We start from the raw sequence: 113691 nt of genomic DNA on the forward strand, positions 1-113691 counted from the left end.
ACCGGCGCCCAGCCGGGCAAGCGCCACCCGGACAATCGGGCGCGACACCGAGAACATGCGGCAGTAATCGTTTTCCGATGGCAGTTTCATCCCGACTTCAAAGGATCCGCTGAGAATTTGCGACAGGATTTCGCCATACACGTGATCAGCAAGCGGGCTGTTGGTGCCTTCATCGCTGCCGTCGGGTGTTGCGGTGGTTTCGTCCTGCATGCCGTGCCCTTTAGCTCGTGCCGTCTCGAGTGCCTGATCGCATAGATATTACAGATTTTATCAGGTGTAAATTACATACTTGTATTTATCTGGTTATTCTGTATCTCCTGAAGCACGGCAGGCCGGGACGGCAGGCGACATCCTGCTCCAGATCATGGTCAAGCGCACCCTGGGCGAGGTCCTGGTGCGGCCACGGACATCAAGGGAGGAAACGAGCATGAAACGCGGATATCGGCAACTCATTGACGAGGCGGAAGCCCAGATTGAAACCTTGTCTCTGGAGGAGGCGGCCGCCTTGCACGGCAACGCCGATGTGACCTTCATCGACCTGCGCGACCGCCGGGAGCTGGAGCGCGAAGGCCGCGTGCCCGGCGCGTTCAATTGCCCGCGCGGCATGCTGGAATTCTGGATCGATCCGGACAGCCCCTATCACAAGCCGGTGTTTGCCGAGCCGAAGAAATTTGTGTTCTATTGCGCCAGTGGATGGCGTTCGGCGCTGGCAACGCTTGCCGCGCAGGAGATGGGCCTTGATGCGGTGTCGCATATGTCCGGCGGCTTTTCGGCCTGGAAAAAAGCCGGCCACCCGACAGAGGCCGTGGAACGCAAAGGCTGATTTCTGCGCTTGAGCCGGTCCTGTGCCCGCATACGGGCGCCGGAGGCAACCAACTGTTTGCCTCCGGTCTTTCATATATGTAAGGTTTTGCTAACGTTAACGGCTTTGCGGCGCTGACAGGAAAGCTGCCAATGCCGCAAGTTCCGGCTGACGGATCTCGTGCCCGCCATCATGGAAGCTGGTCTCCACCTCGCTGCCCTGAGCGCCGAAATAGGCCACGAGCCGTTCGGTCAGCGGCAATGGACAGATCGGATCGCGGCGGCCGCCGGTGATCAGCACCTGCTTGCCGGCGAGCCCGGCATTGGCCTCGGGCTGCCACGGAATCAGCGGATGCAGCAGCGCCATCCTGTCAAACAGGTCCGGGTGCTTGAAGGCGACGGCGGCCAGGATATTGGCGCCATTCGAATAGCCCATCCCGTAGACCGGACTGCCCGGATGAGCCGCCTTGTAACCAGCCACGAACGCCGCCATTCTTTCCGTCCGCTCGGCGAGGTCGGTCATGTCGTAGACCCCTTCGCCGGTGCGGCGAAAGAACCGCAACGCGCCGTGTTCCGACACATCGCCGCGCGGCGCCACAAGCCCGGCCTTGGGCAGGATCTGCTCCACCAGGTCGGAGAACTGGTGTTCGTCCCCGCCGGTGCCGTGGAAGGCGAAAACCAATGGGTCGCCGGCGGCGGCAGGCGTTCTCGTCAGGGCATGATAGAAAGTGCATGTCATGCAGTCAGTCTCCGCTGGCGGGATCGCGGCCCCGCCTCGATAAGTCAGTCGGTGATCGGCTCGAGCAGTTGAGCTATCTCTTCACGATGCTGCTCATAGCGGCTCGGCAACTTCAGGCTCTCACCCAGATGGGCGACATCCTCGTCGCGGTCAAAGCCGGGCTCATTGGTGGCGACTTCGAACAGCACGCCGCCCGGGGTGCGGAAATAGATCGCCCAGAAATAGTCGCGATCGATCACCGGCGTCACCTGGTAACCGGTGTCCAGCAGCGCCTTGCGGACCTCAAGCTGTGCCGCCCGGTCTTCCACCGCAAAGGCGATATGGTGCACCGAGCCTGCGCCCTGGCGTGCCGCATCGGCCTCCGGCACGGCCTCGAGGTCGATCACATCGGCGCCATTGCCGCCCGGGATTGCAAAGCGGGTGTGGTTGCCCTGCCGGTCAACCTGCTCATAGCCCATGAAGCGCAGCAATTCGCCGGTGGCGCCGCTGTCCTTGAGCCGCAGGCTGGCGCCGCGAAAGCCCTGAATGGCCTCCGATGCGGCGATATCGCCATGCTGCCAGCCGGCTCTGCCGTCATTGTCGATTTCGACCAGCGAGAAGGCGTCGCGGTCCGGGCCGTCGAAGCGGAGCCGCTTCTCGCCGAAGACTTCGCTCTCGCTCAGGCCGCTGACATTCTGCGCCACGAGCCGGTCCTTCCAGAACTCCAATGCGCCCCGGGGAACGGTGAAATAGGTCTCGCCGACCTCGCCTGCGCCCTGCTGCCCCTGGACAATATTGGGAAAGGGGAAATAGGTCATCACCGATCCGGGCGTGCCGAATTCGTCGCCGTAATAGAGGTGATACACTTCCGGAGCATCGAAATTGACGGTCTTCTTGACCCGCCTCAGTCCAAGCTTCTTGGTGAAGAAATCGTTGTTCTGCTGTGCCTGGGCGGCCATCGACGTGACGTGATGAAGGCCCTTGATCTGTGTGATCATGATGGGGTTCCTTTCTGCTGCGCGGCCGTGGAGCGCGCCTGAGCAGAAGATGGTGCATAATCAGGTCAAACTGAATGGCAATAATATTGACAATACTATTGCGTTATCCGTAATAATCACTGATGAACGAATTCAGCCAGATCAAGGCTTTCCTCGCCGTCGCCGAACTGCACAGCTTCGTGGCGGCGGCGCGCCAACTGGCGATGACGGCGCCCTCGGTGACACGCGCGGTCAGCGCCCTGGAGGAACGGCTCGGTGTGCAATTGCTGTTGCGCACCACCCGACAGGTGTCGCTGACCTCGGCCGGGGCGATCTATGCCGCGCGGGTCGGGCCATTGCTCGCCGAGTTCGAAAAGGCCGGTGAGGAGGTGCGCGAACAGCAGGGCGAGGCGGCCGGGCTGTTGCGGATCAATGCGCCGCTGTCGCTGGGCCTGCAGATTTTGCCCGAGGTCGCCTCCGGATTCCGCGCGCAACACCCCGAGACCGCCCTTTCCCTTCATCTGACCGATCGGTTCATCGACATTGTTTCCGACAATATCGATCTGGCGATCAGGATATCGCAGGCGCCCGGGGACAAGTCGACGATCTGGCGCAAGGTCTGCCGGGTCCGCCGCGTGCTGGTTGCCGCCCCGGACTATCTGGCGGCGGCCGGGAGCATCACCAGGCCGGAAGATCTCCACACCCGTGCCTGCCTCGCCTATGACGAGGAGGCGTTGAGCGAAATCTGGGAGCTGTCCTATGCCGGCCGCAGCCACAAGGTCCGGGCCGGGCAGACGCTTGCCGGCAACAATGGTGACCTGATCGGGAGATTGGCCGAAAACGGCGAAGGCGTGGCGCTGCTGCCCCTGTTCATCGTCGAGCCGTCGCTTTCCGCCGAGCGGCTGCAGCAGGTACTGCCCGACTGGGAGCCGACGCCGCTTTGGCTGACGCTCTATTATCCGCCCTACGAGAAATTGCCGCTGCGGGTGAAGAAATTTTCCGACTTTTTCGAAAACTACGTCACCCGCATCCGCTCACTTTAGCGGGCACGCCTTGTCACCGGACGATGCTGCGGCGCCTGCGCATGTCCAGCGGCTGGGAAGGCTCCCGCTGGCAGGCATCAGATGCCGGGTGCCCGCCACATCGAGGTGGTGACCTTGCGGTCGGCCAGTTGCTTTTGCGCGGGATAGGCCGCTTCCCAGCGGGCGCGCGTGTCGCGATACACGCCCGCAAGCGCCGGGTCTGGTGTCAGGATCTTGTCGATCCCGGACATCGCATCACCTGCCTCCACCAGGGTGGAATAGGCGCCGATGCCGCAGGCCGCAACGGCGGCACAGCCAAGCGCCGTGGCTTCCCGCACCTTGGGCAAGGCGACTTCGCGCCCCAGCACATCGGCGAGAATCTGCCCCCACAAGGCCCCTTTCGAGGCGCCGCCGGCAAAGACGACCGGCTTGTCGATGCTGACACCGGAAAACTCGATGACCCGTTCCAGGTTGATGCTCGACACGATGGCCGCGTTTTCCTCCAGCGCGCGAAACAGGCTTGCCCGCGTCGTGTGCCCCGGTTCGATCGACATGTTCAGAAACGAGGGTGCTGCGTGATACCATTGCCCGAAATCCATGGCATCGGAAAACACCGGAATGATGCCGTTGCTGCCGGGCGGCACCTTGGCGGCCAGTTCTTCCAGATAGGCATAGACGTCGATGCCGCGCGCCTTGGCCACGGCCTGTTCGGCATCGCAGAATGTGTCGCGGAACCAGCGCATGGTCAGGCCGACGAAGAACGAAATGCATTCGGCCTGGTTGAGGCCGCCGATCACATGCGGATTGATCCGGACCCGCATGGTGTCGTCGGAGCGTCCGGCCGGAATGTTGATGATCTGCTGCCAGAAGGTGCCGCCCAGGATCGCCGCATCACCATCGCTGGTCACGCCCAGCCCGAGCGAGCCCATCTGCACGTCCCCGCCGCCGCAGATGACCGGTGTGCCCTGCCGCAAGCCGCTTTCCTGCGCGGCCTTTGCTGTCACGCGGCCGATCACCGAGCCGGGTTCGATGACATCGGGAAACAGCCCGCGCGGCAGCCCGGCCTTTTCGATCAGCTCGTCCGACCATTGCCTGGTCGTCGGATCCATCAGTCCGGTGGTGCCGGCATTGGACGGTTCGACCACGATTTCACCGCTCAGCCGTGCTGCGATCCAGTCATTGATCATCGACAGCCGCGCCGCCCGGTCAAAGATGTCCGGCCGGTTGTGGCGCAGCCATTCAAGCCGCGGCCAGGCCCCCAGCGCAAAGGTCTGACCACTGGTGCGGTAGAATTCCCGCTCCAGGCTGGCATCGCGCGTCTTCAGCGCAGCAACTTCGGCCGTCGACCTGCCGTCAACATTGGCGCAGGCCCAGATCTCGGTCCCCGATGCGTCATAGAGCACGATGCCCTCGCGCATCGAGGTGGTGCTGATCGCGCTGATCTGGTCGGCGCGAACATCCGCCTCCGTCAGTGCCTGCCGCACGCAGCGGCACAGCAGCGGCCAGTTTGCGCCGGTGTCGAACGCCATCGACCCCGGCACATTGGGCTCCTCCACATGGGTCCATTCCTGCTGACCCAATCCGCACTGCCGCCCGGTCTGGTCGAACACCACGGCGCGGCCGCTTCCGGTGCCGGCATCAATGGCAAGATAATATTGAGGCATCTGGTTCTCCCGAAGCGTTGCGGACAGTTCAGCCGTCGAATTCGGCGATATGCAATCCGCCACCGCTGAAATCAGTGAAATAGATCAGTCCGGACTTGTCCACGAACACATCCGTGGTGTTTATGACCAGCGGTCGGTCCGGACGGTGATCGACATGTTTGTAGGGCGCCTGCGGCACCACCGCGCCGACTTCCTTGGGGGCGTAGGGATCCGATATGTCGTGAATCCGCAAGCCGCCATTTTGCCACGTCGAAAAGATCAGCGAGGAGCTGACAAAGCTGCCGGGGCGGTTTTCATGAATATTGTGCGGCCCGAAATGCCCGCCGACGTTTTTGTAATCCCGGTCTGACGGTTTCGGAAAGGTCGAGATCGACACCGGATTGGTCTTGTCGCGGATGTCGAACACCCAGATCGGCTTGTCGCCATCCTCTCCATTGTCGAGCACGGCCTCATCGGCAACGATGAGCAGATCCCGGTCGGGCAGGGGCAGGCAATTGTGGGTGCCGCCGCCAAAGGGGGCGCCCAGTTGCGGTGTGCCAGCATTTTCGGCGCCGCCCGGTCGGCCACATCGACCACCACGAGACAGCCGTCGCGCCAGCCGCAATAGGCGGTGTCGCCGTGTACGATCGGATGGTGCAGGCTGTAGCGGCCCTGGCTCAGCGGCCAGTCCGGGGTCTCGCCGGCGGCAATGTTCATGCCGGGCAGCCAGAACTTGCCGACAATCTCGGGTCGGGTCGGGTCCGACATGTCGATGGTGACGAGGATGAAATCGGAAAATCCCTCGAGCTGCGCCGAGGCATAGGCCCAGCGCCCGCCGACATACCAGATCCGGTGCAGACCGACGCCATTGACCGGCATGAAGCCGATCTGCCGTGGATTGACGGGATCGCTCAGGTCGAACACCGCCATGCCGGCAGAGTAATCGCGCGCGCCGTGGCCGATTGCCTTGGAGATGTCGTGGGTGTCGGCCTTGTAGTAGTTCTTCTCGTCATCGCTCGCCGGTGTGGCGAAATGGTCCTCGCCATGGACCGCCAGCAGCAGATTGTCGTGAACCTGGAGATGCAGTGACCAGGTGTTGGGCGGTGCAGGGATGAAATTTACGGTGCAAGGGTTTGCCGGATCGCGCACGTCGATCACGCTGAACCCCTTGGAGAAGATATGGGCGACATAGGCATATCCGTCGCGGACCATGATCTGGGTGCCGTCGGACCGGCCGCCCTGATCGGAGTGTCCGACGAGCCGCATGTTAAGCGCATGGGCTGGCGCGCGCAGGTCGTTGTTGGTCATTGCTCTTCTTCCTGTAGAGTGTGGCACCATCTGGAACGCGATGGCCGGAGTGTTCGCTTTACACTTAGATCATTTGCTGTGACAATATACATATGAACACCTCGCGCTTCACTCGTCAAGCATTCCGCGCAGCCGCGCCAAATCCTGCGGGACCGTGCCTTCGGGCGCATGCGGCTGCTTCGGCGATTGAAATTTTACCTTTGCGAAGCGGTTGGGGTACTCATGGGCAGGAATCACAGGCACCAATGTCGCCGCCCGGCGCAAAAGAGGGGCATCAATGAAAGAACGCGAAATCGCCACCTTGTCCGATGAGGACGCGCTTCTGGCGCGGGTTGCCTGGTATTATTATCATGACGGACTGACGCAGCAGGTGATCGGCGAAAAGCTTGGCCTGCCCCGGATCAAGGTGTCGCGCCTGCTCGAAAATGGCCGGCGCACCGGCATGCTGGAGGTGCGGATCAACTCTGCCCTGCAGGGGTGCCTCGAGATCGAAAAGCGCATCCAGGACCGGTTCGGATTGAAGGAAGTACGGGTGATCCCGCATCTGGAGACCGAAGCCCTCAGCGACCGGCTCGGCCAGGCGGCGGCGCAGGTCCTGATGCACAAGCTGCACGAGGGCGGGCTTCTCGCGGTCGGGTGGGGCGAAACCGTCGGCGCGGCGATAAACCGGCTGGGTCACCTGTTTCAGGACCGCAGCATCGACCTTGTCGCTATGACCGGCGGGGTTCAGGCCTATGTCGACGGTCTCCGGCTGGCCGGAAACGACCGCAAGATGTTTCTCGTACCCGCGCCTCTGGTCGTCGAGGATCCGCAGGTGGCGCAAGCCATGCTGCGCGACACCGGCGTCCGCAGCACGCTCGACATGGCGCTGCGCGCCGACTACGCCCTGGTCGGCATCGGCGCGGTGGATGAAAAGGCCAGCGTTATCCGCCACGGCTATGTTCACCCTGCGGAAGTTCGTGCCATGCGGCGCGGTGGCGCGGTGGGCGACGTCCTGTGCCGCTTCATCGACAAGGACGGCCACGAGCTGGACTTTCCCCTGCATGACAGGGTTATCGGCCTGCCCCTGGAAAGCTATCGCGGCAATCCGCAGATGATCGCGGTTGCCGGCGGGCAGGACAAGATCCCGGCGATCCGGGCGGCCCTGCAGGGCGATTTCATCGACATTTTCGTCACCGATGAAGAAACCGCCAACACCCTGATGCAATAGACGTTCCTCGCTCTATCAGTCGATTCCGGCCTCGCTGGCGCCGCGGCGGCTCTCGCTGCGGTGGCGAAGCCTGCGCAAAAACGAGCCTGCCCGGTGAAAGAATGCCTTGACAGATTCACGGAACAATGTGTTCATATGTTCGGACGAGGAATAAATGATCTTACTGACTGCGGGAGAATGTTTTGAGTTTGGTACAGGAAAATCGGGAGGACCCCGCCAAACGGCTTCGTGCCGAGCTTGAGGTCGCGGACTGGCGCAACAGCCTGCCGCCGCTCTTCGGACCGACCAAGGTGCCGCTGTCCGCACCTGCGGTCATGCTGCTGATCATCGCCATCGTCATGGGGTTTGCCGCACCGTCGTTCTTTTCGCTCGGCAATCTGCGCGCCATCTCGATCGATGCCTCGCTGATCATGCTGCTTGCCGTCGGGATGACGGCAGTAATCACCGCGCGGGGGATCGACCTGTCGATCGGGGCGATCCTGACATTGTCCAGTGTCGCCTTTGCCGCCGCGCTCAAGGATTTCGGCCTGCCTTTGTGGCTGTCGGTCCTCATCGGTTTCGCCACCGGCGGGCTGTGCGGTCTGGTCAACGGCATCCTGATCACCAAGCTCAAGATGCCCGACTTCATCGTCACGCTTTCCACCGAGCTGATTTTCCGCGGCCTGGCGCTGGTCTATGCCGGTGGCGGCGTGTTCTTCGCCTTTCCCGAGGCGATCACGTGGCTCGGCCGCGGGCGTCTTCTGGGCATTCCGGTGCCGCTGGTGATCGGCCTGACCGTTGTCATCATCGCCCATTTCATCTTTGCCTATCACAAGGTCGGCGCCCGGCTTCATGCCGTCGGCGGCAATCCGACCGCGGCCAAGCGGCTGGGGATCAGCGTCCTGCACTACCGCATCGGCGTCTATGTCTTCATGGGCCTGATCGCGGCACTGGGCGGCATCATGTTGACCGGCCGTCTCGACGCCGTCGTGGCATCGGGCGCAGTCACCATCCTGCTCAACACCATTGCGGCGGTCATCGTCGGCGGCACCAACCTGTTTGGCGGCCGTGGCTCGATCGTCGGCACCCTGCTGGGAGCATGGCTGCTGGCGACCATCGTCAACGCCGTCGTGATCCTCGGCTTCGAGGCTTTCTGGCAGCACGTCGCTGCCGGCGCCGTGATCCTGATCACCATCGGCCTTTATTCGCGCCGCAATACGAGGACCGAAGAATAGTCGAACGCATAACCAAAGGGAGGAAGACCAAGATGAAGACCATATCCATGAGGACCGCATTGATGACGGGCGCCGCGCTGCTTGCGATGTCGCTGCCGCTGGCCGCACAGGAGGTGCCGGCCGGTGCACAGGAGCGGGGATATCTGCTGCTGCCCGAACTGCACGAGATGATGCCTGAAGAACGCACCAAGATGGAAGCCTTCATGCAGCGGGTGCAGGCCGATACAGTCAAGAGCACCAAGACCTATGACGAGCCGCTGAAGATCGCGATGATGTTCCCGAGCCTCGAGACATCGGACGCCTGGGCGCGCCTGAACATCTCGACCCGGGCGCGGCTGGAGGAAATGGGAATTCCGTTTGAAGTGACGGAATTCATGATCCGTCCTGACGAGCATGACCGCCAGGGCGTGCAGGTCGAGCAGGTTCTGGGTGGCGATTTCGATTATGTCGTCATCGGACCGTCGGAATACCAGGTGCAGAAATCCAACATCACGCGTCTTGCCGAGGCCATGCCGACGCTGGTGATGAATGTGGTGAACCCCTTTGTCGACACGCTCGGCACCGACAAGCAGCCGCTCACCCATGTCGGCTTCGACCACACCATCGGCGCAGAGGCTTTGTGCCGCTGGGTAATTGGTGAAACCGGCGGTGAAGGCACCTTCGCGCTGGTGCGCTATATTCCCGGCCTGATCGACAGCCAGCGCTCCGACCACTTCGCCGAATGCGTCACCGCCAATTCCAACATGACGCTGGTCGACGAATTCGAGGCCAATGGCGACCGCGAACTCGCCTTCAGCGGTGGTCAGGCGCTGCTCAGCCGCCACCCCGACATCACCATGCTGCATGCTGGCAACACGGCGGTGGCGCTCGGCGTTCTCTCGGCCGCGGCCGAACGCGGCAAGCTTGACGATGTCATCATCAATGGCTGGGGCGGCGGTGCCGACGAGTTGAAGTCGATCAAGGAAGGTGGCCTGAAGGTCACGGCCTTCCGCGTCAATGACGACTGGGGCGTTTCGGTGGCGGAAGCCATTCGCGCTCATGCCGAGGGCGACGACGTGCCCGTGGTGCTGGCCGCGACTATCAAGCCGATCGACTACTCCATGACCGCCGAGCAGATCGACGCCGAGACGGATTACGCCTTCCGTTATTCGGGACAGCTCGACCGCTAGGTCCCGCACTCACCGACACGACGCAGGGGCCGGAGCCGGTCCCTGCGTTCCAAGACATACAAGTTGCAATCTGGAAGACATGACATGAGCGTAGTCCTTCGCGGAATTTCCAAACACTACGGCGCGGTCACGGCAATCGAGGGCATCGACCTGACCGTGGAAGCGGGCGAGGTGGTCGGTTTGCTCGGTGACAACGGTGCCGGAAAGTCGACGCTGATGAAGGTGCTCGCCGGTGCGGTGACACCCGACGCCGGCACCATCGAGGTGGACGGCCAGGTCCATCAGTTCCGCAATTCCTCGGAAGCCAGCGATGCAGGCATCGCCATGCTCTACCAGGATCTGGCGCTGTTTGACGAGATGCCGGTGGTGCACAACATCTTTCTCGGGCGCGAAATGACCAACGCCCTCGGCTTTCTCAGATATGGCGCCATGCGCAAGCGTGCGCAGGAGATCGTCAACGGATTTTCGGTACGGCCCTTCGATGTGCGCACGCCTTCGGGACATCTCTCCGGCGGGCAGCGGCAGGTGTCCGCGCTGGCCCGCACCACGGCCTTCGGCAGCCGCTACATCATTCTCGATGAGCCCACATCCGCACTCAGCCCCAGTGCCCGCGACGAGGTCCTGACCATCGTGCGCGAACTGGCCGACAGCGGCATCGGCATCATCATGGTCAGTCACGATCTCGGCCATGTCCGCAAGGTCTGCGACCGGGTGGCGATCCTGCATCTGGGCACCATGGCCGGCGTGCGCGACATGGCCACCACCACCCAGGACGAAATCATCACGCTCATTGTTCAGGGACACGCCTGAACCAACTCCCGAAAATCTCAAAAGGAAATGACATGCGACGCAAGGGTGTACTCAACGTAAAGCTTGGCAAGGCGATATCCGAAATGGGCCATGACGACATCATGATGGTCGTCGATGCCGGCTATCCCATGGCCTATGAGGACCGGGTGATCGACCTGGCGCTGTGCCCGGGCATTCCGGATCTTCTGACGGTGCTGCGCGCCATCCGTCAGGATATGTGGGTCGAGGCCTATCACATGATTGACGATGCCAAGGCCAACAATCCCAACGCCTGGAACGGCGTCGCCGAAGTCTTCCCCGACGCCAAGGGCGGCGTCAAGCCGAACGAATGGTTCCACGAAGACGGCTACCGCAATGCCAAGTTCATCGTCCGCACCGGTGCCTGGATGCCCTGGGGCAATGTCGCGCTGGTCTCCGGCATTCCGGTCCGCGAATGGTTCGACAACACCGGCGCCGACGTTCCAGACAGCTGGACCGAACGCCACGCACTCAATGTCAAGCACGGCCAGACCGGGGTGGAGTGACGCAGACATGCTGGTTCAACTTGTTCATATTCAGGTAAAGCCGGACCGCATCGGGGATTTCCTCGATGCCTTCCGGATCAATTACGAAGGCACGACGAAGGAGCCGGGAAACCTGCGCTTCGACGTGTTGCAGGATCCCGATGATGCGACGCGTTTCTCGATCTACGAGGTCTTCGTCGATGAAGCCGCAGTCGATGCGCACCGCAACACCGAGCATTATGCAAAAACCGTGGCCCTGCTCGACGACATCATGACCGGGCCGCGCTCGAAGGATTTCTACAAGATGATGATGTCGGATCTGACCGATGCAAGGGTGAACCCGTGACCGTCAGCCTGACACAAAACCGCTGGAGCGACGCCGAGGCCGCCCGTTGGCAGCAGGATGCCGGCGAAGATCCGGCTGACCGCGATCTTGCGCTGCGCATCTATACGTCGCGGCTGATCGGCGGTGATCCTGACCTGGTGCTGCACGGGGGTGGCAACACCTCGGTCAAGACCGTGCGCGGCGCCGATGACGAGGTGATGCACGTCAAGGGCAGCGGCTGGGATCTGGAGACGATCGAGGCGCCGGGGCTTCCGGCGCTTCACCTGGAGGCAATCCGCACCGGGGGCAGGGCACAGGTGCTCAGCGACCCGCAGATGGTCGCGCTGCTGCGTGAAAACCTGCTGGATCCGAAGGCGCCCAATCCATCGCTGGAAACCCTGCTGCACGCATTCCTTCCGGCAAAATTCGTCGACCATTCCCATGCCACGGCGGTTCTGGTTCTGGTCAATCAACCTGATGCCGATGCGATCTGCCGTACCATCTATGGCGATCGGCTGGCCGTGGTGCCCTATGTGATGCCGGGTTACGACCTGTCGATTGCGGCAGCCGAAATCGCCGAGGTCAATCCCGGTTGCGAGGGGCTGTGGCTGGTCAATCACGGGATCTTCACCTTCGGCGAGACCGCGCGGCAGTCCTATGACCGGATGATCGAATTCGTCAATATGGCCGAACGTCATCTCGCCAGCCGCGGCGTCACCATCCTGCCGACGGACGAGCATCCGCAGCAGGCGCCGTTCATCGAGCTTCTGAAACAGCGGCTGCAGGCAGCCGGTCCGGTCTTTGCCGATAAAATCGCCCTGGACGCCCGCGCCGGGCCGTCAATCAGTGCCTTCCTGGCTCACCCTGATCTCGCCGACCTCGCCACGCGCGGCACCGTCACGCCGGATCATGTCATCCGCGTCAAACCCTTTCCGCTCTTGCTGAAAGGCACCGAGAGCGCCACGCAAATCGACCAGGCCCTGACGGATTACGGCACGCGCTACGAGGCCTATTTTCATGCAGGTGCTGCAGAGGCAAAGGAGCCCAAGGTCATGCTTGATTGCCTGCCGCGGGTCGCCCAGATAGAAAACACCGGCATGGTCGGAATTGGCAAGACTGCCGCAGAGGCTAAGATCGTCGCCGATCTGACATCGCAGTCAATGCGCGTCATGCTCGCAGCCGAAGCCTATGGCCGCTTTACGCCCTTGAAGCCGGGGCAATTGTTCGAGATGGAATACTGGTCGCTGGAACAGGCCAAACTGGCGAAATAGGAAAGGCCGGTCAATGACCGGCCTCGATGCCTCACCCTGCGCGTACATCCGGCGTCAGGGGAAGCGTTGTTCCTGATATGGGGGCTGGCCCGGACAATACAAGGCCGCAGCGGGGAATTTCAGCCGGCTGGCTGCCAGCTTGCATGGTCAGTGGCCCATATGATGCACACATCCGAACCGGTACTAACGGCCGGTCCGCGCCCGCCAGGCCTCGAACGCCTTTTGGTGTTCCTCTCTGGTGCAGGGATAGAGCCCGATGATTGCGGCTCCGGCCTCGACCTGCTCCAGCACGAAATCTTCAAAGCTTTCCATGCCGGTGCATTCATCGGCGAGCTCGTCGGCCAGATGCGCCGGGATCACCATGACGCCGTCATTGTCTCCGAGCATGACATCGCCGGGAAACACGGCGACATCGCCGCAGGAAATCGGCACATTGATGTCGAGCGCTTCGTGCAGGGTCAGGTTTGTCGGTGCCGACGGTCCGGCGTAATAGGCAGGCATGTCGAGCGCGCCAATGCCCTTGGCATCGCGAAATCCCGCGTCGGAAACGACGCCCGCGGCACCGCGCAGCGCCAGCCGCGTGATCAGGATCGAGCCGGCGGTGGCGGCACGGGCATCCTTGCGCCCGTCCATCACCAGAACCCAGCCTGCCGGGCAGGTCTCGATCGCCACCCGCTGCGGATGGTCGGGGTTGCGGAACACCGTGATCGGGTTTCGGTCCTCGCGCGCCGGGATGTAGCGCAGGGTATATGCCTGGCCGACCATGGTCTCGGGCTTGGGTGACACCGGGACAACGCCCTGGATGAACTGGTTGCGCAGCCCGCGTTTGAACAAGGCCGTCGCCACCGAGGCGGTCGAGACCTTCTTCAGCTTGGCGCGGGTTTCGTCGGACAGGATGTAATCGGTCATGAAACCCTCGGCAGATGTCTGGTTCGGCGGACACGCGGCCGGAACCGGTTTGCAGGATGTCGAACCCATACCTAGCTGCATTGTCGGGTCGCGATCAAGGTGGCTTGGCATGTCAGCCTTGACCGGCCTGCACCAGCTCTCATCGACATCGGGCCCCGCCAGCCTCACGAATGCCATCTGTCTGATGTCCGCAAAGCGCAAAAATCTAGCTTTGGTGGATATAGGTTCCCGGCGCAGGACCGAGCGGCGGATAGCCGTTGTCCGGCGCGCCGATATCGGGTGGTGACGTCATCCTGGTGCTTTTGGCGGCGAGCCAACCGGTCCATTCCGGCCACCACGAACCGAGCGTCGGTTCGGTGTCCCCAAACCAGCTGTCGGGATCGACATAGAGCGCGCCTGCCGGCCGGTGCCCGACACGGTAGTGACGGCGCGGATGCCCAGGCTCGGACAGGATGCCGCCATTGTGCCCGGATTTGGTCAGCACGAAGGTCAGGTCCGCATCGGTGAAAAGCCGGGTCTTGTAGACCGATTTCCACGGCGCGATGTGGTCGGTTTCGGTGCCGATCACGAACATCGGCGCGGCGATGTCCTTGAGCGCAATGACGCGCCCCTCGACGGCAAAGCGACCGGCGGAAAGCCGGTTCTCCAGAAACAGGCTTCTGAGGTATTCCGAATGCATCCGCGCCGGCATCCGCGTGGTGTCGGCGTTCCACACGGTGATATCGCTCGGCAGGTCATCCTTGCCGAGGAAATAGCGCTGCACCGCACGGGTGTAGATCAGGTCTTCGGCCCGGATCGAGGCAAATGCGCGGGCCATTTGCGGGCGGTCGAGATAGCCTTGCGCCCACATCATGTCCTCCAGAAACGCCACCTGGCTCTCGTCGAGGAACAGCAGCAGCTCGCCGGCCTCGGTGAAATCCACTTGCGCCGCCATCAGGGTGATGCTGGCGAGCCGGTCATCGCCGTCACGGGCCATGGTTGCAGCCGCAATCGCCAGCATGGTGCCGCCGAGACAATAGCCGTTGGCGTGGATTTTCTCGCCCGGCACGATGGCGCTGATCGCGTCGAGCGCCGCCATGACCCCGCGCTTGCGGTAGTCTTCCAGCGACAGGTTGCGCTGGTCGGCGGTCGGATTGCACCAGGAGATCGCAAAGACGGTAAATCCCTGTCCGACCAGGTAATTGATCAGCGAATTGTGCGGCGAGAGATCAAGAATGTAATATTTCATGATCCATGCGGGCACGATCAGCACCGGTTCGGCCCGCACCTTGCCGGTCTGTGGTGCATATTGCAGCAGCTCGAAAATGTCGTTGCGGTAGACCACTTCGCCCGTTGTGCAGGCAAGATCCTTGCCCAGTTGATAGCCTTCCGGCGGCGGCCGGTGGGCCTGGCTCAGCGTGTGCAGCATGTCGTCGGCGGCATGCACCGCCCCCTCGGCGAGGTTGCGTCCGCCGGTCTTTGCCGTCTCCCTGAGGATTTCGGGATTCAGTCCGGGAAAATTCGAGGGCGAGACGGTGTCGAGCAACTGCCGCACCAGAAACCGGGTCCGGTCGCAATCCTGCTTGCGCAGACCGCGCACCTCTTCCGTCGCATGGTCCCACCAGTCCTGCGTCGCCAGAAAGCTCTGTTGCCAGAGGCTGAAGGGCATGTTTTGCCAGTCCGGATCGGTGAAGCGGTGATCATAGAATTTTGGTTCAAAGGGAGGCTTTGGCGGTGAACCGGGGACGGATCTGGCGGTGAAATCCATCAGTTTGAGCACATTGTCTCTGGCGTGTTCGGCCAGTTCCAGTTGCCGTCCCGGTGCGCGGGCAAGATGCAATGCCCAGTCGGTCCAGGTCTCGACCAGCGCAAAGGGCGAGACTCCGCCGGTGGCCTGCGCCACAGCACCGCGGATCGCCCGGTCGATGCCGGCATAGGGATGCTCGTCGGCCTGTGTGCCCGCCACCGGAAACCGCTGCGGGTGGGAGACCGGCATCGGTACCGGTCCGGCGGGTTTCTTCAGTGCTGTCGAATGGGTGGTTTTGCGCATGAGTTTGGTCCATCCTGTGACCCGCAGAATAGCAGTGTCCGGCGCGGCCACCTTGACCGATGTCAACCGGGCGTCTCGCAAGGCGGCCATTATTGCGGCCGATGCTGCAGGCACATAAATACGAGGACAAAGATTGACCGGCCTTCACACACCCTCTCCGGCTTTGCCGGCCGACGTGGCAGATCCGTCCAGCCCGATACTCTATTCGTTCCGGCGCTGTCCCTATGCCATGCGGGCACGTCTGGCGGTGGCGTCTGCCGGCGTCGAGGTGAGCCTGCGTGAAGTCGTGCTGCGCGACAAGCCGGCGGCCTTTCTCGAGGCCTCGCCAAGCGGCACGGTGCCATGTCTGGTCACGTCTGATGCGGTGATTGATGAAAGCCTGGATGTGATGCTCTGGGCGCTGCAAATCCATGATCCGGATGGCTGGCTGGACATGCCTGAGGCGGGATATGACTGGATCGCCCGTGGCGACGGCTCGTTCAAGCAGGCGTTGGACCGGACCAAATATGCGCAACGCTACCCCGAGCTCGATCCCGTCGAACAGCGCGCAAAGGCATCCGCCTTCCTGTCCGATCTCGACAGCCAGATTGATCGCTGGATGTTCGGCCGCCCGACCCTTGCCGATTTCGCCATCCTGCCATTTGTCCGCCAGTTCGCCTTCATCGACAAGGACTGGTTCGACGTCCAGCCCTGGCCGCGCCTGCAGGACTGGCTGGAGGCGTTCCTAGCCTCCGAACGATTCGGGCAGATCATGGAAAAATACCCGCAATGGGTCGAGGGCGATGCGCCCGTCCGGTTCCCGTAACCCGGCTCATGCAGGTCCGGCGCCGACGCTTCAGGGGAGCGGAAACCGGCTGCGGCTTCCGCTCCCGATGCTCTATATAGCCAGATAGTCGTGGCGCAATTGCTCGTTGTTGAGCACTTCTTCCGCCGTGCCGTCGAAAACGACCTCGCCGGATTCGAGGATCACCGCACGGTCGGCAAGCTTCAGGGCCCGCACCGCATTCTGCTCGACCAGGATCGTGGTGATGCCCTGCTGCTTGATGATGTTGAGCGTCTTCTCGATCTCGTCGACGATCACCGGTGCAAGTCCTTCATAGGGCTCGTCGAGAAGCAGCACCTTGATGTCGCGGGCGAGAGCCCGTCCGATCGCCAGCATCTGCTGCTCGCCACCCGAAAGCGTGATGCCTTCCTGCTTGCGGCGTTCGCCCAGTCGCGGAAACAATTCGTAGATCCGCTGGATCGACCAGCCGATCGGCGGCGCGATCTGCGCCAGTTCGATGTTTTCCTCCACCGTCAGCCCGGCGATGATGCGCCGGTCTTCGGGCACCAGCGACAGGCCGGCGCGCGAGGCTTCATGCGAGCTCATCCTGTGCAGAGGCTGGTGGTCGAGCCAGACTTCGCCGCTGGTCATCGCCGGTGAGCCGATCTGGGCGATGGCGCGCAGCGTCGAGGTCTTGCCGGCGCCGTTGCGGCCCAGCAGCGCCAGAATCTCGCCTTCATGCACATTGAAGCTGACGCCCTGGACGATGTAGCTCTCGCCGTAATAGGCGTGAATGTCGTGCACGGACAGGAACGCCGGCGCGGTTGCCGCCTGATTGGCGTTCTTGGAAAAATCCGGGCGTTCGTAGGGTTGATTGCCCTTGAGGGGTTCGGTCTGGCTCATGCTGCGGCCTCTCCCAGATAAGCTTCTTTGACTTTCGGATGGCCCTTGATGTTTTCAGGGGTATCCTCGACGAGTGGCGAGCCCTGCGCCAACACGGTGATCCGCTTGGCCAACGAGAACACCACATGCATGTCATGCTCGATGATCACCATGGTGATGTCCCGGCTTTCATGGATCTGGTTGAGCAGGTCGATGGTGTTGTTGGTGTCGGCGCGCGCCATGCCCGCCGTCGGTTCGTCAAGCAGCAGCAGCTTCGGCTCCTGCACCAGGCACATCGCCATCTCCAGCCGCCGCTTGTCGCCGCGCGACAGGGAGCTGGCGATCATGTGCCGCTTGTCCGCCATGTTGACCTCGGAAAGCATGTGTTCGGCCTTCTCGATCAGTTCCTTTTCGGCGGCGATCGATTCCAGCGCATGCAGGCGGAACGCCCCGTCGCGCTTGGCAAAACACGGGATCAGCATGTTTTCATACACGCTCAGATCGCTGAAGATTTCCGGTGTCTGGAACACCCGCGAAATCCCCATCTGGTTGATCTCGTAGGGTTTGCGTCCAAGCACCGACTGGCCGTCGAACAACACTGTCCCTGTGTCGGGGATCAGCTTGCCGACCAGCACGTTGAGCAGCGTCGACTTGCCGGCGCCGTTCGGCCCGATGATGGCGTGGACGGTGCCCTTGGCGATGTCGAGATTGACATTGCCCAGCGCCTGCAGTCCACCGAACCGCTTGTTGACGTTAGAGACTTCAAGAATTCCCATATCCGATATCTCCGCGGTTCAGTTGACGTTGGTCGTCGAGGTCGGGTGAGTGTCGGACCCGGCATCGGGCTTCTTTTTCCGGTTCTTGCCGGTAACCCAGTTTCCGATCCGGCTTCCGCCTTCGATAAGGCCGCCCGGCAGGAAGATGACGACCAGCATGAACAACAGGCCCAGTGTCAGGTGCCAGCCCTTGCCGATAAAGGGATGCAGCAGGAAGACGATCGCGTCTTCCAGTCCGTCGGGCAGAGCCGAGAACCAGGCATGCAGAATGTTGTCGTTGATCTTCGAGAAGATGTTCTCGAAATATTTGATGAAGCCTGCACCGAGCACCGGTCCCATCAGCGTGCCGGCGCCGCCGAGAATGGTCATCAGAACCACTTCGCCCGAGGCCGTCCACTGCATGCGTTCCGCCCCCGCAAGCGGATCCATCGAGGCCAGCAATCCGCCGGCAAGACCCGCATACATCCCGGAGATGACGAAGGCAGCAAGCGTGTAGGGGCGCGGGTTGAGGCCGGTGTAGTTCATCCGCGTCTGGTTGGTCTTGATCGCCCGCAGCATGATGCCGAAGGGTGAGCGGAAGATCCGCATCGAGATGTAGAACACCACGATGGCGATGATGGCGCAGAAATAATAGCCGTTGGAGAAGGTGAACTGCCAGCCGCCGAGCTCGAGCTTGGTGCTCTCGTTCATGACGATGCCGAAGAAATGCGGGCTGTTCGGGCTGCCGGCGCTCATCAGCACCTGCGGATCATCGGTATAGACCTGCAGTCCGGTCTCACCATTGGTCAGCGGTGTCAGCACCGAATAGGCCAGGTTGAACGACATCTGCGCAAATGCCAGCGTCAGGATCGAGAAGTAGATGCCCGAACGGCGCAGCGAGATATAGCCGATCAGCAGCGCGAACAGCGCCGACAGGATCACCGCAAGGATCAGCCCCGGCAGCACATTGTAGCTCAGCAGCTTGTACATCCAGACGACGGAGTAGGAACCGACACCCAGAAAGGCCGCGTGGCCAAAGGAGAGATAGCCGGTCAGGCCGAACAGGATGTTGAAGCCGATGGCAAAGATCCCGTAGATCGCGAACCGCTGCATCAGGTCGGGATAGCCCGCATTGAACTGCGCCAGAGCCGATCCTTCCGGGAACGGTTGAAGCAGGATCGGTGTCGCCAGCGTCAGAAAAATGACGGCGACGAGAAAGCTTGTGTCTTTCTTACTCAGTCCCAGCATGGATTATTCCTCCATCACGCCTCTACGACCCATAAGACCGCGTGGGCGGGTCAAAAGGATGATGATTGCAACTAGATAAATGATGATTTGGTCGATCCCCGGGATCAGCGACTTGACTTCATTCATCGAGGCGAAGCTCTCGAGAATGCCAAGCAGGAAACCGGCAAGGACGGCGCCGGGCAACGAGCCCATGCCGCCAACAACGACCACCACGAAGGACAGCACAAGGAAGTCCATGCCCATGTGGTAATTGGGCGAATTGATCGGCGCATACATCACGCCGGCCAGGCCTGCCACCGCGGCGGCTATGCCGAACATGATGGTGAAGCGCTTGTCGATATTGATGCCGAGCAGCCCGACGGTCTCGCGGTCAGCCATGCCGGCGCGGACCACCATTCCGAAGGTGGTGAAGCGCAGGAAGGCGAAGACGGCGCTGATGATCACGGCCGAAAACAGGAAGTAGATCAGCCGCCAATAGGGGTAGATGATCGAGTTCTCGGCAAAGCCGACCAGCACGCCGAAATCCAGCGAGCCCTTGAACATGTCCGGCGCCGGGGTGGGAATCGGATTGGCGCCGTAGAAATATTTGATGATTTCCTGAAGCACGATGGCGAGGCCGAAGGTGACCAGGATCTGATCGGCATGCGGACGCTTGTAGAAATGCTTGATCAGCCCGCGTTCCATGATGTAGCCGACCAGCAGCATCACAGGGATGGCAAACAGGATCGCCAGCGGCACCGACCATTCGATGATGGCGTTGCCTGTCGACTCGCCGAACCAGCTGACGATATAGGGCATATCCACTTGCAGAGGGTTCCCGAGGAAGTCCTTCTGGGTCGGATCTTCGACCGTGTAGGACAGAGAGAGAATTCGCTGCAGCGTGACGGCACAGAACGACCCGAGCATGAACAAGGCGCCATGCGCGAAGTTGACCACGCCGAGCGTGCCGAAAATGAGTGTCAGTCCGAGTGCGATCAGGGCATAGGCGCTGCCTTTGTCCAGACCGTTCAGAACTTGAAGAATGATTGCGTCCATCGTGAAGCCCGCATCAGTAAAACCGTGCGCAAGGGGCGCTGCGGTCGTGTCCCAATTCTAAGAGAAAACCGCGCCGCCTGAGCGGCGGCGCGGTAAACTTTTGGCGTTTCTTATGCGCCCGGATTGCACTTGCCGAGGTCGCCACCGGCAAACATCGGATGATCCGGCGCGTATTCGACCTGTGCACGCGGCGTCACTTCGACGATTTCCAGCGTGTCATATTCGTTGGTCGGGTTTTCCTTGCCCTTCATGACCAGCACGTCCTTGAAGCACTGGTGATCGTCGGCGCGGTAATGGGTCGGACCATTGCCCAGGCCGTCGAAGTCGAAGCCTTCGAGAGCTTCGCCGACGCCGCAAGGATTGAAGGTGCCCGCACGTTCGCAGGCATCCGCATAAAGCAGCGTCTGCACGTAGCAGGTGTGTGCCGAGTTCGAAGGCGGACGGCCGTATTTTTCGCCGAAGGACTTCACGAAGGCCTTGGAGCCTTCGTCCTGCAGCTGCCAGTTCCAGTTCATCGAACCGAACACGCCGCGCACGTTCTCGCCGGCACCAGCCGCCATCAGCTCGGAATAGAGCGGAACGACGATTTCGAACTGCTTGCCATTGACCATCTTGTCGCGCAGGCCGAACTGCACCGCATTGGTCAGCGAATTGACCATGTTGCCGCCGTAGTGGTTCAGCACCAGCACGTCTGCGCCGGAGTTGAGGACCGGGGCGATGTAGGACGAGAAGTCTGTCGATGCCAGCGGGGTCAGCACGTTGTTGACTGTTTCCCAGCCCACGCCTTCCGTAGCCTGCTGGATCGACTCCTGCTGGGTCCAGCCCCAGGTGTAGTCGGCGGTCAGGTGATAGGCCCGGCGATCGGCGCCATAGGCTTCCTTGAGCACCGGTGCGAGTGCTGCACCCGACATGTAGGCGTTGAAGAAGTGACGGAAACCGTTTGCCTTCTTGTCCTTGCCGGTGGTGTCGTTGGAGTGGGTCAGACCGGCCATGAAGATCACGCCGGCTTCCTGGCAGAGGCCCTGCACAGCCACGGCCACGCCCGAGGACGAACCGCCATTGATCATGATGGCGCCGTCTTTTTCGATCATCGACTTGGCCGATGCGCGCGCCGCGTCGGACTTGGTCTGGGTGTCGCCGGTGACGAACACGACCTTCTTGCCGAGGATGCCGTTGCCCTTGAGAGCCTTCGAGCTAAAGGTGTTGAGCATGCCGCCATCACCTTCGCCGTTGAGGTGCTGGACGGCCAGTTCCTGCGCGCGAAGCTCATCGAGACCTTCGTCAGCATAAGGGCCGGTCTGCGGCACGTTGAAGCCGAGCGTGACGGTGCCGCCCTTTGGTTCATTGGTGTAGGCGAATGCCGAACTGGTAAAGATCGTGGGCATTGCCAAACCGGCGCCGATGGCGGCGCCCGATTTGATCAACCCACGACGATTGATTTGAAACTTTGACATTATGTCCTCCCTGAAGTGGAATGGGCGAAGCCTCCCAGCTTCTGCCCGCACAGCTACGTGAGTAGCAGCCTTAAGACAAACATGGCCGCCGTCTCGTTACCATTCGACTATTGTATATTCAGGTGATTATTCGGGAGGAAAGTCTTGGCCGTATCAGCCGTCATTCCTTGGCCACGCGCAGGACACAGCTTTGCTGCGAAGCGGCCCGCCGGGGTCCGTTCATGCAGGCAGGGCCGGTTCCCGACCGTCGCGCGCGGCTGATCGAAAGGCAGTCAGAGCCGGACGTTGCCGGCCCGGTCGCGGCTGCCGGGACCATCGGGGCCCGGGTCGTCGATGGTGCGGCGGTCTTCCTGCAGCTCGAGCCACATGGCGTTGACGACGGCGAACATTGCAGCCAGGGGAAGTCCGAGTAACCAGGCGAAATACCACATGTCTTGCTTCTCCTGATCAGTAAACGGAGTGGGAATTGTCATCGCTGACATCGGCGTCGGTGACCTTGCCCCACAACACCTTGTAGACCCATGTGGTGTAGACCAGGATGATCGGCATGAAGATCACGGTCGCCACCAGCATGATGAACAGGGTCAGGTGCGACGAGGAGCTGTTCCACACGGTCAGCGACGACCGCGGATCGGACGACGACGGCATGATGAAGGGAAACATCGTCAGCCCGACCGAGGAAATCACGCCGAGGATCGCCATCTTGGAAAACAGCAGCGTCGAGATTTCACGTCCCGCCCGCAGGCCGACAAAGGTCAGCAGACCGCCGACGATGCCCATGACCGGCGCAATCGCAATCCACGGCCGCTCGGCATAGGACGACAACCAGCTTGCGGTCTTTTCCACGTCGAAATGCAGCGGATTGGACGGGCCGGTGGTCACATAGTCGCCGACGATGCGATATCCCTCGATGCCTACAGCCATCCAGACGCCGCCGAGCGCATAGGCCGCCACCGCGATCAGGGCCGCGATCGAGCCGAAGCGGCGGGCGCGGTCGCGCACCTTGCCTTCGGCCTTCAGCGTCAGCCAGGCGCCGCCATGCATGACCAGCATCGACAGCGAGACGACGCCCGCCAGCAACGAGAACGGATCCAGCAGACCGAAGAACTTGGTGTAGAACGCGCCTTCATAGATCGAGTGCAGATCATCGGTGAAATGGAACGGCACGCCCTGGATCACATTGCCGACGGCGACGCCGAACAGAAGCGCTGGGGTCGCGCCGGTCACAAACAGCGCCCAGTCCCAGCGTGTGCGCCACTCCACTTCGTCACGTTTGGAGCGGAACTTGATCGCCACCGGCCGCACGATCAGCGCCGCCAATACGGCAAACATTGCCAGGTAGAACCCCGAAAACGATACCGCATATAGCGGCGGCCAGGCGGCGAAAATGGCACCGCCGCCCAGGATGAACCAGACCTGGTTGCCTTCCCACACCGGGCCGATGGTGTTGATCGCCACACGGCGCTCGACATCGGTCTTGGCGACGAAGGGCAACAATGCACCGACGCCCATGTCGAACCCGTCTGTCAGGGCGAATCCGATCAGCAGAAAGCCGAGCAGGCCCCACCAGATCAGCCGCAGAACGTCGTAGTCGATAAGGGTATTGAGGATCATGGCCGTTACTCCGCAGGCAGGGCGTCGGCAATGTGCCGCCCGGCCAGCCGTTCATGATGTCTGGTCATCCAGGCATCGGTTTCCTCGACATCCTGGAACGGGCCCTTGCGGATATATTTCAGCATCAGCCCCATCTCGATGACGAACAGGACGGAATAGAACACCACGAAGCCGGCCAGGGTCATCGCCACCTCGGTCATCGACAGCGCCGAGACCGACATCGCTGTCGGCAGCACACCGTCCACGGTCCAGGGTTGCCTTCCATATTCGGCCACGAACCATCCCAGTTCCGCGGCAATCCAGGGCGTCGGGATCATCCAGACCGCAAGGTGCAGCGCCGGGCGTGGGAAGTTCATGCCCTTGAACGAGGCGCGGTAGAAGAAATAGAGCATCGTCGCGATGAAACCGAAGCCCAGCGCCACCATGATCCGGAACGCCCAGAACAGCGGCCAGACGGTGGGAATGGTGTCATAGGCCGCCTGAACGATCTGCTCGGGCGTCGCCTCGCGCGGATCATCGACATATTTGCGCAGCAGGAATGCAAAGCCCAGATCCGCCGAATGCGCCTCGAACCGCAATTTCTCCACCGGCTCGGCCTCGTCCCGCGCCTCGCGGATATGCATCAGCGCGTCATAGGCGATCAGGCCTGAGCGGATGCGCTCTTCCGCCTGTTCTTCGAGTTCCTGGATGCCGGGAATCTCGGTGGTCAGCGAGCGGGTGCCGATCAGGCCCATGACATAGGGAATATGGATGGCGTAGTGGGTTTCGCGGTCTTCCTGGCTGGGAAATCCGAAGGCGGTGAAGGCTGCAGGCGCTGGTTCGGTTTCCCACATGCCTTCGATGGCCGCGAGCTTCATCTTCTGGCTGTGGGTGGCGCTGTAGCCGGATTCATCGCCCAGCAGCACCACCGAAAACGCCGAAGCGAGGCCGAAGGCGGCCGCCACGGTGATGGATCGGCGGGCGAGCTCGACGTGACGCTCGCGCAGCAGGTACCAGGCCGAGACGCCGAGCACGAAGACCGCGGCCGTGACATAGCCCGCCGACACCGTGTGGACGAACTTCGCCTGCGCCACCTCGTTGAACATCACCGCGTAGAAATCGGTCAGTTCCATGCGCATGGTCATAGGGTTGAACTGGGCGCCGACCGGGTTCTGCATCCAGCCATTGGCGATCAGGATCCACAGTGCCGAGAAATTCGAGCCGATGGCCACCAGCCAGGCAACGGCGAGATGCGCCACCTTGCTCAGCTTGTCCCAGCCGAAAAAGAACAGGCCGACAAAGGTTGCCTCCAGAAAGAAGGCCATCAGCCCTTCAATCGCCAGCGGCGCACCAAAAATGTCGCCGACATAATGGCTGAAATAGCTCCAGTTCATTCCGAACTGGAATTCCATGGTGATGCCGGTGGCGACCCCGAGCGCGAAATTGATGCCGAAAAGCAGCCCCCAGAACTTGGTCATCTGCCGCCAGATCGGGCGGTCGGTCATCACATAGACCGTTTCCATGATCGCCACGATGACGGAAAGGCCAAGCGTCAGCGGGACGAACAGGAAATGATACATAACCGTTGCCGCAAACTGCAGTCGTGACAGCTCGACGATTCCGAATTCCATGAGATACGCTCCTTGGCACAGGGGCACGGAGTCCGCCCCGAAACAGGCCTGTATGTGCTGATCAAGGATCTCGCGAATGCGGTCTTCCGGATCGGCTTAATATATATGATATCCCTAATGCATTATTTTGCACTGCGGCAGAAAGGCTCACCCGCAATCTATCACCGCAGGGCGAGGCAGGTCCAGCGCCACCACCCGGTCCGCCCAGGCGGTTTCCACCTCGCGGTGCGAAGCCGTCAGGATCGCCGCTTGGGGCAGATAGGCGCGGACGCCCTTGAGCACTTCGAGAGCCGTGGCGTCATCCAGTCCTTCGGTCGGCTCGTCGAGCAGCAGCAAGCCCGGATGCCGCAGCAATCCGCGCGCCAGCACCAACCGCCGCGCTTCGCCGCCCGACAGCCCTGACCCCATCGGCCCCAGACAAAAACCCAACCCGCCCTTGGCGCGAATGACCGAAGCCAGTTTGACTGCTTCCAGCACTTCCCACAGCGCGGGATCGGAGGCGTCGGGCGCGCCCAGCCGCAAGGCTTCGGCAATGCTTCCGGCCATCAGCGCGCTGCGTTGCGGAACCAGCGTCAACCTGGCGCGCAACCGGCTTTCGTCCCAGCTTTCAAGCGGCAATGAGCCGACGTGAATCCGCCCGCCGCCGGGTTGCAGCAACCGGGCCGCCAGCAAGAGCAGCGTGCTCTTGCCCGAGCCGCTCGGACCGGTCAGCGCCACGCTTTCCCCGGCCGCAACCGACAATCCGGCGTTGCGCAGAACCGGAAGTGCGGCGCGGGGCCGGCTGAAGCACAGCCCCTCGATGCGCAGGTCTGCGGAGGCGGTATCTGCCGTGCCGCCTCTTTGAGCGGGCGTTTCTGCCAGGGTCTCGCCAACCCGGCGCGCGGCAACGCTCATGCGGCCAAGCTCCGCCATGGCCCGGCGAAGCGGCGCGATGGTCTCCATCAGCGCCAGCGAGGCGAAAAACCCGATCGCCGCCAGCGCCGGGGTGATGGTTCCGGACCGGGCTAGGACCATGCCCAGCGCCAGAGCGCCGGCCGCCACCACTGTTCCGGTGAGCGAGAGCGCAAGGCCGGCGCGCCGTTCGATGCGGTCGACCCGGGCGCGGTCCATCTGCCGTCTGCCGTCGGTCTTCAGTATCCTGTCACCCTGCCGGGCCAGTTGCCCATAGACCGCAAGGTCCTCGCGGGCGCGGATCAGGTCGATGAAGCGTGAGCGGAAGGCCTGGGCGGCGGCTTCTTCGCGGCGCGATGCAGCGGCCGCGGATCGCGATGTCAGGTACAGTGTCACGGCGGATGCGGCCACAAACCCGCTGACGATCCAGGCCGCGACGCTGAAATCCACCAACCACCACAGCATGGCAAAGGTCAGCAATTGCGCCAGCAACCCGGCTGCAATCGGCAGGATCAGCCGCAGGGAAATGCCGTCGAGCGCATCGACATCGGCCATCAGCCGGTTCAGCGCCTGCGGGCCGCGCAGCCGGGTGAGCCGGTCATGCGGTGCGGACGCGGTGACGCTGAGCAACCGCACGCGGATCGAGGTCAGGGCTCTAAGCGTGGCCTCATGGGTCAGCACGCGTTCGCCATAGCGGGCCGCCGTCCGCCCCAGCGCCAGAAAGCGCACCATCGCCGAGGGACGAAACACATCGAAGACCGCCCCCATGCCCGCAAGCCCCGCTGCGGCCGCGGCGGTGATGAACCATCCCGACAGGCCGAGAAGCGCTATTCCGGCGGCAAGCACCACGAGGCTGAGCGCCGCGCCCCGCATCAGGGCGGTCTTCTGGTCCCGCAAAATGATGCGGAAAATGCCCCACAACGCCTTCATGTGCGGCTGCCGATCATGATTGTCCGGTCCATTCGGGCGGCAAGCACCGGATCATGGGTGGCGATGATCATGCTGCTTCCGCGCTTTGCCAGCGTGTCGAGCCCGGCCATCACCGCCTGTGCGGTGGCGGCGTCGAGATCGGCCGTCGGTTCGTCGGCCAGCAGCAGATCCGGCCGCGCGAAGATGGCACGCGCCAGGGTGACGCGCCGCGCCTCGCCGCCCGACAGCCCGCCGCCGGTCTCGCCCAGCCGTGCCGATCTCCCGCCCGGCAAAGCAGCGACCACGGTGTCGATTGACGCCGCGCGCAGCGCCGCGTCCAGGTCGCCCGCCTGGCCCAGGCTGATATTTTGCGCCAGGCTGGTGTTGAGGAAATGCGGCGTCTGCGGCATCCAGCCCAGCCGGGCCCGCCAGGCATCGGCAGTTTCGGCGTCGAGATTTTGACCGCAGACGATGATCGAGCCCTCATCGGGCGTCGACAAACCGGCCAAGAGCTTGAGCAGCGTGGTCTTGCCCGCGCCGGAAGCTCCCATCAGGGCAACGCTTTCGCCTGCCCGGATGGTCATGTCCGGGAAGCGGATCAGGCGGTCTCCGGTTCGGGCGGCAACGCCGTGCAAGACGATTTCCAGCGGCCCGGCGAGTGGGGGAACCTTTGCGCCCTGGCCGGTGAGCGTCGCGGGCGCTTGTGATCGCCATGTCGAATATTCACCGGCCACGGCCAGGGCCGCCGCCTTGTCGTGCCAGGCGGCAGAGACATCGCGCAAGGGCTGATAGAAATCGGGCGCTAGCAGCAACAGGAAGATTCCGGCCGCGGGGCTCAGCGGCGCAGCATAAGAGCCAAACGAGAGCGAGCCGAGCAGGGAAAAGCCGACAAAGACGGCGACCATCGCCACACCGATGGCTGCGAAAAGCTCGAGAACGGTCGAGGACAGGAAGGCGATGCGCAACACCGCCATGGTCCGGGCCCTGAGCTCCTCTGCGGCATTGGAAAAATCCGTAACCACCTTGGCGCCGGCGTCGAGCAGCCTGATGTCGGCCAGCGCCGACAGCCGTTCGATCAGCAGATCGTTGAGCGAGCCGATATCGGCCATCTGCCGCTGGCTGGCCTCTTTTGCGGCGAGCCCGACAAGCACCATGAACACCGGGATCAGCGGCCCGGTGATGATCAGCACAAGCCCCACGGCCCAGGAAAACCAGAAACTCAGGCCCAGGATCACCAGCGGCACCGCCATCACCCGCGCCCGCGCCGGTGCATAGCGCACAATATAGGGGGGCAGCATATCGAGCTTTTCGCTTGCCAATGCGGCGATGGAGCCGGCGCCAGCCGAGGCGATTGTCCGCATCTCGCGCCGCACGATCTCCGCGCGCGCCTCGGTCACGATTTTCGTTCCGGCGGCAAACAAAAGCGCCTCGGCATGGTAGTTCAGCAGCGCCCGCAGCACGCCCAGCCCGGCAAAGCCGGCTGCGGCTGCAAAAGGGCCGGGGCCCTGTCCCGGCTGCAGCAGTCCTGCAATCGCCAGGGCCACGATCCCGGCCTGCAGCGGCCAGATCAGCGCCGAGACGACCGTGAGCGCCGAGGCAAAGCGCACCCCGGTCGCCGCAATGCCCGTCAATTGACCCAGCATGCGCTGGTCGGGCAGGGGCTGCGGGTCCGGGATCTGGGTCGTGTCTGCCGGCAAGTGTATCTCCAGGATGCGGATCATCCGCCCGCGTCGATGTATCATCCCTGCGCGGCAAGTTGGCCATCGAGAACGCGACATGGTGACGCTGGATCATTATGAAGAAGTATCTGCGGCGTGAATCAATCCATATTTGCCCCTCGGCTCGTCCCTTGAATGGTGCCGTAAAACCGACTGTCACGCGCGGTGATAAACAGGGGCGTTGTTTGGATTCATTCTAAACTATACTGTTTGACTCCACTTTAAAAATACATTACCGAAAACCTCATATTTGAAGTGTGGAGTCGAAATGGCGCGGATGCAACAAGACATGTGTGGCGACTGTCCGGCAGCGGCGTATTTGCGCCAGAAGCCGGAAAATCTGGTTGTCAACGGATACCGCAACTGGGTTGCCGGCCTGGCCCATTCCGATTCGCGCTATTGGGATGCAGCCTGGAGCGCGCACGCCAAGGCGCTTGGCGCCATCGACGGCGGTCATGCGCTGGACGTGATGGCGGCGCTGGTGCGCCAGCTCGGCGCCTGCGCCACCTGCCCGCTGCGCTTCTACAAACCCGGTGCGGGTCATTTGTGCCGCGATGAATGTCTTGTGCTTGGCATGGTTGCCGGCGCGCAAAACGGCGACGAAGAGGCGCTGGTGCAATCGGCCAGGATGCTGACCTGCACCGATGCCTGCGCCGACGTGGTCGACCGCGCCAGCGCCTATGCGGCGATCCTGCTCGGTCACAGCCACAAACTCACCCCCATTCCGCTGAGCGCCATTGTCGACATCAATGTCCGCTCAACCCTGACCGCAGCTCACGCGAGCTCGTCGGTTCACTGACTGAAATTGTAAGCTCAGGAGTATCCCTACCCATGAAACATCTCGCACAGCTGCTCGGACTTGGCCTTTTGGCTTCCACGGCCCTGACCACGATGGCGGTTGCCGAGGTGACGCCTGAGGCCGTGGTCGCGCATTATGCCGATATCGCCGAAGCCAAGTTCGACGATGCGCTGATGACCGCCAAGCAGCTCGATGCAGCCATCGAGAATTTTCTCGCCAGTCCCGATGATGCGACGCTTGCAGCCGCCAAGGAAGCCTGGCTGGCTTCGCGGGTGCCCTATCAGCAGACCGAGGTCTACCGTTTTGGTAACGCCATCGTCGATGACTGGGAAGGGCGGGTTAACGCCTGGCCGCTTGACGAAGGCCTGATCGACTATGTCGACGAAAGCTATGGCGCCGAAAGCGATCAGAACTCGCTCTATTCGGCCAATGTCATCGCCAACCCCTCCATCGAGATCAACGGCAAGACGGTTGACGCCAGCAAGATCACCCCGGAACTGATTTCCGAAACCCTGCAGGAAGCCGGCGGCATTGAAGCCAATGTCGCGTCGGGCTATCACGCCATCGAATTCCTGCTCTGGGGCCAGGACCTCAACGGCAATGGTCCGGGCGCCGGCAGCCGTCCTGCCACCGATTACAGCCTTGAAGACTGCACCAATGGCCATTGCGACCGCCGCCGTGACTACCTCAGCTCGGCCAGCGACCTGCTGGTTGCCGATCTCGAGGAGATGGCGGCCAACTGGAAGGCCGGCGGAGCCGCACGCGCTGCCCTTGAAGAAAGCGGCGCTGCCGGCGGACTGTCGACCATCCTCACCGGCATGGGCTCGCTGTCCTACGGCGAACTGGCCGGTGAACGCATGAAGCTTGGCCTGCTGCTGGGTGATCCGGAAGAGGAGCATGATTGCTTCTCCGACAACACTCACAATTCTCACCGCTATGATGCGGTTGGCATCAAGACCGCTTACACCGGCGTTTACACCCGGGTTGACGGCTCGCAGCTCACCGGCCCTTCGCTGGCCGAACTGGTTGCCGCCAAGGACCCGGCCATCGCCGATGAGCTTTCCGCCGATCTCGACGCCACCGTCGCGGCGATGGAAGCCATGGTCGATCGCGCGGAAAACGTCGAAGCCTATGACCAGATGATCGCCAACGGCAATGACGAAGGCAACGCCACGGTTCAGGCGGCAATTGACGGCCTGATCAAGCAGACCCGCTCGATCGAGCGCGCCATCACCGCACTGGATCTGGGCACCATCGAGCTCGAAGGGTCTGACAGCCTCGACAGCCCGGACGCAGTGTTCCAGTAGTCGCCGGCTTTTTGGAAAGTTAAGGCCATGATCGTTTGCAGTTGCAACATCGTTTCCAGAAAAGACATTGAGGAGGTCATTGTCGACTTCCTCAATGTCGATGCATGGCAGCTGATCACCCCTGGAAAGGTGTTTCAGGCGGTCAGCGCCCGTGGCAAATGCTGCGGCTGTTTTCCGGGCGTCATCGACATAATCGTCGAAACCACGGAGCGCTATCACGCCGTCATGGAAAGCCCGGCGCCGCGTGTGGTCGATCTGCTCAAGCGGATTGCCGACCAGCGCCGGCGTGTTGAAACCGCAAGAAAGAGGACCGCTGAAAAAAGAAGGTCGCAAATCGCAGCCTAGTCGTGCAAAATGGGGTGACCTTTTCACCATCAGGAAGCTGCACGACCATGAAACGAAGTCAGAAAGTTATCGATTGCCTCAATGAAGCGCTTTTCATGGAGTTGGGTGCCGTCAATCAGTACTGGTTGCACTACCGGCTTCTGGATGACTGGGGCTACACCAAGCTGGCCGCCAAGGAACGCGCCGAGAGCATCGAGGAAATGCAGCATGCCGACAAGATCATCGAGCGGATCATTTTCCTCGATGGCTTTCCCAATCTGCAAAACGTCGCGCCGCTCAGAATCGGCCAGAACATCAAGGAAGTGCTCGAGAGCGATCTCGCCGGCGAGCAGGAAGCCTGGACCGCCTATACCAAGTCGCGCGATGTCTGCGAGAAGGAAGGCGACTATGTCAGCAAGAACCTGTTTGAAGCCCTGATCGCCGATGAGGAAGGTCACATCGACTTCCTCGAAACACAGCTCAAGCTTCTCGGCGACCTCGGGGAGCAGAAGTATGGTCAGCTCAACGCCGCATCGGCCGACGCGACCTGAACACGAAGAGACTGAAATGACCGTTGACAGACAGGTGCCGGGATTGAGCGTGATTCCGGCACGGCAATTTGGCGCGTCGGCGACGCAAAAGCTGCCGTCTGCGGTCTGTCGCATTCTGGCCCTTGGGCTGGTCATGAACCTGATAGGCCCGGCGAATGCCGATGATCTTGCCGGCCTGCCGCATATCCGCGACGATCTCTCCGCCAAGGACCGCAAGCGGGTGGAGCGGGTGGTCGCGCCGACCACGTCATTTGGGGCCGCGGAAAAATTCGAGGCCAGACAGGGCGGCGCCGGCACCTCGACCAAAATGGTCAACCGGGATTCGCTGTCGCATTTCAACGCCAATCTGACCTTCAGGGAAGAAGAGACCTTCAAGCTCGGCAATGCGCTGTTTCGCAAGCTGTGGGTGTCCTCGCCGTCTTCGACGCTGGCGTCCGACGGCCTGGGGCCCTTGTTCAATGCGCGCGCCTGCCAGAGCTGTCACATCAAGGACGGCCGTGGCCATCCTCCCGAAGGCACGGCAGACGCCACCTCGATGTTCCTGCGGCTCGCCCGGCCGGCAAGGACCGATGAAGAGCGCCAGGCTCTGGAGAGCTATGTCGCCGCATCACTGCCTGATCCCGTCTATGGCGGGCAGATGCAGGATCTTGCCGTTCCCGGACTGAAATCCGAGGGCCGCATGGTCATAGACTATGAGGAACAGCCGGTCAGTCTCGATGATGGCACGGTCGTCTCGCTGCGCAAGCCGACCTACAGCGTTGCCGATCTGGGCTATGGCCCGCTTGATCCCGAAACCACCCTGTCGCCGCGGATGACCCCGCCGATGACCGGCATGGGGTTGATCGAGGCCATTCATCCCGCCGATATCCTGGCCCACGCGGATCCCGATGACCGCGACGGCGATGGCGTGTCGGGCCGCGTCGCCCTGGCCCGGGATCCCGCCACCGGCGACATCGCCATCGGGCGCTTCGGCTGGAAGGCGCAGAATGCCACCGTGCGGCAGCAGTCTGCCACCGCATTTGCCGGAGATATCGGCATTTCCACCCCAGATGTGCCCGCAGGCCATGGCGATTGCATGCCGTCGCAGACCGAATGCATGGAGTTGCCGGTGGGCATCCAGCTCGATCTCGGCGACACCGAGGCGCCGGATCCGGTGCTGGAACTGGTGACATTCTATTCGCAGAATTTGGCCGTGCCTGCACGCCGCGGGGTTGACGATCCCGAGGTGCTGGCCGGCAAGGACGTGTTCTATTCGCTCGGCTGCACCACCTGCCACGTCCCCAAATATGTGACCTCGCGCAAGGCCGACAATCCGGCGCACCGGTTCCAGCTGATCTGGCCCTATTCCGATTTCCTGCTCCACGACATGGGCGAAGGCCTGGCGGATGGCCAGCAGGTCGGCGTCGCCGATGGCACCGAATGGCGCACGCCGCCGCTCTGGGGCACCGGACTGACCGAGATCGTCAACGACCACACCTTCTTCCTGCATGACGGGCGGGCCCGCAATCTCACCGAAGCCATCCTCTGGCACGGCGGCGAGGCCCAGACCGCGCGGGATGGCTTTGCCGGACTTGAAAAGGCGGACCGGGATGCGCTCATCGCATTCCTCAACTCCTTGTAGAGTGCCTTGGTTGCCGTCCAGTCCTCGAAAAGGGGGCGGGCGGGAAACGCTTGCAGACACCGGCTGCCAAGGCCGCTGAGAATGGACCCGTGATGACACCGAGACTCTTGTCGATCCGATGCGCAATGCTGGCAGCTCTTTGCCTGGCGCCGCTCATGGCTGGCCACGCCCGTGCGGAGACGGATGCGCAATTGCAGCAGGCACGCACGATCATGTTCAGCACGGTCACGTCCTTTGTCCGGCCCGGCTATGCCGCCTTCCACGCTTCGGGCGACCGGCTGGTCGAGGCGGCCAGCGAGCTCTGCCGGTCTCCCGGGCCTGAGGCGCTCGAGGCGGCGCGGGCTGCCTTTGCCGACACGGTGCTGGCCTGGTCGGCGATCGAGATCGTCCGCTTCGGCCCGGTGAGTGCGGAAAACCGCTTCGAGCGGGTGCTGTTTTACCCCGACCGCAAGGGCACCGGCCTGCGCCAGGTGCGCACGGTTCTGGCCGGGGACGAAGCGCTCGGCTGGACGCTTGAGGATCTGCAGGGCAAGAGCGTCGCCATCCAGGGGTTGGGCGGGCTCGAATTTGCCCTGTTCGGCGAGGGCGCGACCGCGCTCGCTGAGGCACAGAAGGGAAAATCGCGCTGCCGCTATGTCGAACTGGCGTCGAAAAATCTTCAGGACATCGGCGCCGAGCTTGATGCCGTCTGGAATGACGACAGTGGCATCGCTTCGATCTGGATGAACCCGGGTCCGGACAATCCGGTTCTGCGAGATTCCCGCGAGGCCCTGTCGCAATTGCTCGGAACCATGATCCACGGTCTTGAACATATCCGAGATGTGCGGGTCGGAAACTTTCTCGGAACCGCAAAAAAGAACGGCCTGCCAAAGACCGCGATCTACCGGCGCGCCGGCCTGACCATGGCGTCGGTTGCTGCAAATCTGGATTCCATCGAGCGCCTGTTCAACCAAAGCGGCATCGAGCACGCTCTTACCTATGACGCCATCAAGCTTGCCAAGGAAGTGCGGTTCGAGATCGGCCAGACAATCAAAACCGCCAACAGTTTCGAAGCCGGCGTGGAAGCCCTGCTGGCCGATGATGTCACCCGCGCGCGCCTCGAATATCTGCAGGTCGCCATTCGCAGCGTCATTCAGCGGCTTGATGGTGAAGTCTCCGCCGCGGCCGGCCTGAGCGCAGGGTTCTCCTTTGGCGATGGCGACTGACCATGCTGCTCATCGAACGCAGGTCCTTTCTGATCGGCGCTGGTGCGGCCTGGGCCTCTGCCCTGACACCGGCCTCGGCGGCGCGCCTTGCCGGTTCCGATCTTCTCTATGCGGCAGCTTACAAAGATGCGGATGGCTACGGAGTCGCGATCCTCGACAGGGATGGCGCGCTGGTCTCGCAAAATCCGCTGCCGGGGAGGGGCCACGGCTTTGCCACTGCCGGCACATCGCAATGGCTCGTTGCCTTCGCCCGCCGCCCCGGCAATTTTGCCATCGCGTTCCGCAAGGACAGCCGATCCGGACCGGTGCCGTTTCACACGCCCGCTGACCGGCATTTTTATGGCCATGGAGCATTTTCCGGCGATGGCCGTCTGCTCTATGCCGCCGAAAACGACTTTGAATCCGGTGACGGCATCATCGGTATTTATGACGCCACCAATTCATTCGCGCGGCGGGGTGAATTTGCCTCCTTCGGTGTCGGTCCGCACGAAATCCTGATGATGCCGGACAAGAAGACCCTGTGCATCGCCAATGGCGGCATCAGGACCCATCCGGACTTCGGCCGCGAAAAGCTCAATCTGGCGACCATGAAGCCGTCCATCGTGTTCGTGGATTCCGAGGACGGCGCATTGCTGTCACAACATCATTTGCCGCCGGCCCTGCACCGCCTGTCGCTGCGCCACATGGCCGTCGACGCGCGGCAGCAGGTCTGGATCGGTGGCCAATTTGAGGGCGACGTCAGCCAGGATGTACCGGTTCTGGCGAGACTGGGTTCGGACACGGGGCTGGTGCCGGTCGATCTGCCCGATGAGGTCGGCGCCAGGCTGGGCAAATATGTCGGCTCGGTCGCCATCGGCAATGATGGCCGGACCCTGGCCTTCACATCACCCAAAAGCGGCGTGACGATCACGCTGGACACCCGGTCCGGAAAGCCGCTTGAGGTCGAGCCGGGGCAAGGCGTATGCGGCATTCAGGCCTGCGCCGATGGCTTTGTCAGCTCCAGCGAAAGCGGGCGTTTTGCCGGCCGCAATTATGCCTGTGCGTGGGACAACCATATCACGCTGGTGTCGGGCGCCTGAACGCCGGCCACGCCGCATGACAAGCGCAAAGCGGTCCGCCCGCGCGAAACGTCATTGGATAAACTTCAAGCCGAATTCACACAGCCGACATGCCAAGGCATCGTCGGGCTCATTGCGTGGCGCCATGATGCGCCGCATCGGTGGTCTGCAGTTAAAAAACCGGATTGGGACGAACCCGTGTTTCGCCGGAGCGCAACAGTACAGAGAAGCATGCGAGAGTGGCGGTTGCGATAGCGATCGCGCCAAATCCTAGAACAATCATTGCTCGTTTCCTGGTGACATCATTGTCATCGACGAAGCGAGGAATGGCACTTGCAACTTGCGTGAAGCTTACGGCGGAATATGCTGAACGGAAAGTAAAATTCCCCTGCTTTCGTGGCTCAAAATTAACCTTCAAGCAAGGATTTGACCGTAAAAATCGGTCTATTCGGCGGATTGTGCGTGCATGCGTAACACGGCTCCCACAAAGGCATGAAGCTGTTCCGCTGTCCCGGGCCCGATCCGGATTTCAAATTTCATCGGCCAGACGCCACCGCGGTACTGATGCGCTGTCCGTGCTCTTCAACCTGAAAGACGCGCCAGGCATTATACAGACACTTCGCTGCCACAGTCTGGCTCAACTGCAACGCACGGCCTCTGGCCGTCAACCGGGGTGATCGCGTGGGCCGAGTTCAAGCCAGGGTAAGGGATGCAGCCGCGGCCGAAGGGCTGCGTGCGCGGCTTGATCTGACGGCGCTCGACAGCGACAGCAGCGAACGTCTGCGCGCCATGCGTCCCATGGTCGAGGCCGAAGCCCGGATCGCGCTGTCCGGTTTCTTCGAGCGCTTGCAGAATACTCCCGAAATTGCCTCCCTGTTTACCTCGGCTCGCCAGATCGACCGGCTCGAGGAGCTCGAGGTCGCCCACTGGTCGATCCTGTCCGATGGCCGCTTCGACAATCTCTATGTCGACCGCTCTGTCATTCTCGGCGATGTGCGCCAGCGCATCGGGCTGGATGCGGGCTGGTCGATCGGTGGGCATGCACTGGTGCTCGACCGGGTGATTCGCCGCCTCGTCAGGGAAAGTCGGACCGGCCTGTTTGGCCGCTTTTCGGGGCAGGCCAGGAGCGATAAGCTTGCGGACAATCTGGTCGACATTGTCCGGGCAGCGCTGATCGACATCGATATGCAGGTCTCTCACCGGCTCAGGGATCAGGCCAGGACGCTGGACAGGCAGCACCAGGACGCGATGGCCCAGGAACGCGCGCAGGTCCAGTCCACCCTTGGCGCGGCGCTGGCGCGACTGGCCGGAGGGGATCTGTCGGCCCGCGTCGAGCCGGGCAGCCTCGACCAGCATCAGGACATGGCCGATCATTTCAACGGTGCGGTCAGCCAGCTTGAGATTCTGATCTCGGGAACTGCCGCGCGGCTTTCCGATGCCGAACAGCTTGTCATCCGCCTCGGCGATGACATCGAGACGGTGCGCGCCCAGGTCGAGCGCCACGGCGCCACGCTTGACGGTGAGCACGAAAATCTGGCCGGTGTATCGGAGCGCATGCGGGCGACGGCACAAACCGCCAGAACTGCGGAGACCTTGATTGCCGATGCACGCCAGAGTGCGGAAGACGGCGACCGGGTCGTCGACGACGCCATTGGCGCCATGGCCAGCGTCCAGCATTCCGCCGAGCAGATCGGCAAGATCATTTCGGTGATCGACGAGATCGCCTTCCAGACCAATCTGCTGGCGCTCAACGCGGGCATCGAGGCCGCGCGCGCAGGCGATGCCGGCCGCGGCTTTGCCGTTGTTGCCACCGAGGTTCGCGCCCTGGCGCAGAGATCCGCCGGCGCCGCCAATGAAATCAAGGATCTTGTCTCCGACGCAAAATCCCATATCGGGCGTGGCGTCGAACTGGTGGATCAGACCCGCTCGGCCATTTCCGGCGTCGTCACCCGGGTCGGCAAGGTGTCCGAGTCGGTCGCAGGCGTCGGCACGCTGGCGCAGGACGATGCCGATCATCTCGATGGGTCGGCCAGGACCCTTCGACAGACCGCCGAACTGATCGCCTCGGGCGGTGTCCGCATCGCCGGGATTGCCGAAAGCGGAGCCGACCTGCAACTGGTCATCACGGAGCTTTCCGAGCAGATCAGGCTGCACCGCGAACAGCGCGCAACCGGATTTGAAAGCGTCGAAATCTCAGAACGGGCACTCAAGCCCGGCCACCGGCCAGATCCCCTGCCACAGCAGCGACATGCCCGGTGACCGCGCTGCCGGATCGCGCCAGGAACGAGGAAATTCGAAATGTCTGACACTGCACCCCGGACAATCCTGAAACTGCCCAAGGTCCTGGACCTCAATGCCGCCGGCCGGCTGCATGAACAGGTGCTTGCCCACAGAGGGGGCGATATCGAGATCGATGCCTCCGACGTCGGCCGCGTCGGCGCGCAGTGCATCCAGGTGTTGTTGTCCGCGGTTGTGAGCTGGCGCGCCGAGGGCTTGCGCTTCAGCGTTGTCGATGCGTCGGAATCATTTGTGAAAACATTGAAACTGCTGGGAATATCGGACGAAGCCCTGCTTCCCAAGGAGATGCTGAAATGAAGAAGAAAATCCTCACGGTCGATGACTCGCGGACCATCCGCAACATGTTGCTCGTGACCCTGACCAATGCCGGCTATGACACGGTTCAGGCCGAGGACGGCATTGAAGGCCTCGAGATGCTGGAGGAGTCCGATCCCGACGTCATCGTCACCGACATCAACATGCCCCGGCTTGACGGCCTCGGCTTCATCGCCGGCGTGCGCAAGAACGAGCGTTACCGCGCCATCCCGATCCTGGTCCTGACCACCGAAAGCGACCCGGACAAGAAGAACCAGGCCCGCGAAGCCGGTGCGACCGGCTGGATCGTCAAGCCTTTCGATCCCGCAAAGCTCATCGCGGCAATCGAGCGCGTCACCGCCTGACAGGACCTGTCCCATGGATATGAATGAAATCAGAGAGATCTTTTTCCAGGAGTGCGAGGAGCAGCTCGCCGAACTGGAATCCGGTCTGCTGCGGCTCAGGGACGGCGACACCGATCCCGAAACCGTCAACGCGGTCTTTCGCGCCGTGCATTCGATCAAGGGCGGTGCCGGCGCTTTCGGGCTTGATGATCTGGTTGCCTTCGCCCACATCTTCGAAACAGCCCTTGATTGCGTTCGCTCCAGCAAGTTTGCCGCATCCGCAGACTTGCTCAATGTGTTGCTCAAATCGGCCGACGCGCTGGCCGATCTCACCTCGGCCGCCCGGGACGGCGGCAGTGTCGACCCGTCGCGCACCTCGGAACTGGAGGAGGCGCTCAAGGCCTTTGCCAGTGGCCAGCCCCGCCTGGTGACCGGTTCGCAGGACATGGTTCATGGGACTGCTCCGGTGACGCCCGAACCCGCTGACGAGCCCGAATTCGAGCCGGTCCCGTTCAGTTTCGATGATTTTGAGGAGGCGGAATCGAACGCCTCCGCTGCCAAGCCGAGCGGGCGCAACCTGTTCACGGTATGCTTCAAGCCGCGGTCCGATCTCTATGCCAAGGGAAATGAAGCGGTGCTGCTGCTGCGCGATCTGGCCAAGCTCGGCGATCTCGAAGTGCATTGCGAGACCGACACTCTTCCCGGCATCGAGCAGCTCGACGCCGAAGCCGCCTATTTCTCATGGCGGATCCGGGTCGAGACGGAGCACGACGAAGACGCCATTCGCCAGGTGTTCGAGTTTGCCGAATGGGACTGCACGCTCGACGTTACCCCCGGTTACACGGATGCTGCCTCCGCGGAAGAGATTGCCGTGGCCGGGAAGGCGGGGCCTTCGACGCCGTTCGACCTCTCGCTCCTGGACGAGAACCCCGCTGACGCCCCCGTGATGGCCCGGCAAGACCCGGCGGACAGCCCGCCTGCCGTCGCTGATGAGCAACCCGAAGCCATTGGCCAGGAGGCGCCGAAAGCGGCCGCCGAACCGGCACATCTGTCAACGGTTGCAAAGGCGCTTGCCGCGGAGCTTGCGAAAAAGGAAATGACGGTCGCCGCCGTGCCCGCCGCTCCGCAGACGATCCGGGTCGACCTCGAGCGTGTTGACCGGCTGATCAATCTGGTTGGCGAGCTCGTGATCAACCAGTCGATGCTGGCGCAAAGCGTGTCTGACAGCCACACCGGCGGCACCTCGGCGCTCAATGTCGGGCTCGACGAGTTGCAGCAACTGACCCGGGAGATCCAGGACAGCGTCATGGCCATTCGCGCTCAGCCGGTCAAACCGGTGTTCCAGCGGATGGGCCGGATTGTCCGTGAAACCGCCGACATGACCGGCAAGTCTGTCCGCCTGATCACCGAGGGCGAAAACACCGAAATCGACAAGACGGTCATCGACAAGCTGGCCGAACCCCTGACCCATCTGATCCGCAACGCCATCGATCACGGGCTGGAAAAGCCGGAGACGCGCCAGGCCGCGGGCAAGAACCCGGAAGGCAGGCTGAGCCTGACCGCCAAGCACCGTTCCGGCCGGATCGTCATCGAAATTGCCGATGACGGCGCCGGCATCAACCGTGACCGGGTCCGTGACAAGGCCGTGGAGAAGGGCCTTATCGCAGCGGATGCGAAACTCAGCGACGAAGAAATCTACAATCTTATCTTCCATCCCGGTTTTTCCACCGCCGAACACCTGACCGACATTTCCGGGCGCGGCGTCGGTATGGATGTGGTCAAGCGATCGATCCAGTCGCTCGGCGGCCGGCTGTCGATCAATTCGACACCGGGCGCGGGCTCGGTCTTCACCATGAGCCTGCCGCTCACCCTGGCGGTGCTCGACGGCATGGTTGTCACCGTCGCCGGCCAGACCCTGGTGGTTCCGCTGACCGCCATCATCGAGACATTGCAGCCCTGTCAGAAGGACATTCATGCCTTCGGGACGAGCCACCGGCTTGTCGCCATCCGCGATACATTCTGCCCGCTGGTCGATGTCGGCCACATTCTCGATTTCCGCTCCGACCTGACCGATCCGGTTGACGGCGTGGTCCTGCTCGTCGAATCCGAGGGCGGCGGACAGCGGGCGCTGATGGTCGATGCCATCCAGGGGCAGCGGCAGGTGGTCATCAAGAGCCTTGAAACCAACTACCGGCACGTACCCGGAATTGCCGCCGCGACGATCCTCGGCGATGGCCGCGTCGCGCTCATCCTTGATGTCGACGCCATTGTCATGGCCTCGCGCGGTCATTCGCTCGGCGCCGAAATGACCCTCGCGGCGACAGGCTAGGGGAGCAGCAACACCCATGCGATATCCGGCACACGACATCTGTGACCAGGCGGCGCGCACGTCCCGCAGCCTGTCGTGCTGCGTTCTCCGCATGGTCCCGCATAACGTCTGCGCCCTGATGACTGCAAGGGCCAGGCCGCATGCGCCGGTTTGCGCTGCCGTCACCGCCTCCGCCCCTGTCGCGAAGCTTTACCGCGTCGGGCCCGGCGCGGTTCAGGCTGCGGCTGAAAGCGAGGCCGCGTGAGCACCACCGCAATTTTGCCGACGGGCCGGCCGGGTGAACACCTTGTCAATGCGGAATTCCTGCTGACGCGCAAGGACCTGTCCGACATCTCCGCCATGATCTATTCCGATGCCGGGATCGCGCTCAACGAGACCAAGGCATCGCTGGTCTATTCGCGTCTGTCCAAACGGCTGCGCCAGTTGGGCTTGACCAGTTTCGAGCAATATTGCGCCCTGGTCAGCTCTCATGACGGCATCGACGAGCGCCGCGAGATGCTCAGCTTCCTGACCACGAATTTCACCCGCTTCTTTCGCGAGAACCACCATTTCGACTATCTCCGCACCAAAATCCTGCCGGAATTGCTGCTGCGCGCCAATGCCGGCGGCCGTGTGCGCATCTGGTCGGCGGGATGTTCCGACGGGCAGGAGCCCTATTCGATCGCGCTGACATTGCTCGGCATGGCGCCCGATGTCGCAAGTCTGGATATACGCATCCTCGCCACCGACATCGATCCGAAGATGATCGTCAAGGCAAAGGCGGGGATCTATGACGGCCAGGCGCTCGAAACTGTGGATGCCCGCATGCAGCAGCAATGGTTCACCCCTGCCGCCGGCAATTGCTGGCAGATCAGCGACCAGGCGCGGAACCTGGTCACCTTCCGGGAGCTCAACCTGCTGGCGCCGTGGCCCTTCCGCGGGCTCTTCGATGTGATCTTCTGCCGGAACGTGGTAATCTATTTCGATGAGGCCACGCAGGACAGGGTCTGGGCGCGCTATGCCGATCTGCTGCCACCGGGCGGGCATCTCTGCATCGGTCACTCGGAGCGTTTGTCCGGCGAGGCCGGGGACCGCTTCGACAACGTCGCTGTGACGACCTATCGCTGCAAGGGAGGGCCTGAGGTCATGATCGCACCCGTGCGCGTCCTCGTTGTTGACGACTCCCCCACCATGCGCGGCCTGATCCGGGCCGTGCTGAGCAGTGATGCCGGGATCAGCGTGATCGGCGAGGCCGGCGACGCCATCCAGGCCCGCAGCGCCATCAAGGAGCTCAATCCGGACGTCGTCACCCTTGATATCGAAATGCCGAACATGAACGGCATCGCGTTTCTCGAAAAGATCATGAAGCTCCGGCCGATGCCGGTCATCATGGTGTCGACGCTCACCCAAAGGGGCGCGGAAGCCACCCTGGCGGCTTTGGAAATCGGCGCGTTCGACTGCGTCGGCAAACCGCTGCCGGGCGATGCCGTGCCGTTTCCCCGCCTTGCCGAGATCGTCAAGGCCGCGGCCCGCTCGCAGCGTCACCGGCACGCTGCGTCCCAGTGCCGGACCAGCGGTTCCGGACCTGCCCGAAAAACCTGCAGCCCGCGAATATCAGCCGGCGTCCAAGATCATCGCCATCGGTTCGTCTACCGGCGGTGTTGAGGCGCTGATCTCGATTCTGCGAAAATTCCCGGCCAATTGCCCGCCCACGGTCATCACCCAGCATATGCCTGCCGCATTCACTCGCAGCTTTGCCGAGCGCCTCAACCGGGTCTGCGCGGCGCAGGTGAGGGAAGCCGAGGACGGCGACCGGTTGCAGATCGGCCGGGTCTATTTGGCGCCGGGCGGCGAGCGGCACCTGCAAATCATCAATGCGGCGGCGCCGAAATGCATCCTGACCGGTGAAGGTCCGGTGAACAATCACTGCCCGTCGGTCGATGTCCTGTTTGAGTCCGTGGCACGCCTCGCTGGTTCCCGGGCGGTCGGGGTCATCCTCACCGGCATGGGGCGCGATGGCGCCTCGGGCCTTCTCAGCATGCGCCAGGCCGGCGCCATCACCATCGGTCAGAACGAGCAATCCTGCGTGGTCTACGGCATGCCGCGCATGGCCCAGGAGATCGGCGCCGTCGATCGCCAGTTGCCGCTCAGCCAGATCGGTGAGGAAATCCTCAAAGCCACCACAGCAACCTCCCGGAAAGATAGAGTCGCCTGATGTCCATTGCACACAAAATCAAGGTCCTTGTCGTAGATGATCAGGTGACAAGCCGTCTGCTCATCAATGACATGCTTTTGCAGCTTGGTTTCACGAAGATCACCATTGCCCAGGATGGCGAGCAGGGCGCCAGGATCATGCGCCAGCAACCGCATCACCTTGTGATCTCCGACTATGCCATGCCGAAGATGGACGGGCTGGTTCTGCTGCATTCGATCCGCACGAATCCGGCGACCAAGAAGGCTGCGTTCATCATGGTCACCGGCCAGGGCAGCCGCGAGCTGGTGCACAAGGCCGCCGCACTTGGCGCCAACAACGTTCTGGCCAAACCCTTCACCATCGAGAAGCTGAAAGCCGCCATCGAGATGGTGTTCGGGGAGCTGGCGTGACAGCACAGCCGCAATTTCGCAAGGTCCACGTCATTCAGGGCGAGTTCAAGGTCACCGGCGACCCCGATGTGGTGCTCACCACCATACTGGGCTCCTGCGTGTCCGCCTGCATGCGTGATCCGGTTGCCGGGGTCGGCGGCATGAACCATTTCCTGTTGCCGGGCCAGGGCACTGGCTGCGGCGCGGAGGCGACCCGTTACGGCGTGCATCTGATGGAGTTGCTGATCAACGGTCTCTTGAAGATGGGCGCGCGTCGCGACCGGCTCGAAGCCAAGATCATCGGCGGCGCCAGGACAATTGTCGGTCTGTCCAATATCGGCGAGCTCAATGCCGAATTCGCCCGGACCTTCCTGAGCGATGAGGGGATCAGGATCGTCAGCAGCAGCACGGGGGTGATGTTGGCCGCAAATTGCAATATCATCCGGTCAGTGGTCGCGCCCGGCAGTCCGCGCTCTCCGGGGCCGAGACCCAGAAGACGGTGGCGCTTGAAACGGTTCCACGCAATCTGGTCGCGCCGAAGTCGATCGAGTTTTTCTAAGGAGCCGTCCTATGAGCCAATTGCCCTATGAGGCCGGCGACAGCCCTGACGAGCCCCTGCGCGAGGTCATGGCCAAGGTCTGCTCCGAACTTGTCGATGTTGCCGATCTGATCGAACGGCTCGAGCCGTTATTGTCCGATGGCGGCTCGACCGAACTCCTTGCTTCGCCCGATCACATGCGCCTGATGCAGGGCATCGATCTCGCCGTCCAGAAGGCGCGCGGCCTGGCGGCCTTTCTCGAGGGCGTGAGCGAAGAGGTCGCCCCCGAACTCGCTGTCGACATCACCGAGGCTCTCAAGCTGGTGAATCTCGACGACATGAAGCGGCATCTCAAGGCCTCGACCCGCACTGCGCCGTCGAGCGAGGCCTACAAGAATGCCTCCGGTGATCTCGAGTTCTTCTGAACCGGGACAAACAGCTCCAGACCACTTTCGCGCAAGTTTCGCCGGCTAGGGTCGCCGAACCGGTTATCCTGACCGGCTTGCCCTGTTGAGCGCGGATACAGAATGAGTCTGTTGAACCAGCTGTCACAATTGACGAAAAACCTGTCCGGTCTAGGTCAGGCACGTCTCATGGCGCTCGCCGGCGTCGGCGCACTTTCGGTTTTTCTCGTCATTGCTGCCGCGATTTTCCTCAACAAGCCGACCCACGAGACGCTGTATATCGGCCTTTCGGGCGAGGATGTGAACCAGATCAGCCTGGTTCTGGCCGAAGCCAATATCGATTTTGACATCGGTTCGGACGGAACCTCGGTCACGGTCCGCGCGGGCACCACCAATCAGGCGCGGATGATTCTGGCAGAGCGCGGCCTCCCGTCGTCAAACACCGCCGGATATGAACTCTTCGACCAGGTCGGATCCCTCGGCCTCACCAGCTTCATGCAGGAAGTCACCCGGGTCCGGGCACTCGAGGGCGAAATCGCCCGCACCATTCAATCCATTTCCGGCATTTCCGCCGCGCGTGTCCACATCGTCATGCCCGACCGCGGCAATTTCCGGCGGGGGAGCAGAAACCATCGGCTTCGGTGATGGTTCGCGCCGGCAACAATCTGGCCGGCCGCACCGCCAATTCGATCCGCCATCTGGTTGCCTCCTCGGTTCCGGGCCTCAACATCGATGAAGTCACGGTTCTGGATGCGACCGGGCAATTGCTTGCGGCAGGCGACGACTTTTCCAATTCCAACCTGAACCGCTCCTTGTCGATCGTGCAGCTGGTCCAGAGCGAAGTCGAATCCAACATCGACAAGGCGCTGACGCCGTTCCTCGGCATTGAAAACTTCCGCGCCAGCGTCAATGCGAAGGTCAACACCGACAGCCAGCAGACCCAGGAGACGGTCTATGATCCCGAATCACGGGTCGAACGCTCGATCCGGGTGACCCGGGAAAACCAGACGTCCAACCAGTCCTCGACCGACGCACCGGCTACGGTCGAGCAGAACATTCCCGACGCGGGCGCCAATGGTGCGGGCAATGCAGGCCCGCAATCGAGCGAACTGGCCGAGCGCAAGGAAGAACAGACCAATTTCGAGATCAACTCGAAGACCATATCGACGGTCCGCAACAGCTATGATGTCGAGGAACTGTCGATCGCCGTGGTGGTCAACAAGGCCCGCATCGACGCCATGCTTGGCGGCGAGCCGACACCCGAGCAGACCGCTGCCTATCTCGAGGAACTCGAACAGGTTGTCTCCATGGCATCGGGTCTGAGCGCCGAGCGCGGTGACCGCGTCAAGATCACCATGATGGACTTCCTCGCCAGCGAATTGCTGACCGCCGATGCGGCCCAGCCCGGTTTCGCTGATGCCTTGAGAACGCAGCTCGGCACGATCATCAACGCTCTCGCCTTCATCACGGTTGCTGTCCTGATCGTCATGTTCGGCTTCCGTCCCCTGCTGCGCAGTGCGGGCGTGGGTGGCGGTGCCGCCAATGAGAACGCGATGGATGACGGCCTCGAACTGCCCGACTTCTCTGCCGAAGCGCTCGGCGAAGTCGGCGCGATGCCGATGGAAGGCTTCGGCGCGGACTTCGGATTTGGCGAAGAGGACGAGTCCGGTCTCGAGCTTGAGGAATCCGGCTCGTTCAACCGCCGCGTCAAGGAAGGTCCCGAGCGCAGGCTTGCCCGCATGGTCGAGATCAATGAAGAGCGCGCGGCCAAGATCCTGCGCAGCTGGGCTTCCAGCGAAGCCGCATAGAGCCTGCTTCGCCAGTTTGTGGCTTGATCTACCCCGTTCGCTCCGCGCCGCTGATGGATGTCCCTGGCAGCCAACCGGGACCTGACAGGTCGCGATACCGATGATCGCTCTTTCACCCCGCTGATGATCCGGGGTTCTGGCAAAGGGTTGAGTCTGGCATCCCGATTCAATCGGATGTGCAGCGCAAATCAGGGCCCGGAGGCGCAGGGCTGCTGGGTTCGCGAGCCTCCCAAGGCAATCTTTTAAGCATGAAAGGTAGCTATAGCTGGGTTCCCGCACCGCATGTCCGGCCAAGCGATTCTGCGCCGAAATTCAGAACTATAAGAATTACAAAAAGTCAAGTCCCAAAATGAGGGGCTATTTATTTAGGGTTCGTTGCTGCACACTAACATTCATGGCTGATCGATTCGAAGATCTCCATTGATTGGGAGGGGTCGCAGGAGCGCGGCTTCGGATCGAACTACGGTTTGGCGTTGAAGGAGTGCTGATGGTTATTGGCGTCCAGTCTGGTACTTCCAGATGCGTTCAGGGTACGTGTTTCACACGAGGGAGGACGCGGGATGATCGCACGTGAGGCTTTTATCCACGACCTCGAAGCGCAGGGATCCAGTGATCACATCAGCATCGGGATGGAGCTTGTCTGCGCCTATGCCGGTGCGCGGTGCTATCTGCTCGGCCGAACCGATCTTTATTCAGATCGCCATCATGATTTCATCGTCACCTCCAACTGGCCCTTTGATCTGGTGCGCTCGTTCGGCGCGGACCTCGTCGATGCGCAAGCCCGCATCAGTCAGATCCGCCGGTGCCTGCAGGCCTTCGAGCCTTCTTTTCAGGATGTGGAACCATCGGTAAACCTGCCCGACAGCTTCGCGCAGCGGGTATGCCTGATCCCCTACAATGCCGGCCAGGCGCGCATGATCCTGGCCCTGCTGTTCGACAAGGATGCCTTCCTGTCGCATGACCGGTTGCGCGACGTGGCGCTGGCGGCGGCCTATCACAGCTCGCACTACCCGGACGTCATCTCCAGCAATGATGCGCTCTCGGACCTGACAGACCGGGAAGTCGAATGTCTCTCCTGGATCGGCGAGGGCAAGACCAGTGACGAGATCGCGCTGATCATCGGCATATCACGCAACACCGTGAACAATTACATCACCAGCATCATGAACAAGACCGGAGCAAAAACCCGTTCCGAAGCCGTTGCTTTCGCTGTTCGGCAGCGTATCATTTAGAGAAGGGAGCCATACTGATGGAATTAGGAGCATTACCAGATGCCCAAAGCACCCAGGAACGGGCTCAGAAACATGCACAGGATGGAGCCGCTGGACATGCCGGCTCGTCGGCGGATCTTTTTCCCAAGCTTGTAACCATGCAGAGATCATGCGGCAGTGAGGCATTCACCGTGCTGGTGGTTCAGGCCCACACGCTGCTGTCGCCCGGCCGCATCGAGTGCAAGATGCACAGCCCTGGCAGCGATGCAGTGGTTGCAAGCATGGTCGAGGAGCAGTCGGCCTTCCTGCTGTCGCATCTCTATTCGTCGCCCCGGCCGTTGATTTTCGCGCCGGAAGGCTATGTCGCGGCTGACATGTCGCCGGCAAAGACGGTTCACGTGGTCGACAAGGCCGGGGTTGATCTCGCCTTCCCGGTGCAGCTCGGCGCGATGGGCAACGGCTATGTGGTGTTCTTTTCGGTTCACACCGCCATCAACAATGATCTGCTGATCGATCTGCACCGCAAGTCGCTCTCGATCATGCGCGAAAAGCTGCGGGTTGTCTTCGGTGCGACGTCTGAAACCGAGAAGATGAACGAGCGCGAGATCGAATGCCTGCAGCTCGTCGGCAACGGCATGAAGAGCGAAGCCATCGGTGAACGGCTCAATCTCTCGGTCCACACCGTCAACGCCTATCTGGGTTCGGCCACCACCAAGCTGAATGCGGTCAACCGCATCCAGGCGATTGCCAAGGCCATCCGTCTCGGCCTCGTTGCCTGAGTGACGCCTTGAGGGCCCGGCTGGAGTCCTCTGTCTGAACGGTGCTGTTTGTCCCGTTGCGATCCGCCTTGAAGGCTGCGCGGATCAGGCGGCCGGCCGGGAGATCTGCACCGCCGGCACGAATGGCCGGAACGCGGCCGCACGCAGGCTTTCCTTCAGACGATTGGTATTCTCGTCAGGATCATCCTGCGGCTCGTCAAACACGATGTGATTGATCTCCACGCCACCACAATCCTGCTCCAGTATCAGACGCGCATAGATCTTCACGCCCCTTGGCTTGATTTCCAGATCTAGCACAACGCGCGGCTTGCCGCCCCAGTCGAGATAATAGTCCCCGCCGGTGCCGAGCTTGACGATGCCCGGCAGGAAGAACATTTCTGCGGCCGAGGCAACCAGATCTGCCAGATCGGCATGCCGCTCATAGCGCAGCATTGCAATCAGGTCGGCGACGTCAATCAGCCGCAATTCGCTGGCGACCGTGCAGATCGCGTCAGCAACGATGACTTCCCGTTCGGCGGAGAGGGGATCAGGTTTCATTATCGGATGTCCGCAGTTTTGGATTTCGGTTTGTTGGCGTAAATCTTGTGTACCAGCTCGGCGACGGCCTTGTAGAACACCGCCGGGATGAAATTATCGACCGAGACTTGCGCAAACATGGAGCGGGCGAGCGGCGGATCCTCAAACACCGGAATTCCGTTGGCCTCGGCCACCTCGCGGATTTTCAGGGCGATCAGGTCCTGGCCCTTGGCGATGACCACCGGCGCGCCGCCCTCCTCTGGCACATAGCGCAGCGCCACGGCAAAATGGGTCGGATTTGCAATCACCAGCGTGGCGCGCGGCACTTCGGCGATCATCCGGCGGCGGGCGCGGTCCCGGGCCATCGATCTCTGGCGTGCTTTGACGATCGGGTCGCCGTCCGACTGCTTCATCTCCTCCTTGATGTCCTGCTTGCTCATGCGCAGGTCGGCGCCCCAGCTGTAGCGGGTCCACAGCACGTCGAGCACGGCCAGCGTGGCCGTGCACATCAGCACCACGGTCACCACCTTGCCGGCCAGGCGGGCGATGTCGGGGGCGATCAGGGTGGGATCCATGAACATGAAGTTCAGCGCCCCGAAGAACTCCGACTGCATCACGCCCGCCACGATCGCGGACACGACCACGATCTTGAACAGCGACTTGGCGAATTCCACCATGCCCTTGGCGCCATAGATGCGGGCGAGGCCCTTGATGATGGAGATGCGTTCCAGCTTGGGCTGGATCCGGTCGAGAACAGGGCTGGGCATGTTCTGCAGCACCGAGGCGGCGATGCCGAAACCCATCAGCAGCGCAAAGGCCGGCAACAATACAGCACCGGCCTCGAAAAACAGCAGCCGGAACAGCGCCACGGCGTCACCGCCGGTCGACATGCGCCAGCCGTCGGATTGTTCGAACAGGTCCCTGAGCGTTTCGGTGAAGCGACCGGCACTGCCGGGAAGAAAGAACACCAGATAGACCAGCATCCCCAGCGTCGAGGCAAAGATCGGGACTTCACGGCTGAAGGGCACATTGCCCTTGTCCACGGCGTCACGGATTTTTTTCTCGGTGGGTTCTTCGGTTTTGCTGTCTTTGTCTTCGCCTTCGGCCATAGCAGCTCTGGCTTATGCCGCTGCTGCCGCGTCGTCAACCGGCGCATTCTCGCGCAACGTCAGTTGATCGAGGCCGGCCAGCCGTATGGCTTCCTGGGCAATGGTGCGACGGGCGACGGCGATGTCGCGGGCTGCGACGCCGGCTTCGCCGGAGGCAAGGTCGGATTCGATCATCCGGCGCTGGCGGGCACCGATGGCCGACAGGATCGCCTCGCGCAGCTCCTCGTTGGCGCCGCGCAGCGCCATGGTCATGATGTCGCCGGAGATGTCGTTGAGCAGCGTCACGCGGCTGCGCAGGGACATCTGGGCAACATCCTCGAACAGGAAGATGCGCGGGCGGATCTTCTCCATTGCCGAGGTGGAGACCGTGCCAAGCGCGCCCAGCAGCGATTCGACCTCGGGCTTGGACATTTCATTCATGATCTCGGCCACCTTGATCGAGCCGGTATTGGCCTTGTCGGCCTCGATCACGGTGATCAGTTCGCGGACCCGCTTTTCGATGATCTCGGCGGCCTTCGGATTGACGCTCTTGAGATCCACCGCGCGCCGGACGATGTCGACGCGGATGTTTTCCGGCATGCGCATCAATGTCTTGCTGCCGAATTCCGAAGGCAGCATCGACAGGATATAGGCGGCGGTCTGCGGATGCTCGCTCTGCAGGAACTTGCTGACCCGGTCGGGGTCCGAATCCTGCAGCCGGTCCCATACCGACATCTCGTAGGCCTGGTACTGGGTGCGTCGTCCGAGCAGGCCATCGACCTCGTCGGGTGTCAGGCCTTCCTCGAGAATGCCTTCCATCGCCTTGGCGTTGTCCATCAGGCCTGCGCCTTCACTGAACAGGTCCTCGAATTCATTGACCAGTTCGATCAGTTCCTGCGGCTTGATCGAGCGCAGGTTCTGCGCCTTCTTGATGATTTCCTGCAGCTCTTCATATTCGAAGAACCTCAGAAGCTTGCCCGCGACCGGCTTGCCCATGGCCAGAAGCACGGCTGCAGCCTTTTCCGAGGGAGAAAGGTTGCTGCTGTGTCCGGTGCTTTCACTACCGGTCTGGTCATAGGCTGCCATCTTATCCAGCCTTCTTCTGCGGTTCGCCGATCACTTCGATGATGCGGACCGCAAATTTGGTCTCGTCCGATTCCATCACCGTGATCTCGCCGCGGCCGATCAGCTTGCCGCTAACCATGATCTCCACCGGTTCGCCGATCTTGCGGTCGAGGGCGATTGTCGCGCCTTCGGACAGGTTCATCAGCTTGGACACCGCCATGCGGCTGGTGCCCAGGATGATCTGGACATCGACCGGAATGCCCAGAACGAGGTCCATCCGGCCGGACGTTCCGCTCGCGCCGAGCTTCTGTCCGGCGGTTGCATCCGCTGTGCTGCCAAACATGCCATCCGCTCCCTCGGCGCCGGATGCCGGGCCGAAATCGGGCGCGTCGAGGCCTGAAAACCCGTCCATGTTCAGCGGGTCGTCGCCCTTGTCGTCGAGGTCCGCGCCCATATCGAGGCCTAAGGCTGATGCGCCACTCATTAAATCCACGCTTTCATTGCTCGCCGGCGACTGGCCGGCATCCTTCTTCAAAATTCCGCGAAGGCCGTCGACGGCTCCGTCGATCGCGCCGTTGTCTTCTGCCATCGGATCGGATTCGTCATCAAGTGCTTCTTCGCCTGCCATGACCCTTTATCCCGTTCCAAGCTTGCCCGTAGCCTGTCTAGCAGCTCCGGATGCGTCTTCATACAAAGTCTGTCTTCCAGTTTTCATCCGGCCCGGCCTGTCCCTCGACCTTGACCATGTAGCGCGCGCCGGCCCGACCCAGTGCGCATGTATAAAGCGGCCGGCCATTGGCGCTCAGCGTGACCTCGATGTCGCCCGTGTCGGCGAAGGCAATCAGATCGCCGGCCTGAAGGCGGCTGATTTCACCCAGCTCGAGCGGCGCCAGCGCCACGGCGGCCTGCAGATTGACTTCCGAGCGCGAGACCCGGTGGCTCAGCCGTTCGGTCCAGTTTTCGCTGTTGGCCTCGGCCTTGGCATCGCCGCGAACATGCCTGATCGCGGTCTTGAGCAGCAGTGACTGCGGCAGGATCATGGTCAGCGAGGTGGCGACCGCGCCAAAGCCGATATCCAGTGTCATGGCGGCGGCGTGGAGGTCCGGCCTGAGATCACCGTCATCCTCCGGCAGCTCCGATTGCGGCTTGCTCAGCCTGGTCTTCGCCTTCGGGTCCGCCGACACCAGTTTGCGCAGATTGTCATTGAGTTGTTCGAACACCACCAGCGACATGTCGAGTTCGATGTTCGACAGCGGCCGGGCGACGATATCGAGATCAGCCGGGTCGGAGCCGCCGAGCAGGCATTCCACCAGGCCGATGATCAGTTTTGATCCGCACAGCACCGCAATGTCGTCGGTCCAGTCGGCGATGCCCGCCTCGCAATAGACCGCGTCCTTGCCGAGCTGGGAAAGCAGTTCGCGCCGGCGGCCCTGCAGGATGGCGCCCGGCCGGACATCGATTTCAACCCCGGTGACCTTTTCGAAGGCCTGCGCCATCAACGGGCACAGCACCGACAGCACGGTGTGGCACTTGGCGTCGATATCCGACGGATTGCCCTTGGTGCCGGTCATCCGGTCCAGAAGGTCCGGGTCGAATGATCCGTGGCTGGATATGGGGTCGATCTCGGTTGCGGCGCTCATGACATCAGGCCGCTTTCGCTTCGCCGCCGCCGCCCGGGTTCATCATTTCCTGCTCGACGGCATCGATGGAAGGACGCTCGTAAGAAGAGATGGTCTTGCGGCCGTGCTCGAGCGCAACCTGCGGGACCGAGCCGTTCATATAGGCCAGCAGCGTCTGCTTGACGATGGTGTAGAGCCGGTTCTGCTTGGTCCGCACCATCTTGATGTTGAGGGCAATCGGACCGAAGACGCAGTAGGACAGGAAAATCCCCAGCATGGTTCCCACCAGCGCCGCGCCGATCAGTCCGCCCAGGATGGCAGGTGATTCATTGATCGCCGCCATGGCCTTGATCACGCCCAGAACCGCCGCGATGATTCCGATCGCCGGGCAGGCGTCGGACATGGTGTTCATGGCGTGGTAGCATTTGAGCCGGTCATAGGAGATCGTCTGGATTTCCTCATCCATCAATGCCTCGATTTCATGCGGACGGGCATTGCCGATGATGATCAGCCGCACATAGTCGCAGATGAACGAGGTCAGATCCTTGTTCTTCAGGATCGTCGGGGCGGAGAGGAACAGGTCGGACTCTTCCGGATTGTCGATGTGGCTTTCGATTTCGTTGCGGCTCTTGGTGCGCAGGTCGCGCATCAGCGCATATAGAATGCTCAGCGTGTCGAGATATTCGCGTTCCTTGGGCACGGTGCCCTTGAACGCCTCGCCGGTGGCCTTCATCGTGTCCTTGATGACCTTGACCGGGTTGGACATCACGAAACCGCCGATCGCGGCACCGCCGATGATCAGCAATTCGAAAGGCTGGTTGAGCACTTCGATATGCCCGCCCATGGCCATGAAGCCGCCGAGCACGCAACCGAGTGTGATAACCAGACCGATAATGATATTCATGATGCCCCGCCGCGGAAATTAACACGCTATACAGGTCCTACGGCTTGAGCCTTGTGTGAAGCTGAATCTGACTGCCTTATTAATGGTTTCCCCGCAGCCAACAGCCTCGCACAAGCAAGCTGGCCTATTTCGGAACATATCCAGGGGAAATGTGCCGGTTTTTCGGTTTGGCAGAACGCCCTGACGGACCGAGAAGGGTAACTCCGGTGACAACGACCTACACCAGCTACAACCTGATCGCGCGGGATCTTCCCAGCTCAATCGAGCGGATCGCCAGTCAGCCGCAAATCGCCCGCGAAAGCGAATATTATCTCAGCCGGATTTCCGAGATCAAGTCGATCGACGAGTTCATGGCGGATTCGCGGGTGTTCAACTATGCGATGAAGGCCCATGGCCTGGAGGACATGAACTACGCCAAGGCGTTCATGCGCAAGGTGCTCACCGAAGGCACCGAATCCGAGAGTGCTTTCGCCAACCAGCTTGCCGACAGCAAGTACAAGGATTTCGCCGAGACCTACAATTTCGCCACCCACGGCGAGACGGCGACGATCTTCACCAAGGCCCAGCAGGGCACGGTGGACAAGTATCACCGGCTGTCGCTGGAAGAGGAAGTCGGCGAAGACAACACCGGTGTGCGCCTGGCGCTCTATTTCCAGCGCACCGCGCCGGAAATCACCTCGGTCTACACCATCCTTGCCGACACCGCCTTGTATGACGTCGTGCGCACCGCACTCGGCTTTCCCGCCGAACTGGCAGCCAGCGACATCGACAAACAGGCTGATCTGATCAAGTCGCGCATCGATATCGAAGATTTCAAGGATCCGGAAAAGCTCAACGAATTCATGCAGCGGTTCACGGCCCTGTGGGAGATTGAAAACCCGTCCTTCGGCACGCAGGATTCGAGCCTGCTGCTCAGTTCGTCGTCAGGCTTCGGCATCTCGACGGACCTCTTGCTGTCGATCAACACCCTCAAACTCGGAGGCCGCTGATGCAGGGCTCGCTATATGTCGCATTGTCATCACAGATTGCGCTTGAGCGTCGCCTGAACACGCTGGCCGACAATGTCGCCAATTCCAACACCACCGGTTTCCGCGCCACCGAAATCAAGTTCAACGAGGTTCTGGCCAATACCGGCGTCGCCGATGTCTCCTTCGTTGACCAAGGCAAGGAATTTCTCAACACCAACAATGGCGGATTGCGGGCCACCGGCAACCAGCTCGACTTCGCGCTGCGCGGCGAAGCCTGGTTCATGATCGAAACGCCCACCGGCGAAATGCTGACCCGCGACGGCCGCTTCACCATCACCCAAGCCGGTGAACTGGTCAATATCAACGGCTATCCGGTTCTCGATCCCGGCGGCGCGCCGATCCAGCTTGATCCGGGCGGCGGCACGCTGAAGGCTGGCCGCGATGGCGGCTTGACCCAGGACGGCGTCCGGCTCGGCGCAATCGGCCTGTTCCAGGCCGACCTGACCCAGGGCTACCAGCGCCAGGCAGCGCTCGGCGTTGTGCCGGTGATACCGCCCGAACCCATGATCGACACTGCATCAGCCGGTCTCCTGCAGGGCTATGTCGAGGATTCCAATGTCAATCCCGTGTCGGAGATGAGTCACCTGATCATGGTGACGCGCGCCTTTGAAAGCGCTTCGGCGATGACGAAGGCCACCGAGGATACCTTCAAGGAAGCCATCCGGACGCTTGGCAGCGGCAACTGAGGACAGACGTGATCCGATGAACACTCACCGCTTCGCGCTTCTGGAGGATGCCCTGTGAGTGGCCGGCAAAGCCTTGCCATGCTTGCGCAGGGGGTGCGCGAATTCTCCCGGCCCGATGGCGGCTATGACGTGTCGGGCACCGTCACCTCGGTGTCGCCGGGCCGCTGCGTCGTGGCCGGCCTGTCGCGCCATGTCCGGATCGGCGATTTCCTGTCCTTCCGGCGTGACGGAACGCTCAAGCTGGCGGAAGTGATCAGTCTCGGCGCGGAAGAGCTGATTGCCTGCCCGGTCGACGGCTCGTCCCAGGCCAGTATCGGCGAGCGGGTCTGGCGCAAGGGCGCATTCCGGCTCTCGCCTGACGCCTCCTGGTGCGGACGCACCATCAATTCTCTCGGCGAACCGGTCGACGGGCTCGGTCCCATGCTGCAAGGCGACACGCCGCGGGCCGTGACCGGCTCGCCGCCGGCCTCGATGACGCGGCAGCGGGTCGACAAGCCATTGCGTACCGGCGTGCGGGTCATCGATGTCTTCACCCCGATCTGCCAGGGCCAGCGGCTCGGCGTCTTTGCCGGTTCCGGAGTCGGAAAATCGACGCTGCTGTCGATGTTTGCCAAGGCCGCCGATTTCGACCGGGCAGTGGTCGCACTGGTCGGCGAACGTGGCCGCGAGGTCCGCGAATTCATCGAGGACACGCTTGGCCCGAACATGGCCAAGACCGTCGCCGTCGTCGCCACCAGCGACGAAAGCCCGATGCTGCGCAAGCTGGCGCCGCTGACGGCAATGGCCATTGCCGAGCATTTTCGCGACAGCGGCGAGAACGTCCTTCTGATTGTCGACAGCCTGACCCGTTTCGCCCATGCCCTGCGCGAGATCGGCATGGCGGCAGGCGAGCCTCCGGTCGCCCGCGGTTATCCCGCTTCGGTGTTTACCGCCTTGCCCGGCCTGCTGGAACGCGCAGGTCCCGGACCGGAAGGGGCCGGCGCGATCACCGCCATCGTCTCGATCCTGGTCGATGGCGACAACCACAATGACCCGGTGGCCGATTCCGCCCGCGGCATCCTCGATGGCCATCTCGTGCTCGACCGGGCCCTAGCCGACGAGGGCCGCTACCCGCCGGTCAATCCGCTGACCTCGATCTCCCGTCTTGCCCGCAAGGCCTGGCGCGGCGACGAGGAGAAACTGGTGATGCGGCTCAAGGCGCTGATCCACCGTTATGAGGAAACCCGCGATCTGCGCCTGATCGGCGGTTACCGGGCCGGTTCGGATGCCGAGCTCGACATGGCCATCAAACAGGCGCCGGTTATCTACGAGACCTTGCGCCAGACACCTGAACAGCCGGCCAGCCTGGATGCATTCGCCGAACTTGCCGATGCGATGAAGGCCGCCGCCGGCATCCCCGCCACCCCGCCCGGCAAGGAAAGGACCCGACCGTGACCGACCAGACGGATATCGAAGAGGAAGCACCCGAACCCGGTCCGGCGCGCAGGCGGCAGACGGGCGATCGCGTCTTTGTTGTCACCGGCTTTCTGCTTGCCACTGCGGCAGCGTTCTTTCCCTGGTACGTCTTCTTCAATCAGGAAAGCTTCGGCATCGCGCCGATGGGCTATACCGAAACCCGGGATCTGCCGGATATCGACGGCCGGGCCATGGTCAATGTCTCGCCGCTGGCGATTCCGGCCACCAGGAACGGACCGGCGCCGGCCTCCGCCTTTGACCCGATCACCACCGCGACCGTACCTGGTTCCGAAGCCGCGCCGAAATCCCTTGGCGCCGCCGCCGGCGAAGACCCCAACCTGTCTTTTCCGGGCAACCCACGCTACCGGTTGCTGCACGTGGCCAATGGACGGGCGCTGATCGAAGACAAGACCGGCATGTATATTGTCCGCATCGGGTCGGTGCTGCCGGACAATTCCCGCCTCGCAAGATTGGAAGAGCGCGAAGGCAGCTGGGTGATCGTCACGTCCAATGGCGACGTGATAGAGCGCTGATTGCCGGCCTGCGCCCGGTGTGGCGCCGGCTCCGCTGCCCGCAAGCGCCAGGGCGCTGACCGCAAGGCACGCACAAGATTGATCGCATAGCCTCAAGACTTGCACAGGACGAGGACATGCCATGCAACCGATTCAGCTTTTCGAACTGACATCCAAGCAAGCGCACTGGCTTTCGGTGCGCCAAAGCGTTGTCGCCGGAAACATTGCCAATGCCAACACGCCCGGCTACGCGACGCGTGAAGTGGCGGCCTTTCAGGCTGTTCTCGAGCAGACCGGAACACGCATGGCTGCAACCCATCCCGGTCACATCCAGGAAGATGCCTTGCGCAGTTCCGTCCAGGACGGAAGCGGCGATGAGATCGAGGTCCTGCCGTCGGGCAATTCCGTCAATCTGCCCGACGAGATGTCCAAGACAGGAGAAATCAAGCGCATGTACGAGCTCAACACCGGGATGGTGAAATCCTTTCACCGGATGATGCTTCTGACTGTGAGGCGCTGATGGTAGTCGACCCGCTCTCACTGGCATCGCGCATCGCGTCCTCGGGCCTCGATGTTCAGGAAACGCGCATGCGCATCCTGTCGGAAAACCTTGCCAACTCGCAGTCGACCGGTGACACGCCGGGTGCCGACGCCTATCGCCGCAAGACCATCAGCTTCGCCTGGGAGCTCGACCGCTCCATCGGCGCGTCGACGGCCAAGGTCAGCAGGATCGATTACGACCAGGGCGACTTCAACGTCGAATATGATCCGGGCAATCCCGCAGCCGACGAGAAGGGCATGGTCAAACTGCCCAACGTCAATGTGCTGATCGAACTGGCCGACATGCGCGAAGCCAACCGGACCTATGAAGCCAATCTTCAGACCGTCAAGCAGACCCGTGAACTGGTTTCCATGACAATTGACCTGCTGAGGGCACAATGATCGGTATGGTTGGAGCCACCAGCGCGCTGCAGCAACTCTCCGGATCGGCCGACACCGATTTGGCGGCCGCGGCGGCCATGCCGCAGATGCCGTTGTCGCAGGGCGCAACGCCAGCCAATTCATTCGCCGATGTCATGGCGTCACTTGGCCAGGGCGTGATGGGCAATCTCAGGGTCGCCGAAACCAATTCGCTCGCCGCCGTGCGCGGTGAGGTGCCGACCCGTGACGTCGTTGACTCGATCATGTCCGCCGAACAGTCCCTGCAGACCGCCGTTGCGATCCGCGACAAGCTGGTCACCGCCTATCTCGAAATCGCCCGTATGCAAATCTAAGGAAATCGCCATGAAGGCATTGGCCATCGCAGCAACCGGCATGAACGCCCAGCAGCTCAATCTCGAGGTGATCGCCAACAACGTGGCGAACATCAACACCACCGGCTTCAAGCGGGCCCGTGCCGAATTCTCCGATCTGTTGTACCAGGTCGAACGCAATGCCGGCGTGGCCAATGCGTCCAACCAGGCTATCGTGCCCGAAGGCGCCCATGTCGGACTTGGCGTGCAGACCTCCGCGGTTCGAAACCTGCATATCCAGGGAACGCTGGTGGGAACCTCCAACAAGCTCGATCTCGCCCTTGTCGGCCGCGGCTGGTTCCAGGTCGAAACCCCCGATGGCGAAACCCAGTATACCCGCGCCGGAGCCTTCAACACCAATGCCGAAGGCCAGCTCGTCACCATCGACGGTTACACCGTCGTCCCCGGCGTGACCTTTCCCGACGACGCCAGCGAAGTCGTCATCAGCCGCACCGGACAGGTCTTTGCCCGCATCGGCAACGAAGTCGAGATGCAGGATCTGGGACAGTTGACGATCGCAAATTTCGTCAACGAGGCAGGCCTCGAGCCTCTCGGCGACAATCTGTTCCGCGAAACCCCGGCCTCGGGCCCCGCCAATGTCGGCGTGCCGGAAGATCCGGGCTTTGCGCATATCCAGCAAGGCTATCTGGAAGCTTCCAATGTGGATCCCGTCAAGGAAATCACCGACCTGATCTCGGCGCAGCGCGCCTACGAGATGAATTCGAAAATCATTCAGGCCGCCGATGAAATGGCCTCTGTCGTTTCCAAGAACCTCAGATAGCAAAGGACGTGGCGAACATGACGTTTGGCCAAACATTGCCTTTGCCCGGTTTTCTGCGCGCAGCGGTCGTCATCCTCAGCATGTTTTGCGGTGTTGCCGCAGGGCAGGCAGGGCAGGGCACTGCCGTGGTGCCGGAACGAACCATCTATCCCGGCGAGGAGCTTCTTGCCGAGCTGGTGCGGGAAGTCGTGGTTACCAATCCCAACCTTCGCGCCGGCTACGCCGCGGTCACCGAAGAGGTCCTGGGCAAGGTCACCACACGCACCCTGTTGCCCGGACGCACCATTCCCGTCGGCGCCTTGCGCGATGCCTGGGCGGTCGAGCGCGGCGCCACGGTGCCGTTGATCTTTGCCGGCGGCGGTCTGATCATCACAGCTGTCGGAACGCCGCTCGAAAACGCAGCGGTCGGCGATTTCATCCGCGTCCGCAATGTCGAGACCGGCGTCATCATTTCCGGCACGGTGCTGGGCGATGGCAGCGTGCGGGTGGCGACGCAATGATCCGCAGACTAGCCAAGATTGCCGCTGTCTGGGCCGCCATGCTCTGCCTGGCCGGCTCTGGTTCCTATCTGACCCCGGAGCCGGGGTTTTCCTTCGTGCAGCCCGCTGGCGCCGCCTCGCGCATCAAGGACATTGCCTCGCTGCAGGCCGCGCGCGACAACCAGCTCATCGGCTATGGTCTTGTCGTCGGACTGCAGGGCACCGGTGACGGCCTGCGCAATTCGCCCTTCACCGAACAGTCGCTGCGCGCCATGCTGCAAAATCTCGGCATTTCGACCGAAGGCGGCTCCTCGCGCGCCAACAATGTCGCCGCCGTCATTGTCACTGCCAATCTGCCGCCCTTTGCCAGTCTCGGTTCCCGCATCGATGTCACGGTCTCGTCGCTGGGCGACGCCACCTCCTTGCGCGGCGGCACCTTGGTGATGACCTCGCTGTCGGGTGCGGACGGGCAGATCTATGCGGTTGCCCAGGGCTCCATCGTGGTTTCGGGCGTCTCGGCAGAAGGCGACGCCGCCACCTTGCAGCAGGGGATCACCACCGCGGGACGGTTGCCCGGCGGCGGCATCATCGAGCGCGAGATCCCGGCAAAATTCAAGGAAGTCGGCGGTCTCGTCTTCCAGCTTCGCAATCCCGACTTTTCCACCGCGGTCGGCATGGCCGATGTGATCAATGCCTATGCCGAAGCCCGCTACGGCGGCGCCATCGCCGAGGCGCGCGATTCCACCACCGTCGCGGTGAGCAAGCCCAAGGCCGCCGATCTTGCCCGCCTTACGGCGGAGCTCGAGGGCCTGATCGTCGAGACCGACACGCCGGCGCGGGTGGTCATCAACGAGCGCACCGGCACCATCGTCATTGGCAGCGATGTGCGCGTGTCCCAGGTGGCCGTCACCCATGGCACGCTGACGGTGCAGATCAACGAAACGCCGACCGTCGTGCAGCCCGCCCCGTTCTCCGAGGGCGTGACGGCGGTCGAGCCTCTGACCGACATCACCGCGGGCGTCGACGGCGGCAAGGTCGCCATCATCGATGGCCCGGACCTGCGCACGCTCGTCGCCGGCCTGAATTCGATCGGCGTCAAGCCTGACGGCATCATCGCCATCCTCCAGGGCATCAAGTCAGCCGGTGCCCTGCATGCTGAACTGGTGCTGCAATGACCACTGAACATCCCGCCGGCCGCACGCGGCCCTTTCCCCGCTTTGGCGTTGTCGCCGCCATGGCGCTGGCCATGCTTGCGCCGGGCGCTCTTGCCCAGCAGGCGCCGCCGCAGTCGATGGAAGACGAGATCCGCTCGTTTTGCGGCAACATCGCCGACGCGGCGCGGGACCAGCGCTACCTGATCCAGAAGAAGGAACTCGAAGAGCTGCAAGCCGGCGTCGACGAGCGCATCCTGCGGCTGGACGAGCGCTCGATCAAATACAAGGAATGGCTGGAAAAGCGCGAGGAGTTCATGCGCGTCGCCGAATCCCAGCTTGTCGACATCTACAAGAACATGCGGCCTGACGCCGCCGCCGAACAGCTCGAGATCATTGCCCCGCAGGTGTCTGCGGCAATCATCATGAAACTCAGCCCGCGGCTTGCCAGCCAGATCCTCAACGAGATGGATTCCAAGATGGCGGCCGGCCTGGCCGGCATCATCGCCAGCGCCGCAGCACCAGACCAACCCGAGGATCCGTCATGATAAGGGCCATCGCCTTGACCGCCATTGCCCTTTCGCTTGCCGGATGCGGCTCCCAGACCCTGCAGGAAGTCGGCAAGGCGCCGTCGATGAGCCCGGTCGGCACCGGGCTGACCTATGGCGAGACGCCGCAGATGGCCGCCTATCCAAAACAGCCGCCGCAGCGCTCCAGCAGCTTCTCGCTGTGGGACGATCGCAGCTCGAAACTGTTCCAGGATGCGCGCGCTGTCAGCGTCGGCGACATTCTCACGGTTGATCTCGAAATCAACGACAAGGCAAGTTTCGACAACGAAACCGACCGCAGCCGCAACAATTCCAGCGGCATCAACGCCGCCATCAACATTCCGCTCATCGGCGCAGTCGGCAGCGGCGATCTCGATTACGGCTCCAACACCTCGACCAAGGGCCAGGGCACCACGGCGCGGTCCGAACAGCTCAATCTGCGGATCGCCGCAGTCGTCACCGGCATTTTGCAAAATGGCAATCTGGTCATCAGCGGCAGCCAGGAGGTGCGGGTCAATCACGAGCTGCGGATCCTCAACGTGGCCGGCATCGTGCGTCCGCTCGACGTCGATCACAACAATACGGTTGCCTATGACAAGATCGCCGAAGCGCGGGTGTCCTATGGCGGCCGCGGCCGGTTGACCGAAGTGCAGCAGCCTCCGGTCGGGCAGCAGCTCGTCGACATCTATTCTCCGATCTGACGAGCTGACCATGGCTGACACCGAAGAAGACGATGACGGAGGCAAGGGCAAATCCAAGAAGACCATGATCGTCACGCTTGCGGTCGTGGCCGTGCTCAGCCTCGTCGCCGGTGGCGGCGGCTGGATGCTGGGCGGCATCCTGGCGCCGCAGGTGGCCGAGCCCGAGGAGACCGCCGAGGCTGCGTCCCACGAGGAAGACGCAAAGAAGGAGGGGGAGGACGAGGAAGCCAAACCCCGGGAAAACCTGCTTCAGCTCGAACCGATCACCACAAATCTGTCATACCCGTCAGAGAACTGGATCCGGGTCGAACTCTCGCTCGTCTTCGAGGGTGATCCCGACATTGAAATGGCCGATGTGATCCAGCAGGACATCATGGCCTATCTGCGGACCGTCTCGCTTCAACAGATCGAGGGGCCGCGCGGCTTCCAGTATTTGCGCCAGGACCTGGGCGAACGGGTCAGGCTCCGCTCCAAAGGCCGCGTCAGCGACATCCTCATGAGGACTTTTGTGATCGAATGATCCGTTTCTTACCAGTCTTTGCGGCCATGATGGCATTCGCAACCGCGGCCCATGGACAGGCCATCGATCCGAGCCTGCTGCAGGTGCCGGTGGACGGTTCCGTTGCCAGCTGGATCATCCGGACATTCGGCCTGCTGACCGTGCTCTCGGTCGCGCCCGGCATCCTGATCATGGTGACCAGCTTCCCGCGCTTCATCATTGCCTTTGCCATTTTGCGCTCGGGCATGGGCCTGGCCACGACACCGGCCAACATGATCCTGGTCAGCCTCGCTTTGTTCATGACCTTCTATGTCATGGCCCCGACCTTTGATCGGGCCTGGGAAAACGGCATCAACCCGCTTCTGGAAAACCAGATCACCGAACAGGAAGCGATTCCGCTGATCGCCGATCCGTTTCGCGAGTTCATGCTGGTCAACGCCCGGCCCAAGGATGTGTCGCTGTTCATCGATATCGCCGCCGAGCGCGGCCAGGCGACCCAGTCCGAAGGCAAGATCGATTTGCGGGTGCTTGTGCCTGCCTTCATGATCTCCGAGATCCGCCGCGGCTTCGAAATCGGCTTCCTCGTGGTCCTGCCGTTTCTGGTCATCGACCTCGTCGTCGCCACCATCACCATGTCCATGGGCATGATGATGCTTCCCCCCACCGCCATATCGCTTCCGTTCAAGATCCTGTTCTTTGTCTTGATCGATGGCTGGAACCTGCTGGTGGGCAGTCTCGTTCGATCTTTCGTCTGAGCAGCTTAAACCCCTGTTAACCGTACTTAATTTGAATCCGCTTTCGACGGCCATATTATCTATTCGAAAGCCGATCCTCGTTATATGTAACTCCAGCACGACGGGAAGGAACCCCTTCGTGAAGCGAGTGGGTTCCGACAGGCATGATGCCGAAACGCCGTGACCGGTAAATACATAAGCCCGGTATGTCCCGCTTTAGTTTTGCGTAATCATAAGGGACAATCCTATGACAAGTATCATGACAAACGCTTCGGCGATGTCTGCCCTGCAGACCCTTCGTTCGATCAATTCCGACATGGAAACCACCCAGGCCAGCATTTCATCCGGTTACAAGGTCAGCTCTGCGGCCGACAACTCCGCCTATTGGTCCATCGCCACCACGATGCGTTCCGACAACAAGGCGCTGTCGACCGTTCAGGACGCTCTCGGCCTTGGTGCCGCGAAGGTCGACGTTGCCTATACCGGTATGGAATCGGCCATCGACGTGGTCTCCGAAATCAAGGCAAAGCTGGTTGCGGCCCGCGAGCCTGGTGTTGACAAGACCAAGATCGACAAGGAACTGACCGAGCTCAAGAACCAGCTCCAGTCCGTTGCGGAATCGGCCTCGTTCTCCGGTGAAAACTGGCTCAACAACTCCGAAACAACCGCATCCGGCACCAAGAACATCGTCGGCGGCTTCAACCGGGATTCGGCCGGACTGGTCAAGTTGACCACGCTTGATGTCAACACCACGTCGACAACGCTGATCGGTGCTGCCAACGAAAGCCTCGGTATCCTGACCAAGGACATCGATGCCGATGCGCTGGATGCGAACGGTACCGGTACGGCCCGGAACTACTTCCTGATCGACACCGGTTCGACCACGGGTACGACGGCTTCCGGCACGGAAATCTCGCTGACCTCCACGACAACCGATGCCCAGGTCGAGGACATGATCCGCGCGGTGGACTCGATGTTCACCCAGATGACCGACGCAGCAGCCAACCTCGGTGCGGTCAACAGCCGGATCTCGATGCAGGAAGACTTCGTCTCCAACCTGCGCGACTCCATCGACAAGGGCGTTGGCCGTCTGGTGGATGCCGACATGAACGAGGAATCGACCCGCCTGAAGGCTCTGCAGACACAGCAGCAGCTTGGTATTCAGTCGCTGTCGATTGCCAACTCCAGCTCGCAGAACATCCTGTCGCTGTTCCGTTAAGGGCCACGCCAGACACCAGTTGAGACTGGAACTTGATCACACGCCGGGGAGCAATCCCCGGCGTGTTTTCGTTCCAGCTCCGTGAAAATCTGCAATCTGGTTTCCCGCTTAAATCTTCGGTAACCATAATCGGTCATTTTGCCGTCAATGAATGACGGGTCGTTGATCGGAGTAAGCCGACGGCGACGAGCATGAAGCCTTGCCGTCGTTGCCGGTTGTTTGAGCCCGGTATGTCCCACGTATCGCTGTCTAAAGGGACACCACCATGACTAGTATTATGACCAACTCCGCCGCCATGTCGGCGCTCCAGACACTTCGTTCGATCAATTCCGACATGGAAACCACGCAGAGCCGCGTGTCTTCGGGTTATCGCGTTGAGAGTGCATCCGACAACTCGGCCTATTGGTCCATCGCCACCACCATGCGGTCCGACAACAAGGTTCTGTCGACCGTCAAGGACGCTCTCGGCCTTGGCGCCGCGAAAGTCGACGTTGCCTATACCGGCATGGAATCGGCCATCGATGTCGTTTCCGAGATCAAGGCCAAGCTGGTTGCTGCCCGCGAGCCCGGCGTCGACAAGACCAAGATCGACAAGGAACTCACCGAGCTCAAGAACCAGCTGGTCTCGATTGCTGAATCGGCCTCCTTCTCCGGTGAAAACTGGCTCAACAACACCGAAACAACCGCATCCGGCACCAAGAACATCGTCGGCGGCTTCAACCGGGATTCGGACGGACTGGTGAGCATCACCACGCTCGACGTCAACACCACGTCGACGACGCTGATCGGTGCTGCCAATGAAAGCCTCGGCATCCTGACCAAGGACATCGATGCCGATGCGCTGGACGCAAACGGTACCGGTACGGCCCGGAACTACTTCCTGATCGACACCGGTTCGACCACGGGTACCACGGCTTCGGGCGATGCAATCGCCTTGACATCCACCACAACCGACGCCGAAGTCGAGGACATGATCCGTGCGGTGGACTCGATGTTCACCCAGATGACCGATGCGGCTTCCAATCTCGGTGCGGTCAACAGCCGCGTCTCGATGCAGGAAGACTTCGTCTCCAACCTGATGGATTCCATCGACCAGGGCGTCGGCCGTCTGGTGGATGCCGACATGAACGAGGAATCGACCCGGCTCAAGGCGCTGCAGACCCAGCAGCAGCTTGGCATCCAGTCACTGTCGATCGCCAATTCCAACTCGGAAAGCATCCTGTCGCTCTTCCGTTAAGAGCGAGCTCAGGCGCCAGTTGAGACTGGATTTCATCACACGCCGGGGAGCAATCCCCGGCGTGTTTTGGTTTGGTGAAAAGATAATTAATGCAAATGGTTGGCGGTTAAAACTTCTGTAACCTTAACGCTTCATTCTCCTGCCTATGAAGTGACGGGTCGCTGATCGGGGTAAGCCGGTGGCGACGGGCATGAAGCCTTGCCGTCATTGCCGGTTTTTGAGCCCGGCATGTCCCACGTATCGCTGTCTAAAGGGACACCACAATGACAAGCATCATGACCAACTCCGCCGCGATGTCGGCGCTCCAGACCCTTCGTTCGATCAATTCCGAAATGGAGACCACGCAAAGCCGTGTCTCGTCGGGCTATCGCGTTGAGGATGCGTCTGACAACTCGGCCTATTGGTCCATTGCCACCACCATGCGGTCCGACAACAAGGCGTTGTCGACGGTCAAGGACGCGCTCGGTCTCGGCGCCGCCAAGGTCGACGTTGCCTATACCGGCATGGAATCGGCCATCGACGTGGTGTCCGAAATCAAGGCCAAGCTGGTTGCGGCCCGCGAACCCGGCGTCGACAAGACCAAGATCGACAAGGAACTGACCGAGCTCAAGAACCAGCTGGTCTCCATTGCCGAATCGGCCTCCTTCTCCGGTGAAAACTGGCTCAACAACACCGAAACAACCGCATCCGGCACCAAGAACATCGTTGGCGGCTTCAACCGGGATTCGGCCGGACTGGTGAGCATCACGACGCTGGACGTCAACACCACGTCGACGACGCTGATCGGTGCTGCCAATGAAAGCCTCGGCATTCTGACCAAGGACATCGATGCCGATGCACTGGACGCAAACGGAACCGGCACTGCCCGGAACTACTTCCTGATCGACACCGGTGCGACCACCGGTACGTCGGCTGCCGGCACGGAAATCGCGCTGACCTCAACGACAACCGATGCCCAGGTCGAAGACATGATCCGCGCGGTGGACTCGATGTTCACCCAGATGACCGATGCGGCTTCCAATCTCGGTGCGGTCAACAGCCGTGTCTCGATGCAGGAAGACTTCGTCTCCAACCTGATGGACTCCATCGACAAGGGGGTCGGCCGTCTGGTGGACGCCGACATGAACGAGGAATCGACCCGGCTCAAGGCGCTGCAGACCCAGCAGCAGCTCGGCATTCAGTCACTGTCGATCGCCAATTCCAGCTCGGAGAGCATTCTGTCGCTCTTCCGTTAAGATCGCGCCGGACCGGAACCGCCTTCGGGTGGTTCCTGATCAGCCGAACGAATACAGGCCGCATCGGAAACGATGCGGCCTGTTTGCGTTGGCGCGCGCGGCCCACCGGATATCGCACCGGTTTTTTTGCCCGATCGAACTCTATTCCATTAACAAGGGGTTGAATTAACTGTTGGTTAACCATAAGCGTTTACCTCTTAGTTACCAACGGTGAACCGGAACGCATGGGCAATGTCTGCTCCGGGTTGCATGATGCAAGATCACCGTAACCGGAACACACAGGCCGGTATGTCCCTGGGCAATTTATGGGGCACTTATTATGACCAGTATTATGACCAATGCAGCCGCTATGGCCGCGCTGCAGACACTTCGTACAATCAATACCGATATGGAAACGACCCAGGCGCGGGTGTCTTCGGGCTTCCGCGTCGAGAATGCCGGCGACAATGCGGCCTATTGGTCGATCGCAACGACCATGCGATCGGACAACAAGGCACTTTCAACCGTGAAAGACGCTCTTGGCCTCGGCGCCGCAAAGGTGGACATCGCCTACACCGCGATGAACAGTTCCATTGACGTGATCTCTGAAATCAAGGCCAAGCTGGTTGCGGCTCGCGAGCCTGGTGTTGACAAGACCAAGATCGACAAGGAGCTCACCGAGCTCAAGAACCAGCTTCAGTCGATCGCCGAATCAGCCTCGTTCTCCGGTGAGAACTGGCTCAACAACTCGGCCCTCACGGCAGCCGGTACCAAATCGATCGTCGGCGGCTTCAACCGCGACGTCAACGGTCTGGTGACGATCACCACGCTCGATGTCAACGTCAGCAGCATCACCATGATCGGTGAGAACAACGAGAGCCTTGGCATCTTGACCAAGGATATCAATGCCGATGCGCTGGATGCGAACGCTACCGGTACTGCCCGGAACTACTTCCTCATCGACACCGGTTCCACAACCGGCACCAGCGCTGCCGGCGCGGCAATCACGCTGACTGCGACGACATCGGACGCCGAGGTGGAAGACATGGTTCGGGTGGTTGATTCCATCCTCAGCCAGATGACCGATGCCGCTTCCAATCTGGGTGCGATCAGCAAGCGTGTCTCGATGCAGGAAGACTTTGTCGCCAATCTGATGGATTCCATCGACAAGGGGGTCGGCCGCTTGGTTGACGCCGACATGAACGAGGAGTCGACCCGGTTGAAGGCGCTGCAGACTCAGCAGCAGCTGGGCATCCAGTCTCTCTCGATCGCCAACTCCAATTCGCAAAACATCCTGTCGCTCTTCCAGCAGTAAGCCTGGGCTCGCTCCCGTGGTGAGCGAAATCAATTACCGAATTCTGCTGTGCCGCCGGTCATCGGTCATGGCGGATCAGCTGGACCGCACCAATATTGCCCTTGGTGCGGTCCAGCGGCTATTTGGGCACGCTCGATCTCTGCCGCTCCACGGATGCGGCCCATCGTTCATGCTCACACAAGTTTTGCTCTTTAGGTATGGGCGGCGCGTGACGGCACGGTTGAACCCTGCCGTTCCCGCCTTCGCCTTTCGAAGGGAAAGACATTGAACCGGTCATCGCCATTCACCGAGATCAATCGGAGACGATCATGACGGCCAGTCTTGCCCGGCTTCTGCCGGACTTCGAGGTCTCCGGCATCAACAGTCTTCATGCCGCCCGGCGCAATCGCCCGGAAACCGCACCGGAGCCTGAGCGTGGACCCGAAATCGATCTCGAAGCCCTGCGCGCCGAAGCGAGGGCCGAAGGCGAGGCGGCTGCACGCGCGGAGCTGACCCAGAGCCTCGACCTGGCCATGCAGGCGGAAAAGAGCCGCCATGCGGAAGAGCTCTCCGCCCTGCGGACCGAACTCGAAATGCTGGCAGCCCGGACGATACCGGACGCGATCGCCGCCCGCAGCGCCGGAATTGCCGAACAGGTGGCCGGCGATGTCGAAGCCGTGCTGGCGCCGCTGATCGACGAGACCATACGCGCTCGCATCCTCGAAGGTCTGGCTGCCGAGATCCGCACCATCCTCGCGCTCGAAAATGCCGCCAGGATATCCGTCTCCGGTCCCGAAGGCGTCACCACCGCCTTGCGCGATCTCATCGGCGCGGAGGCCGACAGGCTCACGGTGCGCGAGACTGACGGCGTCGATGTTGAAATCGAGGTCGACCGGACCCGCTTTGCCAGCCGGATATCGGACTGGACCCAGGCGCTTGCGGAGAACCTTTCATGAGTGACGGTTCATCCACCCATCAGGGCAAGAACGAAATCATCATCGTCAAGCGGCGCCACGGCGGCGATCACGACGGCGCCCATGGCGGCGCCTGGAAGATCGCCTATGCCGACTTCATGACCGCGATGATGGCGTTCTTCCTCGTGATGTGGCTGGTCAATGCCGCCAATGAGGAAACCAAGGCCTCTGTGGCCAGCTATTTCAACCCGATCAAGCTGATGGATGACCGGCCGACCGACCGTGGCATCAAGGAAGTCGGAAACAGCTCGGAAGGCGAATCCAGCGCGCCGAAATCCGAAGCCGACGGCGATGTCACCAGCAATGGCCAGGATGGCGAGGCCGGCGACAAGGACAACACCACCATCGGCGAAAAGGAATCCTATTCCGAAGCCGACTATTTCGAAAATCCCTATTCCGTGCTGGCCGAAATCGCCATGGAAACCGGAACCGAGACAAATGTCTCCTCGAAAGGCGACGGCGGCGCGGCGGATTCCGGTCCCGCGACCGGAGCCAACGGCGGCGAAGCCTATCGCGACCCGTTCGACCCGGATTTCTGGTCCAAGCAGATCGAACAGGAGCGCAAGGCGCTCGAGGAAAGCCAGGCAATGGTCCGGGCGGACGGTTTTGAGCAAAACCTCGCTTCCGCCGATGCCGTTGACGAACTTGGCAACCAGATGACGAGCGAACAGAACGGCAATCCTGCGGCAGGCCAGATGGGCGAGCAGAGTGCCGAGACCGCGGGCAAGGGCGGCACCGGCGCAGATGCCGGCGACCAGACCGCTGCCGGACGGGCCGAGAGCGAGGCGGAAGCCGAGGTGCTCAAGAACGAGATCGCCGGGGCGCTCGGCGGCGCGGTTGGCAAGCTCGCCGAAGGGCTCTCTGTGACCCCGGCCGAAGGCGGCCTGCTGGTGTCGATCACCGACCAGCTCGATTTCGGCATGTTCAATGTCGGTTCCGCCGTCCCGGCGCGCGACCTGGTGGTGGCCATGGAAAAGATTGGCCAGATCCTTTCCGAACGGGACGGGTCGATCGCCATACGCGGCCACACCGATGCGCGTCCCTTCGCAACCGGCAATGGCGACAATTGGCGCCTGTCGATGGCGCGGGCCCATTCGGCGCTGTTCATGCTGGTGCGCGGCGGCGTGCCCGAGGACCGGATCGTCCAGGTTTCGGGATTTGCCGACCGGCGGCTCAAGGACCCGGAAAATCCGTTCTCCGAGGTCAACCGCCGTATCGAAATTCTGGTTGAGGCCAAGGGAGCTGACCGTGCGGCGTAGGTTCAGCCCAGGTCCCGTCAGCCTCGCCGTCCTGATGGCGATGCTTGCCCATGGGGCTCTGGCAGAGGACAAGCCGTCCGGCCACGAGGCCGCCGACGGTCATACAGCCGCGGCGACCGAAACCCATGCGGATGCGGCCCAAGCCGGTGACGCGCATGCGGACATGGCCGAAACCGCCAACGACACCGGTGCCGAGGCGCAAGCGCCGATCGGTGTGACGGCCCCGTCCTCCGGCGCCGGTGATTCCGGTTTCCCGATGGCGGGCAACATGGAGGCGCTCGAACCCTACAAGCTGCTGCGCTCGCTGCAATTCGTGCAGGACAGCGTGGTCCAGGGTGACCATTCGGCGATGGAGATGCAGCGCTATCTTCTCGGCGTCATCGACAAGCGATTGCGCCAGGCCGAACAGAAGGTGTTTGACGATCCGCGCAATGTCGATGCGGCGCTGATCTACGCCATGAGCGGCGGCAACCCCGAAACGCTCGAAATCCTGGCGCTCAATGACAAGTTCGGCAATTTCGACAATGAAGTGACCACCGTGCTCCGGGCTTATCTGAGCGGGCGGGCAGCCCGGACCCGGACAACGCTCGACGAGGTCGTGAAGGTCTATCGCGACACCGATATCGGTCCCTATCTCACCCTCGTCGCCGCCAATGTGATGGCAGCCACCAATGACGCCGCTGCGCTGGACATGTTCGACTGGGCCCGGCTGGCCGCCCCGGGCACCTTGGTGGAAGAGGCAGCCCTGCGCCGGTCGCTGTTCATTTCGGCCAACAAGAACCTGGTCGAGCGGGCTCTCGACTATGCCCAGCTCTATGCCCGGCGCTTCATCAACTCGCCCTATGCCGGGCAATATGCCGATCTTCTCGTCGATCTGGTGGTGCTGCATTACGACAAGGTCGGAGAAGACCGCCTCAACCAGATCCTGTCCTTCATGGACGCGCCGCGCAAACGCGAAGTCTATCTCCGGATTGCCCGCAAGGCGGCGATCTCCGGTCTGCGCGACCTGGCCGTCATCGCCTCCGACAAGGCCGAGGCGCTGCTCACACCGTCCGACATTGCGCCGCAGGCCCTGGCCGACCTTTACTCGGGCATGGCGAAGATCCCGACCGATGGTGTCGCGTCGGTTCTGGCCGATATCAACGGCGTCTCCAACCGCCAGTTGTCGGCGCGCGACAAGGCCTTGCGCGCAGCCGCGGTGATCATTGCCGAAGAGGTGATCCGCAAACCCGACCCGAACAGCTTCACACAAGCATTGTCGCCCAATGTGCAGGCACCGGATCTGGCGGAGGCCGGTCAGGTTCCGGATGGCGCCGACGGCATGCCCGATCCCGGGGATGACACGGCGCAGCTCTCCCCAGAGGAAGAGGAAACCGCCGCCAAGGACAATGTGTTCCGCGCATATGTCTCGGATCGCAAGCAGACGCTCGAGCGCATCGACAAGATGCTCGAGGGAGTGGAAGAGGATAAAGGGTCTTGAGTGCTTTGGACTTTGTAATGCAGCGGCAAGTGCCGGCACGTGCACCTGTCTCGTCAGGCGACACTCATGCCGCAGACCCCGGGGGCGCGTCCAAAGGCGGCGCCTTTTCGGCAATCCTGTCGGGTGAGCAACGCGGCGCCGCCGGCAACCGTGGCCGGCTCGACACAAGCAGCCGGACCGACGCCGAAGCCGACACAGGCGCGACCGCAGCCGAAACGCAGATTGATGCCGAAGTCGAAGCTGTCGACAGCCAGTTGCCATCGGTGACAGCCGAGACCGATGACATGCTGACCCTGCTGTCGGGCCTGATGTCCAGCGCTGCCTTTGCTGAAGAACCTGCCGAGACCGTGGTGGACGAGAATCTGACGGCCGCCGATGTTCTGGCCGCAGCGGAACTCGCCCCGGCGGAGCTTCCGAAAGTCGAGCCGGATCAGGTCGACGCCAAATCAGTGCTTGAAGGCGAGATGGAGATTGATCCTGAAGCAGGCGAAGAGCTGCAGTTGCAGCCCGATGCCGAGCCGGTCGCACAGGCCGCAACACAGCCGGTGGCGCCACAGCCCGCCGCTGTCGCAGCCACCGCGGCCGCACCGGTTGCCGCACTGGCCGCATCCGTGGCTCAGCCCGCACCGGGCAATGGTGTGGCTCAGCCCGCAGCCGCCAGAACGCCGTCCTCCGAGGGCGCTGCGGACAAGCAGAAGAAGGCGGACGCCTCCCGGGAAGCGCTTGGCGCACTCGGTCTGTCAAGCGATGCTGCGAGCACCGCAGAGACCCGATCCGCGCGCAATGAAGGTCTCTCGAACGCGGCGGCCGAGCGCAAGAGCGCCGGAGCCGACCGCCAGCCCGAAGAGAAGATCGAGGCCAAGCCGCGCACTGTCGAAGTGGTTGAATCGCGCCGGTTCACCCCCTCCACACAGCTCTCGGGCAATGCACAGATGCTGACCAGCTCACTGGCGGAGGCTGGCGACACGGCTCTGGCAGCCCAGCGGGTGGCGCGGACCTCCTCCGCCGCGGCCGCAGGCACGGCGCAAACCGGGCAGACCCTGCACACCCTCAAGCTTCAACTCAATCCGATGTCGCTCGGCAGCGTCACCGCCATCATGAAGCTTTCGGGTGAGGAACTGTCGGTCGAGCTCAAGGTCGAATCCGCCGAGGCCTACCGCCAGCTCTCCGATGACAGCCAGTCGATCGTCAAATCGCTGCGCGCCCAGGGATATGCGGTCGAGCAGATCACCATCCAGCACGTGTCCAATCCGGACAAGACTGCAAACCAGTCCGCCCAGCCCGGATTTTCCGGCGGCTTCCAGGGCAATGAACCGGGCGACGCGAAGTCTTCCGGCGGCAACAGCAGCGGCAGCAACACAAGTCAGCGGGACCAGCAGGGGAGACAGGGTCATGAAGGCAACACGATTGCTGGTTCCGGCACTGGTCGCACTGACGGCGTTTATCTCTGAGGGCACCGCGCCCAGCCAGGCCGCGGCGGCAACCAGCGTTTGCGAAGCCGAGATCCTCAGTGCCGCGCGGACCCATGGTGTCCCTCCCGGAATTCTCCACTCGGTCGGCCTGACCGAAACCGGCCGCAAGGGATCGCTCTATCCCTATGCGCTCAACATCGAGGGACGCGCAGTATTCGCCAAGAGCCGCAAGGAGGCCATCCGCGAATTCGATCGTGCCCGCACCGAAGGCAAGAGCCTTATCGATCTGGGCTGCATGCAGATCAACTACCGCTATCACGGCGCCGAGTTCGCCTCGGTCGACGAGATGCTCGATCCGCGCGCCAATGTCGATTACGCTGCGCGGTTTCTCGCTCGATTGCACGCGCGGCACGAAACCTGGACCATGGCGGTCGCCCGCTACCACGCCGGTCCCAACAATGACCCCGCGCAAAAGCGCTATGTATGCCGGGTGATCGCCAATCTGGTCGCCACCGGCCATGGCGCCTGGACACACCAAGCAGAATCATTCTGCAGATAACACAACCTGAAATAGAAATATCCGGATTTTCGGTGCCCCTGATGAATTTGTCAGCAGTTAGGCAATCATTAACGATGCAAGCAAAAAATTAACTTCTTGTTAACCATTTCCCGAGACAATTGTGCTTATCAACAGGGAACGCACCACATCTAGCCAAATCAGTGGAAAACATGGTTAATCAACTGTTAAAATTAACCATATGTTTCTCATAGTTTACGCTGAATCGTGTGCTTCGTACTCCTTGGCCCAATGACGTAGCAGACTGATTCGGAGGCGAGCGAATGATCGTCGTGGTTGATGACAGAAAACTGGTTAAAGACGGATACACTTCCCTTTTCGGGCGGGAAGGGGTTCCCTCGGCGACTTTTGATTCCATCGAATTTGGCGAGTGGGTGCAAACCGCTGCCGATTCCGACCTCGATGCGGTTGAAGCCTTCCTGATCGGTCAGGGCGAGATGACAATGGATCTGCCGCGGGCAATCCGGGATAGGTCGCAAGCTCCGGTCATCGCGGTCAGCGATGCGCCCTCTCTTGAATCGACTCTGGCGTTCTTCGACAGCGGTGTCGACGACGTCGTTCGCAAGCCGGTTCATCCACGCGAAATTCTGGCGCGTGCAGCCGCCATCCGGAGACGCCTCAAGGCCGTGTCCAACCATGTCGATATCGGTCCGATCCGGGTGTTTTCCGACGGCCGCGATCCGGAGATCGAAAACCGCACATTCGCCCTTCCAAGGCGCGAGCGCCGCATTCTCGAATACCTGGTCGCCAACCGTGGCCGCCGGGTAACGAAACAACAGATTTTCAACGCGATATACGGAATCTTTGACGAAGACGTCGAGGAGAATGTCGTCGAGAGTCACATCTCCAAGCTGCGCAAGAAACTGCGCAAGCGGCTCGACTTTGACCCGATCGATTCCAAGCGCTTTCTTGGTTACCTGATCGATTGGGCTTGAGCTGACGCAACTGGCCGGGCGATCCCGGCCAAACGCTCATTCTACGATGCAAGGAATCAGGTTCACGCAAGGCCCGCCAGCTACGCTGGAATACCGTATGAAACGAGGGATGATGCGATGAGCCTGTATGGAATGATGCAAACCGGCGCTTCCGGCATGAATGCGCAAGCAAGCCGCCTGAGCACGGTTGCCGACAATATCGCCAACGCCAACACCACCGCCTATAAAAGGGCGTCGACCGAATTTTCCTCCCTGATCCTCCCCGGCTCCGCCAGCACCTACAATTCCGGTGCGGTGTCGACGGATGTCCGCTATTCGATTTCCGAGGCGGGACCGCTTGAATTCACCACTTCGAAGACGGACCTGGCGCTGGACGGCGACGGGTTCTTCATCGTGCAGGACACCAATGGCACGCCGTTCCTGACCCGCGCCGGTTCCTTCATTCCCGACGGCAACGGCAATCTGGTCAACGCCGCCGGGTTCACCCTGATGGGCTATGACTACGAAACCGGAACGCCCGCTCCGGTGGTCAACGGTTTTGATGGCCTGGTTCCGGTCAACATCTCTTCGGGCAGCCTCACCGCGTCTCCCTCCACATTGGGCGTCTTCAAGGCCAACCTCAATGCCAGTGCCGAGATCGTCGCTGCGGCCAATCTGCCGTCTGCCAATGCCGGCACCGCTGAGTACTCCCACAAGAGTTCGCTGGTGGTTTACGACAATCTCGGCGGAGAGGTCCTGCTCGACTTCTATTACACCAAGACCGCGGACAACACGTTCGAGGTATCGGTCTACGACCGTGCGGACGGCACCGCCAACACGGCATTTCCCTACTCGTCGGCGGCGCTGGCAACCACGACGCTTGAATTCGATCCGGCAAACAACGGATTGCTCACGGCTGGCAGCGCTAAGGACATAACCGTCAGTGTTCCCGGTGGCTCGTCCCTGACCATCGATCTGAAGGACATGACCCAGCTCAATTATGGCTTCACGGTTCAGAACGCCAATGTCGACGGCAACAAGCCCAGCGCCGTGATCGCAGTCGAAGTCGCCGCTGACGGCACCATCTACGCCCAGTACGACGAAGGCGATCTCAAGCCACTCTACCGGATTGCGCTGGCAGATGTGCCCAGCCCCGACAAGCTCAGGCCGCTGGCCGGCAATGTCTATGCGCAGGGCGTCGAGTCCGGCGTCATCACCACCGGTTTTGCCGGATCCGGCTCCTTCGGTTCGATCGTGTCGGGCGCGCTGGAAAGCTCCAATGTTGATCTCGCCCAGGAGCTGACCGACATGATCTCGTCGCAGCGCAGCTACACCGCCAATTCCAAGGTCTTCCAGACAGGTTCCGACCTGATGGACGTCCTCGTGAACCTCAAACGATAGACCGCCGGATCGGGAGGTAGAAGGACCAGCGCATGTCTCTGTCATCGGCGATCAGTACAGCACAGTCATCACTGTCGAATTATTCGACGCAGACGAGCCTGCTGTCGCGCAATATTTCCAATGCGTCCAATCCCGATTACTCCCGGCGCAGCGCGTCGCTGGCCACCTCTTCGGCCGGCGCCCAGGTGGTCAGCATCCAGCGGGCCCAGGACCAGATACTGCTGGAAAAAACCGTTTCCAGCACCGCCACCGCCAGTGGCCAGAACGCTTTGCTCGATGGCCTTGCCAATCTCAAGGACATCATGGGCGGCAACGACTACGAAAGCGCCCCGGCCACCCTTATCTCCTCGATGCGCGACACGCTCGCCACCTATGCTGCAAAGCCGGGTGAAAGCACGCTGGCGCAAACCGCAGTGGCCGATGCCACCACGGTGGCCCTCGGGCTGCGCGATGCCTCTGCCGCGGTGCAGAATGTCCGGCTCGGGGCAGATCAGGAAATCGGCCGTCAGGTCCACACCCTCAATGAACTGCTGTCTCAGTTCGAGGAAGCCAACACCAATGTCTATCGCGGCACCCAGCTCGGCAAGGATGTCAGTGCCGATCTGGACCAGCGCGATTCGGTCCTCAAGAAGATTTCCGAAATCATAGGGGTCACCTCGGTCACCCGCTCCGGCAACGATGTCGCGCTGTACACCAATGACGGCACCACGCTGTTCGAAACGGTGGCGCGCCCGGTAACCTTCGAAGCTTCGCCCGGATTTGCTGCCGGCATCGAAGGCAATGCCATCTATGTCGACGGCGTGCCGCTGGCAGCAGGGCAGGGGGCCACCACCACGGCGCGCGGTTCGCTGCAGGGCCTGATGCAGATCCGCGATGAATATGCGCCGGCGCTGCAGAGCCAGCTTGACGAGATTGCCCGCGCCCTGGTTGTCACCTTTGCCGAGAAAGACCAGTCCGGCGGTCTGCCCGATCAGCCGGGACTGTTCACATGGTCCGGCGGCACCATGCCCGGCGGAACCATGGTGCCCGGCATCGCCGCTACAATCAAAGTCAATCCGGCACTGGTGCCCTCGGCTGGCGGCAATCCGCAATTGCTGCGCGATGGCGGGATCAATGGCGCCGCCTATATCGCCAACACCACGGGCGCTGCCGGCTTTACCTCCCAGCTCGATGCCTATGTGGTCGCGCTCGGCACGCCGATGACGTTCGACGCCGCCGCCGGGCTCGACACCAGCGCCAGCGTTCTGGATTTTGCCGCCGATTCCGTCGGCTGGCTCGAGCTCAACCGCAGCGAGGCCAGCGCCGCCTCGGAAACCCGCGAAGCGACCCGGTTCAGGGCCGTCGAGGCGCATTCCAACGCCACCGGTGTGTCGCTGGATGAAGAAATGTCGATGCTGCTCGAGCTTGAACAGTCCTACAAGGCGTCCGCACGCATCATTTCGGTCGTCGATGAAATGCTTCGCTCCCTGCTGGCAGCGGTAGGATAGGATCATGAAAACCAGTTTCATTTCCAACCAGGCCATGCAGAACGCGATGCGATTGACCATCAGTCGCGGCCAGAACGAAGTGCAGAAGCTGCAGACCGAGATCGTCACCGGCCGCCATGCCGATGTCGGTCTGGCGCTCGGCGCGCGCACCTCCAACAGCGTCACGCTCAACCACAATGTCGAACGTCTCAAGGGCGTGCAGGATTCCAACTCGCTGGTGACCCAGCGGCTGTCCGCATCCCAGTTGGCCCTCGACCTGATGGCCGACAGCGCGCAGCAGATGCTCGAGGCGTTTATCTCTGTCAACGGCGCCGACGATGCCGACCGGCTGGCCATTGCCCGCCGCGATGTCGAGGCCTCGCTGGGCTCTTTCACGGTGGCTGCCAACACCTCGTCAAACGGCGAATATCTGTTCTCCGGCATCAATTCGAGCCAGAAGCCGCTTGATGATTATTTTGGCCCGGGGTCCCCTGCAAAGGCAGCCTTCGACACCACCTTCTCGACCCATTTCGGCTTCACCCAGAGCGACCCGCAGGTCGCAAACATCTCCGTCGCCGACATGGATGATTTCATCACCAATGTTCTCGAGCCCGCCTTCAGCGGCGCCGACTGGAACAGCAATTGGTCAAGCGCCTCCGACACCAACATGTCGAGCCGCATCCTCGACAACGAGGTGGTCGATTCAGGCACCAATGCGAATTCGGCCGGCATGCGCAACTTTGCGCTGGCTGCAGTGATCGGGCTGGAACTTCTCGCGGCGCCGATTTCCAGCGAGGTGCGCGTTGCGCTCAATGCCGGGGCGATCGAATATGCCGGGCAGGCGGTGACCGGAATCGACAACCAGCGCAGCACGCTCGGCCTCTCCGAAAACCGGGTGACCAAGGCCAATGTTTCGCTGCAGTCCCAAATCGAGATTCTCACCCTGCATCTGGGCGATATCGAGGGTGTGGACGCCTATGAAGCGTCCACACGCATGCAAACTCTGCTGACACAGGTCGAGACGTCCTACACGCTCACGGCTCGTATCCAACAATTAAGTCTTATGAATTACCTGTAACCGTGTCTCCCGGAGTTGCCGGGCAAAATGGACAAACATGAAGGGCGTCTGAATGTACCAGTTTTCCTATGCGGATGTTCAGGAGGATGGTGTTGCCGAAGCGCGCGAACGCGAGCGCGAAGCGATCAATCATTCCATTACCCTGTTGACTGCAGCCAAAGCCAATGGCCTCGAATCCCGCGATGCAATCGAAGCGGTCTACTTCGTCAGCCGGCTTTGGGTTCGATTTGTCGAGGACCTCGCGGCGCCTGACAACGAATTGGCCGAAGAGCTTCGCGCGAACCTCATCTCCATAGGGATTTGGGTCATCAAGGAAGCCGAACGCATCCGGATGCGCCAGTCGGACAATTTCCAGGGCATCATCGACATCTCGATCATCATCAGGGACGGGCTGAAATGAAAAGTTCACTTCGCATTTCGCTCAAGGCCGGCGAACGCATCTTCATCAACGGAGCCGTGCTTCGGGTCGATCGCAAGGTCGCGCTGGAATTTCTCAACGACGTGACGTTCCTGCTGGAAAACCACGTGCTGCAGCCTGAGCAGGCGACAACGCCGCTCAAGCAGCTCTATTTCATCGTTCAGATGATGCTGATCAACCCCGAAGGCGCCGAGCAGTCGATGGGCATGTTCCGCAAGTCCGTGGTCATGCTACTGACCTGCTTCAAGGACGAGGAAGTGCTGGTCGAACTCAAGCACATCGACGGCATGGTCACCCAGGGCCGCGCCTTCGAGGCGCTCAAGGCGATCCGAGCGCTTTACCCGGTTGAAGAGCAGATCATCAACTCGTCGGCGATGCCTGCCGGCGTCATCGACAAGATTCGCAAGGAGCTGGCCCCATGGTCGTAGATACAGTATCCGCCGCCGCTTCCGCCACCGGCACTTCGGCCGCGGACAACGCCTCCAAGAAGAGCGCGCTCGATTATGACACCTTCCTGACGCTGCTGGTTCAGCAGATGAAGAGCCAGGACCCGACCGATCCGATGGATGCGACCGACCAGATCGCCCAGCTCGCCACCTTCAGCCAGGTGGAACAGACGATCCAGACCAATAAGAACTTGGAAATGCTGCTGCAATCCTCGACGCTGAACCAGGCCGGATCGATCATCGGCCGCACCATCACCAATGCCGACGCCTCCATCACCGGCACCATTGAGCAGGTCAAGGTCTATTCCGACGGCCTGGTGGCAGTGCTTCAGAACGGCAGCCAGGTTGTGGTCGGCGCGGGCGTGACGATCCAGTAAGATGAATGAAGCCGACGCGCTAGATATCGTCCAGACCATGATCTGGACCGTGCTGATCTGCTCGGGTCCGGCGGTCTTCGTGGCTATGTTTGTCGGGGTCGGCATCGCCTTCGTTCAGGCCTTGACCCAGGTTCAGGAAATCACCCTGACCTTCGTCCCCAAGATCGTCGCCATCCTGGTCACGGTCGCCATTTCAGCGCCCTTCGTCGGCGCCCAGATCTCGACCTTCACCAACATCGTCTTCCAGCGCATCGAAACCGGTTTCTGATCCTTTTCGGGCCGTACCGCGGTTGGCCGGCACGATCGTTCGCACCGGCTCGCCGGGGCGCGCGGATCCCCCCGCGTTTCTGACACTTTCGCACAAGCTTCACCGGCTAGGGTCGGCGTGACCAATTGCGCGGGCATGATGCCGGCGCCGTGATCCGGAGCTTCGCATATATGGCCGATCCGCAGGCGCTGGCGATACAAAAGTCCGCTTTCCAGGGCAAGGACATGGGCTTTGCCTTCGGCATTGTCGTCATTCTGTCCATTCTGTTCCTGCCGATTCCGGCCTTTCTGATCGATATCGGCCTGGCGTTTTCGATCGCCTTCTCGGTGCTCATCCTGATGGTGGCATTGTGGATCCAGCGGCCGCTCGATTTCTCCTCTTTTCCCACCATTCTCCTCATCGCCACGATGATGCGGTTGTCGCTCAATATCGCGACCACCCGCGTCATCCTGTCCGAAGGCCATCTCGGCTCGGATGCGGCCGGTCAGGTGATCGGCGGGTTCTCGCAGATGGTCATGTCCGGCGACTTCGTCATCGGCCTGATCGTCTTTCTGATTCTGGTCACGGTGAACTTCATCGTCATCACCAAGGGCGCCACCCGCATCGCCGAAGTCGGCGCCCGATTCACGCTCGATGCCATTCCGGGCAAGCAAATGGCCATCGATGCCGACCTTTCTGCCGGTATGATTAACGAAAAGCAGGCGCATGACCGGCGCAAGGAGCTGGAGATGGAAAGTTCCTTCTTCGGATCCATGGATGGCGCCTCCAAATTCGTGCGCGGCGACGCCATCGCCGGCCTGCTGATCACCGGCATCAACATGTTCGGCGGAATCGTCATCGGCTATGCCCGTCACGACATGCAGATCGGCGAAGCCGCGGACGTGTTTGTCCGGCTTTCGGTCGGCGACGGACTGGTCAGCCAGATCCCCGCGCTGATCGTGTCGCTCGCCGCCGGCCTGCTGGTCTCCCGCGGCGGCCAGCTCGGCTCGACCGATGAAGCGGTGATCGATCAGCTCGGCGGCTATCCGCGTGCGCTGTTTGCGGCTTCAGGCCTGCTGTTCCTGCTGGCGGTGATGCCGGGCCTGCCGTTCCTGCCCTTCATGCTGCTCGGCTCCGGCCTCGCATTCGGAAGCTGGATCATCCCGCGGCAGCGCGACCAGAAGGCCCGCGACGAGGCCCAGGAGATCCACCGCAGCCAGCAGGACGAAAAGGACAAGGAAAAGGATTCGGTCAAGTCGATCCTGAAGACCGCCGAAATCGAGTTGGTGCTGGGCAAGCAGGTCGCCACCAAGCTGCTCGGCTCGCACGAGGAACTGGCCTTCCGCGTCTCCAAGATGCGCAAGAAATTCGCCACCCAATACGGTTTCGTCGTGCCCGAGATCAAGGTCTCCGACGACATCTCGATCAAGGACAAGAGCTACCAGATCCGCATTCACGGCACCACGGTTGCCGCCAATGACCTCAGGGTCGGCGAGCTTCTGGTGGTGCTGCAGGGCAAGCGCCGGCCGTCGCTGCCGGGCGACGAGATCCGCGAACCGGCCTTCGGCCTGCCAGCGCTGTCGATCCCGGAAAGCTTTGCCGAAGATCTCAAGCGCGAGGGCTTCCAGCCGATCGACAATGTCTCGGTGGTGCTGACCCATCTCTCCGAGGTGATCCGCAACAACCTGCCGCAATTGCTGTCCTACAAGGACATGAAGATCCTCATCGACCGGCTCGATCCGGAATACCGCAAGCTGGCCGACGAGATCTGCACATCGCACATGTCCTATTCCGGCTTCCAGGCCGTGCTCAAGCTGCTGCTTGCCGAACGCGTCTCGATCCGCAATCTGCATCTCATTCTCGAGGCCGTCGCCGAGCTCGCGCCGCACGTGCGCAAGACCGAGCAGATCGTCGAACATGTCCGCATCCGCATGGCCCAGCAGCTCTGCGGCGACATCGCCCGCAATGGCCAGCTCAATGTGCTCAGGCTGGGCAGCCGCTGGGACCTGGCCTTCCACCAGGCGCTCAAACGCGATCCCAAGGGCGAGGTCATCGAATTCGACATCGACCCGCGCATGCTCGAGGAGTTTTCCGAAGAGGCCACCAAGGTGATCCGCGAGCACATGGACAAGGGCGTGCCCTTCGTGCTCGTCACCTCTCCGGATTCGCGCCCCTATGTGCGCATGATCATCGAGCGGATCTTCGCCACCCTGCCGGTGCTGTCCCATGTGGAAATCGCGAGGGGCATCGAGATCAAGCTACTCGGCTCGATCTCGTGATCGAGGATCCCGAGGGCACGGTCCTGGCGCTGTTTGCCACCTTCTGTCGGATCGGCGGCTGTTTCATGGTGCTGCCGGGTTTTGCCAGCTTCCGGGTTCCCATGCAGTTCCGCCTGCTGCTCGCCGCCGCCATCTCGATGGCGCTGCTGCCGATCCTGTGGGACACGGTCTATCCCCGGGTCCAGGGCGGCGACAGCGTCTACATTCTCCTGGTCGGCGCGGAACTGCTGATCGGCGTCACCCTTGGCCTGATCGCGCGCTACATTGTGCTGGCGCTGCAATTTGCCGGCACCGCCATCTCCATGGCGATCGGCTTCAACGCCGCACCGGCAAACGGCATCCTCGAGAATGAACCGGAGGGCCATGTCACCGCGGTGATCACCGTGACGGCGCTGATGGTGCTGTTTCTCGGCGATTTCCACCATCTGGTGATCACCTCGCTGGTCCGGTCCTATTCCTTCATGCCGATGGATTCCGGCTTCGAGGCCCGTATGGCGCTGATGACCCTGACCGACACCCTCAACGGCGCCTTCATGCTGGTGCTCCGGCTGGCCAGCCCCTTCCTCGTCTATGGCCTGATCTTCAATCTGTCGATCGGCATGGTCAACAAGCTGGCGCCGCAGATCCCGGTCTATTTCATCTCGATTCCGTTCATCCTGTTTGGCGGGCTGGTGCTGTTCTTCTTCGGCTCCACCACCTTCTTCTCGCTTTTCCTTGCCGGCTTCGAGCCGCTGTTTACCGGGTTGCCCTGATATGGCCGGATCACGTGCAGACAAGCTTGCCCGCCTCGTCCGGGTCCAGCGCCAGATCGAGCGGATGACCGAAAGCGAGCTGTCGCTGACATTGCGGGCGCAGGTCGTCACCGAGGAGACCCAGGCCGCTCTGGTCGACGCGGTCGGTTCCTTCGACCCGGTCCATGCCGCCATGTCGCATCAATATGCGCTGCGGTTCCAGCGGCTTTCTGCCCGCGCCCAGCAGCTCACCGGCGTCCGGGCGATGCAGGAGCGGCGGATGCTGACCGAAAAGACCAAGGCCGACCGCCTCGCCGATCAGGCGGCGGAGGCGGCCGAAGACGAGGACCGCATTGCCGAGGACGAGGCCCTGCTCGACCTGATCGAAGCCTCGCTCGGCGCCAGGGCGTCATCCTATTGAACGATCGCAACGCTGCTTTCCGCGGCCCGCGCTGACCGGCACAAGGCCAGCGTAAGCTTCATCAGCCACAATGGTGGCGATCATTTCCGGTCAGGCGTTACGAGGGAAGCTCTTTGTCCATACAAACGGCAACCGATCTCATTCTGGACGTGGTGAAGGCGGCCGATCCCGCCGTTGCCCGCCGGGCGGAATCCATGCTCGAAATGGCCTCCACCCGCAAATCGGCGCAGGACGCGGCAACCCCGGCCTTCCAGCGCCAGCTGCTGGCGTCTGCCGAACCCATGGCGGTCATGGTGAGCCAGGAGGAAGCGGACGCCGCAGTCGGCAAGAATGCCCAATCCTACGAGCGCTTCGAGGCCATGGTTCTGCAGAACTTCATCGGCAGCATGCTGCCCTCCGACAGCGAAGAGCTCTACGGCAAGGGCACCGCCGGCGAGATCTGGAAATCGATGATGGCCGAGCAGCTCGGTGCGGTGCTGGCCAAGGGCGGCGGCATCGGCATTGCCGCGCGCATGCTGGCTGACCGCTTCACCCCCGGCCTGACGCCCGAATCCGCCGATGGTGTCGCCTCCAATGTTTCCAACCGCGCCACCAGCCTGGTCAATGAAGTTCAAAAGGACATCTTTGCGGATATTTCCGCAACCGGTGAGCCAGCCGATACACCCCAAGACTCCGGCCGGAGGGCCTAATCAAGATGAGCGAACTCGCATCCCGTGATCACCGTGTCGAGAGCGTCCTGCTCCGCCTCGAAGCCATTATCGATACCGAAAATGCCGCCATCGGCTCGGATCCGAAATTCGATCTCAAACAGTCCAACGCCATCAAGAGCCGCTGTCTCTACGACATGACCATGCTGTTCAAGGACATCAATCCCGACCGGCTCGACAAGGCCCATCTCGGCCATCTCAAGGCCGTCAAGGCCAAGCTCGACATCAACAGCCTCAAGGTCGGTGCGCACATGGAAGCGGTGCGCGGCATCACCGACATGATCAAGTCGACGGTCACCGAATCCGAAGCCGACGGCACCTATTCGGCCGACCAGTTCAGGGCCTATGATCTGTCATGATCAAACTGCTGGTCACCGGCGTCTGGATCACCGCCGTGGCGCTGGCGTCGGTCTATTTCTCGATCCAGTCCACCAACACCAAGGAAAGCGCCGAGCCCGAAGCCGACATGTTCGGCGGGCTCGAAACGATCCGTGGCGAAGTCACCTCGATTCCGGTGATCAGCGATGGAGCCGTGCAGGGCTATTTCCTCACCCGGCTGTCCTACACGGTCGATACCGACAAGTCCGACCTGCTGACCATTCCGCTGCAGGTTCTGGTCATCGACGAGCTCTACAGCGCGCTCGTGGGCGAACAGCTCATCGATTTTCCCAGCCTGAGCAAATTCAATCTCGAAGCCTTTAAGGTGCATATCCGCGAAGCCCTCAACGCGCGGCTGGGCGAGATGGTGTTTCACGACATCATCGTCGAACAGATCGATTTCCTGTCGAAATCCGATATCCGCTCGAACATGCGCGAGGGCCGCTTCACCATGAAGGCCGGCGAACCGATCGGCCAGGTCGATGCCGCACCGGAAGGCGCTTCGCCCGGCCACTGAACCGAGCCTTGAGCGTGAGATTTCCAGACCTTCGACCGGATACCGCAAGCGTCCTGCCGGTTCTCGATTCCGCCTCACGCGGCCCGGATCAGTTGCTTTCGGGGTTGCGGTATTGCTCGTTGACCATGCCGAACTCTTCCATCAGCCGCCCCAGCGCCACCTGGATGTGATAGAGCCCGATCACAGCCGAGCCGGTCTGCACCCCCAGCCGCAATCCGCGCCAGGGCGCCACCGCCAGCAGCGCCACCGATTTGAGGATGGTGCGGGCGCGCCCGGGAATGCCGGGCCTCTGGCGCTTTTCGAGGATCGAGGAAATTGCTCCGTTGCGCAGCGAGCGGGCATTGAGCCAGGAAAATTCGGCCCGGCGCGCCGGCAGGGTTTCCATCACCGCAGCCTCCGCGCTCCAGCCGAAGCTGAAGCCGCGGGCCTTTGCCCGGCGGTAGAAATCGCTGTCGCCGCCGCCGATGAAATTGAAGGCCGGGTCAAGATAGGGTCTGGGCATGATGTCGAGAACCGATCTCGAAATCAGCACATTGCCGGAAGAATACAGGATCGGCACCAGCCCGGTCTCGCTGTAATGCGGGGTGAACACCGGATGCTTGCGCCAGCCATTGAGCGCGCTGTCGGCAAACACCGGAACCTGCGGGCCGCCAATCAGGTCCGCGCCGGTCTTCTGCGCCGTCGACAGCAGGCCCGAAAGCCAGTCGGGGCCGGCGATCTCGTCATCATCGATCACGGCGATATGGGTCAGCCGGGGAAATTCGGCCAGGGCGGTTTCCCATCCGGCATTGTAGGCATGGCAGTTGCCGCGCTGATGCGCGACGATGACGATGCCCTTGATCGACGCGGTCTGCAGCCATTCGGCCGCGGCCTGCGCCCCCTGCAGGCCCTCGGCATCATTGTCCATGATCACCACGGCGGTCTCCGCGCCCAGACCCTGCGCCTGCAGCGAATCCAGTGTCGTGATCAGGTGATCCGGCCGGCGGAAGGTCGGCACCGTCACGACAATTCGGACGCTGTCGGGCTTGAGCGCCGGGGAGCGGGCATGCTCGGTAACGGTACTGTGGTCTGGCGCCATGGCTGAACATCCGAATTGACAGGACGCCATCCAACCACATGAATCTGAAAATAGCCTGAAGCTGTCCCGCCATATTTGAAATGCGGGTTTAAGCCGATGTTCAAATCCTGCGGCTACAGTGCGGGGCAACAGTGGAACCGCCCCATGCATTTCGTCTTCATCTCATCGCTCGTCCCGGTCGCAGCGCCCGCCTCGGGCTACGACATCGCCAACCGGGTCATTGTCGATGCCATCCGGCTGATCGGTCACACGGTCTCGGTCATCGGCTTCCTGCAGCCCGGCCACCAGCCCGCCGAACCGGACCAGACCCGGCTCTTGGGTCAGCTTGAAGTCACCAATGCCCGGGTCGGCAAATGGCAAAAGGCGCTTTGGCTCAAGGATGCCTTCCTCCATGGCGAGCCGGTGTCGGTTGCCAAGATGCATGCGGCGAGCCCGGCGCAAATCCGCGCGGCGCTCGATGATTGCGGCGCGATCGACGGGCTCATCCTCAATTCCGTGCAATTGCCCGGCGCATTCCTCGATGTGTTCAAGGCCTGGCCCTGCGTGTTTGTCGCCCACAATGTCGAAGCCCGCAGTGCTGCCGACAATGCCGCAAATGCAAGCAATCCGCTGACCCGGCAGCTGTTTTCCCGCGACGCGCGGCTGCTTGCGCGGCTCGAAGGCGCGCTGTGCAAGGCCTCCCGTCATGTCTTCACCCTTGCCAAGGCCGACCTGCAGGAGCTCGGAGTCGGGCAGGGGGATCGTGCTTCCGTGTTGCCGCTGGTCACCTCGGTGACGCCGCCCGAGGGACCGGCGCCGCGCGCACCGCTTTATGATGCGGGGATGATCGGATCCTGGACCTGGGCCGCCAATCGCGCCGGCCTGGACTGGTTCCTCTCCGAGATCGTGCCGCGCCTGCCGGAGGACTTCACCATCGCGATCGCCGGCGGCTATGGCGCCACCCCGCCGCCGGCGCCAGGCAATGTCCGGTTTCTCGGCCGCGTTGACGACGCCCGTGCATTCGTCCGCGCCTGCCGCATCATCCCGCTGATTTCGCGCACCGGCACCGGCGTGCAGCTTAAGACCATCGAGACCTTCGAGATGGGACTGCCTTCGGTGGCGACACAGAACGCCCTGCGCGGCATTGCCGCCCGGCCGGAAAACTGCGTAGCGGCCGAAGAGCCCGCAGCCTTCGCTGCCGCGCTCAGCAACCTGGTCGACCGCGCGCGAGCCGGAGAAGCGCTCGACGGCGACGGCCGTGCCTTTCACGCGCGCCAGCTCGACGGCCTTACCGCCGCGCTGGCCTCCGGCCTGGCGCAGTGCCGGCCGCATGGTTAACAAATTGAACCTCCGGGTTTAACTGCATTGGGGGAATGGCAATGCGCAGCCATTTCGAAAGTGCTAACACCACAGCCAATGGTGACCCGGTACGGGACACCTGCATTGCAAGCGCATCGGGAGGCATCATGCCGGACCAGACTGAGCATCGCGACATCATCGGCATCCGTGTCGCAGCCTTTGGCTGGCGCCAGGCGCTCGCCGAACTGCAGCGCATTCTCGCTGAAAACGGCCCGCAGCGCGTCTACAATTTCCTCAACGCCAACAATGCCAATCTGGCCATGCGCGATCCGGTGTTCCGGCAGGGCCTGAGCCGCTGCGAAGTGCTGCCCGACGGCCTGGGCGTCGACATCGCCTCGCGGGCCCTGCACGGCAAGACCTTTCCCGCCAATCTCAACGGCACCGATTTCATTCCGGCGCTGCTGGTGCACACCGAACGCCCGTTGAAGGTGGCGCTGATCGGCGCCCGCCCGGACATACTCGAACGTGCCCTGGGCCAGTTCCGGCGCTCGACCCCCTGGCATGAATTCCACGCCGTCTCCGATGGCTATTTCGACAAGAGCAACAGCGCGCCGGTGCTCGACCGGCTTGCCGCCATCGATCCCGACATCACCCTGGTGGCGATGGGCAGCCCCTCGCAGGAGATCTGGATCGACGCCAATATCCGCCAGGGCCATGGCCGCGTGGTCTTCGGTGTCGGCGCCCTGTTCGATTTCGTCTCCGGCGAAATCCGCCGCGCGCCGCAGATGATGCGTGACCTCAGGCTGGAATGGGTCTGGCGGCTGGCGCAGGAACCGTCGCGGCTGTGGTACCGCTATGTGGTCGGCAATCCGCTTTTTCTCTACCATGTCTTCCGTTACAAGTTCTTCGGCGCGGGCCGAACCCCAAAAGCTCCTGTCTGAGAGGTCTTTTCATGCGCGGCGCGGTACCTGACACCCTGACGGCCTTGCGGAGCGCGCCATGAAGACGGCCGTCATGACCGCCTCCTATGTCGGCGATTTCGACCGCTGTGCGCTTCTGTGCGAAAGCATGGACCGGTTCATGCAGGGGCAGTGGCACCACTATCTGCTGGTCGACCGCGCCGACGTCTCGCTGTTTGCCCCGCTGGCCGGCGAAAAGCGCACGGTGATCAGCGAAGCCGATCTGTTCCCGGCCTGGCTGCGCTCCTTTCCCGATCCGCTGAGCCTGGGCCGGCGCCGGCTCTGGCTGAGCCCGTTCTCGCTGCCCCTGCGCGGCTGGCATGCGCAGCAGTTGCGCCGTCTCGCCATGGCCCGTCATGTCGATGCGGACATGCTGCTGTCGGTTGATTCCGATGTCGTGCTGGTGCGCCCCTTTGATGGCGCCTCCCTTTGGAACGGCGACAGGATGCGGATGTTCCGCGCCGACAATGGTGCGGTCGACGCCACGCCCGGCCATCTGGCCTGGCTCGCCCATGCCGGCGGCATTCTCGGCCTGCCGCGCCGGCCTGAGCCTGCGCATGACTACATCTCCAACATGGTGCCCTGGCGCGTCGACACCGCGCGCGCGCTGCTCGACCACCTCGAGGCGTTCAACCATGAAAGCTGGATCCGCGCTGTCATCTCCTCGCGCGATATTTCCGAATGCATGATCTATGGCCGCTATGTCGACGAGATCCTCGACGGCGCCGGCCACACGCCCGATGCGCGGTCGCTGTCCCATGTGCTGTGGTTCAGGGAAACCTTTCCGCAAACCGCCGAGGGCCTTGCCGAATTCATGCAGGGGCTGCGGCCCGACCAGGTCGCCATCGGGGTGCAGTCCTTCGTCGACCATTCCCTGGCCGACATCCGCCGCGTCGCATTCTCGGTCACCGACGGCTAGGGTACAAAAGGCCGTTCAGATCGGTCGCAGCCGCGCCGTGCGCAAGGCCCGGTAGGTCAGCAGCGCCGACTGCAGATACAGCACGAAAAATGCGACATTGAGCAGTTCCACCCAGATTGCCACCTCCGCATGCAGGCCCAGCATATAGGCCAGCAGCAGCGCTTTCATCGCCGCCAGCGAAGCCAGCGTCATCATGCGCACCACGGTTCGCCCGGTGGCGTAGAGAAGCTCCGAATGATACTCGATCAGATTGCGGAAGGCCGGCACCAGCGCCAGCAGGATCAGCAGCGGCGCGGCCTCGGCGACATTCTTGCCCAGGGCATCGGGAAACACCCACAGGAACCCGGCCATGCCCAGCAGCCCGGCGGTCGATACCGCCGCCACGGCCCCCTCGAGCATGATCCGGTTCTTCAGGTCGGTGATCATTTTGGCATTGCGCATCAGCCGCTGCGTCAACACCGTCAGGAAGGCGCGCACCGGCAGCGCGGTCAGATCCACCAGCCGCATCAGGATCGCGTAGATACCGGCCGTTTCCGGCCCGCCCAGCGACAGCACCAGCACCTTGTCGAGCTCGGACTGGACATAAAACAGCATCTCCGCACCCGCCACCGACACCGCGTCAATCCAGCGGCGCAGATAGAGCGCCAGATTCCAGCGCAGCCGCACCCTGGGATAGAAGAAGATCACGGCGGTCAGCGCCGCCAGGTCATTGGTGAGCACGTAATAGGTCGACCAGACATCCAGCGATCCATCGCTCAGCGAGGCGAAGGCGACCGCGGCAATGGCCTTGAACAGGGTGGCGACCACTACCAGCGCCGAGCCGGCGGCAAACCTGTTGATGCCGTAACAGACAATGACCACGATCTCCATGATCCGCCAGCACACGACTTCGGCCAGCACGATCTTGGCAAAAGTGCCGATCTGCATCTGGCCGGCAAAGATCATCTCGTACAGAATCCAGGCAGCACCGGCGATCACCGGCGCCGACAGCACCACGCCGCCGAGAAACCCGGCGGTGTAGACGCCAAGCAGGCGTGGTTTCACGGTGGCGACGCGGTAGAGAGGCGAGACAAAGCCGAAAGCGAGCAGCCGCGACAACATGATGCCGCAGGCCGAGGCGGTGGCAAACAGCCCGAACTCGCTGATCGAGAGCGTGTTGGCAATCGCGATGAAATAGACCAGCGAAATCACCAGCCGGCCCGCCGAACCACCGACCATCGAAAGATAGGCGGTGATCGAACCTTTGTAGGCGCGGGCAAATTCCTTCAGGCGAACGATCATCTGTGTTCCGGTATCGCGAGACGGCTGCGGTGTCGCACTCGTCAAGACTGCAGTCACAGCCTTAGGCGGCATTTGTTAATTCGAGGTTTGATTTCGGCGGAAACTGCATTTTGACAGTCTGCGGCAGACCGGCGGCACCCGTCCGCGGCCGAGGCAGGTGGACAAAATTACCGGTTTTGGCGCGAAATTAACCATTTATTACCCATGAATTTATAGCGTGGCGTCACAGGATTCGAATTTTTCCAGAAACAAGGGTGGCTGCAGCCGGATATGAGCGATTCCACCAAGATACCACGCCAGCGGGCCCGCCGCGGGTCCCTGCTTGACCACGCCGGTGATTCGCCATCCGTGCAGTTGCCGCTGCGTGATCCCTTGCGTCCGTCCCCGGCAGACAGCGCCGCACGGTCGCTGCTGTCGACGCCGCCGCGGTCCGCGCGCGTGTCGACCGCGGCCTTCGCGCGTTCGCAGGCTGCACCCATGGCAGAGCCCGAACTGCCGGCCGAAGAGCAGACTTCCGCTCCCCCTGCCGCAAGCTCCGGTCCCGCCCTCTGCAGGCAACGAGAAATTCGGCGACCGGATCGCCCGCCTGATCGGCACCATCACCCCGGAAGGCACGCCCCGGGTCGAGCCCGGGGAGGTGGAAGCCCAGCCTGTTTCAGAACCACCGGCGTCCGAACCGGCCGCAGCGGCAAAGCCCGAATCCGAGCCGGAGGCACCCGCAGCCCGGGCCGCCACGGTCGAACCGCCGCGCATCGACGATCAGTCTGCGGCCCGGCAGGTCCCGCCGCCGTCTGATCGCCGGCAGGGCGGTCCCGCGCAGCACGGCCCTGAAGACCAATACCACTGGTACGCCGCCCCGCCGTCGGGCGGCAATGACGGGTCGCGACCCTTGCTCGACATTTCCATCCTGCTGTCCTCGGTCTGGCGCTACCGCCGCCAGATCGCGCTCGCCACGATCGGCGGCGCGGTGATGGGTGTTCTGGTGGCGCTGTCGACGCCGCACAAATATTACGCCGAAAGCCGGCTGTTCGTGGATCCGCGCGAGATCCAGGTCACCGATGACGACATGCGCAACCAGCAGCTTTCCACCGAAGCCATGCTGGCGATCACCGACAGCCAGTTGCAGATCCTGTCCTCCACCAGCGTCCTCGAAAAGGTCGTCGCCGATCTCGGCCTGGCGCGGGATCCCGAATTCAACGGATCGCTTTCGATCGGCGGCATCAGCGGCGGCCTGACGCTGATCCGGGAAATCTTCACCGGCACCGGCGATACCAGCGAGGCCGAACAGAAGGCGCTCGAGAAACTGCGCGATGCGCTCTATGTCTCGCGTGACGCCAAGACCTTCGTGATCATCATCGGGGTCGAGACCCGTGACGCCGAGAAATCGGCACTGATCGCCAACCAGATCGTCGACACCTATCTCGACTCCGAAGGCCAGGCCCAGTCGAGCCTGCTGGAGCGGACTTCGGAATCGATCGACACCCGGCTCAACGCGCTGCGCAACGATCTTGATGCTGCCGAGCGGGAAGTGGAGCGCTTCAAGGCCGAGAACGGGCTTGTCGGCGTCGGCGGCCAGTATATCGACGACAAGGTGATCCTCGCGCTGTCCGAACAACTGGCCACGGCGCGCGCCATGAAGGTCGGCATCAAGGTCAAGGCGGACAATCTTGCCCGGCTCAAGCCGGATGATGTGCTTTCGGGCGCCTTTCCCGAGGAGCTGCTGTCGGCCAATCTGACAGCGCTGCGCAAGCAATATACCGATACCCGCTCCAGTGCCGAGACGCTGGCCACCCGGCTCGGGCCCAAGCACCCGCAATATATCGCGGCGCAATCGGCGCTGAACACGATCAGTTCCGAAATCCGCGACGAACTGCGCCGCATCGTCGCCAGTTCCCAGACCGAACTGCAGCGCGCGGTGGAGACCGAGCAGGAACTGGCCAGCCAGATGGCGGTGGCCAAGAGCCGCGCCATGGACCAGTCGGTGGAGTTCGTCACGCTGCGGGAGCTGGAGCGCAAGGCCACGGCCACCCGCGGCATCTACGAGGCATTCCTCACCCGCTCGCGCGAAACCAGCGAGCGCTCCAATCTTCTCACCCGCAACATCCGCGTCATCTCCGCGGCCGAACCGCCGCTGCGCAACATAGGTCCGTCGCGCAAGCTGATCGCCATCGGCGGAATGTTCGCCGGTCTGTTCGCAGGCATCGGCGTGGCCCTGCTGGTCGGCGCCGTCGACAGCATCCGCGCCTATAATGGTGGCCCGGTGCAGGCGCGTTTTCAGAATCCGCCCTTCGGATCCTACCCGCAGGCCCCAGACCCCGATCCGCGCAGACCCTCGGGCGGTCCGTCCGGCCGCACGCGGTCGCGGCGGGAGCCGGATGTGGATCGTTTCGAGGCTGCGGCCGACCGTGAAACCAGCTCGCTCGAGTCTGCCATCAAGGCCTATGCCGGCATTCGCGCCCGCGACGATGCCGAGCATCCGGCGCCGGAGCCCGCTCCCGCTGTCACCCCGGTCGAACCGGTTCACGCGACCGGCACCCCGACGGCCCGGGATGATTCCGCGGCAACGCCCGCGCCGCAGGAAAGCCGCGCCCAGGCAAGCCCGGAGCCGGTCCTTGCCGGTGCCCAACCGCAGCCGCGGTCTGCTGAACAGCCGCCGGTGACCGCGCCTCGGCATCAGCCGTCCGAAGACCGGCAGGACATGCCCGATATGCACCCCGCCGCGGAACGTTATTTCGACCCTGACCCGCGCCTGGCTCAACAGTCCCGGCCCGCGAAGCCCGCCCAGCCGCAGCACTGGCAGGATGAAGCCCAGCCCGAGCCACAGATGCGGTACCATCAGCCCCCGCAGCAGGTTGCGTCCTATCCGTTGCGCACCGAGCCGGCGGCCTGGCAGATGCAGCCCGACGCCGCGACCGCGCGCCGTCATCAGCCTCAGCATGCTGCCGCCTATCCGCAGCATGGCGAACCGTCAGGCTACCAGCCGCAGCCCGAACCGCGGATGCCGCACCAACAGCCGCAGCCAACTCAAGCCTCGACCCATCCGCTGCGCACCGACCCGTCGGCCTGGCAGCCCCGGCCCGACGCCGAGGCCGCGCACCACCATCAGCCGCAGCAGTATCAGCAGCACCGGCCGTTCCGGCAGACCGAAGCAGAGCCGGCGCAGGTCCGGTCTCCGGCGCCGCAATGGCAGGCCGTGCAGCCAGCGCCGCAACCGGTCGAGTCCCGGTTCGCGCCATATCAGCAGCAGCCGATGCAGCCCCGGCAGGCCGAACCGATGCAGTCTCAGCCCATGCAGCACTGGGCGGAGCCGTCGCCGCAGCATCAACCGGTCCTGCACCAGCCCTCCCAACCGGCCTGGTCCCCGGCAACGCGCACCCGGCCACAGCAAGAATGGCAGTCCGCTGAGCAGCAGCTCTACGCAGCACCTCCGCAGGCGCCGCAGCCTTCCGCGCCGCCGCAGTGGCAGCCGCAGCCGGCTCAGCCACAGGCGTTTCATGCACGCCAATATCAGCAGATGCCGCAGCAGGAGCCCGGCCATTACCCGGAGCACCCGCCACAGGTCCAGCGCTGGCTGACGGAGCAACAGGCGCTTCAGCAGCAGCCATATCAGCCGCATTCACGTCCGCAGCATCCGGCGCAAGCCTGGCAGCAGCCGGCGCCTGCGGGCATGCCCTATCCGGAACAGGCCCGTCAGGCGTCCATGCCTGTCCAGCCTCAGCCGGTCTACACGGCCCCCGTCGCGCCGCATGCCGTTCCGGCCCCGCAGCCCGAGCAGGTCGCGCAGCAGCCCCATAAGCCCGCGCCGGTCGCACAGCCCGCGCCTGCCCAACCGCCCATGCAGGCGGCAGCCAATCCGTCGGTCGATGAGATCCGGCGCAACCTGGAACGGCTGAGATCCCGCATCGACGGCTATGGCGCAGCAAGAAACAGCGCCTGAAGCCGCCTCCATCCTTGTTTTTTGACACCGGAGGACGCAAAGAGGCGTTCAGCGCCCGCGAGCGGTTTCGTAGGATTGCGCACAACCACACAGCAGGCCTTCGCCCGGGGGCGCGGGACGGGAAAACAAAAAGGGATTTTCATGGCCAAGGTGATTGACGGCAAAGCTGTTGCCGCAAGCGTAGTCGAGCAGGTCACGGCGGCCAGCGCCGCACTCGAGGCGGAAACCGGCGTCCGTCCCGGCCTTGCCGTGGTCATTGTCGGCGATGATCCGGCCTCGCATGTCTATGTGTCGTCCAAGAGCCGCATGGCCAAGCAGTGCGGCTTCAACTCGGTGCAGCACACCCTGCCGGCCGAGACCACCCAGGACGAGCTCGAAGCGCTTGTCGCCTCGCTCAATGCCGATGCCAGCATCCACGGCATTCTGGTGCAGCTTCCCTTGCCCGGCCATTTCGATTCCGACGCCGTCATCCAGTCGATCCTTCCGGAAAAGGATGTCGACGGACTGCATGTCGTCAATGCCGGCAAGCTGATGACCGGCGATCTCGAAGGCGGTCTGATTTCCTGCACGCCGGCCGGCGCCATGTTGTTCGTGCGCCAGACCCATGGTGCGGACCTGTCCGGCCTCAATGCGGTGGTCATCGGCCGCTCCAACCTGTTCGGCAAGCCGATGTCGGCGCTGCTTCTGGCCGCCAATGCCACTGTCACCACGGCGCACTCGCGCACCGGGGATCTCGCCGGGGTCTGCCGCAATGCCGATATCCTGGTCGCTGCCGTCGGCCGCCCGCAAATGGTCAAGGCAGATTGGGTCAAGCCCGGCGCCACGGTGATCGATGTCGGCATCAACCGCATCGACGCGCCCGAGCGCGGCGAGGGCAAGACCCGGCTGGTCGGCGATGTCGCATTTGACGAATGCGCCGAAGTGGCCAGCACCATCACCCCGGTTCCAGGCGGCGTCGGCCCGATGACCATCGCCATGCTGATGGCCAACACCGTCACCGCCGCCATGCGCGCCAACGGGTTGAAGCCGCCGTCGTTTTGAGCCGCCGGGGCAGCCAGGTGGCTGTCCGGCCTTGTCGAGCCCTCAGACGAAACCCGTGTTTGAAAGGCAGATCCGACGCGAGGCCCTGCAGGGGCAGCGTTGCGGCATTTGCAACCCGGCGGACAAAATCCCGCCTGTCCGGCTGCTGCCGGCCGATACCGGGTTTTGTCCGGGCCGGGGGGCAAGATCCGGGTAACCGCAAGCGGTCATGGGGCATTGCGCTCGCCCGTCTTTGATGCTCACTTGTAGGAGACCGGCCTTTGGACCCAACCCGAATTGATACAACATATGTTAGTGACACACGTGTTACGGGTGCATATGTTTCCGTCAATTGGAGCGCAAATTGACTGTCAGTAGCCTCAGAAGCGCATTGCGCGATGGTACATCCGCCCTTCATCTTGAACTCGACAATGCCGTCGGCGAGTTCGGCGACCGGCTCGGCTATGCCGATTTCGTCCAGAAGACGCACCGGTTCCGCCTGGCCGTCGAACAGGCCCTTGCCGGCGCGCCGGAAGGCAGCTGGGCGGTCGAGCCGATCGCCGATCTGGCTGCGCATGATCTGGCTGATCTGGGGGTGCCGAAGCTGCCCGAGGCCGAGGTCCCTTCACGGGACTGGACCCCGGAATCACGCCTGGGCGCGCTTTATGTTCTCGAAGGCTCGGCGCTGGGGGCGCGGCTTCTCATGCGGCGCGCTCAGGCGCTGGGACTGCATGCGGATTTCGGTGCGCGCCATCTGGCGCATCAGGCCTCTGACAGCCAGCGCTGGCGCGGCTTCCTGGGCGTGCTCGAATCGGTGCCTTCCGACATGCACGCGACCGTGCTGAGCGCTGCCCGGGACATGTTCGGTGTCGCCCTCGCCATCTATTCGGAGACCGCTCATGAGTGCGCCTGATTCTCCCAACCTGACCAATTGCGACGTCGAGCCGATCCACATTCCCGGCAGCATCCAGCCGCATGGCTGCCTGCTGGCCTGCGACATGACGGCCACCACCATTGTCCGCCACTCCGCCAATGCCCAGGCAATGCTCGGCATCGACGGCAACCTCAACGGCATGGCCTTGCGCAAGGTGACCGGCGATGCGCTGACCCATGACATCCGCAACACGCTTTCGCGCACGCAGTCGGGCGAGCGGGCGGCCTTGCTGTTCGGCAAGCAGGCGGACAACGGGCGGCGGTTCGACATCGCCGTGCACCGCTTCAAGGGCAGCATCATCCTCGAATTCGAGCCTGCGGAAGATTCCATCGCAGAGCCGCTGGAATTGTCGCGGGCGATGCTGGGCCGGATCGCGTCGATATCGACGACCGAACGGCTGGTCAGCGAATCGGCCCGGCTGATGCAGGGCATGCTGGGCTATGATCGCGTGATGATCTACCAGTTCGGCCCCGACGGCGCCGGCAAGGTGGTGAGCGAGGCCCGTCGTCCGCAGCTCGAGAGCTTCCTTGGCCAGTATTTTCCGGCCAGCGACATCCCGCAGCAGGCGCGGCTGCTCTATCTCAAGAACACCATCCGGATCATTTCCGCCACGGATTTCGAGCGCATCCCGGTTCTTCCGGTAATCGATGCCTCCGGTGAGCCGCTCGATTTGTCCTTTGCCCATCTGCGCAGCGTCTCCCCCATCCACTGCGAATATCTGCGCAACATGGGTGTCGGCGCCTCGATGTCGATCTCGATCATTGTCGATGGCGAGCTATGGGGACTGATTGCCTGCCATCACTACGGGCCGCGCACCTTGTCGATGGCGCAGCGTGTGGCAGCCGAGATTTTCGGCGAGTTCTTCTCGCTGCACCTCAATGCCCTGCGTCACAAGCAGTCGCTGGATGCCGCCACCACCGCCCGCTCGGCGCTGGATGCGCTGCTCCAGGAAGCGGTCCGGGCGGAGGACATCAACGCCTTGTTGGCCGAACGTCTCTCCGAATTCAGCAAGCTGATGCCCGCCGACGGCCTGGCTCTGTGGCTGCGCGGCAAGCTCACCGTGCTGGGCACGACGCCGCCCGAAGCCGAGATACCGTCACTGGCGCGCTTTGCCGCAACCGTCGCCGACGGCAGGATCTGGGCCACGCACAAACTTGCCAATGCCGTCCCCGGTGCGGCCAGATATGCCGACCGCGCCGCGGGCATGCTGGTCATCCCCCTGTCGCAACGCGCCGGCGACTATGTCTTCTTCTTCCGCAAGGAAGTGGTCCAGACCCTGGAATGGGCCGGCAATCCGGAAAAATCCTATGACACCGGACCGCTGGGGGACCGGCTGACGCCGCGCAAGAGCTTCGCCATCTGGAAGGAGACGGTGCACCAGCAATCCGTGCCCTGGACCGAGCAGGAGCGCATGTTCGGCGAAGCCGCACGGTCGGCGCTGGTCGGCGTCATTCTCGAACATTCCGAATTGCTGGCAGACGAACGCGCCAAGGCCGAAGTGCGCCAGCGCATGCTCAACCAGGAACTCAATCACCGGGTCAAGAACATCCTGGCGGTGATCAAGTCGCTGGTCAGCAATCCGACCGCGCGCAGCGACACAATAGAAAATTACGTCGAATCCCTGCGCGGGCGCATCCAGGCGCTCTCCGTCGCCCACGACCAGGTCATCCGCGGCGACGGCGGTGGCGGACTGACCGAACTGCTGACGGCGGAATTGTCACCCTATCGCTCCGGCTCCGTCACCATCGACCTGCAGGGCCCGAATGTCTGGATGGACGCCCGGTCATTCTCGATCATGGCGCTGGTGCTGCACGAGCTGTCGACCAATGCCGCAAAATACGGCGCCCTGTCGCGCCCTGCTGGCAGCCTTTCTGTGTCCTGGAGCGTCGACAGCGTCGGCGCCTGCGACATTTCCTGGACCGAGCGCGGCGGCCCGGCCGTGCGCGCCCCCAGCCGGCGCGGCTTCGGTTCCGTGCTCATCGATCGCAGCATCCCCTTCGATCTCGGCGGCGAGAGCAATGTCCGCTACGATCCCGAGGGTATCACCGCGCAATTCAGGATACCGCCGCGCTTCGTCTCGCTGCGCGCCGAGCGATCCGCGCCGATGCCGGCCGCTGCTCCGGCCGTGCCGGAGGGCACGCCGGGCTATGCCGGCAAGCGGGTGCTGATCGTCGAGGACCAGATGTTGATCGCCATCGAGCTCGAGCAGATTCTCGGCGATGCCGGGCTCACGGTCGCCGCCACGCTCACCTCGCCGCAGGAATCGATTGCCTATCTCTCGGCCAATGACCTGCCCGACGTCGCCATTCTCGACGTCCATCTCGGAGACAAGACCTCCGAGCCGGTCGCCGAATTCCTGATGGCCAGGGGCGTGCCGTTCCTGTTTGCCACCGGCTATGGCGACGGCAGCATGATCCCCGAGGCCTTCGCCAAGGTCCCGGTTGTCAGCAAGCCCTATGCCGCCGAGGACATCCTGCGCCAACTCGCCAGCCTGGTCTGAGCCGCGACGTCCGGCCCGGTCCTATTCCGCGGCCTCGGCCGGGCTTTTGCGCGCCGGGCGCCGTGCCGCCGGGGCAGGGCCGGTTGTGGCGCGCACGATCAGTTCCACCGGCCAGACCTCCTGCACCGAACCGGTCTCCACGCCCGAGATGATGTCGACCAGCCGTTCGCACACCCGCGCGCCTGCGGCCCGGATCGAGGAGCGCGTGGTGCTCAGCGGCACGGTGAAGCTTTCCGGCTTGAGAAACGGAAACACGTCGTCATGGGTGATGATCGAGACGTCGTCAGGCATCCGCAGCTTCAGCTGGTTGAAGCAGCGGACGATCCCCAGCGTGGTGAACATCGAGGCGCTGAGCACCCCGGTCGGCCTTGTCTCGGAACCGGCGTCGCGAAACAGCGCCATCGCCAGCCGGAAGCCGTTTTCCTCGTTCATCGCCGCCGAGTGATGCGCGACCGCCGTCTCCGGCAGGCCGTGTTCGGCCAGCGCCCGGCGCACGCCGTTGAGCCGGTGCACGGCGAAGGCGAAATCGGTGTCGCCATTGATGAAGGCCAGCCTCGTGTGCCCCAGTTGCAGAAGCAGCCGCGCCGCATTGTAGAACGCGCCCTCATTGTCGATGTCGAGAAAGGCGTAGCCCTCGGAAGGCGCGAGCGACCGGCCATGGGCCAGAAACGGAATGCCGAGATTGCGCACCAGCGCGATGCGCTGCTCGTCATTGCGCAGCGATGACAGATAGACCCCGTCCACCGAGCGACTCGAGGCGATGCGCCGATAGGCCTCGCTTTCGCGCTCCAGCACCGCCGGTGTCAGCGACAGGTCGACATCGCGCGACAGCGCATGTTCGCCCAGCCCCGACAGGAACTCGACGAAATGCGGATCGAGATCGACATTGCGCCCCACCGGCAGCACATAGCCGATCGACCCGGCCCGGCCGGTCGCCAGCTTGCGGGCGTTGGAATTGGGCTTGTAGCCGTGCCGGTGCGCCGCCTCCAGAACCCGGCGGCGGGTCCGCTCGCCGACTTCGGGATAGCCGTTGAGCGCCCGCGAGATCGTGGTCTGCGACAATTCCAGTAGCTCTGCCAGCTGCTTCAGGTTCACGTCATGCGATCCAGTTCTTTCAAAGCGCTTTGGAAAACCGCCGCGATTGTCCGCAAGCGGAAATTTCCAATTCAGACATTAAGCCGCAGCTTGGCCTGCAGGAAAAGCAAAAACTGCTGATAATGCAATGCAAAACTCTACTGCGCTGCAGCAATACTGCGGATTTCAAAGCAAAATTGAAACTTTGAGCTTGACTCGGGCCTGCTCGCGTAATCCTCTGAAAGGGAGCCAAAGCGCTTTGAATTTGCCGCGCCGATGGTCGCGGGAATATGGAAAGCTTCACGTGGAGGCCAGATGCTGGCCGGGAGGAGAAATCAATGAAGAGACTGTTCATGATGGGCGTCGCAGCCGCTGCGCTGACTTTGGGACCGGCACAGGCCGCGGATCTCAAATTCACCCCGGGCGAGGGCGATTTCAACTGGGAGAGCTACGAGGCGCTCAAGGCCACCCAGCTCGATGGCGAGGAAGTCACCGTGTTCGGTCCCTGGCTCGGACCCGACCAGGAATTTGCCGAATCCGTTCTGGCCTATTTCGCCGAAGCCACCGGCGCCGATGTCAAATATGTCGGCTCAGACAGCTTTGAACAGCAGATCATGATCGATGCCGAAGCCGGCTCCGCCCCCAATGTCGCGGTCTTCCCGCAGCCCGGTCTTGCCGCCGACATGGCCAAGCGCGGCTTCCTGTCGCCGCTGGCCGAGGGCACCGGCGACTGGGTCAAGGAAAACTACGCCGCCGGCCAGTCCTGGGTTGATCTGGGCACCTATGCCGGCCCGGACGGCGCCGACAATCTCTACGGCTTCTTCTACAAGGTCGATGTCAAATCGCTGGTCTGGTACATCCCGGAAAATTTCGAGGATGCCGGTTATGAGGTCCCCGAAACCATGGAAGACCTCAAGGCGCTGACCGAGCAGATCGTCGCCGATGGCGGCACGCCCTGGTGCATCGGCCTGGGGTCAGGCGGCGCCACCGGCTGGCCGGCGACTGACTGGGTCGAGGACATGATGCTGCGCACCCAGTCGCCGGATGTCTATGACAAATGGGTCTCCAACGAGATCAAGTTCACCGACCCCGCCGTCATCGGCGCGATCGAGGAATTCGGCTGGTTCGCCCGCAATGACGATTTTGTCGCCGGCGGTGCCGGAGCTGTCGCCACCACCGATTTCCGCGACAGCCCCAAGGGTCTGTTCTCCTCGCCGCCGCAGTGCTACCTGCACCACCAGGCCTCGTTCATTCCGGCGTTTTTCCCGGAAGGCACCAAGGTCGGCACCGATGCGGATTTCTTCTACATGCCTGCCTATGAAGGCAAGGATCTCGGCAAGCCGGTGCTCGGCGCCGGCACGCTCTGGGCCATCACCAAGGACAGCCCCGGCGCCCAGGCGCTGATCAAGTTCCTGCAGTCGCCGATCGCCCATGAAATCTGGATGGCGCAGAAGGGCTTCCTCACGCCTTACAAGGCGGTCAACACCGACGTGTTCTCCGATCCGACGCTGAAGAAGATGAATGACGTGCTTCTGGGCGCCACCACCTTCCGCTTCGACGGTTCCGACCTGATGCCCGGCGGCGTCGGCGCAGGCTCGTTCTGGACCGGCATGGTCGATTACACCGGCGGCAAATCCGCCGAAGAGGTGACCGCGGCGATCCAGAAATCCTGGGATGCGCTCAAGTAAAAGCGGGCAGTGACCCCGAAAATCAGGAGATCCCGGCGCCTGGCCGGGGTCCCCTCCGGGACAGCATAGGGGGAGGGGAACGCATGCATCCGGCACTTCAGGGATTGATCACCATCATCGTCGGCGTTGGCGGTTGCGTGGGCTACTTCTATTTTTCCAACCAGTTCCTCGACAAGGTGCTGTTTCCCGCCACCGGCGAAAATGCCGGCCGCAACATCAACCGCGCCAACCAGGTCCGCCCCTGGCTGTTCCTGTTCCCGGCACTCTTCGCCCTCGGGCTCTATCTCGCCTATCCTGTCGTGGCCACGCTGTGGCTGTCGCTGACCGACCGTGACGCAGGCGGCGCCTTTGTCGGGCTCGCCAATTACCGGCAGATGTTCGGCGAATCCAAATTCTGGGAAGCCATGAGCAACAACATGCTCTGGCTGATTGTCGTGCCCGCCTTCTCCACCGGCTTCGGCCTGCTCGCCGCCCAGCTGACCGACCGCATCTCCTGGGGCAATATTGCCAAGTCGCTGATCTTCATGCCGATGGCGATTTCCTTCGTCGGCGCCGCCGTGATCTGGAAACTGGTCTATGACACGCGGCCGGCCGATCAGGACCAGATCGGCGTGCTCAATGCGGTCTGGCTCAGCTTTGACGGCGGCGTCATGTCGACCCTTGTGTTCAAGATCGTGCCGATCCTGATCCTGGCTGTGTTTGCCGGCCTCACCGCCTATTTCGCCTACCAGACCCTGCGGCCGGTGCTCCGTGCCGAAAAGGGCCACGGCAAGGCGGCCTGGTGGGCGCTGCCGCTGCGCGTGGTCGCGGCCCTTTGCGGCGCCTGGCTGATCTGGTTGTCGCTGCGCTCGATCATCTCGCTGTTCTTTGCCACGCTGCCCTATGGCGAGCCGCAGACCTGGCTGACCATTCCGTTCTGGAATTCCTTCTTCCTGATGGCGGTGCTGGTCTGGATCCAGACCGGCTTTGCCATGGTGATCTTGTCGGCCGCCATTCGCGGCATTCCCGAGGAAACCATCGAGGCCGCCGTCATCGACGGCGCCAATCCGTTCCAGATCTTCTTCAAGATCAAGGTGCCGCAGATCATGGGCACCATCGTCGTGGTCTGGACCACCATCACCATCGTCGTGCTCAAGGTCTTCGACATCGTCTTCGCCATGACCAACGGCCAGTGGGAAACCCAGGTTCTGGCCAACTACATGTATGACAAGCTGTTCCGCGCCAATGACTGGGGCGTCGGCTCCGCCAGCGCCATGGTCATCATGCTGCTGGTGACGCCGATCCTGGTCTGGAATGTCTACAACGCTCGCAAAGAAACACGCTGAGGGAGGCGGAAGATGCACTCATCATCCAAAAAATCGCCTCTCGTCTGGGTCGTCCACATCTCCGTCGTGCTGTTGGTGGCGCTGTGGCTGTTCCCGACGGTCGGGCTCTTCGTCTCCTCCTTCCGCACCGCCGACCAGATCGCCAATACCGGCTGGTGGAATGCGCTGTTCACCCAGGAGCGGCAGGCCCCGGCCATCCGCATTTCGGGTGACGAGACCCAGGTCGACGGCGAATTCGTCATCGACGGCCGGCTGTTCGAGGCGGAAAATGTCGCCATCAGCAAATGGGGCACCAGCTCGCGTGAGCCCGAGGCCTATGTCCCGGGCGATGTCGCCGATCTGGGCGACGGCGAAGCACTCACCGTCGCCGTCGACGGCAGCTTCCGGCTCTCGGCGCCGCAAAGCTTTGGCGACAGTCGGCTGCCGCGGGTGTTCACCACCGCCACCACGCCACCCGAATTCACGCTCGAAAACTACCGTTTCGTGCTGTTTGATCCCAACAACCGCGAGGGCATGGCCAAGGCCTTTTTCAACACCCTGACGGTGACCATCCCCGCCACCATCATCCCCATCGTCATTGCCGCCTTTGCCGCCTATGCGCTGGCCTGGATGCGCTTTCCCGGCCGCTCGCTGCTGATTGCGGCCGTCGTCGGGCTGCTGGTGGTGCCGCTGCAACTGGCGCTGATTCCGCTTCTCAGGCTGCACAACGATATCGGTATCGGCAAGGGCTATCTCGGCGCCTGGCTGGCCCATACCGGCTTCGGCCTGCCGCTGGCGATCTATCTGCTGCGCAACTACATGGTCGGTCTGCCGCGCGACATCATCGAGAACGCCCGCGTCGACGGCGCCACCGATTTCCAGATCTTCGTCAAGATCATCCTGCCGCTGTCGTTTCCGGCACTTGCTTCCTTTGCCATCTTCCAGTTCCTGTGGACCTGGAACGATCTGCTTGTCGCTCTGGTCTTCCTGATCGATTCGACCGGCGAAACCACGGTGATGACCAAGCAGATCGTCGAACTGCTCGGCACCCGCGGCGGCAACTGGGAGATTCTCGCCACCTCGGCCTTTGTCTCCATCGCCGTGCCGCTGGTGGTCTTCTTCGCCATGCAGAAATATCTCGTGCGCGGCCTGCTGGCCGGCTCCGTCAAGTAAGGAACATCGATACATGACCGTTGCAATGCCCCATATCGAGGCCCCGACCGCCCCCGACCGTGACTGGTGGCGCGGCGCGGTGATCTATCAGATCTATCCGCGCTCCTACCAGGACACCAGCGGCGACGGCATCGGCGATCTGATCGGCATTGCCCAGCGGCTTCCCTATGTCGCCTCGCTCGGCGTCGACGCCATCTGGGTGTCGCCCTTCTTCATGTCGCCGATGAAGGATTTCGGCTACGACGTGTCCGACTACACCAATGTCGATCCGATGTTCGGCACCCTGCATGATTTCGATCATCTGGTCTCCGAAGCGCATCGCCTCGGCATCAAGGTGATGATCGACCTGGTGCTGTCGCACACCTCCGACCAGCATCCCTGGTTCGTCGAAAGCCGCAAGACCCGCGACAATCCCAAGGCCGACTGGTATGTCTGGGGCGACGCCAAGCCCGACGGCACGCCGCCCAACAACTGGTTGTCGATCTTCGGCGGCTCGGCCTGGACCTGGGATCCCAGCCGGCTGCAATATTTCATGCACAATTTCCTGACCTCGCAGCCGGACCTGAATTTCCACAATGAGGAAGTCCAGGAAGCGCTGCTGTCGGCCACCCGCTTCTGGCTCGAGCGCGGCGTCGACGGCTTTCGCCTCGACACCATCAATTTCTATTTCTGCGACAAGGATCTGCGCGACAACCCCGCACTTGCGCCCGAGCTGCGCAATGCCTCGATCGCGCCTGCGGTCAATCCTTACAACCACCAGAACCATCTCTACGACAAGAACCAGCCGGAAAATCTCGAATTCCTGCGCCGCTTTCGCGCGCTGATGGACGAGTTTCCGGCCATCGCCGCGGTCGGCGAGGTGGGTGACGCCCAATACGGCCTGCAGATCGTCGCCGACTACACCTCCGGCGGCGACAAGATGCACATGTGCTACGCCTTTGACTTCCTCTCGCCGGATCTGCCGACCCCGGCCCGGATCCGCACCGTAATCACCGATTTCATGCAGGCCGCCCCCGAAGGCTGGGCCTGCTGGGCCTTTTCCAATCACGACGTGGTGCGCCACGCCAGCCGCTGGGGCGACCAGAGCTCCGACAAGGCGCGCTATCTGCGGCTTTTGCCCGGCATCATCCTCTCGCTCAGGGGCTCGGTCTGCCTCTATCAGGGCGAGGAGCTGGGTCTCACCGAGGCGGAACTGGCGTTTGAGGACCTGCAGGATCCCTACGGCATCCAGTTCTGGCCGGATTTCAAGGGCCGCGACGGGTGCCGCACCCCGATGGTCTGGTCCGATCACGACGTCAATGCCGGTTTCAGCGAAGGCCATCCCTGGCTGCCGATCCCGCCGGAACACCGCCATCTTGCCGTCGAGGCGCAGGAACATGTCCAGGCCTCGATGCTCAATCATTACCGGCGGCTGCTCGATTTCCGCCGCCACCATGTCAGCCTGTCCAAGGGTGACCTGACCTTTGTCGATTGCGGCGAGGCGGTGCTCGGCTTTGTGAGACGCCATGGCACCGAAGCCGTGTTCTGCGCCTTCAACCTGTCTGGCGAGGAACAGTTCATCGTCCCGCCCGAAGGGGTGGTGACGCCGCTTGAAGGCCACGGATTTTCCGGAATGCTCAAGACCGATGCAATCGAGATCCCGCCCTATGACGCCTTTTTCGGACAGGTCGGGTGAAAACATGAACAGCTTTAGCGGGAGAAAACCATGGCCGGCTTGAAACTGAAGGGCCTGAAGAAGTCCTACGGCTCTGTCGAAGTGCTGCACGGGGTCGACCTCGAAATCGCCCAGGGCGAGTTCATCGTCTTTGTCGGCCCGTCCGGCTGCGGCAAGTCCACGCTGCTCAGGATGATCGCCGGGCTCGAGGAGATCACCGCCGGCACGCTGGAAATCGACGGCATGGTGGTCAATGACGTGCCGCCGTCCAAGCGCGGCATCGCCATGGTGTTCCAGTCCTATGCGCTCTACCCGCACATGACGGTCTATGACAACATGGCCTTCGGCATGCGCATTGCGCGCGAATCCACCGAGGAGATTGACCGCCGGGTGCGCTCCGCCGCCGATATCCTGCAGCTTGGCCCCTATCTCGACCGGCTGCCCAAGGCGCTTTCGGGTGGCCAGCGCCAGCGCGTCGCCATCGGCCGGGCGATCTGCCGCGATCCGAAGGTGTTTTTGTTCGACGAGCCGCTGTCCAATCTCGATGCGGCGCTGCGTGTCGCCACCCGGCTCGAGATCGCCAAGCTCAACGAATCCATGCCCGACACCACCATGATCTACGTCACCCATGACCAGGTCGAGGCGATGACGCTGGCCGACCGCATCGTCGTGCTGGCCGGCGGCTATCTCGAGCAGGTCGGTCCGCCGATGGAGCTCTATGACCGGCCAAAAAACCTGTTCGTCGCCCAGTTCATCGGCTCTCCGGCCATGAACATCATTCCCGGCACCATCGAAACCACCGGCACCAGCGCGGTGATCTCGTTCTCGGGCGACAAGGCGGTCGACACCGGCATCGCGGTCCCCGACAGCGACAAGGGCAAGAAGGCCTCCTTCGGCGTCCGGCCGGAAGATCTTCTGGCCACCACCGGCGACGACTTCCTGTTCGAGGGAACGGCCTCCGTGGTCGAGGCGCTGGGCGAGGTGACGCTGCTTTATGTCGAGGACCTGACCGAAAGCGAGCCGATCATCGCCAAGCTGCCCGGCCACCAGAATGTCAAGCGCGGCGACAAGCTGCGCTTCACCGCCGACAAGGCAAAGCTGCATCTCTTCGACGCCGACGGAAACACCTACCGCACCTGAGATGACGGGCCGGTCAGCCGGATCCGCACAAGCAAAAGGCGGGACCGGCCTGGAGGAGGCACCGGTCCCGCCTTTGCGGGTGTGTGGGGACGAACCCCGAGCCTTGGGAGGGCTTAGTTGTAGTGTGGCGAACCGTCATTGTTGGCGCGGTCATAGGTGACCTGTTCGTTGCTCACGCCACCGACCGAAGCGGTTGCCGTGTAGTCGATGCCACCCTGGGCGGCTTCAAAGCTTGGCGAACCGTCCATGCCGGCACGGTCATAGCTGACCAGGTCGTTGGAAACGCCGACGGCGTAATGGGCGCTGCCCTGTGCGGCAGGCACTGTGTAGGCGTCCAGAGCCGAAGAATCAGCGAAAGCGCCGGTCGAAGCTGCGAGGGTCAGGCCGAGTGCGATAATGATCTTGTTCATGGGAAAAGTCCTTTTTTGAATGAATGAAGCTTGTCTTGGGAGGACAGCGTCTGTGTGTGTCTGGTCTCGGGGTGTCAACGCGGCGGCGGAGTATTGGTTCCGCCGCCCGTGGAAGAACCCGTAAATTTTAACGGGTTCGCTGCGCGGTTGGCCTATCGTGCGAAGGTCGGCGAACCGTCATTGCCGGCGCGGTGATAGATCACCTGCTCGTTGGAAACGCCATCGCCGATCGAGGCGGTTGCGGTGTAGTCGATGCCGCCCTGCGGAGCCCGGAAGGTCGGCGAACCGTCATTGCCGGCACGGTCATAGCTGACCAGGTCGTTGGAAACGCCGACGGCGTAATGGGCGCTGCCCTGTGCGGCCGGGAAGTCATAGGCGTCCAGCGCTGTGGAGTCGGCAAATGCGCCGGTTGCGGTTGCGAGTGTCAGGCCGAGTGCGATGATGAGCTTGTTCATGATGATAATCCTTTGATGCGATAAATTTGGAGACTGCGGTCAGGCGGAGAGGAAGGCAGGACCGGCCGGGAGGAAAACCGGTCCTGCTTGCCGGGGCGCCTTAGTTGATGAAGGTTGGCGAACCGTCATTGCCGGCGCGGTGGTAGATCACCTGATCGTTGGAAACGCCGTCGCCGACCGATGCGGTTGCCGTGTAGTCGATCCCGCCCTGCGAAGCCTTGAAGCTCGGCGAGCCGTCATTGCCGGCGCGGTGATAGACAACCAGGTCGTTCTCGACGTCGCCGACCGAAGCCGTTGCGGTGTAGTCGATGGCCGAAGCATTGGCAGCCTGCGGCACATAGGCGTCAAGAGCGTTGGAATCGGCAAGCGCGCCGGTTGCAGTTGCGAGTGTCAGGCCGAGTGCGATGATGAGCTTGTTCATGGTCATTGTCCTTGTGTGTGTTGCGTCGTCTGCGATTTGGTTTGAAGCGTGCGGTCCGTCCGGGCCGCGTCGTTTCGATGACCAATAGATGGACCTCTCGCAGATGACTTGCGAGCCACATGGATGTGAACAGTGCGTGCGCCGGAAGTGAAAAATCCCGTACGTTGCAGCGGTGTACCCAAAAAAATACAATTAAATCAGTTGTTTAGAAGAAATCACGCGCGTGACCACGTCGCCATTGTCAACTGGCGCTGTCCGCAGCGTTCACCATCGGGCACCGTTGAAAACCGCAAAAGCCCGGGAATGCGGGCTTTTGGTCTGCGCATTATTTTTCACGTGGTTCGCGCGCTCGCCGCACCGCGTGATGCATTTCCGGCCCCATCTCACGCGTGATCACGCATCACGTGATCGCCGCTTACCGCAAGTGACCGGATGTGAGCCTTCCACGACGCAAAAACGGCCCCGGAGCGCATGCTGCCGGGGCCGTTGAGAGGATTTTCTGGCCGAAGCCGGGTTTTCGCAGCCGGTTTGATGAAAAGCCGGTGCCTTAGTAAAGAACGCTGGCGCCTTCGTCGGCGGTACCGGCATTTTCGCGGAAGCGGGCAAACAATTCGCGGCCGATGCCCCATTCATTGTGGCTCAGATCGGCGGTCGCCGGTTCGCGCGCGGCAAATTCGGCGGCGTCGACCAGCACGTCGAGCTTGCCGGTCACCGCATCAAGCCGGATCATGTCGCCGTCGCGCACCCGCGAGAGCGGACCGCCGTCCTTGGCTTCCGGCGTCACATGGATGGCGGCGGGCACCTTGCCGGATGCGCCCGACATGCGCCCGTCGGTGACCAGCGCCACCGTCTGGCCGCGGTCCTGCAGCACGCCCAGCGGCGGCGTCATCTTGTGCAGTTCCGGCATGCCATTGGCCTTTGGCCCCTGGAAGCGCACCACGGCGATGAAGTCGCCGGTCAGTGTTCCTGCCTGGAAGGCGTCATGCAGCCCCTGGTCGTGAAACACCCGCGCCGGCGCCTCGATGATGTGCCGTTCGGCCTTGACCGCGGAAATCTTGATGACGCCCTTGCCGAGATTGCCCGACAGCATCTTCAGCCCGCCGGTGGGCTGGAACGGCTTGTCCGCCGTCGTCACCACCTTGGCGTCACCGCTGACCTTGGAGATCGGCTCGCGCACCACCGCGCCCTTGGCGTCAAGCTTGGCTTCCACCGCATAGGCCGACAGGCCCTTGCCCCAGACGGTGCGCACATCCTCGTGCAGCAGTCCGATCGACAGCAGCTGGTCGATCATGAAGCCCAGGCCGCCGGCGGCATTGAAATGGTTCACATCCGCCGGCCCGTTCGGATAGACCCGCGCCAGAAGCGGCACTGCGTCCGAGAGGTCGGAAATATCTTCCCAGGTCAGGCGAATGCCGGCCGCGCGCGCCATCGCCACCAGGTGCATGGTGTGGTTGGTCGACCCGCCCGTGGCATGCAGGCCGACGACGCCATTGACCACCGAGCGTTCGTCGATCATCTCGCCCACCGGGGTGAACTCGTTGCCCAGCGCGGTGATTGCCAGCGCCCGCTTGGTCGCCTCCGAAGTCAGCGCGTCTCGTAGCGGCGTGCCGGGATTGATGAAGGATGATCCGGGCGTGTGCAGGCCCATGATTTCCATCAGCATCTGGTTGGAATTGGCGGTGCCGTAAAAGGTGCAGGTGCCAGGGCCGTGATAGGATTTCGATTCCGCCTCCAGCAGCTCGGCCCGGCCGACCTTGCCCTCGGCATAGAGCTGGCGGATCCGCACCTTCTCGTCATTGGACAGGCCCGTCGTCATCGGTCCGGCAGGAATGAACACCGCCGGCAGATGGCCGAAACTCAGCGCCGCGATCACCAGGCCCGGCACGATCTTGTCGCAGACGCCGAGATAGACCGCCGCATCAAACATGTTGTGCGACAGGCCGACGGCCGCCGACAGCGCGATCACGTCGCGCGAAAACAGCGACAGCTCCATCCCCGGCTGGCCCTGGGTCACCCCGTCGCACATCGCCGGCACCGAGCCCGCCACCTGCGCCACGCCGCCGGCCTCGCGCGCCGCATCGCGGATCTGCTGCGGATAGGTCTCGAACGGCTGATGCGCCGACAGCATGTCATTATAGGAGGTGATGATGCCCAGATTGGGCGCCACGTCGCCGGCAAGGCTGGCCTTGTCGGCCGGGCCGCAGGCGGCAAAGCCATGGGCGAGGTTGCCGCAGGACAGGCTCGAGCGGAACGGGCCCTTTTCCGCGGTCGCGCGCAGCCGCTCCAGGTAAAGCTCGCGGCTCGGCTTCGAGCGTTCGACAATCCGGTTGGTGACAAAGGCAATGCGGGGATCGACAGTCATGTCTGGCATCCTTTTGGTTCAGAGCAGTTCCCGGAGACCTGGGAGCAGGTTTTCATCCGGATCTGCGTTGGCAAACTAGGGCGCAATTCCGGCAAGACCGGGTCAGGGTCAGGAACTGCATATTCACGCACAGGGCGCCTTTTGAACGCGAAACGCGGCAACAACGTCCTGGCAGGTCAGGCGGGGCGCGGGCCCCGGGTGGCGCCTCTGCCGCTCACGGCGCCCAGTAAAGCTCGACAGGTGTCTTGGCCTGGCGCAACACGGCGCGCACCGGCAGCTCCGCCGCCGGCCCGTTTTCCAGCGCCCGGGCCAGCACGGAGCGCTTGTCGTCCCCTTCAATATGGAGCACGATCAGGCCCGCGTCCACGATCCGCGGCAAGGTCAGCGTCAGCCGCGGCTCGCCCGCGCCCGGCGCCTCGATCGCCATCACGCTCTGGCCGCAGGCCGGATCGGTGACGTCTGCCAGCGTCGAGCCGCCGGGAAAGAACGAGGCCGTGTGCCCGTCCGTCCCCATGCCCAGCACCACCACGTCAAAGGGCAGCGCCAGCGCGTCGATCTCTTTCGCTGCCTGCGCGGCCACGTCTTCCGCCGTGCCGGCCGAATTGAACAGCGGCAGGAATTTGGCCGCAGCAGCCCGGTCCTTGAGCAGGAAAAGCTTTGCCAGCCGATGGTTCGACCGCTCGTTCTCGGGGCCGACCATGCGCTCGTCGACCAGCGTCACCGTCACCTTTGCCCAGTCAATATCGAGCTTGGACAGCGCGGCGAACAGCGCCTTCGGCGTCGAACCGCCGGAGACGGCAAGGCTTGCCTGTCCGCGCGCCGCGATCGCAGCGCTCAGCCGGTCGGCGATCTTGCGCGCCAGCGCGGTGGCGAGCTCCGCGCCAGTGTCGAACATATTCTGGCTGACAGTGGTCATCAGCGGCTCAGTCGCTTTCATGCCAGGTCCTGCCGTCGCGTTCGATCAGGGCAATCGCCTGGCTCGGGCCCCAGGTGCCGGCCGTATAGGGCTGCACCGGCTGGCCGGTGTCGGTCCAGGCCGTCAGGATCGGGTCGACCCATTTCCACGCCGCCTCCACCTCGTCACGGCGCATGAACAGGGTCTGGTTGCAGCGGATCACATCGAGCAGCAGCCGCTCATAGGCGTCCGGATTGCGCTCCTCGAAACGGTCGGCGAAGCTCATGTCCAGCGACACGTGTCTGAGCCGCATGCCGCCCGGACCCGGGTCCTTGATCATGATCCACTGCTTGACGCCCTCGTCGGGCTGCAGCCGCATCACCAGCTTGTTGGCGGTGATCCGCCCGGCGGTCGGCCCGAAGATCGAATGCGGAATCGGCTTGAACGCGATCACGATTTCCGAGATCCGCTCGCTCATCCGCTTGCCGGTGCGCAGATAGAACGGCACGCCTGACCAGCGCCAATTGTCGATCTCGGCCTTGATCGCCACGAAGGTCTCGGTGCTGGACACGCCGCCTTCGAGCTCCTCGAGATAGCCCTTCACTGCGCCGCCCGCCGAGGCGCCGGCCTTGTACTGGCCGCGCACGGTCTTGGAATCGGCATTGTCTTCATTGATCGGCTTGAGCGAGCGCAGCACTTTCAGCTTCTCGTCGCGCACCGCTTCGGCGTCCATTGTTGCCGGCGGCTCCATCGCCACCAGGCACATCAGCTGCACCAGATGGTTCTGCACCATGTCTCTGAGCGCGCCCGCCTTGTCGTAATAGCCGGCCCGGCCTTCCAGCCCGACCGATTCGGCCACGGTGATCTGCACATGGTCGATATGGGCGGAGTTCCACAGCGGCTCATACAGCGCATTGGCGAATCTGAGCGCCATCAGGTTCTGAACCGTTTCCTTGCCCAGATAATGGTCGATGCGGTAGATCTGCTCTTCTTCGAACACTTCGCCGATGGTCTTGTTGAGCTTGCGGGCGGAATCGAGATCCCGTCCGATCGGCTTTTCCACCACGATCCGGGTCTGCTTGGTCACCAGCCCGTTGGAGCGGATCCGCTCGGAAATGTCACCGAACAGCGCCGGCCCGACCGCCAGGTAGAACGCCCGGACCCGGTCCGCGCCTTCGTCGAGAATGTCCTTGAGCTCGGACCAGCCCTTGTCGGACTTGGCGTCGACGGCAATGTAGAACAGCCGCGCCACAAATGTCTCGACCTCGTCGTCGTGATACTCGTCGGCCTTGAGGTGTTCCTTCAGCGCGTCGCGGGCGAAACTGCGATAGGCCTCGTGGTCCATCTCCGAGCGCGAGGCGCCGATGATTCGGGTCGGATCGGTTAGTTGCCCGGCAATCTGGCGGTGATACAGCGCCGGCAACAGCTTGCGCTCGGCAAGGTCCCCGGTGCCGCCAAAAACGACATAGTCGAAGGGGTCAACCGGAATGATGATCTGGCTCATGGGTGGCATCCTGTCCGTGAACGGTGCCGAACACATAATCTAATCGATTAGATAAAGCTAGAGCAGCATGCGATTAATCAGGCGCATTCTGTTGGCTCAAACCTGCCGAACCACGAAAAGGGTGCCAGACCCTTGCGTTGCGATGATGGTGTTCCGGCACGCACACCGGCCTCGGGGCCGGCGGCGGTGTGTGAAAAAGACCTGTTGAGATGACGCCCGAATCTGGCAAACTGGGCGCAACGGCAATTGGGCAGCATGATGGTCTGCCACAGGCGCATCACGGCACCGGCGGCTCGCCCCGTTGCAGCCGCATCGCCTCCGGCACGCCGGCGCTGTCCTGACTTTTGGACACGACACGGGACTGTTAGCAAAGTGTTAACA

The 113691-nt window shown here is 62.5% G+C and carries 108 protein-coding genes and 4 pseudogenes (1 of these 112 only partly in view); 79 read left to right on the top strand and 33 right to left on the bottom strand.

Going from position 1 to position 113691, the window contains the following annotated elements:
- Window positions 1–210: the start of a FadR/GntR family transcriptional regulator gene (locus OEG82_RS05405; RefSeq protein WP_267611414.1), read on the bottom strand. The gene continues 531 nt to the left of window position 1, outside the view; 210 of the gene's 741 nt are visible here — the first part of the coding sequence; it begins with the start codon at window positions 208–210; its stop codon lies beyond the left edge, outside the window.
- 217 nt (window positions 211–427) lie between these two features.
- Between OEG82_RS05405 and OEG82_RS05410 the strand changes: the two genes are divergently transcribed.
- Entirely contained in the window at window positions 428–823 is a 396-nt protein-coding gene (locus tag OEG82_RS05410) for a rhodanese-like domain-containing protein (RefSeq protein ID WP_267611415.1), read from the top strand.
- Between the two features lie 96 nt (window positions 824–919).
- Here the strand turns inward: OEG82_RS05410 and OEG82_RS05415 are convergent, their stop codons facing one another.
- Both OEG82_RS05415 and OEG82_RS05420 read right to left on the bottom strand, forming a co-directional pair.
- The gene (locus tag OEG82_RS05415; RefSeq protein ID WP_267611416.1) at window positions 920–1540 is read right to left on the bottom strand and encodes an alpha/beta hydrolase; all 621 of its coding nucleotides are present in this window, start codon (window positions 1538–1540) and stop codon (window positions 920–922) included.
- Window positions 1541–1584: 44 nt separating this feature from the next.
- Window positions 1585–2517 carry a VOC family protein gene (locus OEG82_RS05420; protein ID WP_267611417.1) on the bottom strand — a complete coding sequence of 311 codons (933 nt, stop codon included), beginning with the start codon at window positions 2515–2517 and terminating at the stop codon, window positions 1585–1587.
- A gap of 122 nt (window positions 2518–2639) precedes the next feature.
- Between OEG82_RS05420 and OEG82_RS05425 the strand changes: the two genes are divergently transcribed.
- Window positions 2640–3539, top strand: coding sequence for a LysR family transcriptional regulator (locus OEG82_RS05425; protein ID WP_267611418.1), 900 nt, complete (start codon window positions 2640–2642; stop codon window positions 3537–3539).
- A 77-nt stretch (window positions 3540–3616) separates the two neighbouring features.
- Here OEG82_RS05425 and lsrK read toward each other — a convergent pair whose 3' ends face one another.
- The 3 genes from lsrK to OEG82_RS05435 are packed head-to-tail and all read right to left on the bottom strand — an operon-like array spanning window position 3617 to window position 6469.
- The gene (lsrK, locus tag OEG82_RS05430) at window positions 3617–5182 is read right to left on the bottom strand and encodes an autoinducer-2 kinase (RefSeq protein WP_267611419.1); all 1566 of its coding nucleotides are present in this window, start codon (window positions 5180–5182) and stop codon (window positions 3617–3619) included.
- A 28-nt stretch (window positions 5183–5210) separates the two neighbouring features.
- Window positions 5211–5414 (bottom strand): hypothetical protein, encoded by a 204-nt coding sequence (locus tag OEG82_RS24210; RefSeq protein WP_324288937.1) that lies wholly within the window; start codon window positions 5412–5414, stop codon window positions 5211–5213.
- 26 nt (window positions 5415–5440) lie between these two features.
- On the bottom strand, window positions 5441–6469 hold the full coding sequence (locus tag OEG82_RS05435) for an LVIVD repeat-containing protein (protein WP_324288938.1): 1029 nt from the start codon (window positions 6467–6469) through the stop codon (window positions 5441–5443).
- A 277-nt stretch (window positions 6470–6746) separates the two neighbouring features.
- On the opposite strand from OEG82_RS05435, the gene OEG82_RS05440 reads away from it, so the two are divergent.
- From OEG82_RS05440 to OEG82_RS05470, 7 genes are all read left to right on the top strand, one after another.
- Window positions 6747–7679: a sugar-binding transcriptional regulator gene (locus OEG82_RS05440; RefSeq protein WP_267611420.1), complete on the top strand. Its 933-nt coding sequence runs from the start codon at window positions 6747–6749 to the stop codon at window positions 7677–7679.
- 182 nt (window positions 7680–7861) lie between these two features.
- Window positions 7862–8893 (top strand): ABC transporter permease, encoded by a 1032-nt coding sequence (locus OEG82_RS05445; protein ID WP_267611421.1) that lies wholly within the window; start codon window positions 7862–7864, stop codon window positions 8891–8893.
- Window positions 8894–8925: 32 nt separating this feature from the next.
- On the top strand, window positions 8926–10062 hold the full coding sequence (locus OEG82_RS05450; protein ID WP_267611422.1) for a substrate-binding domain-containing protein: 1137 nt from the start codon (window positions 8926–8928) through the stop codon (window positions 10060–10062).
- An 84-nt stretch (window positions 10063–10146) separates the two neighbouring features.
- A complete protein-coding gene (locus OEG82_RS05455; RefSeq protein ID WP_267611423.1) occupies window positions 10147–10872 on the top strand; it encodes an ATP-binding cassette domain-containing protein in 726 nt (241 codons plus the stop codon).
- A 32-nt stretch (window positions 10873–10904) separates the two neighbouring features.
- Window positions 10905–11396: an RbsD/FucU family protein gene (locus OEG82_RS05460; protein ID WP_267611424.1), complete on the top strand. Its 492-nt coding sequence runs from the start codon at window positions 10905–10907 to the stop codon at window positions 11394–11396.
- A gap of 7 nt (window positions 11397–11403) precedes the next feature.
- Window positions 11404–11721: an antibiotic biosynthesis monooxygenase gene (locus OEG82_RS05465; protein WP_267611425.1), complete on the top strand. Its 318-nt coding sequence runs from the start codon at window positions 11404–11406 to the stop codon at window positions 11719–11721.
- Window positions 11718–12971, top strand: a complete 1254-nt coding sequence (locus OEG82_RS05470) for a class II aldolase/adducin family protein (RefSeq protein WP_267611426.1) — start codon at window positions 11718–11720, stop codon at window positions 12969–12971. The genes OEG82_RS05465 and OEG82_RS05470 overlap by 4 nt, the downstream gene beginning before the upstream one ends.
- 183 nt (window positions 12972–13154) lie before the next feature.
- Here the strand turns inward: OEG82_RS05470 and OEG82_RS05475 are convergent, their stop codons facing one another.
- Both OEG82_RS05475 and OEG82_RS05480 read right to left on the bottom strand, forming a co-directional pair.
- On the bottom strand, window positions 13155–13880 hold the full coding sequence (locus tag OEG82_RS05475) for a ribonuclease activity regulator RraA (protein WP_267611427.1): 726 nt from the start codon (window positions 13878–13880) through the stop codon (window positions 13155–13157).
- 205 nt (window positions 13881–14085) lie between these two features.
- Complete coding sequence (locus OEG82_RS05480; protein ID WP_267611428.1) at window positions 14086–15909, bottom strand: PHA/PHB synthase family protein; 1824 nt, start codon at window positions 15907–15909, stop codon at window positions 14086–14088.
- Window positions 15910–16042: 133 nt separating this feature from the next.
- On the opposite strand from OEG82_RS05480, the gene OEG82_RS05485 reads away from it, so the two are divergent.
- Window positions 16043–16714 carry a glutathione S-transferase gene (locus tag OEG82_RS05485; protein ID WP_267611429.1) on the top strand — a complete coding sequence of 224 codons (672 nt, stop codon included), beginning with the start codon at window positions 16043–16045 and terminating at the stop codon, window positions 16712–16714.
- 72 nt (window positions 16715–16786) lie between these two features.
- Here OEG82_RS05485 and OEG82_RS05490 read toward each other — a convergent pair whose 3' ends face one another.
- The 10 genes from OEG82_RS05490 to cydD all read right to left on the bottom strand — a co-directional run bounded on the left by OEG82_RS05490 (window position 16787) and on the right by cydD (window position 28767).
- The gene (locus tag OEG82_RS05490) at window positions 16787–17575 is read right to left on the bottom strand and encodes an ABC transporter ATP-binding protein (protein WP_267611430.1); all 789 of its coding nucleotides are present in this window, start codon (window positions 17573–17575) and stop codon (window positions 16787–16789) included.
- On the bottom strand, window positions 17572–18330 hold the full coding sequence (locus OEG82_RS05495) for an ABC transporter ATP-binding protein (RefSeq protein WP_267611431.1): 759 nt from the start codon (window positions 18328–18330) through the stop codon (window positions 17572–17574). The genes OEG82_RS05490 and OEG82_RS05495 overlap by 4 nt, the downstream gene beginning before the upstream one ends.
- A gap of 18 nt (window positions 18331–18348) precedes the next feature.
- On the bottom strand, window positions 18349–19557 hold the full coding sequence (locus OEG82_RS05500) for a branched-chain amino acid ABC transporter permease (protein ID WP_267611432.1): 1209 nt from the start codon (window positions 19555–19557) through the stop codon (window positions 18349–18351).
- A 3-nt stretch (window positions 19558–19560) separates the two neighbouring features.
- Window positions 19561–20592 (bottom strand): branched-chain amino acid ABC transporter permease, encoded by a 1032-nt coding sequence (locus tag OEG82_RS05505; protein WP_267611433.1) that lies wholly within the window; start codon window positions 20590–20592, stop codon window positions 19561–19563.
- Between the two features lie 110 nt (window positions 20593–20702).
- On the bottom strand, window positions 20703–22046 hold the full coding sequence (locus tag OEG82_RS05510) for a substrate-binding protein (RefSeq protein WP_267611434.1): 1344 nt from the start codon (window positions 22044–22046) through the stop codon (window positions 20703–20705).
- A gap of 272 nt (window positions 22047–22318) precedes the next feature.
- Window positions 22319–22477 (bottom strand): cytochrome bd-I oxidase subunit CydX, encoded by a 159-nt coding sequence (gene cydX / locus OEG82_RS05515; RefSeq protein ID WP_267611435.1) that lies wholly within the window; start codon window positions 22475–22477, stop codon window positions 22319–22321.
- Window positions 22478–22493: 16 nt separating this feature from the next.
- Complete coding sequence (gene cydB / locus OEG82_RS05520; RefSeq protein ID WP_267611436.1) at window positions 22494–23660, bottom strand: cytochrome d ubiquinol oxidase subunit II; 1167 nt, start codon at window positions 23658–23660, stop codon at window positions 22494–22496.
- A 5-nt stretch (window positions 23661–23665) separates the two neighbouring features.
- Entirely contained in the window at window positions 23666–25270 is a 1605-nt protein-coding gene (locus tag OEG82_RS05525) for a cytochrome ubiquinol oxidase subunit I (RefSeq protein WP_267611437.1), read from the bottom strand.
- A gap of 147 nt (window positions 25271–25417) precedes the next feature.
- Window positions 25418–27091 carry an amino acid ABC transporter ATP-binding/permease protein gene (locus OEG82_RS05530; protein WP_267611438.1) on the bottom strand — a complete coding sequence of 558 codons (1674 nt, stop codon included), beginning with the start codon at window positions 27089–27091 and terminating at the stop codon, window positions 25418–25420.
- Window positions 27088–28767, bottom strand: coding sequence for a thiol reductant ABC exporter subunit CydD (gene cydD / locus OEG82_RS05535; protein WP_267611439.1), 1680 nt, complete (start codon window positions 28765–28767; stop codon window positions 27088–27090). Before cydD ends, OEG82_RS05530 begins: the two co-directional genes overlap by 4 nt.
- 340 nt (window positions 28768–29107) lie before the next feature.
- Between cydD and OEG82_RS05540 the strand changes: the two genes are divergently transcribed.
- The 19 genes and pseudogenes from OEG82_RS05540 (at window position 29108) to OEG82_RS05630 (ending at window position 48220) form a co-directional block, all read left to right on the top strand.
- Entirely contained in the window at window positions 29108–29587 is a 480-nt protein-coding gene (locus OEG82_RS05540) for a hypothetical protein (protein WP_267611440.1), read from the top strand.
- Window positions 29588–29679: 92 nt separating this feature from the next.
- Complete coding sequence (locus tag OEG82_RS05545; protein ID WP_267614877.1) at window positions 29680–30894, top strand: imelysin family protein; 1215 nt, start codon at window positions 29680–29682, stop codon at window positions 30892–30894.
- Window positions 30895–30921: 27 nt separating this feature from the next.
- Window positions 30922–31239 (top strand): (2Fe-2S)-binding protein, encoded by a 318-nt coding sequence (locus OEG82_RS05550; RefSeq protein WP_267611441.1) that lies wholly within the window; start codon window positions 30922–30924, stop codon window positions 31237–31239.
- Between the two features lie 47 nt (window positions 31240–31286).
- Window positions 31287–31769: a bacterioferritin gene (gene bfr / locus OEG82_RS05555; RefSeq protein ID WP_267611442.1), complete on the top strand. Its 483-nt coding sequence runs from the start codon at window positions 31287–31289 to the stop codon at window positions 31767–31769.
- 133 nt (window positions 31770–31902) lie between these two features.
- A complete protein-coding gene (locus OEG82_RS05560) occupies window positions 31903–33390 on the top strand; it encodes a di-heme oxidoreductase family protein (protein ID WP_267614878.1) in 1488 nt (495 codons plus the stop codon).
- A 92-nt stretch (window positions 33391–33482) separates the two neighbouring features.
- A complete protein-coding gene (locus OEG82_RS05565) occupies window positions 33483–34595 on the top strand; it encodes an imelysin family protein (RefSeq protein WP_267611443.1) in 1113 nt (370 codons plus the stop codon).
- 2 nt (window positions 34596–34597) lie between these two features.
- Window positions 34598–35674 (top strand): DUF1513 domain-containing protein, encoded by a 1077-nt coding sequence (locus OEG82_RS05570; protein WP_267611444.1) that lies wholly within the window; start codon window positions 34598–34600, stop codon window positions 35672–35674.
- A gap of 660 nt (window positions 35675–36334) precedes the next feature.
- On the top strand, window positions 36335–37912 hold the full coding sequence (locus OEG82_RS05575; protein WP_267611445.1) for a methyl-accepting chemotaxis protein: 1578 nt from the start codon (window positions 36335–36337) through the stop codon (window positions 37910–37912).
- A gap of 39 nt (window positions 37913–37951) precedes the next feature.
- Window positions 37952–38248: an STAS domain-containing protein gene (locus OEG82_RS05580; protein WP_267611446.1), complete on the top strand. Its 297-nt coding sequence runs from the start codon at window positions 37952–37954 to the stop codon at window positions 38246–38248.
- Window positions 38245–38610, top strand: coding sequence for a response regulator (locus OEG82_RS05585; protein WP_267611447.1), 366 nt, complete (start codon window positions 38245–38247; stop codon window positions 38608–38610). The genes OEG82_RS05580 and OEG82_RS05585 overlap by 4 nt, the downstream gene beginning before the upstream one ends.
- A gap of 13 nt (window positions 38611–38623) precedes the next feature.
- On the top strand, window positions 38624–40918 hold the full coding sequence (locus tag OEG82_RS05590) for a chemotaxis protein CheA (protein WP_267611448.1): 2295 nt from the start codon (window positions 38624–38626) through the stop codon (window positions 40916–40918).
- Window positions 40919–41158: 240 nt separating this feature from the next.
- A pseudogene (locus OEG82_RS05595) lies at window positions 41159–42022 on the top strand (protein-glutamate O-methyltransferase); the annotation flags it as partial.
- A 21-nt stretch (window positions 42023–42043) separates the two neighbouring features.
- A pseudogene (locus OEG82_RS05600) lies at window positions 42044–43112 on the top strand (protein-glutamate methylesterase/protein-glutamine glutaminase).
- A complete protein-coding gene (locus tag OEG82_RS05605) occupies window positions 43112–43501 on the top strand; it encodes a response regulator (RefSeq protein WP_267611449.1) in 390 nt (129 codons plus the stop codon). Before OEG82_RS05600 ends, OEG82_RS05605 begins: the two are co-directional and overlap by 1 nt.
- Window positions 43498–44039: pseudogene (locus OEG82_RS05610) on the top strand (chemotaxis protein CheD). Before OEG82_RS05605 ends, OEG82_RS05610 begins: the two are co-directional and overlap by 4 nt.
- Before the next feature lie 11 nt (window positions 44040–44050).
- On the top strand, window positions 44051–44443 hold the full coding sequence (locus OEG82_RS05615) for a hypothetical protein (protein WP_267611450.1): 393 nt from the start codon (window positions 44051–44053) through the stop codon (window positions 44441–44443).
- A gap of 102 nt (window positions 44444–44545) precedes the next feature.
- A pseudogene (gene fliF, locus OEG82_RS05620) lies at window positions 44546–46230 on the top strand (flagellar basal-body MS-ring/collar protein FliF).
- Between the two features lie 494 nt (window positions 46231–46724).
- The gene (gene visN, locus OEG82_RS05625; RefSeq protein ID WP_267611451.1) at window positions 46725–47462 is read left to right on the top strand and encodes a transcriptional regulator VisN; all 738 of its coding nucleotides are present in this window, start codon (window positions 46725–46727) and stop codon (window positions 47460–47462) included.
- 137 nt (window positions 47463–47599) lie between these two features.
- Window positions 47600–48220: a response regulator transcription factor gene (locus OEG82_RS05630; RefSeq protein ID WP_267611452.1), complete on the top strand. Its 621-nt coding sequence runs from the start codon at window positions 47600–47602 to the stop codon at window positions 48218–48220.
- An 84-nt stretch (window positions 48221–48304) separates the two neighbouring features.
- On the opposite strand, the gene OEG82_RS05635 is transcribed toward OEG82_RS05630, so the two are convergent.
- From OEG82_RS05635 to motA, 6 genes are read right to left on the bottom strand one after another with little or no spacing between them, the layout of a single operon-like run.
- Entirely contained in the window at window positions 48305–48757 is a 453-nt protein-coding gene (locus OEG82_RS05635; protein ID WP_267611453.1) for a hypothetical protein, read from the bottom strand.
- The gene (gene flhB, locus OEG82_RS05640; protein WP_267611454.1) at window positions 48757–49845 is read right to left on the bottom strand and encodes a flagellar biosynthesis protein FlhB; all 1089 of its coding nucleotides are present in this window, start codon (window positions 49843–49845) and stop codon (window positions 48757–48759) included. Before flhB ends, OEG82_RS05635 begins: the two co-directional genes overlap by 1 nt.
- Window positions 49846–49857: 12 nt before the next feature.
- On the bottom strand, window positions 49858–50910 hold the full coding sequence (locus OEG82_RS05645; RefSeq protein WP_267611455.1) for a flagellar motor switch protein FliG: 1053 nt from the start codon (window positions 50908–50910) through the stop codon (window positions 49858–49860).
- Between the two features lies 1 nt (window position 50911).
- The gene (gene fliN / locus OEG82_RS05650; RefSeq protein ID WP_267611456.1) at window positions 50912–51517 is read right to left on the bottom strand and encodes a flagellar motor switch protein FliN; all 606 of its coding nucleotides are present in this window, start codon (window positions 51515–51517) and stop codon (window positions 50912–50914) included.
- Between the two features lie 58 nt (window positions 51518–51575).
- Entirely contained in the window at window positions 51576–52529 is a 954-nt protein-coding gene (locus OEG82_RS05655) for a FliM/FliN family flagellar motor switch protein (RefSeq protein ID WP_267611457.1), read from the bottom strand.
- Between the two features lie 4 nt (window positions 52530–52533).
- Window positions 52534–53412 (bottom strand): flagellar motor stator protein MotA, encoded by an 879-nt coding sequence (motA, locus tag OEG82_RS05660; protein WP_267611458.1) that lies wholly within the window; start codon window positions 53410–53412, stop codon window positions 52534–52536.
- Window positions 53413–53618: 206 nt separating this feature from the next.
- Here motA and OEG82_RS05665 point away from each other — a divergent pair, with 206 nt between their 5' ends.
- From OEG82_RS05665 to OEG82_RS05845, 37 genes are all read left to right on the top strand, one after another.
- Window positions 53619–54401 carry a DUF1217 domain-containing protein gene (locus tag OEG82_RS05665; protein ID WP_267611459.1) on the top strand — a complete coding sequence of 261 codons (783 nt, stop codon included), beginning with the start codon at window positions 53619–53621 and terminating at the stop codon, window positions 54399–54401.
- Complete coding sequence (gene flgF / locus OEG82_RS05670; protein ID WP_267611460.1) at window positions 54401–55126, top strand: flagellar basal-body rod protein FlgF; 726 nt, start codon at window positions 54401–54403, stop codon at window positions 55124–55126. Before OEG82_RS05665 ends, flgF begins: the two co-directional genes overlap by 1 nt.
- 78 nt (window positions 55127–55204) lie before the next feature.
- The gene (gene fliI, locus OEG82_RS05675) at window positions 55205–56560 is read left to right on the top strand and encodes a flagellar protein export ATPase FliI (protein WP_267614879.1); all 1356 of its coding nucleotides are present in this window, start codon (window positions 55205–55207) and stop codon (window positions 56558–56560) included.
- Window positions 56557–57114: a flagellar protein gene (locus tag OEG82_RS05680; RefSeq protein ID WP_267611461.1), complete on the top strand. Its 558-nt coding sequence runs from the start codon at window positions 56557–56559 to the stop codon at window positions 57112–57114. The genes fliI and OEG82_RS05680 overlap by 4 nt, the downstream gene beginning before the upstream one ends.
- A gap of 121 nt (window positions 57115–57235) precedes the next feature.
- Window positions 57236–57613: a flagellar basal body rod protein FlgB gene (gene flgB, locus OEG82_RS05685; protein ID WP_267611462.1), complete on the top strand. Its 378-nt coding sequence runs from the start codon at window positions 57236–57238 to the stop codon at window positions 57611–57613.
- Window positions 57613–58035 carry a flagellar basal body rod protein FlgC gene (gene flgC, locus OEG82_RS05690; RefSeq protein ID WP_267611463.1) on the top strand — a complete coding sequence of 141 codons (423 nt, stop codon included), beginning with the start codon at window positions 57613–57615 and terminating at the stop codon, window positions 58033–58035. The genes flgB and flgC overlap by 1 nt, the downstream gene beginning before the upstream one ends.
- On the top strand, window positions 58032–58367 hold the full coding sequence (gene fliE, locus OEG82_RS05695; RefSeq protein ID WP_267611464.1) for a flagellar hook-basal body complex protein FliE: 336 nt from the start codon (window positions 58032–58034) through the stop codon (window positions 58365–58367). The genes flgC and fliE overlap by 4 nt, the downstream gene beginning before the upstream one ends.
- 10 nt (window positions 58368–58377) lie before the next feature.
- The gene (gene flgG, locus OEG82_RS05700; RefSeq protein ID WP_267611465.1) at window positions 58378–59166 is read left to right on the top strand and encodes a flagellar basal-body rod protein FlgG; all 789 of its coding nucleotides are present in this window, start codon (window positions 58378–58380) and stop codon (window positions 59164–59166) included.
- Between the two features lie 17 nt (window positions 59167–59183).
- Window positions 59184–59666 (top strand): flagellar basal body P-ring formation chaperone FlgA, encoded by a 483-nt coding sequence (flgA, locus tag OEG82_RS05705; protein ID WP_425497549.1) that lies wholly within the window; start codon window positions 59184–59186, stop codon window positions 59664–59666.
- 38 nt (window positions 59667–59704) lie between these two features.
- Window positions 59705–60820: a flagellar basal body P-ring protein FlgI gene (locus OEG82_RS05710; RefSeq protein WP_425497632.1), complete on the top strand. Its 1116-nt coding sequence runs from the start codon at window positions 59705–59707 to the stop codon at window positions 60818–60820.
- A complete protein-coding gene (locus tag OEG82_RS05715; RefSeq protein ID WP_267611468.1) occupies window positions 60817–61344 on the top strand; it encodes a MotE family protein in 528 nt (175 codons plus the stop codon). Before OEG82_RS05710 ends, OEG82_RS05715 begins: the two co-directional genes overlap by 4 nt.
- Entirely contained in the window at window positions 61341–62045 is a 705-nt protein-coding gene (gene flgH / locus OEG82_RS05720) for a flagellar basal body L-ring protein FlgH (protein WP_267611469.1), read from the top strand. Before OEG82_RS05715 ends, flgH begins: the two co-directional genes overlap by 4 nt.
- A 10-nt stretch (window positions 62046–62055) precedes the next feature.
- Complete coding sequence (locus OEG82_RS05725; protein ID WP_267611470.1) at window positions 62056–62565, top strand: flagellar basal body-associated FliL family protein; 510 nt, start codon at window positions 62056–62058, stop codon at window positions 62563–62565.
- Complete coding sequence (gene fliP / locus OEG82_RS05730; RefSeq protein WP_267611471.1) at window positions 62562–63299, top strand: flagellar type III secretion system pore protein FliP; 738 nt, start codon at window positions 62562–62564, stop codon at window positions 63297–63299. Before OEG82_RS05725 ends, fliP begins: the two co-directional genes overlap by 4 nt.
- 226 nt (window positions 63300–63525) lie before the next feature.
- The gene (locus tag OEG82_RS05735; RefSeq protein WP_267611472.1) at window positions 63526–64497 is read left to right on the top strand and encodes a flagellin N-terminal helical domain-containing protein; all 972 of its coding nucleotides are present in this window, start codon (window positions 63526–63528) and stop codon (window positions 64495–64497) included.
- A gap of 265 nt (window positions 64498–64762) precedes the next feature.
- A complete protein-coding gene (locus OEG82_RS05740; RefSeq protein ID WP_267611473.1) occupies window positions 64763–65734 on the top strand; it encodes a flagellin N-terminal helical domain-containing protein in 972 nt (323 codons plus the stop codon).
- A 263-nt stretch (window positions 65735–65997) separates the two neighbouring features.
- Window positions 65998–66969, top strand: coding sequence for a flagellin N-terminal helical domain-containing protein (locus OEG82_RS05745; protein ID WP_267611474.1), 972 nt, complete (start codon window positions 65998–66000; stop codon window positions 66967–66969).
- A gap of 319 nt (window positions 66970–67288) precedes the next feature.
- Window positions 67289–68263, top strand: a complete 975-nt coding sequence (locus OEG82_RS05750; RefSeq protein ID WP_267611475.1) for a flagellin N-terminal helical domain-containing protein — start codon at window positions 67289–67291, stop codon at window positions 68261–68263.
- Between the two features lie 308 nt (window positions 68264–68571).
- Window positions 68572–69198: a hypothetical protein gene (locus OEG82_RS05755; RefSeq protein WP_267611476.1), complete on the top strand. Its 627-nt coding sequence runs from the start codon at window positions 68572–68574 to the stop codon at window positions 69196–69198.
- Window positions 69195–70475 carry a MotB family protein gene (locus tag OEG82_RS05760; RefSeq protein WP_267611477.1) on the top strand — a complete coding sequence of 427 codons (1281 nt, stop codon included), beginning with the start codon at window positions 69195–69197 and terminating at the stop codon, window positions 70473–70475. The genes OEG82_RS05755 and OEG82_RS05760 overlap by 4 nt, the downstream gene beginning before the upstream one ends.
- Window positions 70465–71955 carry a chemotaxis protein gene (locus OEG82_RS05765; RefSeq protein WP_267611478.1) on the top strand — a complete coding sequence of 497 codons (1491 nt, stop codon included), beginning with the start codon at window positions 70465–70467 and terminating at the stop codon, window positions 71953–71955. The genes OEG82_RS05760 and OEG82_RS05765 overlap by 11 nt, the downstream gene beginning before the upstream one ends.
- Window positions 71956–71972: 17 nt before the next feature.
- A complete protein-coding gene (gene fliK / locus OEG82_RS05770) occupies window positions 71973–73406 on the top strand; it encodes a flagellar hook-length control protein FliK (protein WP_267611479.1) in 1434 nt (477 codons plus the stop codon).
- Window positions 73348–73926 (top strand): transglycosylase SLT domain-containing protein, encoded by a 579-nt coding sequence (locus OEG82_RS05775; protein WP_267611480.1) that lies wholly within the window; start codon window positions 73348–73350, stop codon window positions 73924–73926. The genes fliK and OEG82_RS05775 overlap by 59 nt, the downstream gene beginning before the upstream one ends.
- Before the next feature lie 281 nt (window positions 73927–74207).
- Complete coding sequence (locus OEG82_RS05780) at window positions 74208–74879, top strand: response regulator transcription factor (RefSeq protein WP_267611482.1); 672 nt, start codon at window positions 74208–74210, stop codon at window positions 74877–74879.
- Between the two features lie 117 nt (window positions 74880–74996).
- Window positions 74997–76259, top strand: a complete 1263-nt coding sequence (locus tag OEG82_RS05785) for a flagellar hook protein FlgE (protein ID WP_267611483.1) — start codon at window positions 74997–74999, stop codon at window positions 76257–76259.
- Window positions 76260–76291: 32 nt separating this feature from the next.
- Window positions 76292–77746, top strand: coding sequence for a flagellar hook-associated protein FlgK (flgK, locus tag OEG82_RS05790; RefSeq protein WP_267611484.1), 1455 nt, complete (start codon window positions 76292–76294; stop codon window positions 77744–77746).
- A 4-nt stretch (window positions 77747–77750) separates the two neighbouring features.
- Window positions 77751–78803: a flagellar hook-associated family protein gene (locus OEG82_RS05795; RefSeq protein WP_267611485.1), complete on the top strand. Its 1053-nt coding sequence runs from the start codon at window positions 77751–77753 to the stop codon at window positions 78801–78803.
- Window positions 78804–78855: 52 nt separating this feature from the next.
- A complete protein-coding gene (flaF, locus tag OEG82_RS05800) occupies window positions 78856–79203 on the top strand; it encodes a flagellar biosynthesis regulator FlaF (protein ID WP_267611486.1) in 348 nt (115 codons plus the stop codon).
- Window positions 79200–79649 (top strand): flagellar biosynthesis repressor FlbT, encoded by a 450-nt coding sequence (gene flbT / locus OEG82_RS05805; protein ID WP_267611487.1) that lies wholly within the window; start codon window positions 79200–79202, stop codon window positions 79647–79649. Before flaF ends, flbT begins: the two co-directional genes overlap by 4 nt.
- A complete protein-coding gene (gene flgD / locus OEG82_RS05810; RefSeq protein WP_267611488.1) occupies window positions 79640–80044 on the top strand; it encodes a flagellar hook assembly protein FlgD in 405 nt (134 codons plus the stop codon). Before flbT ends, flgD begins: the two co-directional genes overlap by 10 nt.
- Before the next feature lies 1 nt (window position 80045).
- Window positions 80046–80312 (top strand): flagellar biosynthetic protein FliQ, encoded by a 267-nt coding sequence (locus OEG82_RS05815; RefSeq protein WP_267611489.1) that lies wholly within the window; start codon window positions 80046–80048, stop codon window positions 80310–80312.
- 170 nt (window positions 80313–80482) lie between these two features.
- Window positions 80483–82570, top strand: a complete 2088-nt coding sequence (gene flhA / locus OEG82_RS05820) for a flagellar biosynthesis protein FlhA (RefSeq protein ID WP_267611490.1) — start codon at window positions 80483–80485, stop codon at window positions 82568–82570.
- Entirely contained in the window at window positions 82567–83322 is a 756-nt protein-coding gene (gene fliR / locus OEG82_RS05825) for a flagellar biosynthetic protein FliR (protein ID WP_267611491.1), read from the top strand. Before flhA ends, fliR begins: the two co-directional genes overlap by 4 nt.
- Before the next feature lies 1 nt (window position 83323).
- Window positions 83324–83722: a hypothetical protein gene (locus OEG82_RS05830; RefSeq protein ID WP_267611492.1), complete on the top strand. Its 399-nt coding sequence runs from the start codon at window positions 83324–83326 to the stop codon at window positions 83720–83722.
- Window positions 83723–83835: 113 nt separating this feature from the next.
- Window positions 83836–84411: a rod-binding protein gene (locus OEG82_RS05835; RefSeq protein ID WP_267611493.1), complete on the top strand. Its 576-nt coding sequence runs from the start codon at window positions 83836–83838 to the stop codon at window positions 84409–84411.
- 5 nt (window positions 84412–84416) lie between these two features.
- On the top strand, window positions 84417–84788 hold the full coding sequence (locus OEG82_RS05840; protein WP_267611494.1) for a hypothetical protein: 372 nt from the start codon (window positions 84417–84419) through the stop codon (window positions 84786–84788).
- A complete protein-coding gene (locus tag OEG82_RS05845) occupies window positions 84785–85324 on the top strand; it encodes a hypothetical protein (protein WP_267611495.1) in 540 nt (179 codons plus the stop codon). Before OEG82_RS05840 ends, OEG82_RS05845 begins: the two co-directional genes overlap by 4 nt.
- 88 nt (window positions 85325–85412) lie before the next feature.
- On the opposite strand, the gene OEG82_RS05850 is transcribed toward OEG82_RS05845, so the two are convergent.
- Window positions 85413–86402 carry a glycosyltransferase family 2 protein gene (locus tag OEG82_RS05850; RefSeq protein WP_267611496.1) on the bottom strand — a complete coding sequence of 330 codons (990 nt, stop codon included), beginning with the start codon at window positions 86400–86402 and terminating at the stop codon, window positions 85413–85415.
- A gap of 144 nt (window positions 86403–86546) precedes the next feature.
- Between OEG82_RS05850 and OEG82_RS05855 the strand changes: the two genes are divergently transcribed.
- The 3 genes from OEG82_RS05855 to OEG82_RS05865 all read left to right on the top strand — a co-directional run bounded on the left by OEG82_RS05855 (window position 86547) and on the right by OEG82_RS05865 (window position 89558).
- On the top strand, window positions 86547–87719 hold the full coding sequence (locus OEG82_RS05855) for a glycosyltransferase (protein WP_267611497.1): 1173 nt from the start codon (window positions 86547–86549) through the stop codon (window positions 87717–87719).
- 128 nt (window positions 87720–87847) lie between these two features.
- Complete coding sequence (locus OEG82_RS05860; protein WP_267611498.1) at window positions 87848–88621, top strand: WecB/TagA/CpsF family glycosyltransferase; 774 nt, start codon at window positions 87848–87850, stop codon at window positions 88619–88621.
- Between the two features lie 58 nt (window positions 88622–88679).
- Window positions 88680–89558 (top strand): DUF6492 family protein, encoded by an 879-nt coding sequence (locus OEG82_RS05865; protein ID WP_267611499.1) that lies wholly within the window; start codon window positions 88680–88682, stop codon window positions 89556–89558.
- A 15-nt stretch (window positions 89559–89573) separates the two neighbouring features.
- On the opposite strand, the gene OEG82_RS05870 is transcribed toward OEG82_RS05865, so the two are convergent.
- A complete protein-coding gene (locus OEG82_RS05870; protein ID WP_267611500.1) occupies window positions 89574–90839 on the bottom strand; it encodes a lipopolysaccharide biosynthesis protein in 1266 nt (421 codons plus the stop codon).
- Window positions 90840–91476: 637 nt separating this feature from the next.
- Here OEG82_RS05870 and OEG82_RS05875 point away from each other — a divergent pair.
- The 4 genes from OEG82_RS05875 (at window position 91477) to OEG82_RS05890 (ending at window position 99230) form a co-directional block, all read left to right on the top strand.
- The gene (locus tag OEG82_RS05875) at window positions 91477–94776 is read left to right on the top strand and encodes a Wzz/FepE/Etk N-terminal domain-containing protein (RefSeq protein WP_267611501.1); all 3300 of its coding nucleotides are present in this window, start codon (window positions 91477–91479) and stop codon (window positions 94774–94776) included.
- A gap of 141 nt (window positions 94777–94917) precedes the next feature.
- Entirely contained in the window at window positions 94918–95817 is a 900-nt protein-coding gene (gene folD, locus OEG82_RS05880) for a bifunctional methylenetetrahydrofolate dehydrogenase/methenyltetrahydrofolate cyclohydrolase FolD (RefSeq protein WP_267611502.1), read from the top strand.
- 343 nt (window positions 95818–96160) lie between these two features.
- The gene (locus tag OEG82_RS05885; protein ID WP_267611503.1) at window positions 96161–96709 is read left to right on the top strand and encodes a biliverdin-producing heme oxygenase; all 549 of its coding nucleotides are present in this window, start codon (window positions 96161–96163) and stop codon (window positions 96707–96709) included.
- Window positions 96696–99230, top strand: coding sequence for an HWE histidine kinase domain-containing protein (locus tag OEG82_RS05890; RefSeq protein WP_267611504.1), 2535 nt, complete (start codon window positions 96696–96698; stop codon window positions 99228–99230). Before OEG82_RS05885 ends, OEG82_RS05890 begins: the two co-directional genes overlap by 14 nt.
- A gap of 21 nt (window positions 99231–99251) precedes the next feature.
- Here OEG82_RS05890 and OEG82_RS05895 read toward each other — a convergent pair whose 3' ends face one another.
- A complete protein-coding gene (locus tag OEG82_RS05895; RefSeq protein ID WP_267611505.1) occupies window positions 99252–100325 on the bottom strand; it encodes a LacI family DNA-binding transcriptional regulator in 1074 nt (357 codons plus the stop codon).
- A gap of 317 nt (window positions 100326–100642) precedes the next feature.
- Between OEG82_RS05895 and OEG82_RS05900 the strand changes: the two genes are divergently transcribed.
- From OEG82_RS05900 to OEG82_RS05920, 5 genes are all read left to right on the top strand, one after another.
- Window positions 100643–101992, top strand: coding sequence for an ABC transporter substrate-binding protein (locus OEG82_RS05900; protein WP_267611506.1), 1350 nt, complete (start codon window positions 100643–100645; stop codon window positions 101990–101992).
- 83 nt (window positions 101993–102075) lie between these two features.
- Window positions 102076–103317, top strand: a complete 1242-nt coding sequence (locus OEG82_RS05905) for a carbohydrate ABC transporter permease (RefSeq protein WP_267611507.1) — start codon at window positions 102076–102078, stop codon at window positions 103315–103317.
- A gap of 12 nt (window positions 103318–103329) precedes the next feature.
- Window positions 103330–104469 (top strand): carbohydrate ABC transporter permease, encoded by a 1140-nt coding sequence (locus OEG82_RS05910; RefSeq protein ID WP_267611508.1) that lies wholly within the window; start codon window positions 103330–103332, stop codon window positions 104467–104469.
- Between the two features lie 13 nt (window positions 104470–104482).
- Complete coding sequence (bglA, locus tag OEG82_RS05915) at window positions 104483–106144, top strand: beta-galactosidase BglA (protein ID WP_267611509.1); 1662 nt, start codon at window positions 104483–104485, stop codon at window positions 106142–106144.
- A gap of 30 nt (window positions 106145–106174) precedes the next feature.
- The gene (locus OEG82_RS05920; protein ID WP_267611510.1) at window positions 106175–107263 is read left to right on the top strand and encodes an ABC transporter ATP-binding protein; all 1089 of its coding nucleotides are present in this window, start codon (window positions 106175–106177) and stop codon (window positions 107261–107263) included.
- Between the two features lie 113 nt (window positions 107264–107376).
- Here OEG82_RS05920 and OEG82_RS05925 read toward each other — a convergent pair whose 3' ends face one another.
- From OEG82_RS05925 to OEG82_RS05935, 3 genes are all read right to left on the bottom strand, one after another.
- A complete protein-coding gene (locus tag OEG82_RS05925; protein ID WP_267611511.1) occupies window positions 107377–107673 on the bottom strand; it encodes a hypothetical protein in 297 nt (98 codons plus the stop codon).
- 152 nt (window positions 107674–107825) lie between these two features.
- Entirely contained in the window at window positions 107826–108128 is a 303-nt protein-coding gene (locus tag OEG82_RS05930; RefSeq protein WP_267611512.1) for a hypothetical protein, read from the bottom strand.
- Between the two features lie 100 nt (window positions 108129–108228).
- Window positions 108229–108549, bottom strand: coding sequence for a hypothetical protein (locus tag OEG82_RS05935; RefSeq protein ID WP_267611513.1), 321 nt, complete (start codon window positions 108547–108549; stop codon window positions 108229–108231).
- A gap of 132 nt (window positions 108550–108681) precedes the next feature.
- Here OEG82_RS05935 and OEG82_RS05940 point away from each other — a divergent pair, with 132 nt between their 5' ends.
- Window positions 108682–108942, top strand: a complete 261-nt coding sequence (locus tag OEG82_RS05940) for a hypothetical protein (RefSeq protein ID WP_267611514.1) — start codon at window positions 108682–108684, stop codon at window positions 108940–108942.
- Window positions 108943–109096: 154 nt separating this feature from the next.
- Here OEG82_RS05940 and edd read toward each other — a convergent pair whose 3' ends face one another.
- The 3 genes from edd to zwf form a co-directional block, all read right to left on the bottom strand.
- A complete protein-coding gene (gene edd, locus OEG82_RS05945) occupies window positions 109097–110911 on the bottom strand; it encodes a phosphogluconate dehydratase (protein ID WP_267611515.1) in 1815 nt (604 codons plus the stop codon).
- Between the two features lie 214 nt (window positions 110912–111125).
- Entirely contained in the window at window positions 111126–111848 is a 723-nt protein-coding gene (gene pgl, locus OEG82_RS05950; RefSeq protein ID WP_425497551.1) for a 6-phosphogluconolactonase, read from the bottom strand.
- Window positions 111835–113310, bottom strand: a complete 1476-nt coding sequence (gene zwf, locus OEG82_RS05955; protein WP_267611516.1) for a glucose-6-phosphate dehydrogenase — start codon at window positions 113308–113310, stop codon at window positions 111835–111837. Before zwf ends, pgl begins: the two co-directional genes overlap by 14 nt.
- Window positions 113311–113691: the final 381 nt, after the last annotated feature.

Source organism: Hoeflea ulvae (assembly GCF_026619435.1).
GTDB classification, from domain to species: Bacteria; Pseudomonadota; Alphaproteobacteria; order Rhizobiales; family Rhizobiaceae; genus Hoeflea; species Hoeflea ulvae.

What these genes read in the sequence shown, in the direction of transcription:
- lsrK (WP_267611419.1), bottom strand. Translation starts at nt 5,182, where the DNA reads ATGCCTCAATATTATCTTGCCATTGATGCCGGCACCGGAAGCGGCCGC.
- fliN (WP_267611456.1), bottom strand. Translation starts at nt 51,517, where the DNA reads ATGGCAGGCGAAGAAGCACTTGATGACGAATCCGATCCGATGGCAGAA.
- OEG82_RS05780 (WP_267611482.1), top strand. Translation starts at nt 74,208, where the DNA reads ATGATCGTCGTGGTTGATGACAGAAAACTGGTTAAAGACGGATACACT.
- fliI (WP_267614879.1), top strand. Translation starts at nt 55,205, where the DNA reads ATGCTTGCGCAGGGGGTGCGCGAATTCTCCCGGCCCGATGGCGGCTAT.
- flgH (WP_267611469.1), top strand. Translation starts at nt 61,341, where the DNA reads ATGATAAGGGCCATCGCCTTGACCGCCATTGCCCTTTCGCTTGCCGGA.
- OEG82_RS05585 (WP_267611447.1), top strand. Translation starts at nt 38,245, where the DNA reads ATGAAGAAGAAAATCCTCACGGTCGATGACTCGCGGACCATCCGCAAC.
- cydB (WP_267611436.1), bottom strand. Translation starts at nt 23,660, where the DNA reads ATGATCCTCAATACCCTTATCGACTACGACGTTCTGCGGCTGATCTGG.
- OEG82_RS05550 (WP_267611441.1), top strand. Translation starts at nt 30,922, where the DNA reads ATGATCGTTTGCAGTTGCAACATCGTTTCCAGAAAAGACATTGAGGAG.
- OEG82_RS05525 (WP_267611437.1), bottom strand. Translation starts at nt 25,270, where the DNA reads ATGGAATTCGGAATCGTCGAGCTGTCACGACTGCAGTTTGCGGCAACG.
- OEG82_RS05510 (WP_267611434.1), bottom strand. Translation starts at nt 22,046, where the DNA reads ATGTCAAAGTTTCAAATCAATCGTCGTGGGTTGATCAAATCGGGCGCC.
- OEG82_RS05545 (WP_267614877.1), top strand. Translation starts at nt 29,680, where the DNA reads ATGGCGGTTGCCGAGGTGACGCCTGAGGCCGTGGTCGCGCATTATGCC.
- motA (WP_267611458.1), bottom strand. Translation starts at nt 53,412, where the DNA reads ATGAATATCATTATCGGTCTGGTTATCACACTCGGTTGCGTGCTCGGC.
- cydX (WP_267611435.1), bottom strand. Translation starts at nt 22,477, where the DNA reads ATGTGGTATTTCGCCTGGTTACTCGGACTTCCCCTGGCTGCAATGTTC.
- OEG82_RS05925 (WP_267611511.1), bottom strand. Translation starts at nt 107,673, where the DNA reads ATGAACAAGATCATTATCGCACTCGGCCTGACCCTCGCAGCTTCGACC.
- OEG82_RS05725 (WP_267611470.1), top strand. Translation starts at nt 62,056, where the DNA reads ATGGCTGACACCGAAGAAGACGATGACGGAGGCAAGGGCAAATCCAAG.
- OEG82_RS05475 (WP_267611427.1), bottom strand. Translation starts at nt 13,880, where the DNA reads ATGACCGATTACATCCTGTCCGACGAAACCCGCGCCAAGCTGAAGAAG.
- flbT (WP_267611487.1), top strand. Translation starts at nt 79,200, where the DNA reads ATGAAAAGTTCACTTCGCATTTCGCTCAAGGCCGGCGAACGCATCTTC.
- OEG82_RS05815 (WP_267611489.1), top strand. Translation starts at nt 80,046, where the DNA reads ATGAATGAAGCCGACGCGCTAGATATCGTCCAGACCATGATCTGGACC.
- OEG82_RS05840 (WP_267611494.1), top strand. Translation starts at nt 84,417, where the DNA reads ATGAGCGAACTCGCATCCCGTGATCACCGTGTCGAGAGCGTCCTGCTC.
- fliP (WP_267611471.1), top strand. Translation starts at nt 62,562, where the DNA reads ATGATCCGTTTCTTACCAGTCTTTGCGGCCATGATGGCATTCGCAACC.
- OEG82_RS05635 (WP_267611453.1), bottom strand. Translation starts at nt 48,757, where the DNA reads ATGAAACCTGATCCCCTCTCCGCCGAACGGGAAGTCATCGTTGCTGAC.
- OEG82_RS05420 (WP_267611417.1), bottom strand. Translation starts at nt 2,517, where the DNA reads ATGATCACACAGATCAAGGGCCTTCATCACGTCACGTCGATGGCCGCC.
- flhA (WP_267611490.1), top strand. Translation starts at nt 80,483, where the DNA reads ATGGCCGATCCGCAGGCGCTGGCGATACAAAAGTCCGCTTTCCAGGGC.
- flgD (WP_267611488.1), top strand. Translation starts at nt 79,640, where the DNA reads ATGGTCGTAGATACAGTATCCGCCGCCGCTTCCGCCACCGGCACTTCG.
- OEG82_RS05745 (WP_267611474.1), top strand. Translation starts at nt 65,998, where the DNA reads ATGACAAGCATCATGACCAACTCCGCCGCGATGTCGGCGCTCCAGACC.
- OEG82_RS05630 (WP_267611452.1), top strand. Translation starts at nt 47,600, where the DNA reads ATGCAGAGATCATGCGGCAGTGAGGCATTCACCGTGCTGGTGGTTCAG.
- flgB (WP_267611462.1), top strand. Translation starts at nt 57,236, where the DNA reads ATGCAACCGATTCAGCTTTTCGAACTGACATCCAAGCAAGCGCACTGG.
- flgA (WP_425497549.1), top strand. Translation starts at nt 59,184, where the DNA reads ATGACGTTTGGCCAAACATTGCCTTTGCCCGGTTTTCTGCGCGCAGCG.
- OEG82_RS05560 (WP_267614878.1), top strand. Translation starts at nt 31,903, where the DNA reads ATGAACCTGATAGGCCCGGCGAATGCCGATGATCTTGCCGGCCTGCCG.
- OEG82_RS05855 (WP_267611497.1), top strand. Translation starts at nt 86,547, where the DNA reads ATGCATTTCGTCTTCATCTCATCGCTCGTCCCGGTCGCAGCGCCCGCC.
- OEG82_RS05655 (WP_267611457.1), bottom strand. Translation starts at nt 52,529, where the DNA reads ATGAGCGCCGCAACCGAGATCGACCCCATATCCAGCCACGGATCATTC.
- folD (WP_267611502.1), top strand. Translation starts at nt 94,918, where the DNA reads ATGGCCAAGGTGATTGACGGCAAAGCTGTTGCCGCAAGCGTAGTCGAG.
- OEG82_RS05890 (WP_267611504.1), top strand. Translation starts at nt 96,696, where the DNA reads ATGAGTGCGCCTGATTCTCCCAACCTGACCAATTGCGACGTCGAGCCG.
- OEG82_RS05910 (WP_267611508.1), top strand. Translation starts at nt 103,330, where the DNA reads ATGCACTCATCATCCAAAAAATCGCCTCTCGTCTGGGTCGTCCACATC.
- OEG82_RS05715 (WP_267611468.1), top strand. Translation starts at nt 60,817, where the DNA reads ATGACCACTGAACATCCCGCCGGCCGCACGCGGCCCTTTCCCCGCTTT.
- OEG82_RS05830 (WP_267611492.1), top strand. Translation starts at nt 83,324, where the DNA reads ATGGCCGGATCACGTGCAGACAAGCTTGCCCGCCTCGTCCGGGTCCAG.
- OEG82_RS05750 (WP_267611475.1), top strand. Translation starts at nt 67,289, where the DNA reads ATGACCAGTATTATGACCAATGCAGCCGCTATGGCCGCGCTGCAGACA.
- OEG82_RS05570 (WP_267611444.1), top strand. Translation starts at nt 34,598, where the DNA reads ATGCTGCTCATCGAACGCAGGTCCTTTCTGATCGGCGCTGGTGCGGCC.
- OEG82_RS05505 (WP_267611433.1), bottom strand. Translation starts at nt 20,592, where the DNA reads ATGGACGCAATCATTCTTCAAGTTCTGAACGGTCTGGACAAAGGCAGC.
- OEG82_RS05775 (WP_267611480.1), top strand. Translation starts at nt 73,348, where the DNA reads ATGAAGGCAACACGATTGCTGGTTCCGGCACTGGTCGCACTGACGGCG.
- flhB (WP_267611454.1), bottom strand. Translation starts at nt 49,845, where the DNA reads ATGGCCGAAGGCGAAGACAAAGACAGCAAAACCGAAGAACCCACCGAG.
- OEG82_RS05935 (WP_267611513.1), bottom strand. Translation starts at nt 108,549, where the DNA reads ATGAACAAGCTCATCATCGCACTCGGCCTGACACTCGCAACTGCAACC.
- OEG82_RS05615 (WP_267611450.1), top strand. Translation starts at nt 44,051, where the DNA reads ATGAGCCAATTGCCCTATGAGGCCGGCGACAGCCCTGACGAGCCCCTG.
- OEG82_RS05425 (WP_267611418.1), top strand. Translation starts at nt 2,640, where the DNA reads ATGAACGAATTCAGCCAGATCAAGGCTTTCCTCGCCGTCGCCGAACTG.
- OEG82_RS05740 (WP_267611473.1), top strand. Translation starts at nt 64,763, where the DNA reads ATGACTAGTATTATGACCAACTCCGCCGCCATGTCGGCGCTCCAGACA.
- pgl (WP_425497551.1), bottom strand. Translation starts at nt 111,848, where the DNA reads ATGAAAGCGACTGAGCCGCTGATGACCACTGTCAGCCAGAATATGTTC.
- OEG82_RS05450 (WP_267611422.1), top strand. Translation starts at nt 8,926, where the DNA reads ATGAAGACCATATCCATGAGGACCGCATTGATGACGGGCGCCGCGCTG.
- OEG82_RS05920 (WP_267611510.1), top strand. Translation starts at nt 106,175, where the DNA reads ATGGCCGGCTTGAAACTGAAGGGCCTGAAGAAGTCCTACGGCTCTGTC.
- edd (WP_267611515.1), bottom strand. Translation starts at nt 110,911, where the DNA reads ATGACTGTCGATCCCCGCATTGCCTTTGTCACCAACCGGATTGTCGAA.
- OEG82_RS05645 (WP_267611455.1), bottom strand. Translation starts at nt 50,910, where the DNA reads ATGGCAGCCTATGACCAGACCGGTAGTGAAAGCACCGGACACAGCAGC.
- OEG82_RS05905 (WP_267611507.1), top strand. Translation starts at nt 102,076, where the DNA reads ATGCATCCGGCACTTCAGGGATTGATCACCATCATCGTCGGCGTTGGC.
- fliK (WP_267611479.1), top strand. Translation starts at nt 71,973, where the DNA reads ATGCAGCGGCAAGTGCCGGCACGTGCACCTGTCTCGTCAGGCGACACT.
- OEG82_RS05605 (WP_267611449.1), top strand. Translation starts at nt 43,112, where the DNA reads ATGTCCATTGCACACAAAATCAAGGTCCTTGTCGTAGATGATCAGGTG.
- flaF (WP_267611486.1), top strand. Translation starts at nt 78,856, where the DNA reads ATGTACCAGTTTTCCTATGCGGATGTTCAGGAGGATGGTGTTGCCGAA.
- OEG82_RS05495 (WP_267611431.1), bottom strand. Translation starts at nt 18,330, where the DNA reads ATGGGAATTCTTGAAGTCTCTAACGTCAACAAGCGGTTCGGTGGACTG.
- OEG82_RS05900 (WP_267611506.1), top strand. Translation starts at nt 100,643, where the DNA reads ATGAAGAGACTGTTCATGATGGGCGTCGCAGCCGCTGCGCTGACTTTG.
- OEG82_RS05465 (WP_267611425.1), top strand. Translation starts at nt 11,404, where the DNA reads ATGCTGGTTCAACTTGTTCATATTCAGGTAAAGCCGGACCGCATCGGG.
- OEG82_RS05865 (WP_267611499.1), top strand. Translation starts at nt 88,680, where the DNA reads ATGAAGACGGCCGTCATGACCGCCTCCTATGTCGGCGATTTCGACCGC.
- OEG82_RS05440 (WP_267611420.1), top strand. Translation starts at nt 6,747, where the DNA reads ATGAAAGAACGCGAAATCGCCACCTTGTCCGATGAGGACGCGCTTCTG.
- OEG82_RS05590 (WP_267611448.1), top strand. Translation starts at nt 38,624, where the DNA reads ATGGATATGAATGAAATCAGAGAGATCTTTTTCCAGGAGTGCGAGGAG.
- OEG82_RS05530 (WP_267611438.1), bottom strand. Translation starts at nt 27,091, where the DNA reads ATGAAGGCGTTGTGGGGCATTTTCCGCATCATTTTGCGGGACCAGAAG.
- flgG (WP_267611465.1), top strand. Translation starts at nt 58,378, where the DNA reads ATGAAGGCATTGGCCATCGCAGCAACCGGCATGAACGCCCAGCAGCTC.
- OEG82_RS05870 (WP_267611500.1), bottom strand. Translation starts at nt 90,839, where the DNA reads ATGATCGTTCGCCTGAAGGAATTTGCCCGCGCCTACAAAGGTTCGATC.
- OEG82_RS05480 (WP_267611428.1), bottom strand. Translation starts at nt 15,909, where the DNA reads ATGCGCAAAACCACCCATTCGACAGCACTGAAGAAACCCGCCGGACCG.
- OEG82_RS05580 (WP_267611446.1), top strand. Translation starts at nt 37,952, where the DNA reads ATGTCTGACACTGCACCCCGGACAATCCTGAAACTGCCCAAGGTCCTG.
- OEG82_RS05930 (WP_267611512.1), bottom strand. Translation starts at nt 108,128, where the DNA reads ATGAACAAGCTCATCATCGCACTCGGCCTGACACTCGCAACCGCAACC.
- OEG82_RS05795 (WP_267611485.1), top strand. Translation starts at nt 77,751, where the DNA reads ATGAAAACCAGTTTCATTTCCAACCAGGCCATGCAGAACGCGATGCGA.
- OEG82_RS05845 (WP_267611495.1), top strand. Translation starts at nt 84,785, where the DNA reads ATGATCAAACTGCTGGTCACCGGCGTCTGGATCACCGCCGTGGCGCTG.
- flgK (WP_267611484.1), top strand. Translation starts at nt 76,292, where the DNA reads ATGTCTCTGTCATCGGCGATCAGTACAGCACAGTCATCACTGTCGAAT.
- OEG82_RS05500 (WP_267611432.1), bottom strand. Translation starts at nt 19,557, where the DNA reads ATGCTGGGACTGAGTAAGAAAGACACAAGCTTTCTCGTCGCCGTCATT.
- OEG82_RS05785 (WP_267611483.1), top strand. Translation starts at nt 74,997, where the DNA reads ATGAGCCTGTATGGAATGATGCAAACCGGCGCTTCCGGCATGAATGCG.
- OEG82_RS05410 (WP_267611415.1), top strand. Translation starts at nt 428, where the DNA reads ATGAAACGCGGATATCGGCAACTCATTGACGAGGCGGAAGCCCAGATT.
- flgF (WP_267611460.1), top strand. Translation starts at nt 54,401, where the DNA reads ATGCAGGGCTCGCTATATGTCGCATTGTCATCACAGATTGCGCTTGAG.
- OEG82_RS05460 (WP_267611424.1), top strand. Translation starts at nt 10,905, where the DNA reads ATGCGACGCAAGGGTGTACTCAACGTAAAGCTTGGCAAGGCGATATCC.
- bglA (WP_267611509.1), top strand. Translation starts at nt 104,483, where the DNA reads ATGACCGTTGCAATGCCCCATATCGAGGCCCCGACCGCCCCCGACCGT.
- OEG82_RS05860 (WP_267611498.1), top strand. Translation starts at nt 87,848, where the DNA reads ATGCCGGACCAGACTGAGCATCGCGACATCATCGGCATCCGTGTCGCA.
- OEG82_RS05415 (WP_267611416.1), bottom strand. Translation starts at nt 1,540, where the DNA reads ATGACATGCACTTTCTATCATGCCCTGACGAGAACGCCTGCCGCCGCC.
- OEG82_RS05490 (WP_267611430.1), bottom strand. Translation starts at nt 17,575, where the DNA reads ATGAGCCAGACCGAACCCCTCAAGGGCAATCAACCCTACGAACGCCCG.
- fliE (WP_267611464.1), top strand. Translation starts at nt 58,032, where the DNA reads ATGATCGGTATGGTTGGAGCCACCAGCGCGCTGCAGCAACTCTCCGGA.
- OEG82_RS05760 (WP_267611477.1), top strand. Translation starts at nt 69,195, where the DNA reads ATGAGTGACGGTTCATCCACCCATCAGGGCAAGAACGAAATCATCATC.
- OEG82_RS05850 (WP_267611496.1), bottom strand. Translation starts at nt 86,402, where the DNA reads ATGGCGCCAGACCACAGTACCGTTACCGAGCATGCCCGCTCCCCGGCG.
- OEG82_RS05735 (WP_267611472.1), top strand. Translation starts at nt 63,526, where the DNA reads ATGACAAGTATCATGACAAACGCTTCGGCGATGTCTGCCCTGCAGACC.
- OEG82_RS05435 (WP_324288938.1), bottom strand. Translation starts at nt 6,469, where the DNA reads ATGACCAACAACGACCTGCGCGCGCCAGCCCATGCGCTTAACATGCGG.
- OEG82_RS05455 (WP_267611423.1), top strand. Translation starts at nt 10,147, where the DNA reads ATGAGCGTAGTCCTTCGCGGAATTTCCAAACACTACGGCGCGGTCACG.
- OEG82_RS05710 (WP_425497632.1), top strand. Translation starts at nt 59,705, where the DNA reads ATGCTCTGCCTGGCCGGCTCTGGTTCCTATCTGACCCCGGAGCCGGGG.
- OEG82_RS05755 (WP_267611476.1), top strand. Translation starts at nt 68,572, where the DNA reads ATGACGGCCAGTCTTGCCCGGCTTCTGCCGGACTTCGAGGTCTCCGGC.
- bfr (WP_267611442.1), top strand. Translation starts at nt 31,287, where the DNA reads ATGAAACGAAGTCAGAAAGTTATCGATTGCCTCAATGAAGCGCTTTTC.
- flgC (WP_267611463.1), top strand. Translation starts at nt 57,613, where the DNA reads ATGGTAGTCGACCCGCTCTCACTGGCATCGCGCATCGCGTCCTCGGGC.
- zwf (WP_267611516.1), bottom strand. Translation starts at nt 113,310, where the DNA reads ATGAGCCAGATCATCATTCCGGTTGACCCCTTCGACTATGTCGTTTTT.
- OEG82_RS05565 (WP_267611443.1), top strand. Translation starts at nt 33,483, where the DNA reads ATGACACCGAGACTCTTGTCGATCCGATGCGCAATGCTGGCAGCTCTT.